Origin of the sequence: Enterobacter chuandaensis (genome assembly GCF_039718975.1) — a bacterium.
In the GTDB taxonomy this organism is placed as follows: domain Bacteria; phylum Pseudomonadota; class Gammaproteobacteria; order Enterobacterales; family Enterobacteriaceae; genus Enterobacter; species Enterobacter chuandaensis.
The window spans coordinates 2500680-2614881 of record NZ_CP097173.1; the positions used below are offsets into that span (position 1 = coordinate 2500680).

112 protein-coding genes, 4 pseudogenes and 1 other annotated feature (2 of these 117 only partly in view) are annotated in these 114202 nt (G+C 54.4%); of the genes and pseudogenes, 55 read left to right on the plus strand and 61 right to left on the minus strand.

The annotated features are described in order from the left end of the window. Nucleotides 1-1878 carry the 3' portion of a virulence factor SrfC family protein gene (locus tag MX657_RS12220; protein ID WP_346805891.1) on the plus strand. 297 nt of this gene lie to the left of the window's left edge, so only the last 1878 of its 2175 coding nucleotides appear in the window; the start codon falls outside the window, past its left edge; its stop codon occupies nt 1876-1878. Between the two features lie 56 nt (nt 1879-1934). Here the strand turns inward: MX657_RS12220 and MX657_RS12225 are convergent, their stop codons facing one another. Together MX657_RS12225 and MX657_RS12230 are read right to left on the minus strand one after the other, a co-directional pair. After that, nucleotides 1935-2690: an alpha/beta fold hydrolase gene (locus tag MX657_RS12225; protein ID WP_346805892.1), complete on the minus strand. Its 756-nt coding sequence runs from the start codon at nt 2688-2690 to the stop codon at nt 1935-1937. A gap of 86 nt (nt 2691-2776) precedes the next feature. Continuing rightward, nucleotides 2777-2950 carry a GhoT/OrtT family toxin gene (locus tag MX657_RS12230; protein ID WP_042716204.1) on the minus strand — a complete coding sequence of 58 codons (174 nt, stop codon included), beginning with the start codon at nt 2948-2950 and terminating at the stop codon, nt 2777-2779. Between the two features lie 244 nt (nt 2951-3194). On the opposite strand from MX657_RS12230, the gene MX657_RS12235 reads away from it, so the two are divergent. From MX657_RS12235 to MX657_RS12245, 3 genes and pseudogenes are all read left to right on the plus strand, one after another. Beyond that, the gene (locus MX657_RS12235; protein ID WP_080329709.1) at nt 3195-3521 is read left to right on the plus strand and encodes a DUF1971 domain-containing protein; all 327 of its coding nucleotides are present in this window, start codon (nt 3195-3197) and stop codon (nt 3519-3521) included. Between the two features lie 27 nt (nt 3522-3548). Beyond that, a complete protein-coding gene (locus MX657_RS12240; protein WP_346805893.1) occupies nt 3549-3902 on the plus strand; it encodes a DUF1971 domain-containing protein in 354 nt (117 codons plus the stop codon). Nucleotides 3903-3906: 4 nt separating this feature from the next. Next, nucleotides 3907-4075 (plus strand): annotated as a pseudogene (locus tag MX657_RS12245) (DUF1869 domain-containing protein). A gap of 39 nt (nt 4076-4114) precedes the next feature. Here the strand turns inward: MX657_RS12245 and patD are convergent. The 7 genes from patD to MX657_RS12280 form a co-directional block, all read right to left on the minus strand. Next, on the minus strand, nt 4115-5539 hold the full coding sequence (patD, locus tag MX657_RS12250) for an aminobutyraldehyde dehydrogenase (protein ID WP_346805894.1): 1425 nt from the start codon (nt 5537-5539) through the stop codon (nt 4115-4117). Between the two features lie 24 nt (nt 5540-5563). Then, nucleotides 5564-6370 carry an ABC transporter permease gene (locus MX657_RS12255; RefSeq protein ID WP_080329244.1) on the minus strand — a complete coding sequence of 269 codons (807 nt, stop codon included), beginning with the start codon at nt 6368-6370 and terminating at the stop codon, nt 5564-5566. Further along, complete coding sequence (locus tag MX657_RS12260) at nt 6360-7304, minus strand: ABC transporter permease (RefSeq protein ID WP_218726510.1); 945 nt, start codon at nt 7302-7304, stop codon at nt 6360-6362. Before MX657_RS12260 ends, MX657_RS12255 begins: the two co-directional genes overlap by 11 nt. A 1-nt stretch (nt 7305) precedes the next feature. Then, a complete protein-coding gene (locus MX657_RS12265) occupies nt 7306-8319 on the minus strand; it encodes an ABC transporter ATP-binding protein (protein ID WP_346805895.1) in 1014 nt (337 codons plus the stop codon). Nucleotides 8320-8336: 17 nt separating this feature from the next. Beyond that, entirely contained in the window at nt 8337-9482 is a 1146-nt protein-coding gene (gene ydcS, locus MX657_RS12270; protein ID WP_119915732.1) for a putative ABC transporter substrate-binding protein YdcS, read from the minus strand. Nucleotides 9483-9753: 271 nt separating this feature from the next. Then, nucleotides 9754-11163, minus strand: a complete 1410-nt coding sequence (locus MX657_RS12275) for a PLP-dependent aminotransferase family protein (protein WP_346805896.1) — start codon at nt 11161-11163, stop codon at nt 9754-9756. Nucleotides 11164-11245: 82 nt separating this feature from the next. Beyond that, on the minus strand, nt 11246-11434 hold the full coding sequence (locus tag MX657_RS12280) for a hypothetical protein (RefSeq protein ID WP_028013309.1): 189 nt from the start codon (nt 11432-11434) through the stop codon (nt 11246-11248). 461 nt (nt 11435-11895) lie between these two features. Here MX657_RS12280 and MX657_RS12285 point away from each other — a divergent pair, with 461 nt between their 5' ends. From MX657_RS12285 to hslJ, 6 genes are all read left to right on the plus strand, one after another. Then, a complete protein-coding gene (locus MX657_RS12285) occupies nt 11896-12267 on the plus strand; it encodes a hypothetical protein (protein WP_119915733.1) in 372 nt (123 codons plus the stop codon). Then, nucleotides 12264-12758, plus strand: a complete 495-nt coding sequence (locus MX657_RS12290; protein ID WP_244288134.1) for a DUF3828 domain-containing protein — start codon at nt 12264-12266, stop codon at nt 12756-12758. Before MX657_RS12285 ends, MX657_RS12290 begins: the two co-directional genes overlap by 4 nt. 121 nt (nt 12759-12879) lie before the next feature. After that, nucleotides 12880-14280 (plus strand): cytochrome ubiquinol oxidase subunit I, encoded by a 1401-nt coding sequence (locus tag MX657_RS12295; protein WP_346805897.1) that lies wholly within the window; start codon nt 12880-12882, stop codon nt 14278-14280. Next, entirely contained in the window at nt 14280-15290 is a 1011-nt protein-coding gene (gene cydB, locus MX657_RS12300; RefSeq protein ID WP_346805898.1) for a cytochrome d ubiquinol oxidase subunit II, read from the plus strand. The genes MX657_RS12295 and cydB overlap by 1 nt, the downstream gene beginning before the upstream one ends. Next, nucleotides 15290-15418: a DUF2474 domain-containing protein gene (locus MX657_RS12305; RefSeq protein ID WP_080329253.1), complete on the plus strand. Its 129-nt coding sequence runs from the start codon at nt 15290-15292 to the stop codon at nt 15416-15418. The genes cydB and MX657_RS12305 overlap by 1 nt, the downstream gene beginning before the upstream one ends. A gap of 127 nt (nt 15419-15545) precedes the next feature. Continuing rightward, the gene (gene hslJ / locus MX657_RS12310; RefSeq protein WP_336238765.1) at nt 15546-15983 is read left to right on the plus strand and encodes a heat shock protein HslJ; all 438 of its coding nucleotides are present in this window, start codon (nt 15546-15548) and stop codon (nt 15981-15983) included. On the opposite strand, the gene MX657_RS12315 is transcribed toward hslJ, so the two are convergent. Beyond that, nucleotides 15984-16250 carry a putative hemolysin gene (locus MX657_RS12315; protein WP_032658293.1) on the minus strand — a complete coding sequence of 89 codons (267 nt, stop codon included), beginning with the start codon at nt 16248-16250 and terminating at the stop codon, nt 15984-15986. A 270-nt stretch (nt 16251-16520) separates the two neighbouring features. Between MX657_RS12315 and nifJ the strand changes: the two genes are divergently transcribed. Together nifJ and ompC are read left to right on the plus strand one after the other, a co-directional pair. Next, nucleotides 16521-20045 carry a pyruvate:ferredoxin (flavodoxin) oxidoreductase gene (gene nifJ / locus MX657_RS12320; RefSeq protein WP_346805899.1) on the plus strand — a complete coding sequence of 1175 codons (3525 nt, stop codon included), beginning with the start codon at nt 16521-16523 and terminating at the stop codon, nt 20043-20045. 389 nt (nt 20046-20434) lie between these two features. Then, entirely contained in the window at nt 20435-21562 is a 1128-nt protein-coding gene (ompC, locus tag MX657_RS12325; RefSeq protein WP_119915739.1) for a porin OmpC, read from the plus strand. Between the two features lie 334 nt (nt 21563-21896). Here ompC and MX657_RS12330 read toward each other — a convergent pair whose 3' ends face one another. The 4 genes from MX657_RS12330 to MX657_RS12345 form a co-directional block, all read right to left on the minus strand. Further along, entirely contained in the window at nt 21897-21974 is a 78-nt protein-coding gene (locus tag MX657_RS12330) for a hypothetical protein (RefSeq protein WP_223239581.1), read from the minus strand. 68 nt (nt 21975-22042) lie between these two features. Continuing rightward, on the minus strand, nt 22043-22465 hold the full coding sequence (locus tag MX657_RS12335; protein ID WP_119915740.1) for a GFA family protein: 423 nt from the start codon (nt 22463-22465) through the stop codon (nt 22043-22045). Between the two features lie 3 nt (nt 22466-22468). Continuing rightward, nucleotides 22469-22666, minus strand: coding sequence for a hypothetical protein (locus MX657_RS12340; protein WP_080329258.1), 198 nt, complete (start codon nt 22664-22666; stop codon nt 22469-22471). A 120-nt stretch (nt 22667-22786) separates the two neighbouring features. Beyond that, complete coding sequence (locus MX657_RS12345; RefSeq protein ID WP_119915741.1) at nt 22787-23131, minus strand: DUF1294 domain-containing protein; 345 nt, start codon at nt 23129-23131, stop codon at nt 22787-22789. Nucleotides 23132-23936: 805 nt separating this feature from the next. On the opposite strand from MX657_RS12345, the gene MX657_RS12350 reads away from it, so the two are divergent. Then, complete coding sequence (locus MX657_RS12350) at nt 23937-24299, plus strand: hypothetical protein (protein ID WP_119915742.1); 363 nt, start codon at nt 23937-23939, stop codon at nt 24297-24299. A 43-nt stretch (nt 24300-24342) separates the two neighbouring features. On the opposite strand, the gene MX657_RS23700 is transcribed toward MX657_RS12350, so the two are convergent. From MX657_RS23700 to MX657_RS12360, 3 genes and pseudogenes are all read right to left on the minus strand, one after another. Beyond that, nucleotides 24343-24477 carry a hypothetical protein gene (locus MX657_RS23700; RefSeq protein ID WP_419179112.1) on the minus strand — a complete coding sequence of 45 codons (135 nt, stop codon included), beginning with the start codon at nt 24475-24477 and terminating at the stop codon, nt 24343-24345. Beyond that, nucleotides 24447-24779: pseudogene (locus tag MX657_RS12355) on the minus strand (lysis system i-spanin subunit Rz); the annotation flags it as partial. The pseudogene MX657_RS12355 and the gene MX657_RS23700, both read right to left, overlap by 31 nt. Beyond that, nucleotides 24776-25087 (minus strand): annotated as a pseudogene (locus MX657_RS12360) (lysozyme); the annotation flags it as partial. The pseudogenes MX657_RS12355 and MX657_RS12360, both read right to left, overlap by 4 nt. Here MX657_RS12360 and MX657_RS12365 point away from each other — a divergent pair. Both MX657_RS12365 and ttcA read left to right on the plus strand, forming a co-directional pair. Further along, nucleotides 25069-25347: pseudogene (locus tag MX657_RS12365) on the plus strand (site-specific integrase); the annotation flags it as partial. The pseudogenes MX657_RS12360 and MX657_RS12365 overlap by 19 nt on opposite strands. A 20-nt stretch (nt 25348-25367) precedes the next feature. Beyond that, the gene (ttcA, locus tag MX657_RS12370) at nt 25368-26303 is read left to right on the plus strand and encodes a tRNA 2-thiocytidine(32) synthetase TtcA (protein WP_080329263.1); all 936 of its coding nucleotides are present in this window, start codon (nt 25368-25370) and stop codon (nt 26301-26303) included. 42 nt (nt 26304-26345) lie between these two features. Here the strand turns inward: ttcA and dbpA are convergent, their stop codons facing one another. From dbpA to MX657_RS12390, 4 genes are all read right to left on the minus strand, one after another. Continuing rightward, nucleotides 26346-27719, minus strand: a complete 1374-nt coding sequence (dbpA, locus tag MX657_RS12375) for an ATP-dependent RNA helicase DbpA (RefSeq protein ID WP_119915754.1) — start codon at nt 27717-27719, stop codon at nt 26346-26348. 27 nt (nt 27720-27746) lie between these two features. Further along, entirely contained in the window at nt 27747-27911 is a 165-nt protein-coding gene (locus MX657_RS12380; RefSeq protein WP_306301081.1) for a hypothetical protein, read from the minus strand. A 291-nt stretch (nt 27912-28202) separates the two neighbouring features. Further along, the gene (gene zntB, locus MX657_RS12385; protein ID WP_080329266.1) at nt 28203-29186 is read right to left on the minus strand and encodes a zinc transporter ZntB; all 984 of its coding nucleotides are present in this window, start codon (nt 29184-29186) and stop codon (nt 28203-28205) included. Between the two features lie 155 nt (nt 29187-29341). Continuing rightward, on the minus strand, nt 29342-30484 hold the full coding sequence (locus tag MX657_RS12390) for a methyl-accepting chemotaxis protein (RefSeq protein ID WP_119915756.1): 1143 nt from the start codon (nt 30482-30484) through the stop codon (nt 29342-29344). A gap of 455 nt (nt 30485-30939) precedes the next feature. On the opposite strand from MX657_RS12390, the gene MX657_RS12395 reads away from it, so the two are divergent. From MX657_RS12395 to MX657_RS12405, 3 genes are all read left to right on the plus strand, one after another. Further along, nucleotides 30940-33069, plus strand: a complete 2130-nt coding sequence (locus tag MX657_RS12395) for a putative bifunctional diguanylate cyclase/phosphodiesterase (RefSeq protein WP_217478728.1) — start codon at nt 30940-30942, stop codon at nt 33067-33069. A gap of 92 nt (nt 33070-33161) precedes the next feature. Continuing rightward, nucleotides 33162-34394 (plus strand): sensor domain-containing diguanylate cyclase, encoded by a 1233-nt coding sequence (locus MX657_RS12400; protein ID WP_080329269.1) that lies wholly within the window; start codon nt 33162-33164, stop codon nt 34392-34394. 74 nt (nt 34395-34468) lie between these two features. Continuing rightward, a complete protein-coding gene (locus tag MX657_RS12405; RefSeq protein WP_165853336.1) occupies nt 34469-34609 on the plus strand; it encodes an Ecr family regulatory small membrane protein in 141 nt (46 codons plus the stop codon). Nucleotides 34610-34799: 190 nt separating this feature from the next. Here the strand turns inward: MX657_RS12405 and MX657_RS12410 are convergent, their stop codons facing one another. Next, nucleotides 34800-35699 (minus strand): LysR family transcriptional regulator, encoded by a 900-nt coding sequence (locus tag MX657_RS12410; protein WP_346805900.1) that lies wholly within the window; start codon nt 35697-35699, stop codon nt 34800-34802. 142 nt (nt 35700-35841) lie between these two features. On the opposite strand from MX657_RS12410, the gene MX657_RS12415 reads away from it, so the two are divergent. After that, nucleotides 35842-36828 (plus strand): aromatic alcohol reductase, encoded by a 987-nt coding sequence (locus tag MX657_RS12415; RefSeq protein WP_346805901.1) that lies wholly within the window; start codon nt 35842-35844, stop codon nt 36826-36828. On the opposite strand, the gene MX657_RS12420 is transcribed toward MX657_RS12415, so the two are convergent. Beyond that, on the minus strand, nt 36764-37633 hold the full coding sequence (locus MX657_RS12420) for an AraC family transcriptional regulator (RefSeq protein WP_346805902.1): 870 nt from the start codon (nt 37631-37633) through the stop codon (nt 36764-36766). The two genes, MX657_RS12415 and MX657_RS12420, sit on opposite strands and share 65 nt — an antisense overlap. Nucleotides 37634-37790: 157 nt before the next feature. Here MX657_RS12420 and MX657_RS12425 point away from each other — a divergent pair, with 157 nt between their 5' ends. Continuing rightward, on the plus strand, nt 37791-38546 hold the full coding sequence (locus MX657_RS12425; protein ID WP_346805903.1) for an SDR family NAD(P)-dependent oxidoreductase: 756 nt from the start codon (nt 37791-37793) through the stop codon (nt 38544-38546). A 97-nt stretch (nt 38547-38643) separates the two neighbouring features. On the opposite strand, the gene MX657_RS12430 is transcribed toward MX657_RS12425, so the two are convergent. After that, a complete protein-coding gene (locus tag MX657_RS12430; protein WP_119915763.1) occupies nt 38644-40260 on the minus strand; it encodes a peptide ABC transporter substrate-binding protein in 1617 nt (538 codons plus the stop codon). Nucleotides 40261-40445: 185 nt separating this feature from the next. On the opposite strand from MX657_RS12430, the gene mpaA reads away from it, so the two are divergent. Then, nucleotides 40446-41159, plus strand: a complete 714-nt coding sequence (gene mpaA / locus MX657_RS12435; protein WP_119915764.1) for a murein tripeptide amidase MpaA — start codon at nt 40446-40448, stop codon at nt 41157-41159. On the opposite strand, the gene ycjG is transcribed toward mpaA, so the two are convergent. Continuing rightward, complete coding sequence (gene ycjG, locus MX657_RS12440) at nt 41150-42115, minus strand: L-Ala-D/L-Glu epimerase (protein ID WP_346805904.1); 966 nt, start codon at nt 42113-42115, stop codon at nt 41150-41152. The genes mpaA and ycjG overlap by 10 nt on opposite strands. Before the next feature lie 108 nt (nt 42116-42223). Between ycjG and tpx the strand changes: the two genes are divergently transcribed. Next, nucleotides 42224-42730, plus strand: coding sequence for a thiol peroxidase (gene tpx / locus MX657_RS12445; RefSeq protein ID WP_080329277.1), 507 nt, complete (start codon nt 42224-42226; stop codon nt 42728-42730). Between the two features lie 274 nt (nt 42731-43004). Next, nucleotides 43005-44213 (plus strand): aldose 1-epimerase family protein, encoded by a 1209-nt coding sequence (locus MX657_RS12450; protein ID WP_346805905.1) that lies wholly within the window; start codon nt 43005-43007, stop codon nt 44211-44213. A gap of 33 nt (nt 44214-44246) precedes the next feature. Here the strand turns inward: MX657_RS12450 and tyrR are convergent, their stop codons facing one another. From tyrR to MX657_RS12465, 3 genes are all read right to left on the minus strand, one after another. After that, on the minus strand, nt 44247-45788 hold the full coding sequence (gene tyrR / locus MX657_RS12455; RefSeq protein WP_346805906.1) for a transcriptional regulator TyrR: 1542 nt from the start codon (nt 45786-45788) through the stop codon (nt 44247-44249). Between the two features lie 112 nt (nt 45789-45900). Further along, on the minus strand, nt 45901-46953 hold the full coding sequence (locus MX657_RS12460) for a YcjF family protein (protein ID WP_346805907.1): 1053 nt from the start codon (nt 46951-46953) through the stop codon (nt 45901-45903). Continuing rightward, complete coding sequence (locus MX657_RS12465) at nt 46950-48347, minus strand: YcjX family protein (RefSeq protein ID WP_252001709.1); 1398 nt, start codon at nt 48345-48347, stop codon at nt 46950-46952. The genes MX657_RS12460 and MX657_RS12465 overlap by 4 nt, the downstream gene beginning before the upstream one ends. Before the next feature lie 155 nt (nt 48348-48502). Here MX657_RS12465 and MX657_RS12470 point away from each other — a divergent pair, with 155 nt between their 5' ends. Further along, nucleotides 48503-49513 carry a LacI family DNA-binding transcriptional regulator gene (locus MX657_RS12470; protein WP_080329282.1) on the plus strand — a complete coding sequence of 337 codons (1011 nt, stop codon included), beginning with the start codon at nt 48503-48505 and terminating at the stop codon, nt 49511-49513. 33 nt (nt 49514-49546) lie between these two features. Here MX657_RS12470 and MX657_RS12475 read toward each other — a convergent pair whose 3' ends face one another. From MX657_RS12475 to pspA, 15 genes are all read right to left on the minus strand, one after another. Beyond that, nucleotides 49547-50461, minus strand: a complete 915-nt coding sequence (locus MX657_RS12475) for an OmpG family monomeric porin (protein WP_346805908.1) — start codon at nt 50459-50461, stop codon at nt 49547-49549. Nucleotides 50462-50527: 66 nt separating this feature from the next. Continuing rightward, complete coding sequence (locus MX657_RS12480) at nt 50528-51610, minus strand: ABC transporter ATP-binding protein (RefSeq protein ID WP_346805909.1); 1083 nt, start codon at nt 51608-51610, stop codon at nt 50528-50530. Nucleotides 51611-51623: 13 nt separating this feature from the next. Beyond that, entirely contained in the window at nt 51624-52289 is a 666-nt protein-coding gene (gene pgmB, locus MX657_RS12485; RefSeq protein WP_252001717.1) for a beta-phosphoglucomutase, read from the minus strand. Further along, nucleotides 52279-54558, minus strand: a complete 2280-nt coding sequence (locus MX657_RS12490; protein ID WP_346805910.1) for a glycoside hydrolase family 65 protein — start codon at nt 54556-54558, stop codon at nt 52279-52281. The genes pgmB and MX657_RS12490 overlap by 11 nt, the downstream gene beginning before the upstream one ends. Continuing rightward, entirely contained in the window at nt 54552-55610 is a 1059-nt protein-coding gene (locus MX657_RS12495) for a Gfo/Idh/MocA family protein (RefSeq protein WP_119915808.1), read from the minus strand. Before MX657_RS12495 ends, MX657_RS12490 begins: the two co-directional genes overlap by 7 nt. 11 nt (nt 55611-55621) lie before the next feature. Continuing rightward, nucleotides 55622-56410 (minus strand): sugar phosphate isomerase/epimerase family protein, encoded by a 789-nt coding sequence (locus tag MX657_RS12500; protein WP_346805911.1) that lies wholly within the window; start codon nt 56408-56410, stop codon nt 55622-55624. A gap of 17 nt (nt 56411-56427) precedes the next feature. Then, complete coding sequence (locus tag MX657_RS12505) at nt 56428-57480, minus strand: zinc-dependent alcohol dehydrogenase (protein ID WP_080329288.1); 1053 nt, start codon at nt 57478-57480, stop codon at nt 56428-56430. A 29-nt stretch (nt 57481-57509) separates the two neighbouring features. Next, nucleotides 57510-58352: a carbohydrate ABC transporter permease gene (locus tag MX657_RS12510; protein WP_346805912.1), complete on the minus strand. Its 843-nt coding sequence runs from the start codon at nt 58350-58352 to the stop codon at nt 57510-57512. Continuing rightward, nucleotides 58339-59220, minus strand: a complete 882-nt coding sequence (locus tag MX657_RS12515; RefSeq protein WP_028013373.1) for a carbohydrate ABC transporter permease — start codon at nt 59218-59220, stop codon at nt 58339-58341. The genes MX657_RS12510 and MX657_RS12515 overlap by 14 nt, the downstream gene beginning before the upstream one ends. A gap of 22 nt (nt 59221-59242) precedes the next feature. Beyond that, nucleotides 59243-60535: an ABC transporter substrate-binding protein gene (locus MX657_RS12520; protein WP_346805913.1), complete on the minus strand. Its 1293-nt coding sequence runs from the start codon at nt 60533-60535 to the stop codon at nt 59243-59245. A gap of 13 nt (nt 60536-60548) precedes the next feature. Further along, on the minus strand, nt 60549-62246 hold the full coding sequence (locus tag MX657_RS12525; protein ID WP_346805914.1) for a sugar phosphorylase: 1698 nt from the start codon (nt 62244-62246) through the stop codon (nt 60549-60551). A 194-nt stretch (nt 62247-62440) separates the two neighbouring features. Continuing rightward, nucleotides 62441-62665 (minus strand): phage shock protein PspD, encoded by a 225-nt coding sequence (pspD, locus tag MX657_RS12530; protein WP_080329292.1) that lies wholly within the window; start codon nt 62663-62665, stop codon nt 62441-62443. Between the two features lie 12 nt (nt 62666-62677). Then, the gene (gene pspC / locus MX657_RS12535; protein WP_061098018.1) at nt 62678-63037 is read right to left on the minus strand and encodes an envelope stress response membrane protein PspC; all 360 of its coding nucleotides are present in this window, start codon (nt 63035-63037) and stop codon (nt 62678-62680) included. Continuing rightward, nucleotides 63037-63261 (minus strand): envelope stress response membrane protein PspB, encoded by a 225-nt coding sequence (pspB, locus tag MX657_RS12540; protein WP_080329293.1) that lies wholly within the window; start codon nt 63259-63261, stop codon nt 63037-63039. The genes pspC and pspB overlap by 1 nt, the downstream gene beginning before the upstream one ends. 53 nt (nt 63262-63314) lie before the next feature. Then, complete coding sequence (gene pspA / locus MX657_RS12545; protein WP_346805915.1) at nt 63315-63983, minus strand: phage shock protein PspA; 669 nt, start codon at nt 63981-63983, stop codon at nt 63315-63317. Between the two features lie 166 nt (nt 63984-64149). Here pspA and pspF point away from each other — a divergent pair, with 166 nt between their 5' ends. The 7 genes from pspF to MX657_RS12580 all read left to right on the plus strand — a co-directional run bounded on the left by pspF (nt 64150) and on the right by MX657_RS12580 (nt 71571). Next, on the plus strand, nt 64150-65127 hold the full coding sequence (gene pspF / locus MX657_RS12550; protein WP_080329295.1) for a phage shock protein operon transcriptional activator: 978 nt from the start codon (nt 64150-64152) through the stop codon (nt 65125-65127). Between the two features lie 88 nt (nt 65128-65215). Next, nucleotides 65216-66856, plus strand: a complete 1641-nt coding sequence (gene sapA, locus MX657_RS12555; RefSeq protein WP_119915781.1) for an ABC transporter substrate-binding protein SapA — start codon at nt 65216-65218, stop codon at nt 66854-66856. Beyond that, complete coding sequence (gene sapB / locus MX657_RS12560) at nt 66853-67818, plus strand: putrescine export ABC transporter permease SapB (RefSeq protein ID WP_346805916.1); 966 nt, start codon at nt 66853-66855, stop codon at nt 67816-67818. Before sapA ends, sapB begins: the two co-directional genes overlap by 4 nt. Continuing rightward, the gene (sapC, locus tag MX657_RS12565; protein WP_346805917.1) at nt 67805-68695 is read left to right on the plus strand and encodes a putrescine export ABC transporter permease SapC; all 891 of its coding nucleotides are present in this window, start codon (nt 67805-67807) and stop codon (nt 68693-68695) included. Before sapB ends, sapC begins: the two co-directional genes overlap by 14 nt. After that, entirely contained in the window at nt 68695-69687 is a 993-nt protein-coding gene (sapD, locus tag MX657_RS12570; protein WP_047958816.1) for a putrescine export ABC transporter ATP-binding protein SapD, read from the plus strand. The genes sapC and sapD overlap by 1 nt, the downstream gene beginning before the upstream one ends. Before the next feature lies 1 nt (nt 69688). Then, complete coding sequence (sapF, locus tag MX657_RS12575) at nt 69689-70495, plus strand: putrescine export ABC transporter ATP-binding protein SapF (RefSeq protein WP_080329299.1); 807 nt, start codon at nt 69689-69691, stop codon at nt 70493-70495. A gap of 161 nt (nt 70496-70656) precedes the next feature. Further along, on the plus strand, nt 70657-71571 hold the full coding sequence (locus MX657_RS12580; protein ID WP_119915784.1) for an ATP-grasp fold amidoligase family protein: 915 nt from the start codon (nt 70657-70659) through the stop codon (nt 71569-71571). A gap of 14 nt (nt 71572-71585) precedes the next feature. Here the strand turns inward: MX657_RS12580 and MX657_RS12585 are convergent, their stop codons facing one another. Then, a complete protein-coding gene (locus MX657_RS12585) occupies nt 71586-72650 on the minus strand; it encodes an ATP-binding protein (protein ID WP_346805918.1) in 1065 nt (354 codons plus the stop codon). Next, the gene (locus tag MX657_RS12590; RefSeq protein WP_252001729.1) at nt 72647-73351 is read right to left on the minus strand and encodes a response regulator; all 705 of its coding nucleotides are present in this window, start codon (nt 73349-73351) and stop codon (nt 72647-72649) included. The genes MX657_RS12585 and MX657_RS12590 overlap by 4 nt, the downstream gene beginning before the upstream one ends. 271 nt (nt 73352-73622) lie before the next feature. Between MX657_RS12590 and MX657_RS12595 the strand changes: the two genes are divergently transcribed. The 9 genes from MX657_RS12595 to osmB all read left to right on the plus strand — a co-directional run bounded on the left by MX657_RS12595 (nt 73623) and on the right by osmB (nt 85454). Then, complete coding sequence (locus tag MX657_RS12595) at nt 73623-74009, plus strand: transporter (RefSeq protein WP_165853337.1); 387 nt, start codon at nt 73623-73625, stop codon at nt 74007-74009. Between the two features lie 229 nt (nt 74010-74238). Next, nucleotides 74239-77334: a multidrug efflux RND transporter permease subunit gene (locus MX657_RS12600; protein ID WP_346805919.1), complete on the plus strand. Its 3096-nt coding sequence runs from the start codon at nt 74239-74241 to the stop codon at nt 77332-77334. Between the two features lie 275 nt (nt 77335-77609). Continuing rightward, nucleotides 77610-78398, plus strand: coding sequence for an enoyl-ACP reductase FabI (fabI, locus tag MX657_RS12605; protein WP_003856831.1), 789 nt, complete (start codon nt 77610-77612; stop codon nt 78396-78398). Between the two features lie 154 nt (nt 78399-78552). Beyond that, complete coding sequence (locus MX657_RS12610; RefSeq protein WP_346805920.1) at nt 78553-79539, plus strand: CMD domain-containing protein; 987 nt, start codon at nt 78553-78555, stop codon at nt 79537-79539. An 88-nt stretch (nt 79540-79627) separates the two neighbouring features. Beyond that, nucleotides 79628-81562, plus strand: coding sequence for an exoribonuclease II (locus MX657_RS12615; protein ID WP_252001732.1), 1935 nt, complete (start codon nt 79628-79630; stop codon nt 81560-81562). Nucleotides 81563-81885: 323 nt separating this feature from the next. Continuing rightward, nucleotides 81886-83877 carry a cyclic di-GMP phosphodiesterase gene (pdeR, locus tag MX657_RS12620; protein ID WP_346805921.1) on the plus strand — a complete coding sequence of 664 codons (1992 nt, stop codon included), beginning with the start codon at nt 81886-81888 and terminating at the stop codon, nt 83875-83877. Between the two features lie 117 nt (nt 83878-83994). After that, on the plus strand, nt 83995-84177 hold the full coding sequence (locus MX657_RS12625) for a hypothetical protein (RefSeq protein WP_080329307.1): 183 nt from the start codon (nt 83995-83997) through the stop codon (nt 84175-84177). Nucleotides 84178-84220: 43 nt separating this feature from the next. After that, complete coding sequence (locus tag MX657_RS12630; protein WP_119915791.1) at nt 84221-84973, plus strand: DNA-binding transcriptional regulator YciT; 753 nt, start codon at nt 84221-84223, stop codon at nt 84971-84973. A 262-nt stretch (nt 84974-85235) separates the two neighbouring features. Beyond that, nucleotides 85236-85454, plus strand: coding sequence for an osmotically-inducible lipoprotein OsmB (gene osmB / locus MX657_RS12635; RefSeq protein WP_008501216.1), 219 nt, complete (start codon nt 85236-85238; stop codon nt 85452-85454). A 103-nt stretch (nt 85455-85557) separates the two neighbouring features. Here the strand turns inward: osmB and yciH are convergent, their stop codons facing one another. The 5 genes from yciH to pgpB all read right to left on the minus strand — a co-directional run bounded on the left by yciH (nt 85558) and on the right by pgpB (nt 89207). After that, complete coding sequence (gene yciH / locus MX657_RS12640) at nt 85558-85884, minus strand: stress response translation initiation inhibitor YciH (protein ID WP_063942363.1); 327 nt, start codon at nt 85882-85884, stop codon at nt 85558-85560. Next, entirely contained in the window at nt 85884-86621 is a 738-nt protein-coding gene (gene pyrF, locus MX657_RS12645) for an orotidine-5'-phosphate decarboxylase (protein ID WP_346808554.1), read from the minus strand. Before pyrF ends, yciH begins: the two co-directional genes overlap by 1 nt. A gap of 185 nt (nt 86622-86806) precedes the next feature. Continuing rightward, entirely contained in the window at nt 86807-87976 is a 1170-nt protein-coding gene (gene lapB, locus MX657_RS12650) for a lipopolysaccharide assembly protein LapB (RefSeq protein ID WP_080329309.1), read from the minus strand. Nucleotides 87977-87982: 6 nt separating this feature from the next. After that, the gene (locus MX657_RS12655) at nt 87983-88291 is read right to left on the minus strand and encodes a LapA family protein (RefSeq protein WP_080329310.1); all 309 of its coding nucleotides are present in this window, start codon (nt 88289-88291) and stop codon (nt 87983-87985) included. 148 nt (nt 88292-88439) lie between these two features. Beyond that, nucleotides 88440-89207, minus strand: a complete 768-nt coding sequence (gene pgpB, locus MX657_RS12660) for a phosphatidylglycerophosphatase B (RefSeq protein WP_346805922.1) — start codon at nt 89205-89207, stop codon at nt 88440-88442. A gap of 197 nt (nt 89208-89404) precedes the next feature. Here pgpB and ribA point away from each other — a divergent pair, with 197 nt between their 5' ends. Then, nucleotides 89405-89995 carry a GTP cyclohydrolase II gene (gene ribA, locus MX657_RS12665; protein WP_028013401.1) on the plus strand — a complete coding sequence of 197 codons (591 nt, stop codon included), beginning with the start codon at nt 89405-89407 and terminating at the stop codon, nt 89993-89995. A 36-nt stretch (nt 89996-90031) separates the two neighbouring features. Here ribA and acnA read toward each other — a convergent pair whose 3' ends face one another. The 6 genes from acnA to topA form a co-directional block, all read right to left on the minus strand. Further along, nucleotides 90032-92707, minus strand: a complete 2676-nt coding sequence (gene acnA / locus MX657_RS12670) for an aconitate hydratase AcnA (RefSeq protein ID WP_217478757.1) — start codon at nt 92705-92707, stop codon at nt 90032-90034. A gap of 163 nt (nt 92708-92870) precedes the next feature. After that, on the minus strand, nt 92871-92969 hold the full coding sequence (gene ymiC / locus MX657_RS12675) for a small membrane protein YmiC (protein WP_244288137.1): 99 nt from the start codon (nt 92967-92969) through the stop codon (nt 92871-92873). 138 nt (nt 92970-93107) lie between these two features. Next, a complete protein-coding gene (locus tag MX657_RS12680; protein ID WP_165853338.1) occupies nt 93108-93278 on the minus strand; it encodes a hypothetical protein in 171 nt (56 codons plus the stop codon). Between the two features lie 2 nt (nt 93279-93280). Then, nucleotides 93281-93421, minus strand: coding sequence for a YmiA family putative membrane protein (locus tag MX657_RS12685; RefSeq protein ID WP_217478758.1), 141 nt, complete (start codon nt 93419-93421; stop codon nt 93281-93283). 338 nt (nt 93422-93759) lie between these two features. Beyond that, nucleotides 93760-94734 carry an HTH-type transcriptional regulator CysB gene (gene cysB, locus MX657_RS12690; protein WP_006175683.1) on the minus strand — a complete coding sequence of 325 codons (975 nt, stop codon included), beginning with the start codon at nt 94732-94734 and terminating at the stop codon, nt 93760-93762. Between the two features lie 187 nt (nt 94735-94921). Then, nucleotides 94922-97519: a type I DNA topoisomerase gene (gene topA / locus MX657_RS12695; protein WP_080329313.1), complete on the minus strand. Its 2598-nt coding sequence runs from the start codon at nt 97517-97519 to the stop codon at nt 94922-94924. A gap of 399 nt (nt 97520-97918) precedes the next feature. Here topA and MX657_RS12700 point away from each other — a divergent pair, with 399 nt between their 5' ends. Further along, on the plus strand, nt 97919-98170 hold the full coding sequence (locus tag MX657_RS12700) for a YciN family protein (RefSeq protein ID WP_080329314.1): 252 nt from the start codon (nt 97919-97921) through the stop codon (nt 98168-98170). A 34-nt stretch (nt 98171-98204) separates the two neighbouring features. On the opposite strand, the gene sohB is transcribed toward MX657_RS12700, so the two are convergent. Then, nucleotides 98205-99251, minus strand: a complete 1047-nt coding sequence (gene sohB, locus MX657_RS12705) for a protease SohB (RefSeq protein WP_080329315.1) — start codon at nt 99249-99251, stop codon at nt 98205-98207. 252 nt (nt 99252-99503) lie between these two features. On the opposite strand from sohB, the gene MX657_RS12710 reads away from it, so the two are divergent. Both MX657_RS12710 and cobO read left to right on the plus strand, forming a co-directional pair. Further along, the gene (locus tag MX657_RS12710) at nt 99504-100265 is read left to right on the plus strand and encodes a YciK family oxidoreductase (RefSeq protein WP_346805923.1); all 762 of its coding nucleotides are present in this window, start codon (nt 99504-99506) and stop codon (nt 100263-100265) included. Next, the gene (gene cobO, locus MX657_RS12715; protein ID WP_252001736.1) at nt 100262-100852 is read left to right on the plus strand and encodes a cob(I)yrinic acid a,c-diamide adenosyltransferase; all 591 of its coding nucleotides are present in this window, start codon (nt 100262-100264) and stop codon (nt 100850-100852) included. Before MX657_RS12710 ends, cobO begins: the two co-directional genes overlap by 4 nt. A gap of 34 nt (nt 100853-100886) precedes the next feature. Here cobO and rluB read toward each other — a convergent pair whose 3' ends face one another. The 3 genes from rluB to rnm form a co-directional block, all read right to left on the minus strand. Next, nucleotides 100887-101762 (minus strand): 23S rRNA pseudouridine(2605) synthase RluB, encoded by an 876-nt coding sequence (gene rluB / locus MX657_RS12720; RefSeq protein ID WP_008502809.1) that lies wholly within the window; start codon nt 101760-101762, stop codon nt 100887-100889. A 97-nt stretch (nt 101763-101859) separates the two neighbouring features. Then, complete coding sequence (locus MX657_RS12725) at nt 101860-102480, minus strand: L-threonylcarbamoyladenylate synthase (RefSeq protein WP_003856793.1); 621 nt, start codon at nt 102478-102480, stop codon at nt 101860-101862. Beyond that, nucleotides 102477-103358: an RNase RNM gene (rnm, locus tag MX657_RS12730; RefSeq protein WP_346805924.1), complete on the minus strand. Its 882-nt coding sequence runs from the start codon at nt 103356-103358 to the stop codon at nt 102477-102479. Before rnm ends, MX657_RS12725 begins: the two co-directional genes overlap by 4 nt. 138 nt (nt 103359-103496) lie before the next feature. Here rnm and trpL point away from each other — a divergent pair, with 138 nt between their 5' ends. From trpL to yedF, 8 genes are all read left to right on the plus strand, one after another. After that, entirely contained in the window at nt 103497-103541 is a 45-nt protein-coding gene (trpL, locus tag MX657_RS23705; protein ID WP_148419835.1) for a trp operon leader peptide, read from the plus strand. Next, nucleotides 103518-103611 (plus strand) — a sequence feature (Trp leader region). It overlaps the preceding gene by 24 nt. 23 nt (nt 103612-103634) lie before the next feature. Next, the gene (locus tag MX657_RS12735) at nt 103635-105197 is read left to right on the plus strand and encodes an anthranilate synthase component 1 (protein ID WP_346805925.1); all 1563 of its coding nucleotides are present in this window, start codon (nt 103635-103637) and stop codon (nt 105195-105197) included. Then, on the plus strand, nt 105197-106792 hold the full coding sequence (trpD, locus tag MX657_RS12740) for a bifunctional anthranilate synthase glutamate amidotransferase component TrpG/anthranilate phosphoribosyltransferase TrpD (protein ID WP_346805926.1): 1596 nt from the start codon (nt 105197-105199) through the stop codon (nt 106790-106792). The genes MX657_RS12735 and trpD overlap by 1 nt, the downstream gene beginning before the upstream one ends. Nucleotides 106793-106795: 3 nt before the next feature. Further along, nucleotides 106796-108154, plus strand: coding sequence for a bifunctional indole-3-glycerol-phosphate synthase TrpC/phosphoribosylanthranilate isomerase TrpF (gene trpCF / locus MX657_RS12745; RefSeq protein ID WP_346805927.1), 1359 nt, complete (start codon nt 106796-106798; stop codon nt 108152-108154). 10 nt (nt 108155-108164) lie between these two features. After that, nucleotides 108165-109358 carry a tryptophan synthase subunit beta gene (gene trpB / locus MX657_RS12750; RefSeq protein ID WP_333016732.1) on the plus strand — a complete coding sequence of 398 codons (1194 nt, stop codon included), beginning with the start codon at nt 108165-108167 and terminating at the stop codon, nt 109356-109358. Next, the gene (gene trpA, locus MX657_RS12755; protein ID WP_346805928.1) at nt 109358-110167 is read left to right on the plus strand and encodes a tryptophan synthase subunit alpha; all 810 of its coding nucleotides are present in this window, start codon (nt 109358-109360) and stop codon (nt 110165-110167) included. The genes trpB and trpA overlap by 1 nt, the downstream gene beginning before the upstream one ends. A 179-nt stretch (nt 110168-110346) precedes the next feature. After that, on the plus strand, nt 110347-111558 hold the full coding sequence (yedE, locus tag MX657_RS12760) for a selenium metabolism membrane protein YedE/FdhT (RefSeq protein WP_346805929.1): 1212 nt from the start codon (nt 110347-110349) through the stop codon (nt 111556-111558). Beyond that, nucleotides 111555-111788 carry a sulfurtransferase-like selenium metabolism protein YedF gene (yedF, locus tag MX657_RS12765; RefSeq protein WP_003856774.1) on the plus strand — a complete coding sequence of 78 codons (234 nt, stop codon included), beginning with the start codon at nt 111555-111557 and terminating at the stop codon, nt 111786-111788. The genes yedE and yedF overlap by 4 nt, the downstream gene beginning before the upstream one ends. Before the next feature lie 43 nt (nt 111789-111831). Here the strand turns inward: yedF and ompW are convergent, their stop codons facing one another. After that, nucleotides 111832-112464 carry an outer membrane protein OmpW gene (gene ompW / locus MX657_RS12770; protein WP_080329325.1) on the minus strand — a complete coding sequence of 211 codons (633 nt, stop codon included), beginning with the start codon at nt 112462-112464 and terminating at the stop codon, nt 111832-111834. Nucleotides 112465-112747: 283 nt separating this feature from the next. Here ompW and MX657_RS12775 point away from each other — a divergent pair, with 283 nt between their 5' ends. The 3 genes in view from MX657_RS12775 to MX657_RS12785 are tightly spaced (at most 56 nt apart) and all read left to right on the plus strand, a layout consistent with a single transcriptional unit that may run on beyond the window. After that, nucleotides 112748-113152: a YkgJ family cysteine cluster protein gene (locus MX657_RS12775; RefSeq protein WP_080329326.1), complete on the plus strand. Its 405-nt coding sequence runs from the start codon at nt 112748-112750 to the stop codon at nt 113150-113152. A gap of 25 nt (nt 113153-113177) precedes the next feature. After that, the gene (locus MX657_RS12780; RefSeq protein WP_023292236.1) at nt 113178-113921 is read left to right on the plus strand and encodes a YciC family protein; all 744 of its coding nucleotides are present in this window, start codon (nt 113178-113180) and stop codon (nt 113919-113921) included. A gap of 56 nt (nt 113922-113977) precedes the next feature. Beyond that, nucleotides 113978-114202, plus strand: the beginning of a protein-coding gene (locus tag MX657_RS12785; RefSeq protein WP_061097985.1) for a septation protein A. 315 nt of this gene lie beyond the right edge of the window; 225 of the gene's 540 nt are visible here — the first part of the coding sequence; it begins with the start codon at nt 113978-113980; its stop codon lies beyond the right edge, outside the window.

A 114202-nucleotide genomic window follows, 5' to 3' on the forward strand; every position in this document is an offset into this window, starting at 1 on the left:
CACGCCCTGACCAACATGGCTATCCGCTTCACACGGGAAAACGCGGAGGTAACGGATGAGGCGTTCCCCCTGCGCCTGAGCCTGGTCACCGAGGCCGAGCTGGTACAACTGTTTATTGCCCGCACGACGCTGCATCCGCAGATTCGCGCGGTGGATAAGGCAGTGATTGAAACGCGGCTGGAGAAATGGCGCGGCCTGCGCCAGCCTCAGAGCGTGCCCGGTATCACGGCACAGGAAGTGGGTGCAATTGCGCGTTTCTGGCAAAGCACGGTACCCGCCGCGAAACAGCAAATTGATGATGCCCTGTGGCATCAGTTTGCCCAGCTGGTCCCATCGCTCGATCTCAGCACCCGCGCCAGCGTCTGGTCGCTGCTGTGGGGTGAGCAACAGGAGTTAACCCAGCAGTGGCTGAAGCTCGCCCACGTGCTGCATCAGACCAGCCATGCGCGCGAGCTGGCCGCGCCGCTGAGCCTGCTGGTAGACAGCTTTGGCCTGCCCGGAGAAGGGTTCCTGACACACGGCACCTTAACCCAACAGGAAGCCCAGGAGACGCTGCTGCATCCGCTGAATGACGGCGAATTGCTCAACGCAATCAGCGTCCCCGTCGACGTGCTTGCCTTCCTGACCCGCGAGCTGGTTTTGCCTGTTGAGAACTGCGCGCTGGACAACGTAGACATTATTGATATTCCTGTCTTTGAAGACAGCCGTGCCGATCCGCTGCTGCAGGCTAAATACCCGTGGTTGCTTGAGCATTACCGTCAGCAGCTGCAGCCCGATGTCCTGGTTATCTGCAATGTGACAGCGCATCACGAGCAGACGGCCAAAAAAGCAAAAGCGTTAACGAACTGGGTCAAAGAGACCCAGCTTTCCGAGGAATCTGCCCTGCCGGGTCTGGTGTGGGCGATCACCCCGCATGACGCTCGTTTCACCACCCGACAGAATCTCGATGAAGCCGTACAGCATCTGCTGGGCAAGCCAGGCCTGCACTGGGGAACACTGCAGGCGCTGGACAGCCACAGCCTGTTGCGCGTTGTCGAATGGCTGTCGCAGGCGACGCTACCCGCCCAGCGGCAGAAGCGTCTCAGCTCGCTGAAAGGCCTGTTGCGCCAGGAGCTCTCGGCGCTGATGCAGGGTTATCTGGCCCCGCTGGTTGAGGAGCCAGGCACCCGGCGTGCTCAGGCCGAAAACATGGTGCGCACGCTGCAAAGCAGCGCCGCCCGCCACGGCGAGCTGCTGGAAGGTCTTCTTCCGCCCCTGAAAGCGTTTGAGGCACTGCTGGCCGTACAGCAGCCTCGCGAGGAGCAGGTCAACGGACTGTTTACGGATGCGATTGACCTGTTCGCCGATACTCCTCAGGAAAATGCTGGCCTGCATCAGACAAAAGACAAAGCGCGTCTGGCGCACAGAGTCTGGATAAATCATCTGCGTCAGTGGAGCCGCAACGAGGCCGCTGCCGCGCGGCTTGGGCTTGAGACGGCAATGTTGCAGCACATCGCGGATGTTCTGGTGGTGACCAGCTACCGGCTGGATCTGCCTCAGCAGCTACGGCGCATTGTCGACGCGGATAAAAGCAGTGCTGCGCAACTGCATGCCGTGTTGGGCAATTTCGTTGGCTGGCTGGGTTACGACCAGACGCCGTCAGCTGAGCGTCCGGCAAGCCGCATCCGCAAAGGTCAGGCAATCTTTGTTACGCCCGTTGTTAGCAGTGCCGCGCCGCGCCTGACGCGTCTTGGGGAGCAGCCTGTTCATGCGGCCACGGCGTACGTTTACGACTGGCTGGTTGCGCTCTATAGCAGGGCAATAGAGAACATTGATTATCAGAACCCGCATGATGTTGAGCCTGACGCACGTCGGGCACTACGGGCATTAATCAAGTAGCCGCCTTTCCTGCCGGGTGGCGCTGCGCTTGCCCGGCCTACATTCCGCAACGATAATTACGCCGCCATACACTCCGCTAACGTCTGCGCCAGTGCCGACGGGTTTTCCCACGACATGGAGTGCCCCGCAGCAGGGATGATTTTGACCTCAACGCCCTTCTGCTTCAGACGATCCACATCGTCATCCGGCAGAGAGAGCTCGCCGAAAATCAACGTCACCGGGCAAGGCAACGACAGAAATTGCGTTTCCCAGTCCGGCTTAACGCCCGCCACCAGGCTCGATGCGCCGCGCCAGACAGCATAAGGTGCATTACTTTGCAGACACCCGGCCCACGCCGTTTTTTCTGCACGGAGCATGTCACCGTAACCCTGCATCACAAATTGTTGTTCGGTTTGCGCCGCAATAGACCGGCTGAACATGCCACCGCCAGCGTGAAAATTGGGCTCCGACACGATCAGGCCTTTAACGCGCGCTGCCAGCAGCCCCGCTGTTTCTATCGCGATGCTGCCGCCCATGCTGTGGCCATATAACCAGAAGGCATCCAGTTTAAGATGGTCAATTAGCTCCGCCACAACGCGCGCCTGATCGGTGGTTTTATAGCTGTAGTGCTCAGGCTTATCGCTGTAACCGCTGCCGGGTAAATCGATGAGAATCGTTCTGCGCCCGTCAAACCGAGGGTCACGAACGACGCGGGGATATTCATAGGAAGAGGCGCAGCCCAATCCGTGGATGAAGACCACGGGATCGCCTGAGCCGGGCAAATCATGCCAGCGGACGGTGCAACCCGCTTGCTGCGAGTAAAAACTGTTCATAAGCACTCCTTTTACGATGCACTGTGTATTTATACAGTCATCATATCCGGAATGCCATAATCATCTTTTAAAAATGGAAGCGTGCTTCAGAAAAGCGAGATCAGGAGCGCGACGGGGAAGCTCATCGGCCAGGTTGATCCCACCAGAAACGCGCTGAGCAGACGGATGCGTTTGCGGTCTTTGGAGAGGAACCAGGTAATTAATGCGCAGAGGGAAGCCATGATTGCGTAAAAAACCAACATCTTTTGATACAACGTCATTCTTAATACCAGAGTCGAAAAAATAACCGCACGCAATATGCGTCATATGTTGATACAGATCAAGTTTTTTCATTACATAATAACCACTTAAATATTAAGGCTAATAACAACTGAGTATTTTGTATAACAAACAGGGGGAGCCACCTATTATCTTTATTGATAAGATGCATGTTAAATGCACTTTTTGATAAATTTTCTCTTCCGCAAAGGCGTCTAATAAAGGCAGACATACATGGGAGGCAATATGCTACGCATTCCGCAGAGTTGTATTCATACCCGCTCCACCCCTTTCTGGAATAAAGACACCGCCCCCGCCGGGATCTTTCAGCGTCATCTCGACACGGGTACCCGTCCGGGCGTTTATCCCCGCCTGTCCGTTATGCAGGGTGCCGTCCGCTACCTGGGTTATGCTGATGAGCATGCCCCTGAGCCCGACAGCACATTGATTATCAGGGCTGGCCACTTCGGTGTTTTTCCCCCTGAGAAATGGCATCACATCGAGGTAATGAGCGACGACACGCTGTTCAATATCGAATTTTTCGTCGAACCAGAGGTGTTGAAGTCGCTTTAAGCGGCTTTTATTTACGAGGTAACCCTTATGCTACGTATCCCTGAGAATTTTGTTCATACCCGCTCCACGCCATTCTGGAACAAAGACACCGCACCAAAAGCCCTTTTCACCCACCACAATACTAAAGCCAGCGTATATGGCCGTTTGTCGGTGATGCAGGGGGCGGTGCGCTATTTTGGCTTCCCTGACGCTGACGCGACCGAACCGGATCTTGAGCTGGTGATTGAAGCCGGATCGTTTGGCATCTCACCGCCGGAAAAATGGCACCGCATTGAGCTACTGACCGACGATACCTGGTTCAATATCGACTTTTTTGCCGATCCTGACGTTACGCTTCAGGGCGCAGGCATCGGCAAAGTGGTCAATACACATAAGGAGTAACCGCGTGGGCAAAGCAACGTACACAGTGACCGTGACCAACAACAGCAACGGCGTCTCGGTGGATTATGAGACAGAGGCTCCGATGGAGTTGCTCATCCCCGACGTCGCCGCAGACGTAGTGAAAGATCTGGTAAATACCGTCCGCGCATGAGCACGAGGTGTGTGGCTGGTAAAGCAAACGCCCGGCGATGCAAACAGCCGGGCATGATTTTCTAGTGTTTTATCATCACGTGCCGGACAACCGTATAATCCTCAAGCCCGTACACCGACATATCCTTCCCATAGCCGGACAATTTCATGCCGCCGTGCGGCATTTCGCTCACCAGCATAAAATGGGTATTCACCCAGGTGCAGCCGTACTGCAGGCGTGCGCTCAGGCGATGGGCGCGGCCCACGTCCTGAGTCCAGACTGACGACGCCAGGCCGTACTGCGAATCGTTCGCCCAGGCCAGTACCTGCGCTTCATCGTCGAATTCGGTGATGCTCACCACCGGGCCAAACACCTCGCGCTGAACGATGGCATCCTCCTGTTTTGCCCCGGCCAGCAGGGTTGGCTGGAAATAGTAGCCCGCTCCCTCTTTTTTGCTTCCGCCCGTCACCACGCGGATATGGCCGAGCGCTTTCGCCTCATCAACCGCCTGACAGACGCGTGAAAGATGGGCAGCGGAGCTCAGCGGACCGAGCTCAGTAGACTCATCCTCCGGGGCACCCATTTTGAGGCTGGCGACGGCGGCGCCGAGCTTTTCCACCAGTTGGGCATAGATCCCCTTCTGGGCATAAATACGGCAGGCCGCCGTGCAGTCCTGCCCGGCATTGTAGAAACCAAACGTCCGCACCCCTTCGACAACCGCGTCCAGGTCAGCATCGTCGAACACGATAACCGGCGCTTTACCGCCCAGTTCCATGTGGGTGCGCTTAATGGAGGACGCCGTGTGGCCGATGATATGCTCCCCGGTAGCAATCGACCCGGTCAGCGAAACCATGCGCACTTTTTCATGCCCGGTCAGCGGATCGCCCACCGTTTTACCGCGGCCAAACAGCACGTTGAGAACGCCAGCCGGGAAGATATCTTTCGCCAGCTCCGCCAGCTTTAACGCCGTCAGCGGCGTGATTTCAGAAGGTTTGATGACCACACAGTTACCGGCCGCCAGCGCAGGCGCCAGCTTCCATGCCGCCATCATCAGCGGGTAGTTCCACGGCGCGATAGAGGCAACCACGCCCACCGGGTCGCGGCGGATCATCGACGTGTGGCCTTCCAGGTACTCGCCCGCAGCCAGCCCGTTCAGGCAGCGCGCGGCCCCGGCAAAGAAACGGAAAACATCGACCACTGCCGGAATTTCATCGCCCAGCGCACAGTGCAGCGGCTTCCCGCAGTTGAGGGATTCAAGCCGGGCAAAGTCCTCCCCATGCGCTTCAATGGCATCCGCGAGCTTTAGCAGGCACTCGGCGCGCGTTTTCGGTGTCGTTTGCCCCCACTCCACAAAAGCCCGGTCGGCGGCCTGAACCGCCGCGTCGACCTGAGCCGCTGAGGCCTCAGCAATCTCCAGCAGCACCTCTCCGGTGGCCGGGTTATACACCGGCTGTTTCTCTCCCTCTCCGGCAACCAGTTCACCCTTTATCAGCAGATGTGTTTGCATAGCATTGTCCTGTTCAAATCAATGTTATTTCCCGCTACCGGCGATGTTCTCGCCGTCGCGGGTTAGCCACCAGGCTCCCAGAATGGGGATGGTTGTGACCAGCATCACCAGCAGTGCAACGACGTTGGTGACCGGCACGTCGCGCGGACGGCCAAGCTGGTTGAGCAACCACAGCGGTAACGTGCGCTCGTGTCCCGCCGTAAACGTTGTGACGATGATTTCGTCAAACGAGAGGGCAAACGCCAGCATTCCCCCCGCCAGCAGCGCTGAACCCAGATTGGGCAGCACCACATAGCGAAAGGTTTGCCACCCGTCAGCCCCGAGATCCATCGACGCCTCGACCAGACTCCAGGAAGTGCGTCTGAATCGGGCGATCACGTTATTAAAGACCACCACCACGCAGAACGTGGCGTGTCCGACCACGATGGTGAAAAAACCCGGCTCAAGGTCGATCGTTTTGAACGCGGTCAGCAGCGCCAGGCCGGTGATGATCCCCGGCAAGGCTATCGGCAGCAGCAGCAACAGCGAGATCGCGTTTTTGCCAAAAAACTCGCTTCGCCAGAGCGCCGCTGCAGCAAGCGTGCCAAGCACCAGGGCGATCGCGGTGGAGAGTGCCGCAATTTGAAGTGACAACGTCACGGATTCAATGATATCTCCACGCCCCGCTGCCACGCTAAACCACTTCAGGGTCAGCCCCTGCGGCGGAAAGCTGAAGGCTGCGTCTTCGGTGTTAAAGGCATAGATTGCGATAATCAGCAGCGGGAAATGCAGGAAGATCACCCCTCCCCAGGCTGCCACTTTCAGGAACAGAGGTGCGCGTTCAGAGTGCATCGAATGCTCCCAGACGTTTCACGAACGCCAGATAGAGTGAAATCAGCACGATAGGCACCAGCGTGAACGCGGCGGCCATGGGCATATTGCCAATCGCTCCCTGCTGTGAATAGACCATATTGCCGATGAAATACCCCGGCGGCCCCACCAGCTGCGGCACAATGAAATCCCCCAGCGTCAGGGAAAAGGTGAATATCGAGCCCGCGGCAATGCCCGGAATAGCCAGCGGCAGAACGACGTAGCGGAATGTCTGACGAGGACGCGCGCCGAGATCGGCAGATGCCTGCAGTAAGGAGGCAGGCAGGCGTTCCAGCGCCGCCTGGACCGGCAGGATCATAAACGGCAGCCAGATGTAGACGAAGACCAGAAACCGTCCCAGCCCGGAGGTGGACAAGGTGTTGCCTCCAACCGCGGGTAGCGTAAGGATCGAGGTCAGGATAGGCTCCAGCCCCAGATGGTTGAGAAACCACTGTGCCACGCCGTCCTTCGCCAGCAGAAGCGTCCAGGCGTAGGCTTTGACGATGTAGCTCGCCCACATTGGCAGCATTACGGCGATATAAAAAAACGCTTTCCACTTGCCGCGGGTGTAGCGCGCCATGTACCAGGCCATCGGGAATGCCAGGATCGCGCTGGCAATCGTCACCGCAATCGCCATCGTTAACGTGCGCAGAATGATGTCGTAGTTTGCCGGGTTGAAAAGCGCCAGAATGTTCGCCAGGGTCAGATCCGGCGTGACTGCCATGGTGAAATCGTCAAAGGTGTAAAAACCCTGCCACAAAAGGGTCAGCAACGATCCTAAATAGACGATGCCAAACCACATCAGCGGTGCAAGCAGAAGCAGGAACAGCCCGAGCGACGGTTTACGCCAGAACAGAGCCGTGATGCGGCTTACGCGACCGTGCGGGGCGGGAGGATGAGCGACACTCATAGCCATTTCACCTCTCCTCGTGAAGACGGATCATGGCGTCGCGCGACCACGACGCCGTGACGGCCTGCCCCGGCGCAATGCCGCTCAGCGGCGAGAGCTCGCTGAGGTTGGCCTGGCTCACCAGCAGTTTGGCACCGTCGGCGAGCTTCAGCTCCAGCCGCGTGGCCGCCCCCTGATACTGAACGGCCTGCACGCATCCCTGAACCTGAATTTCACCGCTCTCGTTAAGGCGAATATGTTCCGGGCGCAGCGAATAAGCGCCTTCCATGCCGCATAGTTTCTGCGCAAGGGCTGTATCAAAAACGTTGGACGTGCCGACAAAACCGGCGACAAACGGCGTGCGCGGGCGCATATAGAGATCGCGCGGGGTATCGACCTGCTCGATGCGCCCATTATTGAATACCGCCACCCGGTCCGACATGGAGAGGGCTTCACCCTGATCGTGGGTGACGAAAATAAAGGTGATGCCGAGTTCCTGCTGAAGTTTCTTCAGCTCGAACTGCATCTGTTCACGCAGTTTGAGATCGAGCGCGCCTAACGGCTCGTCCAGCAGCAGGACGCGCGGTTCATTCACCAGCGCCCGGGCGATGGCGACTCGCTGGCGCTGGCCGCCGGAAAGCTGCGAAGGCTTACGGGCGACGGCGAAGCTCAGGCCCACTTTTTCCAGCGCATCACGAGCCTGCGCATGGCGTTTTTTCTTATCGACGCCTTTCACCATCAGCCCATAGGCGACGTTATCGAGGATCGACATATGCGGGAACAGCGCGTAATCCTGGAACACGGTGTTCACATCCCGCTCCCACGGCGGCAGCGCGCTCGCCTCTTTACCAAAGATAGATATCGTGCCGCCTGACAGCTGCTCAAAGCCGGCAATCAGGCGCAGGCAGGTGGTTTTGCCGGAGCCCGAAGGCCCCAGCATGGAGAAGAATTCTCCGTCACGAACGGCAATGGTGACTCCATCCACCGCCCGTACGTCGCCGTACAGACGGGAAACGTTGTTAAATTCTACCGCGTACGTCATGTTCCGCTCCCGGGCAATTAACGACCGCCCATGATGGCGATGTAATCCTGCGTCCAGCGGCTGTAAGGCACAAATTTTCCGCCTTCTGCGATGGGGGTTTTCCAGAACATGATTTTGTCAAAATAGTTATAGCCGTTGGTTTCGCAGCCCTTGTCACCCAGCAGTGTGCTGGCCTTACACCCTTCAGGCACGACGGGCAGCGAGCCAAACCATGCCGCCAGATCGCCCTGCACTTTTGGCGTGAGCGACCAGTTCATCCATTTGTAGGCGCACATCGGGTGTTTTGCCTGCGCGTGAAGCATGGTGGTGTCCGCCCAGCCGGTCACGCCCTCTTTCGGGAAGACGGTGGCAACGGGCTGGTTCTCGGCCTTCAGGGCATTCGCCTGATACGGCCAGGCGCTGGAGGCCACGACGCCTTCATTTTTGAAGTCGCTCATCTGGACGGTGGTGTCATGCCAGTAGCGGTGGATCAGGGCATGCTGGTCGCGAAGCACCTTGAGCACGGCGGCATACTGCTGTTCAGTGAGCTGATACGGGTCGCTAATACCCAGCTGTGGCTGAGTGGCTTTGACGAACAGCGCCGCATCGGCGATATAAATCGGGCCGTCGTACGCCTGCACGCGTCCCTGATTGGTTTTGCCGTCTGGCAGATCCTGCTTCGTAAAGACCACGCTCCAGCTGTCCGGCGGCGTCGGGAAGGTTTTGGTGTTGTACATCAGCAGGTTGGGTCCCCACTGATACGGCGTGCCGTAGACTTTACCGCCCACGTTAAACCATTCGCCCTTCACGATGCGCGGGTCGAGGGTTTTCCAGTTGGGGATGAGTTCCGGGTTAATCGGCTGAACGCGTTTGCCCATAATCAGGCGGAGCGAGGCATCGCCCGACGCGGTGACAAGGTCGTAACCTCCCTTCGCCATCAGGCTGACCATCTCATCGGAGGTGGCCGCCGTTTTGACGTTAACCGCGCAGCCGGTCTCTTTTTCAAACTGGGTGACCCAGTCATAATTTTTATCCGTCTGTCCGCGTTCGATGTATCCCGGCCAGGCGATAATATCCAGTCGGCCTTCCCCGTCGCCAATGGCCTTTGGTGGTTCTGCGGCTTGCGCGGCCATGATAGTCATACCGAGCGCGCACAGGCTGCTGCGGGCAAATTTTTTGCTCATAAGAGTTACTCCTGTCGCAATGAAATTTAGCGGCAGCCGTGCCGTAAAAATATCTCCCTTATTAAACGTAGACCGCGCAAATGCGCCGCACCGTACGGCTTAAGGAAATTTCATCAAGGTGTGACCGGGGACGCATTCCCTGTTAACTGGATTATAGACAAGGAGTTAGCCGCGAAAGACGGTATGCAGATTTCCTATGATACGACACCGCAAAATATTCGCAGCGCCGCCATCAGGATAAGAAATGATTATTTAAATAAGATCGAAAAGATTATTCCAGCATCGCGCTAATGAGTTTTCCTAACTGTATGACCGCCTGCTCTTCCCGCTCTCCCCACGCCCAGGAGATATTAAAACGGAAAAACGGGGTCCAGGCGTCAGAGGTGGAAAACATCTTTCCGGGCGCAATGCTGATGTGGTGGGTTAAGGCCTTCTCACTCAGCAGCCCCGCGTCCAGCTGCGCAGGTAGCTCCAGCCATAAAAAGTAGCCGCTTTCGCTGTGATGAATTTTGACACCGGCAGGCATATGACGCAGAAGCGACTGCCACGCCTGCTGTTTCCGCTCGGCGAGGGTTCGTCGCAGGCGGCGCAGATGGGCGTCGTAGCGTTTTGTCGCCAGGTAATCCACCAGCGCCAGCTGCATGGGAGAACTGGTTGAGAGCGTGCTCATCAGTTGCAGCTGCTGAATGCGGCGCGCGTGTTTTCCTGCCGCCACCCAGCCGATGCGAAACCCCGCCACCAGGCATTTTGAAAAGGAGGAGCAGTGAAGCGTCATGTCACTCCGATCCCAGGCTTTCGCCGGAAGGGGTTTTTCCCGGCCAAAATAGAGTTCGCTGTAGACGTCATCTTCAATCAACGTGACGTTATGTTTCGTCAGGAGTGCGACCAGACGCGCTTTTTTCTCCGCGCTCAGCGTGAAGCCAAGCGGGTTTTGGCCGTTAGTCATGAGCCAGCAGGCTTTTACGGGATAGTCATTCAACGCCAGCTCCAGCGCATTGAGGTCGATCCCCTCGCGGACGTCTGTGGCGACGGATAACGCTTTCAGCTTAAGACGCTCCAGCGCCTGCAGCGCACCGTAAAAACAGGGGTTTTCAACAATCACCCAGTCTCCGGGCTCCGTCACCGCCTGCAAACTGAGGTTCAACGCTTCGAGGGCACCTGCGGTAATGACGATCTCGTCCGGCGAGATGTTCATCCCCTGCTGCGCATAGCGGCGTGCGATGGCGTGGCGGAGTTCAGCGTTACCGGGCGGCAGATTTTCAATCACGCTCATTGCGGTAGCCGTTTTGCTGACGTTTGCCAGCGAGCGGTTGAGCTGCTGAAGCGGGAAAAGCCGGGGGTCGGGAAACGCGGAAGCGAAAGGAACAACGGACGGATCGCGGCTGGCCTGTAAGACCTCGAAGATATAGGTGTTGATATCTACCGCTTCATCGCGCATCACCTGAGCAGGTGGCGCAGGCTGTTGTGCGGTCGGGCGCGAGGCAACGTAATAGCCCGACTGCGGCCTGGCGACAATGCGCCCCTGGCTTTCCAGCATCTGATACGCGTGGCCAACGGTCATAAAGCTCATGCCGCTACTTGCCACCTGCTCTCGCAGGGAAGGCAGCTTATCGCCCGGCAGCCATACGCCAAGCTCGATCTGCGAGATAATTTGTTGCGCCAGACGCTGGTATTTTTTCATCAGATTCTCCTTATTGCCGACAGTGTATATCAGCAGGAGAAAAAGAGAAGATTTAGCTAACTGTTATAGTTCGCGAAATAAATTACTTACGGTACTCGGTAACGTGGCTTTGCGCCTGGCGTGCAGCGGCCAGGTGATCGAGCGTGATCATTGACGATTTGCAAAAGATGCATTTCGCACCGAGCGGGTTTTTCTCAGACACATCAAAGACTGAGGTACGGTACTGCGAACCATGACAGCATGGGCAGCGGAAATGTATATAAGAAGTCATAGGATTCTCCTGTGAACGTAAAAACGTAAATTACTCATGAGCCGATCAGGCAATAATGGTTTTAAACAAAACTAATCGGAATGTAGATAAAGACCCAAGAGAGGCTGCGGAGAGGCACAACGTGATGAGAACTGCTTTATGAAACTACGTCAGATATTTTTTTGGACTCAAAACCAGAGAACCATTAACGCACGGCGATGACGACAAAGCAAGCGGTTTAATGCGGAAAATTCATAAAAAGAATGTTTTTATTCCCTGATACTCGTCCATGTTATTAAATATTGATGTTTACAATTCCCGGCCATGCATACATAACCACATGAAATATAAATATAATATATAACATTTTTTGCCTACTCATCTCACCAACCGCAGAGTATTAACAACAGGCTAATGTACACTCTGCTACTTGTCTTGCTCGAGCAGAAATTTCGCTCTTACCTTACAGAAAGGAATTATCAATGAGTTGGAATAGAGACGCGGCTGTTTCTTACCTCCGCTCGCATGCCCTTGGACACTCTCATAACGAATGCGCGAAATTTACACGTCGTGCCATAATCGCTGGCGGCATTACGCTTGAACGTACACATGATGCGAAGGATTATGGACCAAAACTTTTGCGTGCAGGTTTTAGGGAGGTTCCTCCCGGTTCGACGTTGCTTAGCGGAGATGTCGCTGTAATTCAGCCCTATCCCGGAGGAAACTCAAGCGGCCATATGACAATGTTCGACGGCACTCGCTGGATCTCAGATTTTACCCAGCTCAGCATGTACCCTGGGCCGGGTTACCGCCGCGCGCAACCTACCTATAAGATTTACAGGATGAGTCGATGATGAGGGGGTTTATAATTACTGTGGCGCTATTATTATCTGCTTGTACGGGTGTACCTAAGCAGAATGCTGCCGAACGGGCGGAAGAATTCTATTCCACATATCTGACGTTTTTTGCAGAAAGTGATGGTGAATATCCTCAGCTTAGAGAGTACGTTGCGGCTGGTACACTATCCCGGCTTAACGAGATAGAGTCTATTCCTGAACAGGAAATCGTGGGATCAGATTATTTCGCTTATGTTCAGGATTATGACCCATCCTGGGTGAAGGGGCTTGAAGTGGGTGTGGCGCACCAATTCATGAATGGCGAAGTTCTTCCTGTCAGGATTGGTATTGAGAACGGCGGCTTTCTTAATCTTGAAGTCTATATGCGTCTTGAAGATGGAAAGTGGAAAATTTACCGCGTGAGAGACGTAACCGATAGCTACGAGCATCCCATATTTAATGCGGGAGCAATTACTCAAGCAAAGGCATCAGCGGAAAGCGGACTTTAAGCGCATCGATAAATATTACACTGGGCAAACTGTTATAGTTAAATAGGCCGGGTCTGTTTCTGCAACCCAGCGCTGGCGCGGCTTAGAATGGCATCGACATAAATACATCGCGGAGTTTTGCATGTTTGGTTTAGATGCTTTTCACCTTGCGCGGATACAGTTTGCCTTTACCGTATCCTTTCACATTATTTTCCCGGCCATCACCATCGGCCTGGCCAGCTACCTTGCCGTACTCGAAGGGCTGTGGCTGAAAACAAAAAATCCGGTCTGGCGCTCGCTGTACCATTTCTGGTCGAAGATTTTTGCCGTCAATTTTGGCATGGGCGTGGTCTCAGGGCTGGTGATGGCCTATCAGTTTGGTACCAACTGGAGCGGATTTTCGCAGTTTGCGGGCAGTATTACCGGCCCGCTGCTGACCTATGAAGTGCTAACCGCCTTCTTCCTTGAAGCCGGCTTCCTCGGCGTGATGCTGTTCGGCTGGAATAAAGTCGGGCCGGGACTGCACTTTTTCTCCACCTGCATGGTGGCGCTGGGCACCATTATCTCCACCTTCTGGATCCTCGCCTCAAACAGCTGGATGCAGACCCCGCAGGGCTATGAGATCGTCAACGGGCAGGTGGTACCGGTGGACTGGTTTGCGGTGGTGTTTAACCCCTCATTCCCTTATCGCCTGCTGCATATGTCGATAGCCGCGTTCCTCAGCAGCGCGCTGTTTGTGGGTGCCTCCGCGGCATGGCATCTGCTGCGCGGAAATAATACCCGCGCCATACGCGCAATGTTTTCGATGGCGCTGTGGATGACCCTGATTGTCGCCCCCATCCAGGCCCTGGTTGGCGATATGCACGGGCTGAACACCTTAAAGCACCAGCCTGCGAAGATTGCCGCCATTGAAGGGCACTGGGAGAATCCGCCGGGTGAGCCTACCCCGCTGCTGCTGTTTGGCTGGCCGGATATGGAGCAGGAGCGCACCCGCTTTGGACTGGAGATCCCGGCACTGGGCAGCCTTATCCTGACGCACAGTCTGGATAAACAGGTTCCGGCGCTCAAGGAGTTTCCGAAGGAAGACCGCCCGAACGCCACCATTGTCTTCTGGTCATTCCGCATTATGGCAGGCCTGGGCATGCTGATGCTGCTGCTCGGGGTGATGGCGCTCTGGTTGCGCTACAAAAAACGCGTGTATTCGTCGCGTCCTTTCCTGTGGTTTGCGCTGCTGATGGGGCCAACCGGGCTGATTGCCATCCTTGCCGGGTGGGTCACTACCGAAGTGGGCCGCCAGCCGTGGGTAGTCTACGGACTCCAGCGAACGAAGGATGCGGTTTCTGCCCATGGCGATCTCCATATGAGCGTGAGTCTGCTGGCCTTCTTCGTTGTATACACCTCGGTATTTGGCGTGGGCTACAGCTATATGGTGCACCTCATCCGAAAAGGCCCGCAGCCGCACGAATCATTCGCCACCGAGTACGACGGACGTCCGGCGCGCCCGCTTTCTGCCGTCACAGCTGAACATAAGGAGCTGCCATAATGGGTATCGATCTTTCCATTATCTGGTTTGTCATCATCGTTTTCGCCACGCTGATGTATATCGTGATGGACGGTTTTGATCTGGGGATCGGTATTCTGTTCCCTGCCACACAAGACGCTGACGATCGCGACGTGATGGTCAACAGCGTCGCGCCCGTCTGGGACGGGAATGAAACCTGGCTGGTGCTTGGCGGAGCCGCCCTGTTCGGCGCATTTCCGCTGGCCTATGCGGTGATCGTTGATGCTCTGACCATTCCGCTGACGATAATGCTGATCGGACTTATATTCCGCGGCGTGGCGTTTGAGTTTCGCTTTAAAGCCACCCCGGCGCACCGTCCTTTCTGGGATAAGGCGTTTATTGGCGGCTCAATTCTGGCGACGTTTACCCAGGGCGTGACGGTGGGGGCCGTCATTAACGGCTTTACCGTCACCGGTCGGGTCTATACCGGTGGACCCTTTGACTGGTTTACCGCGTTTAACCTCTTTTGCGGCGCGGGTCTGGTGGTGGCCTACGCGCTGTTAGGCTCAACCTGGCTGGTGATGAAAAGCGAAAACGCGCTGCAGCAGCGGATGCGTGAGGTATCGAAAACGCTGTTAATCATACTGCTGGCGTTTATCGCGGCGATCAGCCTCTGGACGCCGCTGGCACACCCGGCCATCGCTGCACGCTGGTTTACGCTGCCGAATCTGTTTTATCTGCTGCCAGTCCCTGCCCTGGTCGTCATGTTTAGCTTCTACCAGTGGCGCTGCCTGAGTAATCCTGACAGCCATGCTCGCCCGTTTATTCTGACGCTGGGGCTAATATTTCTCGGCTTTAGCGGGCTTGGGATCAGTATCTGGCCGCATATCATACCGCCGTCAATCACCCTGTGGCAGGCCGCCGCGCCGACGCAAAGCCAGGGCTTTATGCTGGTGGGCGCACTGTTGATCATTCCCGTTATTCTGGTCTACACCTTCTGGAGCTATTACGTATTTCGCGGCAAAGTTCAGCATGGGGAGGGTTATCACTGATGCAACAACCGGTCTGGAAAAAAGTGATGTGGCTGGCCATTATCTGGGGCGGCAGCGTACTGGCGCTGGCGGCTGTCAGTATGCTTTTCCGCATGTTAATGACGGCCGCTGGCTTTAAATCACATTAATCTCTATCCCGGGCAGCCCTGCGTTGCCCGGCCCCCGCCCCGCACTTTCAGATAAACCCCATTACTCCACGGCAGAGTATCGTTATACTGGTAAAAGATTCACGGCATTTATAATTTGAGAAAAAAAATGAGAAAGCTCATCGCGTTAAGTGTTATCAGCCTTGTCCTCACTGGCTGCGTTAATCCGGGCAAAGCGTCCGTCCAGCCGGAGCAGCTGAAGAACCATCGTTTTGTACTGGAAAACGTGGACGGGAAAGCCGTGAAGGGCACGACAGCACAACCTGAAATCAGTTTTAACGCCCTGCCCGATTTGAGCCTGGTTAACAACATCAGCGTTTCCGGCCAGATGTGTAACCGCTTCAACGGACAGGGAAAATTGTCTGAAGGCGAGCTAAAAGTGAAAGCGCTGGCGATGACGCGCAAACTTTGTACCGAACCACAGATGAACGAGCTGGATCAGGCCATCGGCGACATGCTGCGCAAAGGAGCGCAGGTCGACCTGACTGAAGACCAGTTGACGCTGGCGACTGCCGATAAAACGCTGATGTTTAAGCGTGCTGAATAATCAGTAGTTACCGCAGCTTCCAACGGCAAGCGACTGTTCACTGCAGCGTTTGCCGTTTGGCAAGGCGCACATCCCAATAGCAGAGCCATCAAGCTGGCGAGCAACAGACAGTGAGCCGCCAATCATGGCGCAGTTGGCCTGGCCTGAACTGGACATTGCCGCTTTCATTCCCGGCGCCACGTGGGCCGCCGTGGCCTGCTGCACAGGTTCACTGCTACATGCCGACAACAATAATGCGGCACACCCTACCAAAAATGCTGAACGCATGCTCTCTCCCCCTTATTTTGTGCGAAACCTATGCATCATAGGCATCACATCCCGTGTCGTCGAGAGCAGAAGTGCGTATTTATGCGCTACTGAAACAATTTCTCGCAATTTTTTCGCCCTAAGTTTGATCTAACCATTGATGGCGAGAATACTGAGGACACAAAAGCGAAAATTGTAACCCCCCCCGTTTGCTAGACTACAAACATAATATTCAGGGTTTGTCGCCTTATGACAGCCCCCTATTTTTGCGCAATGTAAGGGTGTCGTTCTATGCAAACTATTGACGGTAATGGTGCAGTTGCCTCAGTCGCGTTTCGCACCAGTGAAGTTATCGCCATCTACCCGATCACGCCGAGTTCCACCATGGCTGAACAGGCGGATGCCTGGGCGGGAAACGGATTAAAAAACGTCTGGGGCGATGTCCCGAGAGTGGTTGAAATGCAGTCTGAAGCGGGAGCCATTGCCACTGTACATGGCGCGCTTCAGACAGGCGCACTTTCGACGTCGTTTACCTCTTCTCAGGGATTGCTGTTAATGATCCCAACCCTGTATAAGCTCGCCGGACAGCTGACCCCCTTCGTCCTGCACGTCGCGGCGCGTACCGTTGCTACTCACGCGCTTTCCATCTTCGGCGATCACTCCGACGTGATGGCCGTGCGCCAGACCGGGTGTGCGATGCTGTGCGCCAGCAGCGTTCAGGAAGCGCAGGACTTTGCCTTAATTTCGCATATCGCCACGCTTAAAAGTCGCGTGCCGTTTATTCACTTCTTTGATGGCTTCCGCACCTCTCACGAAATCAACAAAATCGTCCCGCTGGCGGACGAGACTATCCTGGATCTGCTGCCGCAGACAGAAATTGACGCGCATCGCGCCCGCGCCCTGAACCCGGAACATCCGGTTATCCGTGGGACATCGGCAAACCCGGATACCTATTTCCAGTCCCGCGAGGCCACAAACCCGTGGTACAACGCGGTTTATGACCACGTCGAGCAGGCAATGAATGACTTTGCCGCCGCAACAGGACGCGAGTACAAACCGTTCGAATACTACGGTGATCCGCAGGCCGGGCGCGTGATTGTGCTGATGGGATCGGCTATCGGCACCTGTGAAGAGGTGGTCGACGAGCTGTTAACCCGCGGCGAAAAGGTCGGCGTGTTAAAAGTGCGCCTTTATCGCCCGTTCTCTGCTAAACATCTGCTCTCTGCCCTGCCGGAAAGCGCGCGCGCGGTGGCGGTGCTCGATCGAACCAAAGAGCCGGGCGCACACGCGGAACCGCTGTATCTGGACGTGATGACCGCGCTGGCAGAAGCCTTTAATAACGGCGAACGTGAAACGCTACCGCGCGTTATCGGCGGTCGCTATGGCCTGTCTTCCAAAGAGTTTGGGCCGGACTGCGTGCTGGCCGTGTTCAACGAGCTAAGAGAAGCGAAACCCAAGCCGCGCTTCACAGTCGGCATTTATGACGACGTAACGAATCTTTCCCTGCCCCTGCCGGAAAATACCCTGCCTGCAACAGCCAAACTCGAGGCGCTGTTTTACGGTCTGGGCAGCGACGGCAGCGTCTCGGCTACCAAGAACAACATCAAGATCATCGGCAATTCGACGCCGTGGTACGCCCAGGGCTACTTCGTCTACGACTCTAAAAAAGCGGGCGGACTGACCGTTTCTCACCTGCGCGTCAGCGAGCATCCTATTCGCTCGGCCTACCTTATTTCTCAGGCCGACTTTGTTGGCTGTCACCAGCTGCAGTTTATCGACAAATACCAGATGGCTGAGCGCCTGAAGCCCGGCGGTATTTTCCTGCTTAATACGCCGTACAGCGCGGACGAGGTCTGGGCGCGCCTGCCTCAGGAAGTGCAGACGGTGCTTAACCAGAAAAAGGCCCGTTTCTATGTGGTCAACGCGGCGAAAATCGCGCGCGAATGTGGCCTGGCTGCGCGTATTAACACCGTAATGCAAATGGCCTTCTTCCATCTGACCCAGATCCTGCCGGGCGACAGTGCGCTGGTGGAACTGCAGGGTGCGATAGCCAAAAGCTACAGCAGCAAGGGCCAGGAGCTGGTAGAACGTAACTGGCAGGCGCTGGCGCTGGCTCGCGAGTCACTGTTCGAGGTGCCGCTGCAGCCGGTAAATGACGCCAGCCCGAGCCGCCCTCCGGTGGTCTCTGATGCCGCGCCTGATTTCGTGAAAACCGTGACGGCCGCCATGCTGGCCGGGCTGGGTGACGCCCTGCCCGTCTCCGCGCTACCGCCGGACGGAACCTGGCCGATGGGCACGACGCGCTGGGAAAAACGCAATATTGCCGAAGCGATCCCGATCTGGAAAGAAGAGCTCTGTACGCAGTGTAACCACTGCGTAGCGGCCTGCCCGCACTCGGCCATTCGGGCCAAAGTGGTTTCACCGGATGCGATGGAAGATGCTCCGGCCAGCCTGCACTCGCTGGATGTGAAATCCCGCGATATGCGCGGCCAGAAGTATGTCCTGCAGGTTGCGCCGGAAGACTGTACCGGGTGTAACCTGTGCGTCGAGGTCTGCCCGGCGAAAGACAGGCAGAACCCGGACATCAAGGCCATTAATATGATGTCGCGTCTTGAGCACGTTGAAGAAGAAAAAGTGAACTATGACTTCTTCCTGAACCTGCCAGAAATCGATCGCAGCCAGCTGGAACGTATTGATATTCGTACCTCGCAGCTGATCACGCCGCTGTTCGAGTACTCCGGCGCCTGCTCCGGCTGCGGTGAAACGCCGTACATCAAACTGCTTACCCAGCTGTACGGTGACCGAATGCTGATCGCTAACGCCACCGGCTGCTCATCCATCTACGGGGGCAATTTGCCTTCTACACCGTACACCACCGATGCGAATGGTCGCGGCCCTGCATGGGCAAACTCCCTGTTCGAGGATAACGCCGAGTTCGGGCTCGGCTTCCGCCTGACGGTTGACCAGCACCGCGCGCGCGTGATGCGTTTGCTGGAACAGTTTGCCGACCAGATCCCTGACGAACTCAATGTTGCACTTCACGCCGAAGCAACGCCAGAGGTGCGGCGTGAGCAGGTGGCTGAGCTGCGTCGCGCCCTTCAGGGTGTTGCAGGCGCAGAGCAACTGCTGACCGACGCTGATGCCCTGGTCGAAAAATCGATCTGGCTGATTGGCGGCGACGGTTGGGCTTACGACATCGGCTTTGGCGGGCTGGATCACGTGTTAAGCCTGACCGAAAATCTCAACATTCTGGTTCTGGATACGCAGTGTTATTCCAACACCGGTGGTCAGGCATCGAAAGCCACGCCGCTGGGCGCCGTCACGAAATTCGGTGAGCACGGCAAACGCAAGGCGCGTAAGGATCTCGGCGTGAGCATGATGATGTACGGCCACGTTTACGTCGCGCAGATCTCGCTGGGCGCGCAGCTCAACCAGACGGTGAAAGCGATACAGGAGGCGGAAGCGTATCCGGGTCCGTCGCTGATCATCGCCTACAGCCCGTGCGAAGAACATGGTTATGACCTGGCGCTCAGCCATGATCAGATGCGTCAGCTGACGGCGACCGGCTTCTGGCCGCTCTACCGGTTCGATCCGCGCCGTGCGGACGAGGGCAAATTACCGCTGGCACTGGATTCACGTCCGCCGTCAGATGCCCTGGCAGAGACGCTAATGCAGGAGCAGCGCTTCCGTCGTCTGAATGCGCAACAGCCAGAGGTGGCAGAACAGCTCTGGAGAGATGCCGCAGCCGATTTGCAAAAACGGTATGACTTCCTGGCGCAGCTGGCAGGAAAAGCCGAAAAATCCAGCAGCGACTAAACCCTCTGCCCGGCTCGTCCGGGCATTTTTTTGCTATAAAAAAAGCCCGATGTATTCACATCGGGCTCGTCCAGATAATTAATGAATATCACTTTAGTTTCCTAAATAACATTCATACTAATTATGGATAAATAATCTTAAAGGCATATAACGGGGCAAAGATTACCTGACTTAACCGCTAATTAATAATTTTTATTTAATATGATTGAATTTAAATCATTCACCAAACAAATGATCATTACCGCGGATTTATTCAGTTTAGATTTTACTTAATTCGTAACAATTATATTTTATTACTATCCCGCTGGTGTGATTTAGCATGGGACAACTTTCTTATTGGGAAAGTTCAACAGGTAATTAAATAAAAACAACTGCAAAGGAATATCACAATGCAAAGAAAAGTACTGGCTCTGATGATTCCGGCTCTGTTAATGGCTGGCGCTGCGCACGCAGCAGAAATTTATAATAAAGACGGTAACAAGCTGGATCTGTACGGAAAAGTAGATGGCCTGCACTACTTCTCCGATGACGCGTCTAAAGATGGCGATCAAACCTATATGCGTCTGGGTTTCAAGGGTGAAACACAGATCAACGACATGATGACCGGTTACGCGCAGTGGGAATACAACATTCAGGCGAATAACACCGAAGGGTCTGATAATCAGTCCTGGACGCGTCTGGCCTTCGCCGGTGTAAAAGTGGGTGACTATGGTTCCTTTGACTACGGCCGTAACTATGGCGTTCTGTACGACGTTGAAGGCTGGACAGATATGCTGCCTGAGTTTGGCGGCGATTCTTACACCTATGCCGATAACTTTATGACCGGCCGCGCCAACGGTGTAGCAACCTACCGTAACACCGACTTCTATGGTCTGGTGCAGGGTCTGAACTTCGCGCTGCAGTATCAGGGCAACAACGAAGGCAGTAATTGCGATGAGAACAACAATTGCTCTCAGGAAGGCACCAACAACGGCCGCGACACGCGTCATGAGAATGGGGACGGCTTCGGTATCTCTACCACCTATGATTTTGGCATGGGGATCAGTGCCGGTGCCGCCTACACCTCTTCTGACCGTACCAATGACCAGGTGACGCAAACCACAGCGGGCGGTGACAAAGCAGATGCCTGGACTGCAGGCCTGAAATATGACGCCAATAATATCTATCTGGCGGCAATGTATTCTGAAACCCGCAACATGACGCCTTATGGTGATAACGCCGACGCCGTGGCGAATAAGACTCAGAACTTCGAAGTGACCGCGCAGTACCAGTTCGATTTCGGTCTGCGTCCGGCCATTTCTTACCTGCAGTCAAAAGGTAAAGATCTGGCTAACGGCCAGGGCGATCAGGACCTGGTTAAATATGCAGACGTAGGCGCGACCTACTATTTCAACAAGAACATGTCCACCTACGTTGATTATAAAATCAACCTGCTGGATGAAGATGACAGCTTCTACAAAAACAACGGCATCAGCACCGATGACGTCGTTGCATTAGGCCTGGTGTACCAGTTCTGATAATGAGAGCCCGCAGCATGATGCGGGCTCCTCTTTTTGATGTTCGTCTCACAACAGCATATTATCGCGATATTGTTGAGGGTAAGTTGAATAAAAGCGGGTTAGACTGCGCCGATATCCCCCTCTTCATTAAGGATAACAGCGTTGTTTGGTCGTGTATCCGTTGCCATACTGACACTCTTAGCGTGCTTGTGGATGGCGTTAATTTTTGATTTTTTTGGTATTGTTGGGCATCTCGGTGCACTGTTAAACCATCTGGATCGTCATTGACGGTGAGTCTCTGAAAACAAAAAGCCACCAGCAGGGCCGGTGGCGGTCATACTCGTTGCGAGTATTACTTTTTCACGGGTTGAGGTTTTTTATCCCCTGATTCGGGAGCCTCACGCGGATCGTCTTTTTCTACACAGAGCATAATTTCTCCTGTTTTAGAAACCCACTTCCCACTATAGCCAGGCTGATAAAAAAAAGGCCAGGCGGTAATTAACCTTTATTGGTCTCTTTTTTGCGAAACGAGAGATAGCCAAATACGCCGCTTTCACCATCGCTCGGATGGTTTACGCCATCCATCACCGTCACTTCGGGGAAGTCAAACGGCGACACGTTTTCAAAACAGGCGACATTTACGCCGTATTCATTTGGGTTCGAACGACGCTGATGGAACGTGTAAATCCCGCAGACCGAGCAGAAGAAATGCCGCGCCGTCCCCGTGTTAAAACGGTACTCCGTCAGCTTATCCTCACCTCTGGTCACGGTAATACCCGACAGCGGTGCAGAGACCACAACCGCGCCCCGCATACGGCAAAAAGAGCAGCTGCAGCGCCGCGCGGTATTAAAGCCGTCAGTGAGTACGACGGTATATGCCACCGCACCACAATGGCACTGTGCATGACGAATGTCAGCCATCGGTTATACCCCTTTTCTCACCAGCTCGGCGGCCTTAACGAAAACCTCATCTTCTACACCATCGCCTTTCTGCCTGCCCAGCCTGACCAGTTCGTTGACAATGCTGTCGCGATCGATCGGTTTCTGCGATGAAACCAGCCCAATGACAGCGGCACCAATCGCCAGCCCCACTAATCCTGTTTGTTCGTCTTTGTTCTTCATACTCATGCTCCTGATACAACAAACAAGCGTAGCAGGAATTTTAATGACGCAACGTCAGACCATCTTAGAAGCTCAGGTAAACCTGAGGTCAACGTTCACTTTGTGCGTTCCTGATGATGCTCAAAAAAGAATAAAGGGACAGAAATAATACAGCGCCCCCGTGGCCAGGATGCTCACGACGGCACTTACGTAAAACCAGGTTTTAAACGGCTGCTTCTGCGTTTTATGGCGAAAGAGCTGTTGACCCAGGATGGCGCCGGGCCACCCTCCCACCGCGCCAAACGCCAGTAAAGTGACTTCCGGTATCCTGCGCATCCCTTTTCGTACCGCCGTTTTATCGACGCCATAAATCGCTATCGTCAGCATATTGATCAGCAGAAACCATATGGCAAAGGGATACGAGGTAAAAAGGCTGCCGATCGCAGCGACGATCAGCAGGACACAACAAAAGCGATTCAATGTCATAGGGGCAGTCGTGGAAGTGTAAGTGCATGTCGTGAAAGCATTTATGTCTTGTCGAAGATTTTATATTAAAGAATGCCTGAATTAAACACGGCGACAGTCCGGGAAGATGAGGGGTATAAAGATCGGACCACTCTTTAGATCACCGCATTCCATAAGCTGGCTAAACACGTTTTTTTTGTGTAAAAAGGTGGACTCATTCAGCAGGTGCTCAACGTGAAATCCATTCGGCTAATTTTAAAGCTCATAGCAGCATCATTTTATGTGTTCGCGGTTGTTTTTGTCTCTGGATTTGTAGGTTCGAGTACAGCCAGTGCAATTAATTTTGAAACACTTAACCTAAATTACGCATTAATCGCAAAGAACTCGGCGGTATACGCAATCTGCGCAACTGGTGCGACATTGGTTGTTCCACCTGCCCTATATTTAATCCAGCATTATGTCTGGTCAGTGTTGAAGTTTATCGGCCTTAAGATTCGCTACTTCTTTCATGGATACTAAACCTCCGTAACTGACGAGTCGTCACTTATTTTTCTCGTTACTCTATGGATGGACGTTCGCATTGCTTTAGCGAGGCTTTATATTTACGCCTTCATCAATCGCTGAACCGACGTCCTATAGACTGATCGGAGGTGTATCATGACTGCATCATTGCTCTTGGGTGCCAGTTATCCCCTTAAAAGCTTCATGGGCGATCCTCTCGTAGGGATCCCCATGGCGTTATGCGCTAGCGGGGAGATTCGCCGTAGAATGGATCTTACCTGGCTAATTGCAATAGTATGCTTGTTATAAAAACCATGGAGGTGACATGTTTTCCTTTCTCAACACATTTAAACGGCTCATAGGCAAGCAGCAGGCGGTGCCGATCGTCCAGCCAGAGTATTCAGATGAACAGCTTTTGCAGTGGGCTACCGGTTGCATGTTAGAAGGTTTGCCAGATGAATTTTATGAGGCGAGAATTTCATGCTTCCGTAACATCGATAGTGAAGGACGCATAGCAGTTGCAGCTATACATGACTTCAAATTAAACAGCGAAAGCGAATATACATCCTTCACTCCGCCAGATGATCTTTACGCCACGCAATGTATTGAGAAAATACTTAACGAAAAGGACTGGAGCCAAGCCACTATAACTTTCGACCCACAAAAGACTCGATTTCAGTGGCAATAAAAAAGCCTGTTCAAAACCATAAGAGTCTTAATTGGGTGGCGGGTCACCTCATACACTGAGTGTAGATATATTCCTGAAGTGTTCTCAATGCTGTTTGGTCACTAATAATTCCATCTCTGGTACCGAGAACGTTTCGTCCAGCAGCATTAGAGAGTTCGACGGTTTCATCATTGCCCACGCTGGAGAGCCTGGGGTATCGGTTGTGGCTGGAACTGGACAGCGCCCTTTGACGAGCACCCTACTACCATAATCAAGCTTGCGCTGCAGAATATAATTTTCAGCTTTCGCATCGGCCAGTTCCTTCGTGTATTTTGTATCCAGCGCAACGGCATCGCGCTGGCGTTTCTGCATATCTTTCATTGCAGTGTTTGCCAGGCTGAGTTTCTCAGTTGTTTTGTCGCGGTAGTAGTTAATCGCCCATGTCATGGAAACCAGCCGGAAGATAACGACAGCGCAAATGATGGCGGTCAATCGGCTCATTTCTGACCCCACACGCAGACTTCGCGCTCAATCTCGCGACAGGTCATCAGCTTCTTCCACTGCTTGCCACCGGCATACGTCCAGCGCTGCAGTTCTTTGCATGCACCCGGAACGTCGACGGAATTTCACTTTTTAAGCAGCGTCGATCTGCTAAACGCTCTAGTTCCCACGTTGTAGGTTAAAGAGTAAAGTGCGGCACGAGTGGTTTCGTGAACATGAACCTTAATCAGCGGGTCGATAGCTGCAGCAAACTTGCGCAGGTCTAATTGAAGCAAAGCACCACATTCTTTATCGGTGTAGCGGTGACCGTCAGCACCACAGCCCAAAACCGAGATGTTTTCATCACCGTGAGTATGGTGCGATGGAATATCAAAACCTGCGATTTGTTTTCATGCACAGGATGCGCAAGGACAAATAGAAAGCCTACCACTCTTTATCGAGTATCGGCTCCAGATTTAACGCAGCTGTAAAACGTGCTGGTATTCGCCGCCGGAATCTGTACCATACGCGACATATCTTTGCCTGCTGGCTTTTATTTGCTGGCGCTAACCCATCTCTCGCCGCTACTGGCTCCGAAAGTAGTAATAAATGCAAGAAAATCAATCAAATACAAAGAAAGAGCAATACAACCTGAACAAACTGCAAAAGCGCCTGCGCCGTAACGTGGGCGAGGCCATTGCAGACTTCAACATGATTGAAGAAGGCGACCGCATCATGGTTTGCCTGTCAGGGGGTAAAGACAGCTACACCATGCTGGAGATCCTGCGTAATCTTCAGCAAAGCGCACCGGTGAATTTTTCGCTGGTGGCGGTCAACCTTGACCAGAAACAGCCGGGCTTCCCGGAGCACATTCTGCCGGAATACCTGGAAGAGCTGGGCGTTGAGTACAAAATCGTCGAAGAAAACACCTACGGCATCGTGAAAGAGAAGATCCCGGAAGGGAAAACGACCTGCTCGCTTTGTTCCCGCCTGCGCCGTGGCATTCTGTATCGGACCGCAACTGAGCTGGGCGCGACCAAAATTGCGCTGGGCCATCACCGTGACGATATCCTGCAAACGCTGTTCCTGAACATGTTCTACGGCGGCAAGATGAAAGGCATGCCGCCTAAACTGATGAGCGATGACGGCAAGCACATTGTGATCCGCCCTCTCGCCTACTGCCGCGAAAAAGATATTGAGCGTTTTTCTCAGGCTAAAGGCTTCCCGATCATTCCATGCAACCTGTGCGGCTCTCAGCCGAACCTGCAGCGTCAGGTTATTGGCGACATGCTGCGTGACTGGGATAAGCGTTATCCGGGTCGTATCGAAACCATGTTCAGCGCGATGCAAAACGTGGTCCCTTCACACCTCGCAGACGTTGAGCTGTTCGACTTCAAAGGCATCAATCATGATTCTGAAGTGGTCAATGGCGGCGATCTGGCGTTTGATCGGGAAGAGATTCCGATGCAGCCAGCGGGCTGGCAGCCGGAAGAGGATGACAATCAGTTTGAAGAGTTACGTCTGAACGTGCTTGAAGTGAAATAAGCGGACAGCGTCTCAGAAAGACCTTCTGAGACGCTTTATGCCTTATTTTAGCAGACGTACGCGGCAGGTTTTACCTTTAATCTTGCCGTTTTGCAGCTGCTTCCACGCCTTATGCGCAACCGCCTGGCGAATCGCTACGTACACATGTGCCGGATGAACCGCAATCTTCCCGATATCTGCGCCGTCCAGACCGATATCCCCGGTCAGCGCCCCTAACACATCACCCGGACGCATCTTGGCTTTTTTGCCGCCATCGATGCACAGCGTCGCCATCTCGGCCTCCAGCGGCACGAGCTTGACGCTGCCCGGCGCACTCACCCAGTTCAGTTTGATCTGCAACATTTCAGAAAGAATATTGGCACGCTGCGCCTCTTCTGGCGCGCAGAAGCTGATGGCCAGCCCGCTATTACCGGCGCGAGCAGTACGACCAATACGGTGGACGTGCACTTCAGGATCCCATGCCAGCTCATAGTTCACCACCAGCTCAAGGGATTTGATGTCCAGACCGCGCGCGGCGACGTCGGTCGCCACCAGTACGCGGGCGCTGCCGTTAGCGAAGCGCACCAGCGTCTGATCGCGATCGCGCTGTTCCAGATCGCCATGCAGCGACAGCGCGCTCTGTCCCGCCGCATTCAGAGCGTCACACACTGCCTGGCAGTCTTTTTTGGTATTACAGAACACCACACAGGATGCAGGCTGGTGCTGGCTCAGCAATTTCTGCAGGAGCGGGATTTTTCCCTGCTGCGACGTTTCAAAGAACTGCTGCTCGATGGCAGGCAGTGCATCAACGCTGTCAATCTCGATCGTGAGCGGGTTTTTCTGCACGCGACCGCTGATCGCGGCGATGGCTTCCGGCCAGGTCGCAGAGAACAGCAGCGTCTGACGATCGACCGGCGCGAAGCGGATCACCTCGTCAATCGCATCGCTGAAGCCCATATCCAGCATCCGATCCGCCTCATCCATCACCAGCGTGCTTAATGCATCCAGCGATACGGTGCCTTTTTGAAGGTGATCCAGCAGACGGCCAGGCGTCGCAACAATAATGTGCGGCGCGTGCTGGAGTGAATCACGCTGCGCACCGAATGGCTGTCCACCACAAAGGGTTAAAATCTTGGTGTTGGGCAGGAAGCGCGCCAGACGACGCAGTTCGCCCGCGACCTGGTCTGCCAGCTCGCGGGTCGGGCACAGGACCAGTGACTGGGTCTGAAACAGCGACGCGTCAATATGCTGCAGCAGACCAAGACCGAAAGCGGCCGTTTTCCCGCTACCCGTTTTCGCCTGCACGCGTACGTCACGGCCCTCAAGAATGGCGGGCAAAGCGGCCGCCTGTACAGGCGTCATCGTGAGGTATCCCAACTCGTTGAGGTTGTCGAGCTGGGCGGCAGGCAGAACATTCAGGGTAGAAAAAGCGGTCACAATAGTCTCTCGTGGTGATCTTTACGGTCAGATGGCGCGTATCCTCGCAGATCTCGGGGTTCGATGCGACAATTTAATCGGTTCTTCATCCGGCGGCGGGTCTGGCATCGGCTGCGGACGCGGAATGGGATCGGGCATCGGCACGGGATCGGTGGGGACAGGATCGGACTGACGCGATTGTTGCAGTAGCAGAGCGAGTAAAATGCTCATCTTTCCCTCCAGGGTTTGCTGTCGTCCCTTTTAGGGTAGACGCTCAGAAACAGGAGGCAAAAAAAAGCCGACTATAAAGTCGGCGTCGTACGAATCAATTGTGCTATGCAGTAATTCAAAAAAGGAAGTAAGACAATATGGAGCGCAACGCCCATCGCTTGACGTTGCATTCACCTGCGGGAGTAATATTGCACCTTACGGGGGTGATGTTTATTGACTTCGCTCAATTAAAAGAGCGTTTTAATCCTCGAAAAAGGTGAAAAAAGCGTAAATTTACAGCCATTTACTACGATGCAACCACCATGCAACACCACCAATCAAAACAACTAACATGACGCAAAACGCGGTGAAGCCGTATCGATATTCGCCGCCGGGTATACCGCCCAGATTGACGCCAAAAAGCCCTGTCAGAAACGTGCTGGGTAAAAAGACCATCGCCATCAGGGACATCGTGTAGGTTCTTCTCGCCAGTGACTCCTGCATCACCTGCGCGATTTCATCCGCCATCACCGCCGTTCGGGCGATGCAGGAATCAATCTCATCCAGCCCGCGGCCAAGCCTGTCGGCAATGTCCTGCATTCTGCGGCGCTGATCGTCATTCATCCAGCTGAGTCTTTCGCTGGCCAGACGGGCATACACATCCCGTTGCGGCGTCATATAGCGACGCATCACGATCAGCTGCTTTCGCAATAATGCCAGAAAACCGCGCGGTGGGATCTGCTGATCGAGCAGGTTATCTTCAAGGTCGATTATTTTATCGTGCAGCTCTTCAATAAACTCGCTCGCATGATCGGTCAGGGCGTCACAGACATCCACCAGCCAGCTGCCACAGTCAACCGGCCCGGTCCCTTCTTTGAGATCGTTCACAATGTCATCCAGCGCCAGAACTTTACGCTGGCGGGTTGAAACAATCAGCCCATCGTCCATGTAGACGCGCATCGCAACCAGCTGATCGGGACGTTCATCCGTGCTGCCGTTGATACAGCGCAGGGTGATAAGCGTGCCGTCCCCCATTCTGCTTACGCGGGGCCGCAGGCTTTCGCCCGCCAGCGCATCGCGCACGTTGTTAGGCAGGAGCGGGGTCGAGGCCAGCCAGTCGGCACTGTCCGGGTGGGTATAGTTCAGATGGAGCCAGCAAGGATGATCTTTATCAATAACATCATTATCTTCCAGCGGCCTGGCACCGCCGCGGCCATCCAGCACCCACGCAAAAACTGCGTCAGGAACGTTAAGTTCAGATCCTTTAATGCTTTCCACAGCGCCTACCCCTCTTTAGCTCTTTCGATGTCAGTCTAGCTTCCGTCAGGGGTTAAGCAACAACTATGTCTCGCATCGCGCTGAAATCGCTCAGGAATTGTACATATTGTTTCAGAGGCGTAAAAAAGCCTGGCATGCCAGGCTTCGGGTCGCGCTCAGAGCGAGTGCTCAGGTCGCTGAAGGAAGGAGGCCGGGCCGGGCAATGGTGACTGAGGCGCGCCGTGGTCCAGCCTGAAGTTGCGGGTCCGCGCCTGCAGTTCAATCACCTGATTACGCAGCACATCAGACGAACCGTTAAGTTCCTCCGCCATTGCCACATTGCTTTGCGTGACCCGCTCCAGCTCGGAGAGCGCCAGCGTGATCTGGGAAATCCCCTTCTCCTGCTCTGCGGTCGAGGTAGAAATCTCATCCATCAACCGGCTGACATTCCCGGAACCGGTCACGATTTCATGCATATTCTTTTCCGCTTCCGACACTACGCTCGCCCCCTGGGTCACATTGCTGCTGGTGACTTCAATCAGCGTTTTGATATTTTTCGCAGCTTCCGCGCTCCGGTGCGCCAGATTTCGCACCTCCTCCGCCACCACAGAAAAGCCTTTTCCGTGATCGCCAGCCCGCGCAGCTTCAACCGCGGCGTTCAGCGCCAGGATGTTGGTCTGGAATGCGATACCGTCGATCAGAGAGATGATTTCCGTCATCTGCTGCGCACATTCAGTGATGGATTGCATATTAGTGGCAACCTGCCCCATCAGCTCGCCGCCCTTCCGCGCCTGCAACGTCGCGACATTTGCCTGCTCGCTCGCCAGCCGGGTGTTATCGGCATTGTTTCGGGTGCTTGCAGCCATCTGCTCCATGCTGGCGGCAGTTTGCACCAGAGACGCAGACTGCTGCTCGGTTTTCACCGAGAGCTGGGCGCTGCGGGAAGAGAGTTGATCCGATAAGGTCATCGCGTTTTGAGATGAAGACCTGATCTCACGCACCAGCGTAGCAATGTTGCTGGAAAGACTGTTAATCCCGGGAATTAACCGCCCCGCGCAGTTATTGCCAAATTCGGGGATAGCGACACCTAGATTGCCTGCGGTCACTTCTTCAATACTTTTTTTCACAGTATTGATCGGCGTCACAAGATACTTCGTCATATATCCCCAGAGCAAAAATAGCGCGACGGAATTCACCAGATTAATCGAAATAAAGAGAGAGGAATTGCTGTTAAATAGAACAACCACACCCGCATTCACCAAAAAAACGCATAAAAGGAACCAGGCAATGAAGGTTCTGACACTAATATTTCTTAGCATGATTTTATCCACGGCTTTATATTTTTGGTCGGCATTAAGACTTATAGCATTCGCCTTTGAATTTGTCCTCACATACTACGCTGGTTTCTCGTTTCGCCGTTAGCTACCTGATATTTAACTTAAGTAAGGTAAAAAGAGCGTATTATGAGAAATGTTCTGTGCCGCATGCTGCGCCACTGGTCCGAAACCACCTGAAGCGATACCATCATCCACGCAGAGACGATACGTTCGCCCTCATATTTAAGGCGCTTTGCTATAATTATTCGTCTATGTTTAGCCATGCTTAATACGTTAATAAAAAGAATATATTTTATATTCTGCATGAGTTTGATGCTTTATATCACCGAACATTTTTCACGATAAATAACTAATATGATTGAACGCGCATGTTCGTTGCCAGATAAAGATGTGCCGGCAGGCGAAACCGGTAACCCTCTCACAGGTGGGATTGCATAATGCTCAATATATCGTGGGACCCTGTCTTAATCGCTGTCTCTTATCTTGTGGCGTTTATCGCCTCCTTTGTGGCCCTGGACAGCGCCGGGAAAATCCCCCTTTCCAGCAGAAAGGCGGCTCTGTTCTGGCGCATTGCCGGAGGGGTCACACTGGGCATCGGGATCTGGTCCATGCACTTCATTGGCATGCTGTCGATGCAAATGCCCATGATAATGAGTTACGACCTGTGGTTAACCCTTGCGTCTCTCGGCGTGGCGGTGGTTGCCTCCACCACGGCCATTAATATTGCCGTCACGGGCAAACATCTCTCTCTCTTTCGGCTGTTGTTCGCCACGCTCATTCTCAGCGCTGGCGTGGTCGCCATGCACTATATCGGCATGGCCGCGTTGATGCTGAAAGATAGCATCCTCTGGGATCGGCGCATTGTGGGTCTGTCCGTGGCGATTGCCGTCGTCGCCTCCGGCGTGGCGCTGTGGCTGGCTTTTCGTCTCAGGGATAAGCACAAAGGGGTCTTTGTTAATCGCATTCTCGCCGCTTTCGTCATGAGCGCCGCCATCTGCGCAATGCACTATACGGGCATGAGTGCCGCGCATTTCCATGAAACCGCACACACGCTTCCCGGCGGGGTCAGCGAACTGGGATTATCCATCTGGGTTTCCGTCACCACGCTCACCCTGCTCGGCGTGATGTTAATTATATCGCTTATTGATTCGCACTGGCGCACCACCCGGCTGACGGACAATTTGCGCCAGCTCAATCGTCAGCTTGAGCTTCAGGCACGCTTTGACGCCCTCACCGGCCTCGCAAACCGTCACCAGATGGATATGCGTATGCAGGATTGCCTTCGCAGCGCATTGCTGAGTAAGAAACCCTTCGCCGTGATTTTCCTGAACGTCGACCACTTCAGGCGCGTTAACGACACCTGGGGCCATAGCGTCGGCGATGAACTGTTGATCACCATTGCCCAGCGCATTACGTCCCGGCTTACCCGCGAGATGACGCTGGCCAGGCTGGGTGGGGACGCCTTTATTCTGCTGGTTCCTGAATGTGACGATGAAAAGCTCAACACTTTGCTCACCACCCTGCTGGCGGATATGCGCCGCCCGCTTTCACTTTGCGGACACACCCTGAGTACGACCCTCAGCGCGGGTGTCAGCCTCTATCCTCAGGATGGCGAAACGCTGCACGAGCTGAAATTTAAGGCAGATGCTGCCTTACATCACATTAAACAAGACGGACGCAACGGCTGGGCATTTTACCGCCCGGAGATGTCAACGGCGGTTCCGGCTAAACCTGGCTTTCTGCAGGAGCTTTCTCAGGCGCTGGAGCGCGATCAATTTGAACTGTGGTATCAGCCAACCTGGCATGCGGAAGATAAAACCATCCACGGTTTTGAGGCCCTTTTGCGCTGGCGTCATCCTGAGCAAGGGGTTTTGCTGCCGGGGCTGTTTTTACCCACGCTGGAACAAACGGGTTTAATTATTCCTGTCGGCAACTGGGCTATCGAAGCCGCGTGTCGCCAGCTTCATTTCTGGACTGAACAGGGTTTCAGCCAGTGGACCTTATCGTTCAACTTATCCCCAGTACAGTTCGAACAGCCGGATATCTTTCAAATCGTCTCGTCGATGCTGGAAAAATATCATCTCTCTCCCTCCCGCCTGGTCCTCGAGGTGACGGAGAGTACCGCGCTAAAAAACCTCGACCGCAGCATCGAGTTGCTCAATGCCTTTAACCATGCGGGGATCACCGTCTCCATTGATGATTTTGGCACGGGCTATTCCAACCTGCTGATGCTGAGCGTTCTTCCGGCAAAAGAGCTTAAAATCGACAAGAGTTTTGTGGCGTCAATGCTGGAAAATGAAAAAAGCCGCAAGCTGGTAGAAACCATTATTAATATCGCCCGCACCATGGAGATGAATGTGGTTGCCGAAGGGATCGAGACGGACGAACAGCAGGCAATCCTGACCCACCTCGGCTGCGACTATCTTCAGGGATTCCTTTTTTCCCGCCCTTTACCTGCCGATCAGGTTCCGTGGCTGCTGTTGCAGAAAAACTCAGAGAAACAAATTATACCCATGAGTCAAATGCGTACGGATCCCCCATTTATTTCACAAAAAAATCATGCCTGACGGGATTAAGTAGAGTATGTTTCAAAGGAGTACACGCGAGTCAATTCTTTCATGATTGTCAGGCAAATTGTACCGATGAACAGGAAATCCCTATGTCGCAAAATGGTTTTGATGCGCTGAATGCAATTAAAACGCCCGTGTGGCTTATTTCTCCTGTTTCAGAACAGATCATTTTTGCAAATGTGACCGCGACACTGCTCTCAGCCAGTAAAACCGTGGACGCCCTGCGTAAAGGCACCTATTCTGCAAGTGCGCAAACCGCCCTGTCGATGTATGTTTCTGAACTGAAAAACGATCAGGATATTGTCGAGATCTGGACAATTAGCCGCGATGGGCATGACGCGCCGCTTAGCTGTCGCCTCTCTCTCACTCACTCCCCACAATATGGCGACCTCATCGTGTTTGAGGGGATCGCTTCGCAAGCCCCGTCAGGCCTGAAGGCCAGCCGCTCCGCAACCTATCAGCGTAAAAAACAGGGCTTCTACGCGCGCTTTTTCCTGACCAACAGCGCGCCGATGCTGTTGATCGATCATGCCCGCGACGGGCATATTGTCGATGCAAACCTGGCGGCGCTCAGCTTCTATGGCTATTCGCATGACGAAATGTGCAGCAAACATACCTGGGAAATAAACACTCTGGGAAGAGATGTCATGCCCATCATGACGGAGATCGCCGCGTTGCCCGGTGGACATAAGCCGCTCAATTTCGTCCACCGCCTTGCCGATGGCTCCACCCGCCATGTCCAGACCTATGCCGGCCCTATTGAGATCTACGGTGACAAACTGATGCTGTGCATAATCCATGATATTACTGAGCAAAAGAGGCTTGAGCAGGAGCTGGAAAATGCTGCATTGCGTGACGCGATGACGGGTTTACTCAACCGGCGACAGTTCTACAACGTTATCGACCAAACCAACCTGAGCCACCTTTCCGCACAGCAGCAATTTAGCCTGCTGCTGGTCGATACCGATCATTTTAAAAACATCAACGACCTCTTCGGTCACCTGAAGGGCGATGAGGTGCTTATCGCACTCTCCCGAACGCTGGAAGCATGCAGCCGGCAGGATGACCTGGTGTTCCGCTGGGGCGGTGAAGAGTTTGTTATCCTGCTTCCGCGCACGTCCCTCGAAACGGCCCTGAAAATTGCTGAATCCGTCCGGGCGGCCGTTGCCCGTATCACCATTGCGGGCTTACCGCGGTTTACGGTTAGCATTGGCGTGGCGCGGCATGACCCGGCAGAAAGTATTGATGAGCTGTTTAAACGCGTCGACGATGCGCTCTATCGCGCTAAAAATGATGGGCGTAATAAAGTCCTCGCTGCATGAAACTGGAGTATCGGGAAAAGCCCCGCTACAATGCCTGGCTTAAGTAAATTAACGACAGGTGGGTAGTAGCGATAATGGGAAAAACAGAAATAATACTCACCATAATTATTTTACTGCTTATTATATTTGGCTTATGGTTTATTTTCAGTGGTGAGATCTGGTACTTTGTTGAATATCTGGAAAACAGCCTCTACCCCACTTTTGACGCGCTGTAGTGCACGTTTAATTTATTGTTTCACCTACCGTATTTGTCAGGTATCAGCATAACCCAGAGCCGCGTAAGATACGCGTCGTTATCCTCCAACAACGTTGATAACGAATCACTAAATCATTTGCTTATTTCGCCCGTTCTCTGACGGGCTTTTTTTATTTCCCGCGATTAAGCAAAACTGGCGCTATCGAGCGTCAGTCACCATGTTGGTGTAGCACCGCTCTGCTCCAGTCATAAAAGGCGCGTACCGAAAGCGGGAGATAGCGGTTTTGTGGATAGACAAGCGAAAGCGGTAAATCGAAAGAGACGTCCTCCATACAGCGAACCAACGCCCCGCTCTTCAGATACGGTTCGGCCAGATAGCTGGCCACGCGAATTAATCCGAGCCCTTGAATTCCGGCCTGGATATAGGCGTCGGTGTCATCGACGATTAGCGTTTCTTTCATGCGGATTGCGCAATCGCCGTCATCACGCGTAAAAAACCAGTCGATAGTACGCCCGGTGCGGTGGTTCAGGTAGCCGACTGCATAATGCTTTTCCAGTTGGTCGAGATTTTCCGGCTTACCACAGGCGGCTATATAGTCCGGAGAGGCCAGAACAACCCACCTGAAGTTAGCCAGAGGTCGCGCGACCAGCGTCGTTGAATCTTCAATCCTTCCGGTGCGAATTACGCAGTCATACCCTTCCTGAATAATGTCCTCTACGCTATCGCTGGAACAGAGTATCAACTCCAGCTCGGGATACTGGCGCAGAAATTCCGGGAGCACGGGAAGAATGCAATGTCTGGCGAGAGACTGCGGCATCCCCACTTTAAAACGGCCTCTGGGCCGTGCGGATCTGCCGGGAAAGGAAGACTCCATCGTTGCGATATCCGACAGCAGTCGTTTGCTCTCGTCATAGTAACGCTGGCCCTCTGCGGTCACATTGAGTTTCCGGGTGGTACGTTGTAAAAGTTGGATACCCAGGTAGGTCTCCAGCTCCTTAACGACCCGCGATACGGTTGAACGAGGTAGCCCCAGCACTTCTGCCGCCCTGGCGAAGCTATGTGTATCGACTACGCAAACATAGACCCGCATTGATTCCAGTTTATCCATATTCCCACCGCGCCTGAAAAGGTCAATTATCCCATTTATACGAACAGTCTAACTTATGCCTGTTGTCTTATCGAATACGTTCAGCTGACATAACCTTGCTCGAGCCGAAGTAGACAGGCCATTTAACAAAGAGAGGCTCAGCATGAAAGAACGTGATATCAAAACAGGTGAAAAAGTATTAGTGCTTGGTGCAGGACAATTGGGCGCTGCCGTTCTGGGCTATCTGGTTCCTGCAGTCACGCAGCGCGATGGCGCTGTTTCCGTTATCGTATCGCCCGGCTCCTGGGACAGCCGGGGTAAGCTTCAGTCTGAAACTCATCAAAAACTGGCTGATGCAGGAGCAGAATTCATCGCGGTCGATGTCGCCGACAGTTCCACTGAAACGTTAAAAACCCACTTTCTGGATTTTGATACCGTGATCAACTGCATGGGGTTTGTTGCCGGAGCAGGTACACAGATCAAAATTACCCGCGCGGTACTGGAAGCCGGCGTAAGCCGCTATTTCCCATGGCAGTTCGGCGTGAATTACGACGTGGTCGGCAAAGGGAGCGGCCAGCCCGTCTGGGACGAGCAGTATGATGTCAGGACGCTGTTGCGGGAACAGGACGCGACGGAATGGGTGATTGTTTCAACCGGTATGTTTACCAGCTTTCTCTTCGAACCGGCATTTGATGTGGTGAATTTATCCGAAAAAGCCATTAATGCGCTCGGAGGATGGGACACACAAGTTACCGTGACATCACCTGCGGATATTGGCCGACTCACCACCGAAATTTATTTGCATCAGCCGCGGATCGTAAATGAAGTGATATTTGTCGCAGGTGAAACGACATCATACGGAAAACTGGCAGAAACCGTAGAACGCGTGACAAATCAAACCTTCACCAAAGATGTATTGACCCTACCCGCGCTACTGGATGCACTGCATTTAAATCCGGATGACCAGATGCTTCGCTATCGGGCGGCCTTCGCCCGAGGAGACGGGATGTGGTGGCCGATGAGTAATACCTGGAATGTACAGAAGAATATACCGACTCAAGGTATTGAATCATGGCTTAAAAACATTATGTCGCCCTGCGTTTATCCCGACCCGGTGGCGCGCCAAACATGCGGGCATATTCGCGGGTAAACTGCGAAACACTGGCATAACCGACCGTATACGCCGCCTGCGCGATCCCTGTGCCATCGACAAGCATCAGGCGGCGGGCATGGATAAGGCGGAGTTGTTTCTGGAATTGCAGGGGGGAAATCGTGGTTATAGCGCGGAAATGCTGATGGAATACGGACACGCTCATGCCCGCCACGCCAGCAAGCTCCTCAACGCTTATCGTACGTGTAAACTCCTTACGCAACATTGCGACCACGCGGCTAATCCGCCCGGAGTGGCTATCCGCCGCCCCCAGGGCGCGAATAGCAGGACCATGGACACTGCGAAGCAACCAGTAATGCAGCTCTCGCCGTAGCCCATCCCCAAGAACCGCCATCGCCTCCGGTTGTTCAAACAACCTTGCCAGCCGGTAAGCCGCATCCGTCACGTCAGCATTCATTGGCTCAACCCCAACGCAAGGGGCTCCCCCCTGCTTCGCTGGTACAGCATCCTGCAACTCACGCAGGATGGCGATATCCAGTTCCAGCACCAGTGAATAGTAGGGATGGCGAAGGCTGGCCTGGGTAATCTGACTGAGGGTCGGCACATCGGCGGCAATGACCATCGCCTCTCCGGGGCCATATTCAAAACTTTCCGTCCCCGTAGCGACGCGTTTGCGGCCCTGTAAAAGCATCGCCATCAGCGGTCTGTTGATCGCCGCCTGCAATTCGCCAGGATGCAAAGCCCGGATAATCGTCAACCCTGGAACCGGCGTTACGGCAACCCCGCTACGGTCGACGTGAGCATCGGCATACCGGCGGCAAAGATCGAACAGGAGATCGCGCATAGACACTCTTTCAGGCAAGTTTTGAAGCCATAGTATGCTGCCATTCTCTTCAAAACAAACCATGAAAAGAGAAACAGGCAAAAGATAACCAGAATCAGGCAATGTGGATGAGTGCCCTTCTCCTACTGTAAAAGCTCCACCAAACAGAGGATACACCATGAGTAAAATTGCACTTATCACCGGCGCCAATCGTGGTCTTGGCCGTAACACCGCCCTCACTATCGCGCGTCAGGGTGGTGATATTATCGTCGCTTACAGAGGAAATACCCACCAGGCTGAAGCGGTAGTCGCGGAAATCCGCACCCTTGGTCGCAAGGCGATCGCGCTTCAACTGGATATGGCGCAGACGACAAGTTTTCCGGCATTTGCCAAAACGCTACGTCAACAACTCGCCGAAGTCTGGCAGCGCGACACCTTCGACCACCTGATAAATAACGCAGGTCATGGCGAGTTTGCCGCAGTGGCCGAGACCACCGAAGCGCAGTTCGACGGGCTGTTCAATGTCCATGTCAAAGGGGTATTTTTCCTGGTCCAGAGCCTTTTACCTCTGCTGGCGGACAGCGGGCGCATCATTAACTTCTCGTCCGGCCTGACCCGGGTATCGTACCCTGGGTTCTCCGCTTACGCGGCGGCAAAAGCGGCTGTGGAAATGCTCAGCGTTTATCTGGCACGCGAGTTGGGCCCGCGCGGCATCACCGTCAATACCATCGCGCCAGGCGCCATTGAAACCGATTTTGGCGGCGGCCTTGTTCGCGACAACGCTGATGTCAACGCGCAGTTTGCCGCGATGACTGCGCTCGGGCGGGTCGGCGTTCCCGACGATATCGGACCGATGGTCGCCAGCCTGCTGCGTGATGATAACCGCTGGGTAACCGCACAGCGCATTGAAGTGTCGGGCGGGCAAACCATCTGAATACGCAAAAAATACCGTCAGAAAAATGATGCTTTCTGCTGTAGCGGGTGATGATCAGAAAAGAGGAACTGGCGCCGCAAGCCGCGCCAGTACTTGATTAGTGCTTTTCAATATACATCGTCCGGCTATACGCCACGTCTTCCGGGTTATTGATCGGGTAGCCTTTCACCCAGGGCTTAATCAGGCGACCGTTGGTGTACTGATAAATTGGCGCGATGGGCGCCTTCTCCATCAGGATTTTCTCCGCCATGTTGTAGTCCGCATTGCGCGCCTTCGCCGTCGTTTCCAGCGTCGCCTGCTGGATGATCTTATCGTAGGCAGGGTCGTTAAAGCGGGAGATATTGCCGCTGTGGGTGGAAGTCAGCAATGACAGGAACGTTGATGGCTCGTTGTAATCACCCACCCATGACGCGCGGATCACATCAAAGTTGCCGGTGTTACGGCTATCAATGTAGGTTTTCCACTCCTGGTTTTGCAGTTTGACATCCACACCGAGATTTTTCTTCCACATGGAGGCCACCGCGATCGCGATTTTCTGGTGGTTTTCCGAGGTGTTATACAGCAGGTTCAGCTTCAGCGGACGCTGAGGACCGTAGCCTGCGGCCTGCAGCAAGGTTTTTGCCTGAGCGTTCAGCTCCTGCTGCGACATCTGCTCAAATGGCGAGGCGTCCGGGGTGAACCCTGCCGTCACGTCAGGAGTGAAGTGCCAGGCGGGCTTCTCTCCCGTCCCTAACACCTTTTCCGCCATGATACGACGGTCGATGCTCATACTCAGCGCCAGACGAACCCGTGCATCCGCCGTCGGGCCTTTTTGGGTGTTAAAGGCATAGTAATATGTTCCCAGCTGAGGCGGCGTATAAACCTGTCCCGGAATGTCCTTCAGGAGCTTCTGATACATGTTTTTTGGGAACGATTCGGTAATATCAATATCCCCTGCCAGGTAGCGTTTGGTGGCCGACGATTCCTGATTAATCGGCACGAAGGTCACTTTTTGCAGCACCGTTTTGGCATTGTCCCAGTAGTGCGTATTGGGCACCACAACCAGTTTTTCATTCACCACGCGATCCTTCAGAACGTAAGCGCCGTTCCCCACTAACGCGCCCGGTCGTGTCCACTCTTTACCGCTTTCGACGTTGGCTTTTTGCACCGGATAAAAGGCAAAGTTAGCCGTCAGGTTGCTGAACCACGGCAGCGGTTTGTCCAGCTGAACGCGTAACGTTCTGGCATCTACGGCGGTTACCCCCAGCGTATCGGGCGCGGCTTTACCATCAATAATGGCTTGTGCGTTGTGAATGCCCGCCAGTGCCGCAAACCAGGCAAACGGCGAAGTGATCTTCGGATCAACCAGACGCTGCCAGCTGTAGACAAAATCCTCGGCGGTGACGGGCGTACCGTCAGACCATTTCGCGTCGTCACGCAGGCTAAACGTCCAGATTCGGTTATCGTTGCTCTGCCAGCGCGTCGCCACGCCCGGCGTCAGCTCACCTTTCTCATTCTGATTAACCAGGCCTTCAAAGAGATCGCGAATCACCTGAATCTCTGGCAGCCCCACGGCTTTCGCCGGATCCAGCGACGCGGGCTCATCTTTAATGTGTCTGACCAGCTCCTGCTTTTGCGCCAGCGCCGTGCCCTGCGGCACATCGGCAGCGTAGGAAAGTGAAGTAAGTCCGCACAGGCACAATGCGGCAAAAAGACGCGAAACAGGATGCTTCATAAGATCCCCTCTAAAGAATTCAGGTAACAGGCAGTTGCGTAATTATTTGTTTCGACAAAAAGAAATGCAAATAACTTACGCCTGAATAGTGATTTAAGGCAATTCTCAGCCGTTACGGAAACTATTTGATTAACCGCGGGTTTTGCACAACACTGCCAGTAGTGACTTCTTTATCAGGATTTCGTATGGCAACCACCCGACCGAGAGCGGAACGCGGCGCCTTTCCGCCGGGCGCTGAGCAATATGGCCGTTCATTTTTAGGCGCATCGCTGATCTGGTTTCCCGCCCCCGACGCAGACCGCGAAAGCGGCTTGATTCTTGCCGGCACGCACGGGGATGAGAACTCCTCCATCGTGACGCTTTCCTGCGCGCTGCGGACGCTGACGCCTTCATTGCGACGTCATCACGTGATTCTGGCGGTTAACCCGGACGGCTGTCAGCTTGGGCTTCGCGCCAATGCGAGAGGCGTTGACTTAAACCGTAATTTCCCGGCAGCAAACTGGCGCGCCGGGGAAACGGTGTACCGCTGGAACAGCTCCGCCGAGGAGCGTGATGTGGTGCTGTTGACGGGAGACAAACCGGGCTCAGAGCCGGAAACGCAGGCGTTGTGCCAGCTTATCCATAAGATCCACCCGGCATGGGTGGTATCCTTCCACGATCCGCTGGCCTGCATTGAAGATCCGCGCCACTCTGAGCTAGGGGCATGGCTGGCAGACGCGTTCGCCCTGCCCCTCGTCACCAGCGTGGGCTATGAAACGCCGGGATCGTTCGGAAGCTGGTGCGCCGATTTGAGCCTGCCCTGCATTACCGCTGAATTCCCGCCGATCTCCTCCGACGAGGCCAGCGAAAAATACTTAAAAGCCATGGTTGAGCTTTTGCGCTGGCAGCCTCAGAGATGAAGCACGCCGCTGGTAAAACTGAGTGCTGGCGACACGTCAACCGCCAGCCATGTCGGACCATCCAGATCGGCGAAACTGACCTGATTCACCAGCGGCAACGCCGCGCCGATCGCCCGGGACGTACAGAGCATACAGCCCAGCATCAGTGAAAAACCCTGCGCCCGTGCCTGCGTTGCCAGGGCCAGCGCTTCCGTCAGGCCCCCGGTCTTGTCGAGCTTAATATTGACCATCTCATAGCTGCCCTGAAGCTCGCTTAAACTCTCGCGAGTGTGGCAGCTTTCATCCGCACAGATGGGCAACGGATGGATAAAATTCTTCAGCGCCGCGTCATCCTTCGCGGGCAAAGGCTGTTCCAGCATGGCCACGCCCAGGTCAGCCAGCAGCTGACAGCGCGCGGCCAGCCCTTCGGGATGCCATGACTCGTTGGCATCAACAATCAGCGTGGCTGCGGGAACCGCCGAGCGAATGGCGACCATCCGCTCGCTGATCAGACGATCGTCGAGTTTTACCTTCAGAAGCCGGGCCCCGGCGTCATAGAGCGCTTTCGCACTGGCTGCCATTTGGTCCGGCTCGCCAATCACCACCGTTTGCGCCGTAACGATCGCCTCCGGCAGCGCCACACCTAACAGCGACGTCAGCGATTGCTGCTGTTTAGCGGCCTCCAGGCTCCAGAGCGCGCAGTCGATGGCGTTACGCGCCGCCCCGGCGGGTAACCGCTGCTGCAATGCCTCACGCGTGAGCCCTGTTTGCAGGTCTGGCACCAGGGTCATGATATGCGCCATCACCGACGCAATGCTTTCCCCATAGCGCGGGTAAGGCGTGCATTCCCCAACACCTTTAAAACCGTCCTCTTCAATTTCAACCACCACCACGCTGGCTTCACTTCGGCTGCCGCGGGAGATCACAAACGGGGTATGCAATGGCCAGGCTTCTTCATAGACCTTAACGCTTCTCATCACTGACTCCTTGCGGCCCGGTAAGGCGAAAAAATTTGGTTTGCCGTGTTATCTGCTGATGACATACACTAGCCCCGACGTTAACTATATGTAAACAGGAAGATATCTATGTCACAACTCGTTCATTTCCAGGGCAACCCGGTTGCTGTTGCAGGTTCCATCCCGCAGGCTGGCAGCAAAGCGCAGGCTTTTACTCTGGTGGCTAAAGATCTGTCTGACGTCACACTGGCTCAGTTTGCGGGTAAACGCAAAGTGCTGAACATTTTCCCAAGCATTGATACCGGCGTTTGCGCCGCATCCGTGCGTAAGTTCAACCAGCTGGCAACTGAAATGGACAACACCGTTGTGCTGTGCATTTCTGCTGACCTGCCGTTCGCCCAGTCTCGCTTCTGCGGCGCTGAAGGCCTGAGCAACGTTATCACCCTCTCCACCCTGCGCAGCCCGGATTTCCTCGAAAACTACGGCGTCAGCATCGCCGAAGGCCCTCTGAAAGGCCTGGCAGCACGCGCGGTACTGGTTCTTGATGAAAACGACACCGTTGTATTCAGCGAACTGGTTAATGAAATCACTACTGAGCCGGATTACACCGCCGCGCTGGAAACGCTGAAAGCATAATCATTACTTAGCATTGTATACCGCTTTTTCAAAACCTCGCCATGGCGGGGTTTTTTATTACCTTCTTGCTGAATCGTTAAAGCACTAATGGGTATTTCTCACAGTTTTTATGCAAGATACATTTATAAATTCAGAAAATTAGCGATCTAATTCGCAACAAATTCGTTAAAACTTCGTATCTTCGCCCACAGTGAGACATATCACATTTCTTTTTCGCCAAAACATTAGATTTGCTTACGAAAGAAAATAATCGTTTCAGCAAAAAGGGATAAATATGAAAACAAAACTGGCTTTAACGCTCCTTGCGGTACTGGTTTCTGGTCATGCCTCGGCAAAAACCTGGGTGCTGACCAGCGCTGAAAGCTGTGTGGAAAAAGGAAACTGGAAGATTTCCAGCGATGAGCTGAAAATTAACGACAGGACGTTCAGCATTGAGCAAAAAGTGCTGCAAGGCGGAAAGCAGGAAGGCAGTAAAGTTATCGTCATTAGCAGTAAAAACGGCCTGACAATCACCTTAAGCCCGTCGCGCGGGATGAACCTTCTGCAAGTGGAAGGTTTTGGCACCAGGCTGGGGTGGAATTCGCCTGTTAAAGAGGTCGTCAACCCGGCATATATCAATCTTGAAAGTCGAAACGGACTCGGCTGGCTGGAAGGCTTCAACGAGATGATGGTCCGCTGTGGCTACGAATGGACGGGGCACCCGGTTACTACTGACGGCCAGATGTATACCCTGCACGGCAAGGCGGGGAATACGCCGGCATCCCAGGTAGAGGTGGACGTTGCAGATGCCGCCCCGCATGAAATTCGTATTCGCGGACTCATCAAAGAGAGCACGTTCAAAAAAGCGGATCTGCAAACCATGACCGAACTGCGTTACGTTCCAGGAACCAACCAGTTCAGCCTGCATGACGTTCTGACAAACCATGCCGATTACCCTCATGATTACCAAATCATCTATCACAGCAACTTTGGCACGCCAATCCTCGAAGAAGGCGCGCGCTTCCTTGCCCCGGCGGCAAGCGTAAGCCCGTTTAACGACTACGCCAAAGCAGGCGTTAACGACTGGCAAACCTATGCGGGGCCGACAAAAGGCTTTGATGAGATGGTCTTTAACATCAAACCGCTCGCGGACACCAACCACGAAACTCTCGCGGCGGTGGTGAATAAAGCCGGTGATAAAGGCGCGTCAATTCAGTTTGATACCCGCCAGCTGTCCGTGCTGACCTTGTGGAAAAACACCGATACACCAAAACAGGGGTATGTGACGGGGATTGAGCCAGGCACTAGCTATGCCTACCCCGTCACGATTGAACGTGAGCAAAAGCGCGTTAAACAGCTTCAGCCCGGTGCCAGCGCTCAGTTTGATCTGACCTATACCCTGCTTCACAGTCCGCAGCAGGTAAAAGAGGTGGAAAGCAGGATTGCGGCCATTCAGGGAGAGGCCAAAACCGAGATTGTTACCACGCCGCTGGCAAAGGAATAAGCGTGAAAAAAGCCTCTTTACAGAGGCTTTTTGTTATTCATCACCCTTCTTCTGATTCAGACCATATTCACGCAGCTTGTTCGCAATCGCCGTATGCGAGACGCCAAGGCGTTTTGCCAGTTTGCGCGTACTTGGATAGTTGCGATAAAGCTGCGTCAGCACTGAACGTTCGAAGCGGCTGGTGATCTCATCCAGCGAGCCTTCCATCGCCTCTTCGCCGACCGATACCGTTCCCGCGTCGTAATCCGGCAACAGAATGTCCTGCGGACGCAGTTCATAGCCTTCCAGCTGCGTCAGCGCACGATAAACGGCGTTTTTAAGCTGACGAATGTTGCCCGGCCAGCCGTAGCGCATCAGAACCGTACCGAGATCCGCTGAGAGCTTAGGACGTGGAACGCCCTGCTCGTCGGCAAAGCGGGCCACAAACAGCTCTGTTAACGGCATGATATCCTGCGGGCAGTCGCGCAGCGGTGGAATATTCAGCGTCAGGACGTTGAGACGGTAGTAGAGATCTTCGCGGAAAATCCCCTTTTGCACCAGCTCCACCAGGTTTTTCTGGGTGGCGCAAATGACGCGCACGTCCACATGCACTTCGTGATCTTCACCGACGCGGCGGAAGGTGCCGTCGTTCAGGAAACGCAGCAGTTTGGCCTGCATACGCGGCGACATTTCGCCGATCTCGTCCAGCAGTACGGAGCCGCCGTTGGCCTGCTCGAAGAACCCTTTTTTACCCTCCGGCGCGTGCCCAAACAGCTCGCTTTCGACGGCATCTTCCGGAATAGAGGCGCAGTTAAGCGCCAGATACGGTTTTGCCGCACGCGGGCTTGCCAGATGCACAGCGTGGGCCAGCAAATCTTTCCCGGTGCCGGTATCGCCGGTTATCAGCAGCGGTGCGGTCAGGCTGGCGAGCTTGCGCGCCTGGTCAACCACGTGGCGCATTTTCGGGCTGACGGCAATAATCTGGCTGAATGCGCCAACGTCCTGGCTGGAGAGGTTTTGCAGCTGGCGCCCCATACGTAACGTCGAGCGCAGCATGATCACCGAACCTGTCAGTACACGGGTATTTCCTTCCCCTTTCAGATAGACCGGGGTGATCTCCATCAGGAAATTTTGTCCGTTTATCACCACATGCTCGCTGTGCGTGTTCTGTGGGTTGCTGTCCAGCCAGCGCTGGAAATTAAAACCCGGGATCAGCTGCGCGGCGTGGTGGTTGCTGAGCTTCTCCTGACTCTGCGCGAAAAGCTGACAGCTCGCGTGGTTGACGCGCTCAACTTTGCTTTTCAGATCAAGGGAGAGGAATGGCTCAGGCATCGCTTCCAGCAGTGCGCTCAGGGCCAGATGCTCACGCTCGGATGGCATCCAGGGAATGGTGCGTACATCCGTAACGCCAGCGATACGGCGGATTTCCGCCATCAGGCTGCTGAAGGTTTTAAATTCAATTTCGGCAAAATTGAGGTAAATTCGCCCGACAGGATCGATCTCAATGCCACGTAAATCAATGCTACGTAAAACAAGAAGATCGAGTAACTCGCGGGTCAGACCGAGACGGTCTTCACAGAAGACTTCAAGACGCATGGGAAATTCACCGTTTTAAGCCAATAACGTTAAAATGATATGTCAGATCACGGTGAACCGGAAGATGGCTGTCAACAAATATTGACAGCCAGCACGATTAGTGAACAAAACCTCACGGAGCCGGTTTTTTATTGAGCGTCTCTTTGAGCTGGCCGATCAGTTCACGCCTGAAATCGCCCAGCCTCGGCTTATCGCCATCAATCCAGGGGAGCGGACGGCACACTTCCATCGCTTTGATACCCAAACGCGCCGTCAATAATCCCGCGCCGATACCCTGCGCCGCGCGGGCGGAGAGACGCGCCGCCAGATCCTGCGACATCCAGTCCATCCCCACTTCGCGCACCAGCTCACTCGCACCGGCAAACGCAATATTGAGCAGGACCAGTTTGAACAGTCTGATCCGGCTGTAGTAACCCAGCTCAATGCCGTAGAGGTTCGCGATACGGTTGATCAGCCGCAGGTTACGCCAGGCGATAAAGGCCATATCCACCAGCGCCAGCGGGCTGACGGCAATCATCAGCGTAGATTCCGCTGCTGAACGGCTAATCTCGCGCCGCGCCTGGGCATCCAGCACCGGCTGAACCATATGGGAATAGAGCGTGACCACCTCCCGGTCATTCTGGGTTTCATGGATAGCGGCATACCAGCGCTGAAGCGCCGGGTGCGACTGATCGATTCCCGCCTGGCTGGCCAGCTTTTCACAGAAGGCGCGGCCTTTTCCTGTGCCATGGCTGTGGAGCAGATCCCGTGCTTCATCACGTTCATGCGCGCGCTGCCGCAAACGCCACAGGCGGCGCCACTCGGTGGCAACCGACCCGACGCCCGCCCCCACGATCAGCGCCCCGGCGGCACATCCGCCCAGCGCCACCCAGTCCTGGGTTTGCCAGGCATTCATCGTCCACTGCACGCCCTGCCCAACCACGCTTACGCCAAACAGCGCCAGACCAGCGGTGACCATCCTGCCCCACAGGCTGCGTTTTGGGCGCAGGGCGGCCTCCACGACCGCCTCCGCCGGACCGTCCTCAACGGCGGGATCGTCCGGCAGCGCCGGGGCAAAATTTTCTGCCTGCGCGCCGCTGAACGTCTGCGCCGTTTTAAACGCATCATGATGCTCTTGCTCCAGCGTACCGGTAAAGTCGATGCGCGGTTTTAATGGTTCCGTCATCGCAATTTATCTCCTATCAAAAACTCCAGCGCCGCATCCAGACGGATGTGCGGTAATGGCCTGTCGACGCTCATGGCCTGCGGGCGGAAGGCTTCAAACTGGAAGCCCTGATTCTGCCAGAAGGCCTGCCCCGGCAGCCGCGCGGGCACTTCGCCCGGATACACGGTAAGCGGTTCGCCGTCGCTGAGCCGGTTCCCGCGTAATGCCGGTATTTTCTCGCCGTTAAGGTCAATCAGCCCGCTTTGCGTCGCCTGCACCGAGGCGAGCCCAAGGCAATCCATACTGATGCCTTCAAACGCGGCGTTTTGCCAGGCATCCTGTACCAGCTGCTGCAGCAGAGAAACCATGTTGGCGTGCTGATCGACCGTAACGTGATCGGCTTTTGTGGCTGCAAACAGCAGCTTGTCGATCACCGGCGAAAACAGACGGCGAAACAGCGTTCGCTGTCCGTAATGGAAACTCTGCATCAGCTGCGTCAGCGCGAGGCGCATATCATTAAATGCCTGCGGCCCGCTGTTAAGCGGCTGCAGGCAATCCACCAGCACAATCTGGCGGTCGAAACGCAAAAAGTGGTTTTTATAAAAGCCTTTGACCACCTTTTCGCAGTAGTAATTGTAACGCTCGCGCAGCATGCCAGCATTCGTGTGCTTGTCGGCCTGCGCCAGCTTCGACTCGCCTGCGCCGTCCACATCCGGCCACGGGAAGAACTGCAGCGCGGGCGCGCCCGCTAAATCACCCGGCAGGACAAAACGGCCCGGCTGGATGAAGTGCAGGCCTTCCTGCTTACACTGATGCAGATAGTCCGTCCAGGCTTCAGCAATGGCAGCCAGACGGTTTTCATCCGCAGGCGCCAGCGGATCCAGCCCTTCGCACAGCTGTCGCCATTTGGCTGACCACTCGGCGCGCGGCCCCTGCAACAAGCCCGTCATCTGTCGGGACCAACTGAGGTAATCCTGCGCCAACATCGGCAGGTCGAGCAGCCATTCGCCGGGGTAATCGACAATTTCCAGGTACAGGGTGGAGGTATCCTTAAAGTGGCGCATCAGGGATTCATTTGAGCGAAAACGCAGCGCAAGGCGAATTTCACTGACGCCACGCGTCGGCGTCGGCCACGCGGGCGGATCGCCGTAAAGCTGCGCCAGTCCTTCGTCGTAGGTAAAACGGGGAATGCCAAAATCACGCTGAGGTACGCGCTTAACGCCCAGCAGACGCTCTTCCCGTACCGCGCTGAGCAACGGCAGCCGCGCGCCGGCATGCAGATTCAGCAGCTGGTTTACCATCGCGGTAATGAACGCCGTCTTGCCGCTTCGGCTCAGCCCAGTTACCGCCAGACGCAGATGTCGGTCAACGCCGCGGTTCACCAGTGAATTGAGTTCGTTCTTAAGTCGCTTCATCGCCATCCTTCGTTGCCCGGAAGCCTGGAATGCATGGCTTCAGAATACAATAAATGGGGGCAGATCGTTGATTATCAATTCTTATTTATTGCTATTGCCGTTTTCTCTCCAGTAAGATGAACGGCATTGCAGTCAGTCCGGAGTGAGTAAGGTGTATGTCACCCACCATCTATGATATCGCACGGGTTGCGGGCGTATCGAAATCAACCGTTTCCCGCGTTCTGAATAAACAAACGAATATTTCTCCTGAAGCGCGTGACAAAGTGCTGAAGGCAATAGACGAATTAAATTATCAGCCCAACAAACTGGCTCGCGCCCTGACCTCTTCTGGCTTCGACGCCATTATGGTTATTTCGACCCGTTCGACCAAAACCACTGCTGGTAACCCTTTTTTCTCCGATGTCCTTCATGCCATTACGGCAAAAGCGGAAGAAGAAGGGTTTGACGTTATTTTGCAAACTTCAAAAAGCAGTGAAGACGATCTGCTGAAATGTGTAAGTAAAATAAAGCAGAAGATGATCAAAGGGATCATCATGCTGAGTTCCCCGGCAAACGAATCTTTTTTCACTACGCTGGATGAATACGGCGTGCCCGTGGTCGTTATCGGGAAAGTGGAAGGTGAATATCAGAATATATATTCCGTCGATACGGACAATTTCCAGGATAGCGCCATATTGACAGAGTCGTTTATTAAACATGGACGCACTAAAATTGCCTGCCTGCATGCCCCGCTCGATTATCACGTTTCTATCGATCGCCTTGCGGGCTATAAATCCAGCCTTGAAAAACAGGGCATCGCCATTAATCCGGAATGGGTTATTGATGGCGGATATACCCATGAAAGCGCGCTCCAGGCGGCCTGCAAATTACTTTCGTCTGATAACCCGCCCGATGCCGTTTTTGCCACTGACAGCATGAAATTGTTGGGCCTTTATCGAGCAGCGGATGAGTTAAATCTGAAGGTTCCCGAACAGGTTGCCATGGCAGGATACAGCGATCCGATGCTGTCTCTCGTTTTAACCCCTGCGCCAGGCGGGTTTGATATCCCGACGAGAAAGCTGGGTGAAGAGAGCTGCAACGTGTTGTTTAAGCGTATTGCGGGTAACCCTGCGCCGCATAAGGTATTGGTTGAAACGCATTTTTCGGATGCGGCTGCATTACGCTAAAAACCAGGGGCAAACGCCCCTGGTAAATCATGTTCAGAACGCGTAATTCACGCCAACACCCGCATAGTGGAAGCGATCGCTCTCACCTTCATCGTGGTTTTCCCATTCATAGGCATATTCCAGCGTCATGGATAAACCGTTGTTAAAATTATAGGCGTACAGCATACCCAGACGGTTGAAATCATGTCCTTCACGTTCAGGATCGTCCTGCCAGTCCCAGTTTGACCAGCGATCGAGTCCCAGACGGGTATAAGGCGTTAACGTCGTCTGGCCCAATGAAATTGGCAGATAGGCGCGAATTTCCTGGGTAGAAAACTCGCCGTTATTACGTGAGCTGTCCATATTGAAACCGCGCTCTAAATAGTAATTCACTTTCGCAGAGACGGTTTCGTTGATGGTCCAGGTAAAACCGGTTTCGGTCTCAACGCGGCTGTCAGAATAGCCGGTTTTTTCCAGATCGTTGGCAAACTGATACATGGCAAACCAGCCGCCAAAGCGCCAGTCGTCGGTTAATTTAATATCCCAGTCAGGCTGAACTTTGTAGCGCTGCATATTGGCACTGCCGTCTTTAGCGCCGTGCTCATCTTTAAAGTGATAACCATAATTACGGAAGCCACCGGTCAGACCGAACGTAAAATCATCGGTGCCGATAAAGCGATAGCGTAATTCAAATTCCGGGCGATCAAAATAGGTGCCACGCGTCATGCTGCTGTAATCAACTGGCCCCTCCTGATACATCGCCAGAGAGATCGTCCATGCATCCCACGTCGCATTAAACCACACGGAAGGTTCATATAATCCATCTTTATCGTCGCCCTGACCCTCGACGTTTTCAATTTCGTACATGGCACCAATATTAAACGCCCACTGCTTTGCGGTTTCTGTTGCTTGCGCGCAGCTAACCCCTGCGCACAGAACGAGCGCAGCACTTCTTAGTAGAGTACTCATTAAATATTCCCTTTATAATTAACAAACAAAAAAACCGGAAATTTGCATTTCCGGCAAACACCTTTCTTATCTAATAGCCGCTTCGGAATCAGCGTCGAAGAAATGGCACTTATTCATATCGAACTGAATGCCGATATTATCTCCGGCTGCGTAGTCATTTGCCGCGCCCGCGCGGACAACCAGTTCATGCCCACCCACGGCGGCATAGAGCATAAATTCGGCTCCGGTCAGCTCAGCGACGCTGACTTTTGCCGTAATCTCCTCAGCGCTGCTCTGCAGGGTGACAATGTCTTCAGGGCGGATGCCGAAGACGACCGCTTTGCGCTGGTAACCCTGCGCATTCAATACGGCGAGCTTGTCCTCAGGGATTTCCAGACGCAGCGTTTCCGTCACGAAATAGCGGTCGTCGATGGCACCACGAATAAAGTTCATCGCTGGTGAGCCGATGAAACCTGCGACAAACATATTTGCAGGCTCGTTGTACACCTGCTTCGGTGCCCCCACCTGCTGAATAATGCCGTCTTTCAGGATCACGATGCGGGTCGCCATCGTCATGGCTTCCGTCTGGTCGTGCGTGACATAAATCATGGTGGTATTAAGCTTCTGGTGCAGCTTGCTGATTTCAGCGCGCATCTGAACGCGAAGCTTGGCATCGAGGTTGGATAACGGCTCATCCATCAGGAAGACGCCCGCTTCACGCACGATCGCCCTGCCGAGCGCCACGCGCTGGCGCTGGCCGCCGGACAACGCGCCAGGCTTACGCTGCAGGTATTCGCGTAATCCCAAAATCTGCGCCGCCCAGTTAACGCGCTCTTCAATCACCGCAGGCGCTATTTTTTGCATTTTCAGGCCAAACGCCATGTTGTCGTAAACCGTCATATGCGGATAAAGCGCATAGTTCTGGAATACCATTGCGATATCGCGCGATTTGGCAGGCACGTCATTCATGCAAACGCCGTCGATAATCAGTTCACCCGCGCTGATCTCCTCAAGACCGGCAATCATTCGCAGCGTCGTGGATTTACCACAGCCCGATGGACCGACGAAGACAATAAATTCTTTGTCTTCAATTTCGAGGTTGAAATCCTTAACCACGTGGACCTGGTTATCATAGATTTTCTGAATATGTTTCAGAGACAGTTGAGCCATAATTTATTCCTTATCAATACGCCCGGGACGCCCAGAACGCTGTCAGGCATGTCCAGGTCAGTTCCCGCGTTGAATGAAGTTGTAATCCCGCATGGTTAAGGCCAGGCCCAATCCCTACTGACAGCATCCCCGCGGCGTTGATTGCATCAACGCCCGCGGCGGCATCTTCAATACCGATGGCCTCTCCAGGACGCACGTTCAGCCCTGCACAGGCGGCGAGGAAGATCTCCGGGTCTGGCTTGGAGCGGCGAATGCGGGAAGCATCGGCGCAAAAATCGAACGCCTGATGGATCCCCAGCGCGTGCAGGATCCCCGGAGCATTGAGCGAGACGGAGGCCAGCCCAATTTTGACCTTCGCGGCGCGGATCTCCGCCAGCACGTCGCGGATCCCTGGAAGCAGCGAATCCTGCGTCAGTGATGCCAGCGACTGGACATAAAGCGCGTTTTTTTTCGTCGCAAGCGCGAGGCACTCCGCCTCGCTAAACATCCCCTCTTTTCCGCCATGCTTCAGAATGCGCAGGAGAGAATCCATGCGGCTTATTCCCTTCAGCTGTTCGTTAAAGACTTCATCGAAGGTGATGCCAATTTCTTCCGCCACGGCGCGCCACGCCAGAAAATGAAGATGTGCGGTATCGGTGATCACACCGTCCAGATCGAATACAACAGCGTTAAGCGTCATGGCGCCCCTCCGTGGTAGCGGTCCCATTAACAGGTGCAAGAAAGTCCTTATAAGCGCAGACCTTCCGCCCCGTGATAGTTAGCGTTTGACCCCACAGCGTCAGCGTGACAGGTGCGGAGGATTCGATGGTTAACACCTCGTTTTCACAGGTGAAGTGCATGGTTACGTTCCGCCACCGCAACGGGAAGGCGAGCTTCTGCCAGTGCGCAGGCAGCTTCGGCGCAAGATGCAATTCCCCTTCAATAATTTGCAGGCCAGCAAATCCCTGAATGGCACCAGACCAGATCGCGCCGGTGGCCGCAGCGTGGATACCCTCATCGCTGCTGTGCGGATCGTCGCCCAAATCAATGCCGATGCCGTCACGCCAGAAGGCATAAGCCCCTTCGGTGTCGCCGCAACGCGCGAGCACAATCCCGTGAATGGCTTTGCTCAGCGACGAGTCATGGATGGTACGCGGTTCATAGAACGCCAGATTGGCAGCGCATTGCTGCGGCGTAAACCGTTCCGGCAGCAGGTAGTTCAGCATCACCACATCGGCCTGCTTAAGGATCTGCATTTCGTTCACTTCCGCGCGGGAGTAATCGAGCAGTATGGTTTGCTTACCCGCTTTGGCTTTATAGCGGCTCAGATCGATAGCAGGTTTTGCCATAAAGGTATCATCCTGCGGGATCACACCGTCCGCGTCGGCCTCTGGCAGCCACAGGCGCGCCAGGAACCGTGCGGCATTCTCTTTAAAACGCGCATCCTCACGTCCAAACATCGCCATAAATTGGGTCGCGCAGGCAACGTTGTGCCAGGCCAGATAGTTGGTATAGGCGTTGTTGTTTACATGCTCGGTGTATTCGTCCGGCCCGATCACGTCATGGATTTCCAGACGACCGTTGACTTCCGTTGCGCGTCCCATCCAGAACGCGGCGGTTTCCATCAGCAGCGTCAGGCCTTCGTTACGCATAAAAGCATCGTCGCGTGTCGCCTGCCAGTAAGTGACGACGGCCCAGGCAATATCTGCCACGATGTGGTGTTCAGCGAGCGCGGAGGCCACCTTCTGGCGTACCCCGGTACGGATGTTAATCGCCGCGAATTCTGGCGTCTCTTCCTCTCCGCTTGCGGCACTTTCCCACGGGAACAACGCGCCAGGCCAGCCGTTCCGACGGGCTTTTTCCCGTGCGCCTGAGAGATTAAGCCAGCGATAGCGCAGCAGGCTGCGGGCAATCTGCGGGCGGGTGAACAGATGGAAAGGCAGCAGGAAAATTTCGGTATCCCAGAATACGTGGCCTTTATACCCCTCTCCCGTCAGCCCCTTCGCAGCGATACTGCTGCGCTCGTCATGGGCTGGCGTCATTGCGGTCAGATGCCAGACGGCGTAATCCAGCGCCATTTGATCCTGATGCTCTGCTGAAGCCACCTCCACCCGGGCGTCACGCCAGACCGCGTTCCAGGCATACGCTGAGCTCTCAAGCAGCGCGTCGTAGCCTCTTGCGGCAGAGACTTTGAGATCGGCCAGCGCGTTGCGCGCGAAAGACTCCTGTGACAGCGCTTTATCACTGCGATGCGTCAGCCAGACGATTTTCTCAAGCGTGACAGTGTCACCCTGAGCGATCGCCAGAGAATGGTGAACGCTGAGACGGCGATTTTTGGCGGTGAAACAGCTGTCGCTCTTCGCTGAGAGCTGACAAAACGCCGAAACAACAACCTCAGATGCCCGGTCCTGGGTTTCATACACGCCCTGCATGTAGTGCTGGTCAAAGACCCTGACCGAGATCTCATCCAGATGCTGTCTGCCGCTGTTCGTTTGTGTTGCGTCGATGCCGGTTTTCAGCACCGCCTGCGTGGCGCCATCAAGGGGCGTGATCGAGAGCTGCATAGCCACTAAGGGCAACTGGTCCAGCGAAACGAAACGACGACTCTCCAGCCGGTAGCGTTTTCCGTCCGGTGAACGCCAGACAACGTTACGGTGCAGTTCGCCGTTGGCAAAAGCCAGCTCGCGCTGCCACTCAAGAATGTCGCCTGACAGGAGCGTGAAATTGACGCCGTCCAGCTCAACATCCATCCCGGTGACATCCGGCAGATTGACCAGCTCTGTGGTTTCGTTGCGTCCCGCGCGATGATACAGCCCCGCGAGATACATGCCTCTGGTCTGCTGGGTGTACTCTTCTTCATGCGCGGCGCGAATACCCATGTAGCCATTGCCGCATGCCATGATGGAGGCGTATTTATTCAGGCTGTGTGGACAAAAGCCCGGATCGGTTAATACAGAGACGTTCAGCATAGTGTCACGCTTTCCCCTGTTTCTGCGGATTCATAAAGCGCGCCAACAAGCTGCTGAATAACCAGTCCCTGTTCCGCATCAGCGATCATCACGGGCTCTCCCAGCACGTGACGCACGAAGGCATCCATACTGCGCAGATGACGCTGATCGTCAGCCTCTTCACGCTGGGTCAGGGTTTCTAAAACACCGGCTTCGTCGTTATAGATGTGCGCCGGGAACAGCGTTGCACCCGCTTTTTCTCCGCAGAAAGAGACGTTCATGATCGACTGCTCGCGGATGTTGAGCGCAAAGGAAGTGTCAAGACGCAAAATGCCGCCGTTGCAGAATTCAATCGTGCCAAACAGGGCATCTTCCACGGTAAACTGCGTGGGATCCCACTCGCCAAACTGACCGGTGCTTTTACGGTTTCCCAGCTTCTGGAAGCTGTGCGCGGTCACCCGTTTTACCGCAGGGAAACCCAGGACATACATTGCGGCGTCTAGCATATGGATGCCGATATCAATCAGCGGTCCACCGCCCTGTAGCGATTTGTTGGTAAAAACGCCCCACCCCGGCACACCACAGCGACGCAGCGCCTGCGCAGACGTGAAGTAAATTTCTCCGAGCGTTCCGTTCATTACCGCATCGCGCAGGAGCTGGGTGTCCAGGGCAAAGCGGTGGTGAAAATCATACGCCAGGACTTTTCCAGCCTTGCGCGCCGCAATGCGCATCTCATCAGCCTGCTGCGGCGTCATCGCCGGGGGCTTTTCGCACATCACATGGCATCCCGCCTCGAGCGCCGCCATCACATGTTCAAAATGGAACCGGTTAGGCGAACAGACGCTCACCACATCCGGTTTTACTGCCTGCAACATCTCGTGAGCGTCCTGCCATGCCGATGGAATAGCATAACGTTCCGCGAACGCCTGTGCCTGCTCAAGGCGGCTGTCCATGACAGCCACCATTTGAACATCACTGCGCGTGGCGTAATACGAGGCATGCACTTTGTCCGCAACCTGCCCGGCGCCAATAATGGCGACGCGCAGAGGCGAAGGTGTAGAAGCACTCATCACGCTCGTCATCCTTAGCATTCACGCAAATAAGTGAGGGAGTCCTGATAAGCCTGAGCCGGATCCTCGGCGCGAACGCGGCACTCATACACGACATAACCCTGATAGCTATCGGCACGCAGCTGATCGAACAGGCTGGCAAAATCAAGGCTGCCGCTGCCCGGCTGGTAGCGGTGGTTATCCGCGATGTGCACATGGCCCAGCAGATCGCGGTTCTGATGCAGCGCATCCGTCAGCGAGTCTTCTTCGATGTTCATATGATAGAAATCACCGATGATCTGCACGTGCTTCAGGCCGTTCTCTTCGATATAACGACGCGCGTCAGCCAGGGTGTTGATCATATGATCCTGATAGCGGTTCAGCGGCTCCAGGTAGACGGTGGTGCCGGTGCGCGCGGCCACGTCATTCAGCCAGCGCAGGGAGGCGCTTACGGCTTTGCGGTCACCGTCCAGGCTGCGTGGAGAGGTCATTGGCGGCAGACGGAAAGTAAACATTCCCCATGCGGCAGGCACGATAATGCCCTTTCCGCCCACTTCGGCCAGCGCTTCCAGAATGCGTTCGATCTGCTGTAACCCGTTTAGACGGCGCTCTTCGATGAAATCACCGATCCAGCCATCGTATCCGCCGCACGCGGTTGTTACCGGCAGGCCAGTGGCCTTGATAGCGGCTTTTACTTCATCGAGGTTTTCCACCAGCAGGCGGCCATCAATTTCGTAGCCATCAAAGCCCATCGCTTTGATGTACTCGAATTTTTCCATGATGTTGGTCGGGAAAAAGGCCTGGTTTTGTGTTGCGATCTTCATGATTTGCTGTCCTTAGCTTAAAAAGTGACGCCCATTTTGATACTGAGTTCCGGGTGCTGATCGACATACGTCATATAGCTTTCCGGGCTGGTGGCGAAGGTCACGACCGGGTCGATCAGATCTTCACAGTTCAGATAACCGTTCATCAGCAATTCCCAGCAGGTCTCTTCGATACGCTTGCGGCTCCAGCGCGGGTAGTCCGGGTTGGGTTCGCTGCAGGCGCGGGAGAAGACAATCTTCGCGTTGTTGAAATGCGCTTCGCGGCCAAGGTTGAAGCCCGCCGCAAACGGTTTGGCAAAAGCCACGTAGGAGATGGTTCCGCCGTAGGCCAGCCCGCGCAGCGCAGACTGCAGCGCATCGGCAAAACCGCTGGTTTCGATGATCACGTCCGCGCCCTGTTTGCCGGTCAGCTTCTTAATTTCCAGGCCAACGTCGGTACCGATTGGGTTCAGGCAGTGATCGGCACCGTGACGGCGCGCGATCTCGCAGCGGTGTTCAATAGGATCGACGCCGATTACGACTGACGCCCCGGCTTTTTTCGCCAGCTGGATGGCAATCTGACCAATCGCGCCCAGACCCACAACCACAACGAAATCCCCTACGCGAACGTTGGCATCACGCACGCCGCTCATGGCGAATTGCGCCGGATCGTAGCAAACGGCGTTTTTCCAGGACGCGCCCTGCGGCATTTTGCGCAGCTTATAGTTATTAACCGCGTTAACGATCACCGTCTCCTGCAGCGGACCGTAGCAGCAGACGCTGTCGCCGACCTGGTATTCCGTCACGTCTGCGCCACATTCAACAATGTCGCCAACGATCATGTTGCCCAGCTGGAATTTACCGAATTCGATACCGCGCGCTGCGCCCTCTTCACGCGGGGTGAACATCTGCCACTCCGCGTTGAACTCTTCATCAATAAACGGGCTTGCCGCGCGGAAATCCACGACTTCGGTGCCGTGCTTCGGTGCGCCAAAGCGGGCGCGAATTTTCACTTCATGTGCTTCAACAGCACGATCTTCATATTCCACCAGCGCCGCTACGCGTGGCGCTGTCGCAACTAACTTCTTCATAACTTGCTCCTGATAAAAAATTGACCGCCTTAGCCCTTGACGCCACCGGCGGTCAAACCACTTTTAATAAAACGTTCAGAGAGTGCGTACATGATGACCACCGGAAGTGCCGTCACCAGTGATGCCGCCATCATGCGACCCCAGATATAATCTGGCGTGCTAAAGAGCGTGTTCAGCCCGACCGGCAAGGTAAAGTTGATGGCACTGGACAAGAAAATGGAGGCAAACAGGTAGTCGTTCCACGCCACCATGAAGCAGTAAACAAACACCGACACGAGACCGGAAATCGCCAGCGGCACGGTAATACGGAAGATGATTTGCAGACGGTTCAGACCATCCATCATCGCCGCCTCTTCTATTTCGTCCGGAATGGTGTCGAAATAGCTGCGCAGCATGAATACCGCCGTCGGCAGCGTCTGGGTCACCATGGTGATGATCAGCGCCATTTCGGTGTCATAAATGCCGAGCGCGGTGATGATTTTGAACAGCGGTACCACCAGCAAAATCCCGGAGAACATATAGACGGTATAGAAGCTCGCGTTGATCGTCGTGCGTCCTTTAAAACGCAGTTTGGACAACGCATAAGCGCCCAGCGTACCGAGAAACACCGCAATGACCGACGACGTCAGCGACACCACCATGCTGTTGCGGAAGTAGTCCACAAACGGGAAGATCAGCGGGTTAAAGATGTCGACGTAATGCTGAAGCGTCCATGCCTGCGGCAGAATCGTCGGGTTCAGCGATATCGCCTCTTTCGCGCTTTTGAACGACGTCATCAGCATCACGAAGAACGGGAACAGCGTGATAATCAGAAATACCGCCAGCCCGAGATAAAAACCAATACGGCCCAGCATGCGTTTATTTGTTGCCATTGAGGTTTACCCTTTTTCTGGTCAGCAGGATCACAGCAAAGATGATCACGAACAGCACCACAGAGATTGCCGCCGCTTTGCCCAAATCGTTGAAAGCAAACGCGGTTTTGTAGAGATAGACGCCCAAAATATCGACCTTGGTGGTCAGCAGGTAGACATCCGCAAACATGTAAAACATCCAGATGGTTCGCAGCGTCACCACCGTTGCCAGCACCGGCATGATGGCGGGCAACGTGACGATACGAAAACGCTGCCAGGCGTTGGCTCCGTCCATCTCTGCCGCTTCGTACAACGATTTATCAATGGTCTGCAAAATCGCCAGGAATGAGATAAACGCGTACGGGAAGTAGCGCCAGATGGCGAACAGCACCACCAGCACAAAACTGCTGCCAGGGTTGTCGAACCACAGCGGTGCCTGGTCATAAAGATGCAGCAGATCGACGCCCAGATAGTTCACAATCCCGTAGCCGTTGTTGAACATGTATTTCCAGGCAAACACCAGGGAAATAGACGGCGTTACATAGGATAAAATCACCAGCGAACGCGCCGTTTTCCGCAGACGGAACTCACGGTTAAAGAAGATGGCGACGGCAAGCCCCAGCCCGGTACTGCCGAGCACGACCAGCGCCGTATACCAGAACGTCATCCACAGCGAGTGCCAGAACGCAGCATCCCCAAGAATGCGGATGTAGTTATCAAGGCCGACGAACACCGCATCAATACGCGGGTTAAGCGGCAGACGTAAGAAACTGATTTCAATATTGGAAATCATTGGCCAGGCCACCAGGCCCCCCAGCAAAATCAGGCTGGGGGCCAACAGCAGCATGGCGAAAGGCATATCTGAACGACCAGAAAACAACGTCTTCATAATTTCCTTCCGCAGAGCGCTCCTATCGTTGTGAAATCAGGTCAGTCAGTCGCTTCTGGCTATTGCTAAGCGTGGCGCTGAGATCTTGTTTACCCACCGTGACGTTATGCACCATGGAGCTGATAATGCCGGACCCTGTTACATCGCCCATGCGCGTGAAGTTTTTATCCCCTACCGCACCAAATACCTGCACGTTCGGGAACTGGGCGATCAGCTCGTAAGGCAGCTGGCCAAACGCTTTAATCACGTCGTTGTTTTTCCAGGTATCCGTACCCACCACCAGCTTGTTCACCGGCAGCGCCGCGCCTGGCGACATCATGACCCAGTCGGTTGCGTTTTGTGCTTGCTCCATCCAGGTGACAAACTTTTCAGCCGCCTGAGTTTCATCGTCAGTTTGACCGGTGGTGATCGTCAGGGAGGTAACCATGCCGTAAACGGCAGAGGTTTTTTCTGTCGGAACGACAAAGCCAAGGTTGGCTGGGTTCCCGTCCTGGAATACCGCTGGCAGGATGTAGGTGGAATAGACGGCCATCGGTGCAGAACCGTTCATGAAGGCATCTTTGATCTCCATGACGTCGTTCGAGCCCGGCATGGTGGTCGCGGCCAGCGCTTTATAGAGCGTCAGCGCTTTCGCCATTTCAGGGGTATCAATTTCAACGTTCCCGTTGGCGTCAAAAACGTTCGCGCCGCCGGACAGCGCAAACTGGGAGAATGCCTGCTCGGTCATCACGCTTTCTGCGGTAGGTAGCGCAATACCGTAATGTTTATTGGCCGGGTCGCTCAGTTTCTGACTGGCGTTAAGCAGTTGTTCCCAGTTATGCGGTTCCTCAATGCCCGCAGCGGCAAGCACATCTTTGTGATACCAGACGCCGGACAGCCAGGCACTCATTGGTACTCCCGTCCAGGCGGTGCCGTCTTCTGTGCGCACCACGCGCAGGATCCCGTCATAGAAGGTATTTTCGCCTACCGCTTTAATGACCTCGCCGATAGCGTTGCGATCCAGCAGTTGCTCTTTATCCATGACTTTCGCGTAGTCATGGCTGATTTCAATCACCTCAGGCAGCGCGCCCGTCCTGGCGAGCGTAATCACTTTGGTGTTGTAGGCATCCTCTTCTACCGGCACCTGCTTCACGGTGATGCCAGGGTTCTCTTTCTCGAATTTTTCGATCAGTTTCGTAATAACTGCCTGACGCTCCTGCTCTACCGATGAGTGCATAAACTCGATGGTGACAGCAGAAGGTTTGTCATCCTTACAGCCTGATAACAGGGCGCACGAAACCAGTGCTGATAACAGCACAATTTTGGGCATTTTCATTTCAGGGTCCTTTTTAGTTTTCTTTAATCCACATAACCTGCCATGGATTGAGGGTCAGTTCCTTACCGCTAACAGCTTGTCCTGATAGCAATTCCGTACCGTTTAGCGTTTCTTCATTAACGGTATGAACGTTATTACTAAAATTAAACAGCGCTGTAATTCTCTCGCCATTTTCCGCCACGCGAATAATTTTAAGAATTTGTTCATCCAGGGATTCAAATAATGCCTGACTATCAGGATGGAATGCACTTTCCCCGCGACGGACCGCAACAAGCTCGCTTAAGCGAGAATAAATTTTATGGCGAATACTATTCGTAGTATTGAGTTCCTGGTCAACCTGACCGGCAGTGTATTTCTTCCGGTTTATTGCGCGGTTATATCCAAGACGCTCGACGCCTTCGTAATCGTTACGGGAACCAAGAATGCTTTGAATATAAATAGCTGGAACACCAGGGAAACTTAACAGTACGGCATGCGCCAGAATAAATCGCGCAATGCGTTCATCATCCGAACTGTTTTGCGAACTTAACGCGTCCAGATAGGTCACGTTAATTTCGTAAGGGCTGCGCGTTCCGTCAGGGTTATTTTTCCAGTTGACCAGCGCACCTTCCTGCTGAAGTTTTTCGACCAGTGAAAGGATTTCTGATTCCGGAAGAATGCCGCGTAGCGGGTTCAGACCGATACCGTCGTGAGAGGCCAGGAAGTTGAACCAGGTCGTTTTTGTCGAAGGCAGCGCCAGCGACCCTGCCCACTGGCAGAGGGCGTTGACATCCTGACGGTGAACAGCATGCAGCACCAGCGGCGGTAAGGAGAACTGATAGACCATCTGGGCTTCGTTTTCACCGTCACCGAAGTAGGAGATATTGTCTTTGTGCGGGACATTCGTCTCGGTAATGATCACCGTTCCCGGCGCCACGAGTTCAGTAATCGCGCGGAAAAGCTGAATAAGGCAATGCGTCTGTTCCAGATGGATGCAGCTTGTTCCTGGGATTTTCCACATAAACCCGACGGCATCCAGACGGATATAACGCGCCCCTTCCGCAAGGTAATGAAGCAGGACGTCAACCATCGCAATCAGCACCTGAGGTGAGGCGAAGTTGAGATCGATCTGATCATCACTGAAGGTGGTCCACAGATGACGTACGCTGCCGTCATGCAGTGTAAAAGGCGTCAGCAGTGGTAATGCGCGAGGACGCGTTACTGCCGATAAATCAGTTTCAGGATCGACTGAAATAAAGAAATCTTCGTAGCCCGGTTTCTGCGCCAGATAATTAGCAAACCATTCACTTTTTGCTGACATATGGTTGCACACAAAATCAAACATTAAGCTGGCAGACTGTTTTAATTCAGCCACATCTCGCCAGGTTCCGGTTTCGGGCGCAACAGCGTGGTAATCAATAACGGAAAAGCCGTCATCAGATGACCACGGATAAAAAGGCAAAAGGTGGACATGGGAAAACGTACGCGCAAGCCACTCATTATAAAAACGGGTAAATACCGGCAGGGCTTTCTCCCCTTTCGCGGAGAACTGATCGGCATAGGTGATCAGGACAACATCTTTTTCATCCCATCCTGTTTTACGTTTTTCTGTAATATCAACGGCGGCTTGTTCGAGCTTTGTTAATAATACTTTAAAATGTGCTTCAGAAAATGATTCACCGTAAATATGATTGATAAGATTTTTAATTTTTGCGTTCACATTATTTTCCATGGTAGCGGTCCCACGACGGGCAATCTACTCTCCTGTAAAATATCTGTCAACGGAACGGGAGGCTGAAAAAGGCAATTGCAAAGCAGCTCTGTGCAGTAATGTGAGCTGCCGCAAAAAAAGTGAGGTAACAGGCGAAAAAACGGGAATGGCCGTTAGCCCCTCTCAGGAGGAGAAAGGGCTAACGCGAGCGTGATTTACCGGGATAAATAGCGGCGTGACAGCCGTTTCGCCGCTTTCTGCAGCAGAGGTTCGAGCGCCACGGCCAGCAACATTCTGATCGGTTTGCGGGCAACAGATTTGATCGCCCAACCCGCCACACCTGCCGGGCCGTAACGTAACGCCGTCATCAGAACCAGTTTACCTGCGATTTTCAGGCCGGGTTTTACCTTCTGACCGGCCTGTTGCCAGTTTTGTTTCATGTATTTTCTCTCTTAAAGCTGACGAAAACGACTTCTCAGCGTAAAGGTATCGGAGGTGACATAACGCTCCATCTCACGTAACCGCTTCTCCCCGGCAGCCAGCTGATCGTCCACCGCATTGAGAAGATCGTTACTGGTAGGGGCGCTTTCTGCGGCCAGCTCACCTTCCGGCATTGGGTCAAGGACAAACGACAGCACGATGTAGGCGACGAAGGTGATAAACGCCAGACCGAAGAATATCGACAGCACAGTGACCACACGCACCAGTTTTACCGGAACGTCAAGATAATGGGCCAGCCCGGCACAGACACCACGCACCATGCCCTGCTGCGGAATTCGCCACAATTTTTTGTTCAGATTCAGTCCCGACATTAACGGTCCCTCCAGTTTGGATGTTCTGCATCCAGGATTGCTTCCAGCGCCTGAATGCGGTCGCGCATCTTGTTTGCCTGTTCGGTAAGCTGGGCCAGACGTTGTTGTTCACTCTGGGATAAATCGTTCCCTGAAGAACGGTTGCTGTAGTGAAGCCATAGCCAAATCGGCAAAACAAACAGCACGAAAATCGTCAGGGGAATGGCCAGAAAAAGCGCGCTCATGTGTACTCCTTGTCTTAGGATGCTTAGCGGCACGCTCAGGTGCCGCAGCTTTATTATTGGTTATCTTGCTTCATTTTGGCTTTCAATGCCGCCAGCTGCTCGCTGATGGCATCGTCCGCTTTCAGGTCGGCAAACTGCTGATCCAGCGACTTTTGCTTACCAATACTGTGGCTCTCTGCTTCCGCTTCCATCTGATCGATACGACGTTCAAAGGATTCAAAACGCGCCATCGCCTCATCCAGCTTGCCGCTGTCCAGCTGACGACGCACGTCGCGGGAGGAGCTTGCCGCCTGGTGACGCAGGGTCAGCGCCTGCTGACGTGCGCGGGTTTCGCTCAGTTTGTTCTCAAGCTCACCAATCTCTTTCTTCATGCGGGTAAGCGTGTCATCTACCAGCGTCACTTCATGTTCGAGCGTCGCGATCATGTCCGCCAGCTTCTGTTTTTCAATCAACGCCGCGCGGGCCAGATCTTCTTTATCTTTGCGCAGCGCGAGCTCTGCTTTTTCCTGCCATTCATTGAGCTGGCCGCTCGCCTGCTCAATACGGCGCGTTAACTGTTTTTTCTCAGCCAGCGCGCGGGCGGAGGTAGAACGCACTTCAACCAGCGTGTCTTCCATCTCCTGAATCATCAGGCGCACCAGCTTCTGCGGATCTTCCGCTTTCTCCAGCAGTGAGTTGATGTTGGCGTTCACGATGTCGGCAAAACGAGAAAAAATACCCATAATCAAATCCTCATAGTTCTGTTATCGGGCTATGCCCTGCTGTATCGATAATACAATTCCCGTGCCAGTTTTATATCTTATTGATTTTATTCAGCGTGATTGATTTTTACTCATCACGGAACTATGCTAACCTGGTGAATATCGCTAAGGAGTGGTTAATTTCATCATGGCTGGATACAAAGACAATTTACTCGGTGAAGCAAACAGCTTTCTTGAGGTGCTCGAACAGGTCTCTCGCCTCGCTCCGCTCAACAAACCGGTGCTGATAATCGGCGAGCGCGGTACGGGTAAAGAATTGATTGCTAACCGTCTGCATTATTTATCCGGACGCTGGGACGGCCCCTTTATTTCGCTGAACTGTGCGGCGCTGAATGAAAACCTGCTCGACACCGAGCTGTTCGGCCACGAAGCGGGCGCGTTTACTGGCGCTCAGAAACGCCACCCGGGGCGCTTTGAGCGCGCCGACGGCGGCACCCTGTTCCTTGATGAACTCGCCACCGCGCCGATGCTGGTGCAGGAAAAACTGCTGCGCGTGATTGAGTACGGCGAACTGGAACGCGTCGGCGGCAGCCAGCCTCTACAGGTAAATGTACGTCTGGTGTGCGCCACCAACGCCAATCTGCCGGAGATGGTGGCAGAAGAAAAATTCCGTGCCGACCTTCTTGACCGCCTGGCCTTTGACGTCGTTCAGCTTCCGCCGCTGCGCGAGCGAAGAAGCGACATTATGCTGCTCGCCGATCAGTTTGCGATTCAGATGTGCCGCGAGCTCGGTCTGCCGCTCTTCCCTGGCTTCAGCGATCATGCGCAGGAGACGCTGCTGGCTTACCACTGGCCGGGGAATATTCGCGAACTGAAAAACGTTGTGGAGCGTTCTGTTTACCGCCACGGCAGCAGCGAGACGGAACTGGACAATATTATTATCGATCCTTTTCAGCGCAGTCTGCCGCCGGTTTCCTCCCCGTCATCATCAGGCGATACTCCCGCGCTTCCCCTTGATTTGCGCCAGTTCCAGCACGAGCAGGAGCAACAGTTGCTGGAGCAGAGCCTGAAAGCGGCGAAATATAACCAGAAACGGGCAGCTGAACTCCTGGGCCTGACCTACCATCAGTTACGGGCATTGCTTAAAAAGCATCAAATGCGCTGACAATATCGGCACTTACCCGCAGACATTTTTACGAAGCAGGCGTAAGTGCGATACACTTTGCAGATCGAACCTAAAAACCTTAAAAATTATGCGTCTGGTTTTATCGTCCTTATTTGCACTCGGTCTGTTCAGCAGCCAGGCGTTTGCCGCGCCCGGCCAAACGCCGCAGCCCGACATTCGCGACAGCGGCTTCGTCTATTGCGTGAGCGGCCAGGTGGATACCTTCAACCCGCAGAAAGCGGGCAGCGGCCTGATTGTGGATACGCTTGCTGCACAGCTGTATGACCGTCTACTTGATGTTGACCCGTACACCTACCGCCTGGTGCCTGAGCTGGCGGAAAGCTGGGAAGTGCTGGACAACGGTGCAACCTACCGTTTTCGCCTGCGCGACGATGTCGCGTTTCAGCGCACGCCGTGGTTTACCCCCACGCGCAAGCTGAACGCGGATGACGTGGTCTTCACCTTCCAGCGAATCTTTAACCGCAACCACCCGTGGCATAACGTTAACGGCAGTAACTTCCCCTATTTCGACAGCCTGCAGTTTGCCGACACCGTGAAAAGCGTGCGCAAGCTCGATAACCGGACGGTTGAGTTTACCCTGACGCGCCCGGATGCCTCTTTCCTCTGGCATCTGGCGACCCACTATGCCTCCGTCATGTCTGCTGAATACGCGGCGAAGCTGACGAAAAAAGATCGTCAGGAGCTGCTCGACCGTCAGCCGGTGGGTACCGGCCCGTTCCAGCTGGCCGAATACCGCGCGGGGCAATATATTCGCCTGCAGCGGCATGAACATTTCTGGCGCGGGACGCCGTTGATGCCGCAGGTGGTGGTCGATCTCGGTTCAGGCGGAACGGGACGTTTGTCAAAACTGCTGACCGGGGAATGCGACGTGCTCGCCTGGCCTGCCGCCAGCCAGCTCACCATTTTGCGCGACGATCCGCGCCTGCGCCTGACGTTACGCCCGGGAATGAACATCGCATACCTCGCGTTTAACACCGATAAGCCGCCGCTGAACAACCCTGCCGTTCGTCACGCCCTGGCGCTGGCAATCAACAACCAGCGTCTGATGCAGTCGATCTACTACGGTACGGCGGAAACCGCCGCCTCTATTTTACCGCGCGCCTCGTGGGCCTATGACGGTGAGGCTAAAATTACGGAGTACGATCCGGCAAAGGCGCGTGAGCAGCTTAAAGCGCTGGGTGCGGAAAACCTGACGCTCCAGCTTTGGGTGCCCACCAGTTCCCAGGCGTGGAACCCCAGCCCGCTGAAAACCGCCGAGCTGCTGCAGGCGGATATGGCGCAGGTAGGCGTCAAAGTGATTATCGTACCGGTTGAGGGCCGTTTCCAGGAGGCGCGCCTGATGGACATGAATCATGATCTAACCCTGACCGGCTGGGCGACCGACAGTAACGACCCGGACAGCTTCTTCCGGCCGCTGCTGAGCTGCGCTGCGATTAACTCGCAAACCAACTACGCCCACTGGTGTAACCGGGAGTTCGACGCCGTGCTGCAAAAAGCGCTCTCTTCCCAACAGCTGGCCTCGCGCATCGACGCATACGATGAAGCGCAGAAGATCCTCGCACAGGAATTGCCCGTGCTGCCGCTGGCCTCTTCCCTGCGCCTCCAGGCCTATCGCTATGATATTAAAGGGCTGGTGCTGAGCCCGTTTGGCAACGCCTCGTTCGCCGGCGTGTCGCGCGAAAAAGAACAAGAGGTGAAAAAACCATGATTATTTTTACCTTACGTCGACTCCTGCTGCTGCTGGTGACGCTCTTTCTGCTGACCTTCGTTGGCTTCAGCCTGAGCTACTTCACGCCGCACGCCCCGCTTCAGGGGTCATCGCTGTGGGATGCCTGGCTGTTCTGGTTTAACGGTCTGCTGCACTGGGATTTCGGCGTGTCCAGCATTAACGGGCAGCTTATCTCTCAACAGCTGAAAGAGGTGTTCCCGGCGACAATGGAGCTGTGCATTCTGGCCTTCGGCTTTGCCCTGATAGTGGGCATTCCCGTGGGTATGCTGGCCGGGATCTACCGCAACAAATGGCAGGATAAGTTTATCAGCGCCCTCGCCCTGCTCGGCTTCTCCATACCGGTCTTTTGGCTCGCGCTCCTGCTGACGCTGTTCTTCTCCCTGACAATGGGCTGGCTACCGGTCTCTGGCCGTTTTGATCTGCTCTATACGGTTAAAACGGTGACGGGTTTTGCCATCATTGACGCGTGGCTGTCCGACTCCGTGTGGCGTCATGAGATGATCGTCAGCGCCCTGCGCCATATGGTATTGCCGGTGCTGACGCTGGCGGTTGCGCCCACCACCGAAGTGATCCGCCTGATGCGCCTGAGCACCATCGAGGTGTTTGACCAGAACTACGTCAAAGCCGCCGCCACGCGCGGATTGTCGCGCCTGACCATACTGCGCCGCAATGTCCTGCACAACGCCCTGCCGCCGGTGATCCCGCGTCTGGGATTACAGTTTTCCACCATGCTCACTCTGGCGATGATCACTGAGATGGTCTTTAGCTGGCCAGGGCTGGGACGCTGGCTGATTAACGCCATCCGCCAGCAGGACTACGCCGCGATTTCCGCAGGCGTAATGGTGATTGGTTCGCTGGTCATTATTGTTAACGTGTTGTCCGATATTCTGGGTGCCATGGCTAACCCTCTGAAGCATAAGGAATGGTATGCCCTACGATAGCGTATACAGTGAAAAGCGCACACCCGGTGCGCTACGTACCGTGTGGCGTAAATTCTATGGTGATACCACGGCAATGATCGGCCTTTATGGCTGCGCCGGGCTGGTATTGCTTTGCGCCTTTGGCTCGTGGTTTGCGCCTTACGGCATCGACCAGCAGTTCCTTGGCTATCAGCTGCTGCCGCCTTCCTGGTCACGCTACGGCGAAGTCTCTTTCTTCCTGGGCACTGACGACCTCGGACGTGACGTGTTGAGCCGCCTGTTAAGCGGTGCTGCCCCAACGGTGGGCGGCGCGTTTGTGGTGACCCTCGCGGCGACGATTTGCGGACTGGGCCTGGGGATTTTCGCGGGCTCCACGCATGGCCTGCGCTCGGCAGTGCTGAACCATATTCTGGACACGCTGCTGTCGATTCCGTCTCTGCTGCTGGCGATCATTGTGGTTGCCTTTGCCGGTCCGCATCTGTCGCACGCTATGTTCGCCGTCTGGCTGGCTATCCTGCCCCGCATCGTGCGCTCGGTTTACAGCATGGTGCACGACGAGCTGGAAAAAGAGTATGTCGTTGCGGCCCGTCTGGACGGTGCGACAACCTTCAATATTCTTTGGTTTGCCGTTCTGCCGAACATCGCCGCCGGGCTGGTCACCGAGATCACCCGCGCCCTGTCGATGGCGATCCTGGACATCGCTGCGCTCGGCTTCCTTGACCTCGGCGCACAGCTGCCGTCCCCTGAATGGGGTGCGATGCTCGGTGACGCGCTGGAGTTGATCTACGTGGCGCCATGGACGGTTATGCTGCCGGGAGCGGCGATTATGGCAAGCGTGTTGCTGATCAACCTGCTGGGCGACGGTATTCGCCGTGCAATTAACGCGGGGGTGCAATAATGCCGCTTCTTGATATTCGCAACCTCACCATCGAGTTTAAAACCGGTGAAGGCTGGGTTAAAGCCGTCGACCGCATCAGTATCACCCTCGCCGAGGGCGAGATTCGCGGGCTGGTAGGCGAATCCGGCTCGGGGAAAAGCCTGATCGCTAAGGCCATCTGCGGCGTGGCAAAAGACAACTGGCGCGTGACCGCCGACCGTATGCGGTTTGACGATATCGACCTGCTGCGCCTCTCCCCTCGCGAGCGTCGCAAACTGGTCGGCCATAACGTCTCGATGATCTTTCAGGAGCCACAGTCCTGTCTCGATCCGTCCGAGCGCGTGGGCAAACAGCTGATGCAGAACATCCCCGGCTGGACCTATAAAGGCCGCTGGTGGCAGCGTTTCGGCTGGCGCAAACGCCGCGCCATCGAGCTGTTGCACCGCGTTGGGATCAAAGATCACAAAGACGCGATGCGCAGCTTCCCGTATGAACTGACGGACGGCGAGTGTCAGAAAGTGATGATTGCCATCGCGCTGGCCAATCAGCCGCGTTTGCTGATTGCAGATGAGCCGACGAACGCGATGGAGCCGACCACTCAGGCGCAAATTTTCCGCCTGCTGTCGCGGCTGAATCAGAATAACAACACCACCATTTTGCTGATCAGCCATGACCTGCAAATGCTGAGCAAGTGGGCGGATAAAATTGACGTGATGTACTGCGGACAAACGGTCGAAACTGCTCCTAGCGAAGACCTGATCACCGCTCCACACCATCCGTACACGCAGGCGCTTATCCGCGCCATTCCCGATTTTGGCAGCGCCATGCCGCATAAGAGCCGCCTGAATACCCTGCCGGGGGCGATCCCGCTGCTGGAATCGTTGCCGATAGGCTGTCGTCTGGGACCGCGTTGTCCGTATGCTCAGCGTAAATGCATCGAGACGCCGCGCCTCACCGGAGCCAAAAATCATCTTTACGCCTGTCATTTCCCGCTGAACATGGAGAGAGAGTGAAATGGTCGAAACCTTGCTGGAAGTCCGCAACCTGAGTAAGACCTTTCGCTATCGTACGGGCCTGTTTCATCGTCAGACGGTCGAAGCGGTTAAACCCCTGAGCTTTACGCTGCGTGAAAAGCAGACGCTGGCGATCATTGGTGAAAACGGCTCCGGGAAATCCACCCTGGCGAAGATGCTTGCCGGCATGGTCGAGCCCACCGCCGGAGAAGTGTTGATTGACGATCATCCTCTGCACTTTGGTGATTACTCGTTCCGTAGCCAGCGCATCCGTATGATTTTCCAGGATCCGTCAACCTCGCTAAATCCACGCCAGCGCATTTCGCAGATCCTCGATTTTCCGCTGCGGCTGAACACCGACCTGGAGCCAGAGGCGCGCCGTAAGCGCATTGTTGAAACCCTGCGCATGGTTGGGCTGCTGCCGGACCACGAAAGCTACTACCCGCATATGCTGGCTCCAGGGCAGAAACAGCGTCTCGGTCTGGCGCGCGCGTTAATTTTGCGCCCGAAAGTGATCGTGGCTGACGAAGCCCTGGCCTCGCTGGATATGTCGATGCGTTCACAGCTGATTAACCTGATGCTCGAATTACAGGAAAAGCAGGGTATCTCCTATATCTACGTCACTCAGCATCTGGGGATGATGAAGCACATCAGCGACCAGGTAATGGTCATGCACCAGGGGGAAGTCGTCGAGCGCGGCAGCACCGCGGATGTGATGGCCTCCCCGCTTCATGAGCTGACAAAAAGGCTGATTGCCGGTCATTTTGGTGAAGCGTTGACGGCTGATGCGTGGAGAAAAGACCGTTAAGCGCAGCGGTAAACACAGATTGCTTCGCTCAAATAAGGATTAAATAGCCTGCGTGCGCTATTTAATCCTTTTATTTTTTGTCTCCATCCCTGCTCCACATTTTAAGCAATATCAATCAATAGTTCTTCTCCAGAATACCGGAACATTACGGAGGAGAAGAAATGAACACCACCACTTATGTTCTAAAATACACAGAGTATCTCATCAGAAAATGCCGCTCATATTTCATGACGGACCTGAATTTTCATACTGCAAGACTCAAAAAGACATCAGGCAGAACCCCTGACATTAAATCACCCACGACGTTGAGTGAAAAAATATGTCATCGCCTGGTTTATGACCATAATAATCTCTATACAATGCTTGCCGATAAACTCGCCGTCCGCGAATACGTTGCGTCCAGAACAACGCGCGTAAAAGCGGTGCCTTTGATTGGGGTATACCGCAGGTTTTCGCATATTGATTTTTCAACACTGCCCGATCAATTCGTCCTTAAGTGCAATCATGACAGTGGTAGCACAATAATCTGTACAAACAAAGATCAGTTCAATTACCGGCAGGCCCGAAAAAAGATTACTCTCGCATTAAAGAAGAATTTGTATTACACCACGCGTGAGTGGCAGTACAAAAATATTACACCCGTTATATTGTGTGAGCCTTATGTCGATCTTTTCAATAATGCGGACAGGAACAGCACGCCGGAAATGCTGCGAATTCACTGTTTTCACGGCGTCGCACACTATGTTGAGGCCGATTATACGGATGACCGCGGCAGAGAGTTTATCAACGTTTACGACCGATACTGGAATTTACAGCCCTTCCAGATGGAATATCCTAATACACCAGTTGCGCCCGGCGAGCCGAAATTGTTCCGTGAGGCTTTGCTGGCCGCTCAGGAGCTGGCGAAGGGTCTTGACTACTGCCGCGTTGACCTCATGTTGAAAAGCGATGAAATTTACTTCAGTGAAATAACCTTAAGCCCAAAACGGGGCAAACTGCGTATTACCCCTCTGGATTGGGATACAAAATTAGGCGATATATGGCAGTTAACGCTATCGGCGGGCAGGCCAGGCTGACCTGCCGCCAGGGCTCAGGCGTCGGGCCAGGTCAGTTTGAAAATGGAGTGGTTTTGCTTCGATAAGGTATACGTTACATCGCCACCATGAGCCAGCATGATGGCTTTTACCACCGATAAGCCTAGACCACATCCTTCAGGATTCGCATCTCTGGCACCATTATCCCGCTGGAAGGGCTGAAATAAGTAATCATGAAATTCCCTTGGGATGCCCGGCCCGCCGTCCTGAATAAGGATATAATTGCCTTTATCAGAGACGCCATTTTTTACGATGAGTTTCCGCGAAGTTGAATAATGTAATGCGTTGTCAAACAGAACGGCCAGACACTGATTGATGCGTAATGGATCGAATACGCATCGCTGTTCCCTTATCTCTGTCTTAATCGCAAACTGGTTGCGTTTGAACTCGGGCATGAAAGTATCAAGCGCATCCTGGATTGTGCCTTTGAGGTCCGTTCTGGATTTATACAACGTGTAACCCGCCCCGCCGTCAGAGCTGATGACCCGGAGATCTTCAATCAAACGGGTTAACCCCTCAGTCTGCTTGAGAAGATTATTAAAAAGCAGCGGATCCGGCTCAAAAACGCCGTCAACCAGTCCCTGAAGCCGACCGCGTAAAATCGTGACCGGGGTTCTCAGCTCATGGGCAATGGCGGCATTCCAGGATTTCCTCTGAATATCCAGCGTCTGGAGTTTTTCCGCCATTTCATTGAAATCTGTGACCAGATGATTGACCTCTCCCAGCCGGGAACTGGCGCAATAAGCCCGGGCGTCCAGCTGGCCCTGAGAAATTTTTCTCAGGCTGGACGCTACCGCGTTTAACGGGGTGAGTATTCGCGAAGAAAGTTTTATCGTTAAAAATATCGCAATTATCAGACTGATTGTTGTCGCGGTCCCGATCCACACCCAGTCCCACATCGTCATTTGCTCGTCATCACCCGCAGCGGCACCGCCGGGGAGGTGATCGAGAATAAACGAGTAAAAAAACCAGGAGCCCAGTACCACAATGGCAATGATCATAAACGTCAGCAACAGCATATACGTTAAGATCTGTCGACTCAGGACAGAGTCTCTGTTCATTTTTTCTCCCCAAGCCGATAGCCCATCCCCCTGATGCTCTCAGGAACGCCATAAAGGCCTGCAAGCTCCAGCTTTTTACGCAGCTTACTCATATGGCTGTCTACCGTTCTGTCGAGCGCATCGCCTTCCGGCAGACACGCGTTGAGTAACTCTTCGCGGGAACAGACCTTTCGCGGGAATCTCACCAGATAAGTCAGAAGCTTAAATTCCGTGGTCGTTAATACTGGCGAGACCACTTCTGCGCCCACGGTGACCTCAACGTAGAAATCGTCCGGATAGACCGTAATAAAAGTCGTCCTGAGAGGCGCGGCCTCCGCCTGCTGGAGAGCGGGTCTGGTTCTGCGCAGCACGGCTTCAACCCGCGCGACCACTTCGGAAGGGTTGAAAGGTTTGATGACGTAATCATCCGCGCCAAGCCTCAGCCCCATCAGCTTATCCACGTCCTGATCGAGTGCGGACACCATAATGACGGGCACAGAACTTTCCTGACGGAGCGTCGTGAGTACGCTCCAGCCATCGCATACGGGCAGATGGATATCCAGCAAGATAAGATCCGGTTTATGGAGTCGATTGAGCGCTATCGCCTGCTCGCCCTGTCGGGCTCTCAGCGTTTTCATCCCAGAACGCTCTAAGTAACTCATCAGTATATCGGCAATTTCGTTTTCATCTTCAACAACAAGGATTAGAGTATTTTTGTTCATTTTATCTCCGCGGGTAAAATCCCTTTGAGCACGCTATCAGATATCTTTAGCACAATAAGACACAGGCTCCGGGAAAAAGTGCCGTGGCCGTGAAAATTTCCTGAATTAATTTAAGCGCCCGGCAATTTCTCCATACAGCCTACACATTCCGTCAATAAAGACTCGACAATGTCAGTCCACAATAGTTATTCGGAGTTAAACCGTCTTCCGTTTAACGTGGTAAATACCCTCGACGCGTAAAGGCTTTCTGAATTTGGTTGAGATAATGAGCATGGAACTTTCGAAATACTTCTCTCCTAAAAAAATCTGCATATTTTCTCTCTTCCTGCTGCTATCGTGGGGATTACTTTATACCTGGCTGGTACTGATGCATAAAATGGATGAAAAAGTCGCCGCAACGCTACCCTCTTCCCCCATTATCTATGGCTGCATTGCCCTTTCGGTTGTCTCTCTGATAATACAAAACAAAGCAGGCGCGTTCACAGAATTATTACTCATCGCCTTCTGGCTAATGGTGATTTTTGTTTATCTCATTATTACGTTCACTGTGCTGCTGAACGCTACGCCAGATTTTAACGATCTGGTGTTTTACTATGAGTGTTATTTAATTCTCTTTTTTGGCGGTTCACCGCTGTACCTCATCATGAGAATGATATAAACAACCGCGTTGTTTCGCTCCACACTCTCTCCATAAACCGCCCATGTCCGCTAAACAGGCGAGTTGTAGACTTTCCACCACACCACTTTGAACAAAAATAACTCACTGAAATAGCCACATACCCGTTACCCATAATGATGAACCTTACTAATAACCGTCGTTCTCCTCAGGGGTATCGGCAAGCGCGTATCAACCGACGACGAAATTCACGTATCTGGAAGTTAAATTAATGCCTCATTTTTTTATTGAACGTCCCGTTTTCGCCTGGGTAGTGGCGCTTTTTATCGTCCTGGCGGGCGTATTGTCTATCCCCCGACTGCCGGTTGCACAGTATCCGGCGGTGGCACCGCCAGGGATCATTATTTCTGTCACCTACCCGGGCGCCAGCCCCGATATTATGAATACATCGGTGGTGTCGTTAATTGAGCGCGAAATATCTGGCGTCGATAATCTGCTCTACTTCGAATCGTCCAGTGACACAACCGGTTCTGCGTCTATTACCGTGACCTTTAAGCCCGGCACGGACATCAAGCTGGCGCAGATGGACCTTCAGAACCAGATCAAAATTGTTGAACCGCGTTTGCCACAGGCGGTCAGGCAAAATGGTATCAATGTCGAGGCGGCCAATTCCGGATTTTTAATGATGGTGGGGCTGAAGTCCGCAACCGGTAAATTTGAGGAAGCCGACTTAAGCGATTATTTTGCCCGGCACGTGAGCGACGAGCTTCGCCGCGTACCTGGAGTAGGGAAAATTCAGCTGTTTGGTGGCGAAAAAGCGCTGCGCATCTGGCTGGACCCGATGAAGCTTCATAGCTACGGACTTTCGGTGAGCGATGTTCTTACCGCTGTTGGCCAGCAAAATGCCCTGGTTTCGCCTGGCAAAACGGGAGATGAACCGGCATCTGAAGGGCAAGGCGTAACGTATCCGATCACCGTGAAGGGGCAGCTCACTTCCGTAGAGGCTTTCAGGAATATTACCCTGAAATCAGAAGCGTCCGGTGCAAGGCTGAAGCTGTCCGACGTCGCGCGCATTGAGTCCGGCCTGCAAAGCTACGCTTTCGGTATCCGCGAAAATGGGCTGCCCGCAACGGCTGCGGCAGTCCAGCTATCACCTGGCGCCAATGCGATGAGCACGGCTGCAGGCGTACGCGCGCGCATCGACGAACTTTCTCAGGTGTTGCCGGAAGGAATGACGTTTACGGTTCCCTTTGATACCGCGCCTTTTGTGAAGCTCTCCATCATGAAGGTGGTGCAGACGTTTGTTGAAGCGATGGTCCTGGTCTTCCTCGTGATGCTGCTGTTTCTGCATAAGATACGCTGTACGCTTATCCCGGCGATTGTTGCCCCCGTCGCACTGCTTGGCACCTTCACGGTGATGCTATTGAGTGGATACTCCATCAATATTCTGACCATGTTCGGCATGGTTCTGGCGATTGGGATTATCGTAGATGACGCTATTGTGGTCGTGGAGAACGTCGAGCGCCTGATGGAAGAAAAACAACTCTCTCCGCGCGATGCGACCCGGGAGGCGATGAATGAAATCACGCCGGCAATTATCGGGATCACGCTGGTGCTTACCGCCGTCTTTATTCCCATGGGTTTCGCCGAAGGATCCGTCGGGATTATTTATCGACAATTTTGTATTTCCATGGCGGTATCCATACTGTTGTCGGCATTTCTTGCCCTCACGCTTACCCCCGCGCTTTGCGCGACGCTACTTAAGCCTCACAGCGCAGCAAAGCACGGTGGTGGCGGGTTCGCGGCAGGGTTTAACGCCCGCTTTCGTACCCTCACGACGTGGTACGAATCCGGGCTGGGCGCGGTACTCAGACGAACCGGGCGTATGCTGCTGCTGTACGTTGCGCTTTGTGCTGCGCTGTTTTTTGGGCTTTCTTCGCTGCCCTCGTCCTTTCTTCCGGATGAAGATCAGGGCTATTTTATGTCCTCCATTCAGCTGCCTTCCGATGCCACCATGCAGCGCACCCTGAAAGTAGTGAAAAAATTTGAAGAGGAAATTGCGACCCGGCCGGATATTGAAAGCAACATTATGATTCTGGGGTTTGGTTTTTCAGGCTCGGGACCGAATTCGTCCATGGCCTTCACCACGCTGAAGGACTGGAAAGATCGGCAGGGTTCTACCGCACAGAATGAAGCCGACCATATACAGGCCAGCATGGCTAACGTCTCAGATGGCGTCACGATGAGTCTTCTCCCGCCAGCCATTTCGGATATGGGCACCTCCTCAGGCTTCACCTGGTACGTACAGGACAGGGCGGGACTGGGCTATGGAGCGTTAAAGAGAGCGGCCGATGCGCTGGTTGTGAAGGCTAATCAACGTCCTGAACTGAGTGACGTGTATATAGACGGTCTGCCGGAAGGAACAAGCCTGGCCCTTCAGATTGACCGGGAAAAAGCGGAAGCGCTGGGCGTTTCATTCGATGAAATCAACCAGACGCTCTCGGTCACCATGGGGTCGAACTACGTTAATGACTACACCAACAACGGCCGCGTTCAGCAGGTCATTATTCAGGCCGATGCCCCTTACCGCATGCAGCCTGAGCAGATCCTGAAATTATCGGTAAAAAACCGTATGGGGCAGATGGTGCCAGTCTCTACATTTGCAATGCTTTCCTGGAACGTTGCGCCGCAGCAGTTGACGCGTTATCAGGGATATTCTGCTATCCGCATTACCGGCAGTGCGGCCCCGGGCACATCCAGCGGTACCGCAATGAAGGTTATGGAGATGTTGTCACGGGATTTACCGCAGGGGATGGCCGGCGAGTGGGCCGGGAGTTCATTGCAGGAGAGAAAATCCGAATCTCAACTCCCGGGTCTGATCGTTCTGTCGATACTGGTCGTGTTCATGGTGCTCGCCGCTCTGTATGAGAGCTGGTCAATTCCCTTTGCGGTCATGCTGGTCGTTCCCCTGGGGCTTATCGGTGCGGTAGTTGCCGTCTCCGTTGCGGGCATGACGAATGATGTTTTCTTTAAGGTCGGTCTTATTACCCTGATAGGCCTGTCCGCCAAGAACGCCATTCTGATTGTCGAGTTTGCAAAGCAGCTCCATCGGGAAGGACAATCCCTGCTGGCGGCAACGATACAGGCCGCAAGCCTTCGTCTGCGCCCTATTCTGATGACATCGTTAGCCTTTACGTTAGGCGTGGTGCCACTGATGCTGGCGCGTGGCGCGAGTGACAGCACGCAGCACGCTATCGGCACCGGGGTGTTTGGCGGCATGATTAGCGGCACGCTTCTCGCGATCTTCTTCGTCCCGGTATTCTTTATTGTTGTTGCGCGTTTCGTTGAAAACACCAGGAAAGTGTGAATACCGCTGAGCGGAACCTTGCTGGTTGGATGAGGCGAAGCTGCTGCCGGGTGATATACTGGACGAATGCTGAAATTTTGAGCCCATGCCAGCCCGCGCCTCACCTTTTGGTGCATTCGTCTTCGGAGATCGACAAGAAATAGCGTGACACAAGGGGCTGTGAGTGGGCTATAATTTCGAGCTAATTTCGAGCTAATTTCGAATGATTTTGAAATACTGCCTGTAACGCTATGAATTACAAGGCAAAATAAGCAATGAATATAAGGATTAAAGCTATGGGTTTTCTTTCCGGTAAGCGCATTCTGGTGACTGGCGTTGCCAGCAAACTGTCCATCGCATACGGCATCGCTCAGGCAATGCATCGCGAAGGCGCTGAGCTGGCGTTCACCTACCAGAACGACAAGCTGAAAGGCCGTGTTGAAGAATTTGCCGCGCAGCTGGGTTCCAGCATTGTTCTGGAATGTGACGTTGCACAAGACGAAAGCATTGATGGCATGTTTGCTGAACTGGCAAAAGCATGGCCAAAATTCGACGGTTTCGTTCACTCCATCGGCTTCGCGCCTGGCGACCAGCTGGACGGCGATTACGTGAACGCGGTTACCCGTGATGGCTTCAAAATCGCGCACGACATCAGCTCCTACAGCTTCGTTGCGATGGCGAAATCTTGCCGCGCGATGCTGAACCCGGGCGCAGCGCTGCTGACCCTGTCCTACCTGGGCGCTGAGCGTGCTATCCCTAACTACAACGTGATGGGCCTGGCAAAAGCGTCTCTGGAAGCTAACGTACGCTACATGGCGAACGCAATGGGCCCGGAAGGCGTGCGCGTTAACGCCATCTCTGCGGGTCCTATCCGCACTCTGGCGGCGTCCGGCATCAAAGATTTCCGTAAAATGCTGGCACACTGCGAAGCGGTTACCCCGATTCGTCGTACCGTTACCATTGAAGATGTCGGTAACTCTGCAGCATTCCTGTGCTCTGACCTTTCCGCAGGTATCTCCGGCGAAGTGGTTCACGTTGACGGCGGCTTCAACATCGCTGCAATGAACGAGCTGGAAATTAAATAAGCTGTTGCTCTCTTCCCGCACGGGAAGAGAGCTTCCCCCTCCGCGTCATCCCTTCGTTATTCCGTTCTGCTATTTGTTATCACCTAACAATATTTTTCCCTTTATCAGCCTTACGCCAGGATATTGATCGCCATTTTGAGATCAAGGAACGCCCATGGAACAACGCCGTTTTTCCGGCAAAGGCCACTGGTATCACGAAACCCAGTCAAACCACGCGCAGTCGGATGTGCTGCCCCTGGTGCCCGAAGCCGCTAACGTCGACGATCGTTTTTTGCTCGATTTAGCCCTCCCTGACGAGATTGTCGGCGCCTGTACCGGCTGGCTTGCCCCTGCCAGAACCTTATGCCACCAGCTGTTCCCGCTCTCACTTCCCCTAAACCGCCTGCGAACACTCAGCGCCTATGACCGGTTAAGCACCGCATTGACGGTTGCCCAGGCCTGCGGCATTCAGCGGCTCTGTAACCATTACGCTGCCCTTCTTGCCCCGCTGCCGGGTCCTGACTCCTCGCGCGAAAGCAACCGACGGCTGGCACAAATCACCCAGTATGCCCGCCAGCTCGCCAGCTCGCCCGACGTCATTGATGATAAAGCGCGGACCCAGCTGGATGAGGTGGGGCTGACAACCTATGACACAGTGACGATCAATCAGATTATCGGCTTCACTGGCTTTCAGGCGCGCGTGGTCGCAGTCTTTCAGGCCCTGCTCGGCCATCCCGTTCGCTGGCTGCCGGGCCATCATATTCAGCCGCATACCCTGCCAGCGTGCACCGAGGCGTGGGTGGCGCTTCTGCCCGTCGTCGAGCTTCGCTATGCGAGTGCGCATCAGCTTGAGTCACTTTCCCGCTGGCAGGCAGAACCCGCGCTTGAGGGACTGACGCCGGTGCTGTGCCACGAGCCAACGCTGCTCGACCTGACGGGAGAGATCCTGCTAAATAGCAGGGTCGCGACGCCACACGCCTCTCCGGCGCTTGCGGCAGCAGTCGACTTACTGGCACGTTCACCGGACCGATTCAGCGCCGCACAGTTTACTCCGCTCACGGAAGGCGGACTGACTGCCGTCCAGGCGATAGCCCTGCTCACCCAAAGCGCGTTTGAGGGGTGGATCAACCGACTGAAAGTCGCGTCTGGCAAAGCGGAATAACCCTACTCATACCCTAAAGACCGCTTGCTGTAGCAGTGAGAATCGCGTAAAACTGTCAGCCGCTCAATGGCTACGAAAATAGAACATTATGTTTCAGGACAACCCGCTGCTAGCGCAGCTTAAACAGCAACTGCATTCCCAGACGCCGCGTGCAGAAGGGGTCGTAAAAGCCACGGAAAAGGGCTTTGGCTTCCTTGAAGTTGACGCGCAGAAAAGCTACTTCATTCCGCCACCGCAGATGAAGAAAGTCATGCATGGCGATCGCGTCATGGCCGTCATTCATACCGAGAAGGAGCGTGAGTCCGCCGAGCCGGAAGAACTGATCGAACCGTTCCTGACCCGCTTTGTGGGCAAGGTACAGAGAAAAGACGATCGCCTTTCTGTCGTGCCGGATCACCCTCTGCTGAAAGATGCCATTCCCTGCCGGGCCGCACGCGGCGTTGAGCATGATTTTAAAGACGGTGACTGGGCCGTGGCCGAAATGCGCCGTCACCCTCTGAAAGGCGACCGCGGTTTTTACGCGGAACTGACCCAGTTTATCACCTTCGGTGACGACCATTTCGTTCCGTGGTGGGTTACGCTTGCGCGCCACAATCTTGAAAAAGAAGCGCCAGACGGCGTGGCAACCGAGATGCAGGACGAAGGCCTGACGCGTCGCGATCTTACCGCGCTGGAATTTGTCACCATCGACAGCGCCAGTACCGAAGATATGGACGATGCGCTCTACGCTGAAGAGAGCGACGACGGCAAACTGCATTTAACCGTCGCCATCGCCGACCCTACGGCCTGGATTGTGGAAGGCAGCAAGCTGGACGATATGGCCAAAGTGCGTTCGTTCACCAACTACCTGCCGGGCTTTAACATCCCGATGCTGCCGCGCGAACTGTCTGACGATCTCTGCTCGCTTCGCCCAAATGAAGTGCGCCCGGTTCTCGCCTGCCGCATGACCATTGCCGCAGATGGCACGATTGAAGACGATATCGAATTCTTTGCTGCCACCATCGAATCAAAAGCCAAGCTGGCATATGACAATGTCTCCGACTGGCTGGAGAACACGGGTAGCTGGAAACCTGAATCCGACGCCGTTGCGTCACAGATTCGCCTGCTGCACCGTATCTGCCTGAACCGCAGCGAATGGCGTAAAACCCACGCGCTGGTCTTCAAGGATCGCCCGGATTATCGCTTTGTTCTGGGCGAAAAAGGTGAAGTGCTGGATATCGTGGCCGAGCCGCGACGCATTGCTAACCGCATCGTCGAAGAAGCGATGATTTCCGCCAACATTTGTGCCGCGCGCGTGCTGCGCGACAGGCTGGGCTTTGGTATTTACAACGTTCACACCGGATTCGATCCGGCCAATACCGAAGCGCTGGCCGCCCTGCTGAAAAATCACGATGTGCATGTTGATCCGGAAGAAGTGCTGACGCTGCCGGGCTTCTGCAAGCTGCGCCGCGAACTGGACGCGCAGCCGTCCGGTTTCCTGGACAGCCGCATTCGCCGCTTCCAGTCCTTCGCGGAGATCAGCACCGAGCCAGGCCCGCACTTCGGCCTCGGCCTGGAAGCCTACGCCACGTGGACATCCCCTATCCGTAAGTATGGCGATATGGTTAACCATCGGTTGCTGAAAGCGATCATCAAAGGCGAAACCATTGCACGTCCTCAGGACGACACGACCATACAAATGGCCGAGCGTCGCCGCCTGAACCGCATGGCGGAGCGTGACGTGGGTGACTGGCTGTACGCGCGTTTCCTTAAGGATAAAGCCGGTACCGATACCCGCTTCGCGGCGGAGATCATTGATATCAGCCGCGGGGGGATGCGCGTCCGTCTGGTGGATAACGGTGCTGTCGCCTTTATTCCTGCCCCATTCCTGCACGCCGTTCGCGATGAACTGGTCTGTAGTCAGGAAAATGGCACCGTGCAAATTAAAGGTGAAACAGTTTACAAGGTCACGGACGTGATTGACGTAACTATCGCTGAAGTTCGTATGGAAACCCGCAGTATTATCGCGCGCCCTTTTGCCTGATAACCTGCTAAATTGTTGGCCGTTTCTTTTCGGAATGGCCGACAATTTTTCTTTTTTCTCTCCTCCGTAAATTCATCATTATTTCTTACTATTTCCTGCCTCCGTCCGCCCAAAATTGCCATAATTATCTACAGTAAAAGAGTGCCGTCATATTCGGTTACGTGAATTTATATACGCTGTGTATTCTTTTTTACCTGACTCGTTTTATGATAATAAAACAGGGAAAAACAATAAGTTCACTTCGGTTTTGCCGCTGTTTTACAACGGAAAAGTCGACTGCAAATGAATAATTTGTGCGCTAATGAGTAGCGGCGGGAGAAATCATGATTGACGACCTGGAGCAGAATTTGCTGTTTCGTTACATGGGTACTCACAGCCCGTGGTGGCGATTGTCCGCTGACAGCAACACTCTGCATCTTGCCGCCAGCGAAAATGCCGATGTTACTCAGGTCGTGACGCTGGATGATGAACAGGCTCTCCTGATTCGTCAGCTCACGGTGATCACCTCCAGCATTTCTCTGAATCTTTCCCTTTACGGCGAAGAGGTTCCCGTCCATCTTGTCGGGCGCAAAATTACCCGTAATGAATGGGCCGGTACGGCTTCCGCCTGGAACGATACACCCTCCGTGGCACGCGACCTGGCGCAGGGGCTTTCTTTCGCGGAACAGGTTGTTTCTGAAGCGAACTCCGTCATCGTTATTCTCGACCAACACGGTAATATCCAGCGTTTTAACCGCCTGAGCGAAGAGTACACCGGCCTGAAAGAACACGAAGTCATCGGCCAGAACGTGTTTAAACTCTTCATGAGCCGCAGCGAAGCGGCTGCCTCGAAGCGTAACATCGCGGGTTTCTTTCGCAACGGCAGCTCTTATGAAGTTGAACGCTGGGTGAAAACGCGCAAAGGACAACGATTATTTCTGTTCAGAAACAAATTTGTGCACAGCGGCAGCGGTAAAAATGAAATTTTTCTTATCTGTTCCGGGACCGACATTACGGAGGAACGCCGGGCGCAGGAGCGTCTGCGCGTGCTGGCCAACACCGATACCATCACCGGCTTGCCAAACCGCAATGCCATCCACGAACTGATTTCTGACGCCATCCGTAGCCGCGGCGAAACGCAGATTGGCGTGGTGTATCTCGACCTGGATAACTTTAAAAAGGTCAACGATGCCTATGGGCATATGTTTGGCGATCAGCTGCTCCAGGCGGTTGCGCTCGCCATTCTGAGCTGTCTGGATGAAGGACAGGTGCTGGCGCGGCTCGGCGGCGATGAGTTTATCGTGATGGCCACCAATACCTCTCAGGGTTCGCTGGAAGCGATGGCGTCGCGCATTCTGACCCGCCTGCGCCAGCCGTTCAGAATCGGTCTGATCGAGGTTTACACCGGTTGCTCCCTGGGGATCGCCCTCGCACCGCAGCACGGGAACGATCGGGAAAGTGTAATTCGCAATGCCGACACTGCCATGTACACCGCCAAGGAAAACGGTCGGGGTAAGTTCTGCGTCTTTTCCCCAGAAATGAACCAGCGCGTATTTGAGTATCTGTGGCTGGACACCAACCTGCGTAAAGCGCTGGATAACGATCAGCTCCTGATCCACTACCAGCCCAAGATGACCTGGCGCGGAGAAGTGAGAAGTCTTGAAGCGCTGGTCCGCTGGCAGTCGCCCGAGCGCGGCCTGATCCCGCCGCTGGAATTCATCTCCTACGCCGAGGAGTCGGGGCTGATTGTGCCGCTGGGCCGCTGGGTCATGATGGATGTGGTTCGCCAGGTGGCGAAATGGCGTGACAAAGGGATTAACCTGCGGGTGGCCGTGAACGTCTCTGCACGTCAGCTGGCCGACCAGACCATATTCAGTGACTTAAAGCAGGTGCTGAAGGATCTGCGTTTTGAGTACTGCCCTATCGACGTAGAGTTAACCGAAAGCTGTCTTATTGAAAACGAAGAGCTGGCGCTCTCCGTGATCCAGCAATTCAGCCGCCTCGGGGCACAAATTCATCTGGATGATTTTGGTACCGGTTATTCTTCCCTTTCCCAGCTGGCGCGTTTTCCAATCGACGCCATTAAACTCGATCAATCCTTTGTCAGGGATATCCACAAGCAGCCGATCTCACAGTCTCTGGTACGCGCCATTGTCGCAGTAGCCCAGGCGTTAAACCTGCAGGTGATCGCCGAAGGGGTGGAGAACGCAAAAGAAGACGCCTTTCTGACCAAGAACGGCGTCAACGAACGGCAGGGTTTTCTTTTTGCTAAGCCGATGCCCGCTACCGCATTCGAGCGGTGGCTAAAACGATATCAAGCGCGACAACAGCGTTGAGCCATACAGAGGTTCACTTTCGTTTACGTAATTTCGTTATGGCGTTTTTTCCCTTCTCTTTTGAACCTATTTTCTGCATCATTGAAAATATTCGCTTTTCGCTCATGGGGAGAGATTATGTCTACTATTGATCCACAAGCTGTAGCACAACGTATTGATACCGTGCTGGATATCCTGGTGGCGGGTGATTATCACTCTGCGATCCGTAATCTCGAGATCCTGAAGTCTGAACTTCTTGCTCAGAATGGAGCCGACAACGCTCCTGAAAACAGACAGCCAAAAGCGCCGTGGGAAGTGTAATCCCGCCCTTTCCGACCTCATTTCGCTTCACTAATTGGATGCTATGAATTCCCGACAACAACTCATTTTGCAGATGGTCATCGATCAGGGACGCGTAAGCGTTGTTGATCTTGCGAAAACCACCGGCGTTTCGGAAGTAACAATCCGTCAGGATCTCAACCTGCTGGAAAAACAGAGCTACCTGCGACGTGCGCATGGCTACGCCGTGCCGCTGGATAGCGAGGACGTTGAAACGCGCATGATGAACAACTATGCGCTCAAACGCGAACTGGCAGAATTCGCCGCGTCGCTGGTAAACAATGGTGAGACGGTCTTTATTGAAAACGGCAGCTGCAACGCGCTTCTGGCGCGCACGCTTGCTGATCAAAAAGACATTACCATCATCACCGTCAGCAGCTATATCGCCCATTTGCTCAAAGAGACGCGCTGTGAGGTCATTTTGCTTGGTGGCATTTACCAGAAAAAAAGCGAAAGCATGGTCGGCCCGCTGACCCGGCAGTATGTCCAGCAGGTCCATTTCAGTAAGGCCTTTATCGGTATCGACGGCTGGCAGCCGGAGACAGGCTTCACCGGCCGGGACATGATGCGCTCCGACGTGGTTAACGCCGTGCTGGAGAAGGAGTGTGAAGCCATTGTGCTCACTGACAGCTCAAAGTTTGGCGCCGTCCACCCTTACACCATGGGTCCAGTCTCTCGCTTTAGCCGCGTAATTACCGATGAAAGATTGAGTGACGCGCACCGTAATAAACTGGAAGAAGACGGTTTAATCGTCGATATTATTAATACGGCCTCCTGAATCATCTTCGCGCCCGTATTTCGGGCGCACGTTTCGCCCTTCGTCTGAGATGATTCCTATCCCTCCTTTAAGAGTTTTTACCTGTTTAACCTGCCCTAAAGTCGTAAAATTAATGTTAGCGATATAACAGGAAGTGACTATCACCTGCGTGATTACGTAACGCCTGCGCGACAAGCTTTCACGGAAAAAGAATTAGGTATTCATTTTGGCTATACTTAACGTGTACATCTTTCCGTGAATCGATAATTCAGGAGAAAGTATTATGACCTTAACCAGCAAAAAATTAGCCGCCGCTGTTCTGGCAATCACTGTAGCAATGTCCCTGAGCGCGTGCTCTAACTGGTCTAAACGTGACCGTAACACCGCTATCGGTGCCGGTGCCGGTGCGCTCGGTGGTGCAGTATTAACAGATGGTAGTACGCTGGGTACATTAGGTGGCGCTGCTGTCGGTGGTATTATCGGTCACCAGGTTGGCAAATAATTATTCTATAGCCTTCCCGGATATTGCGCATTTGAACGCATTTCAGGTCTGACTTACGCACGTATATAACACGAGCCACGGCATTTGCCGTGGCTCAGTTATTTTAACCGCCCGCCAGTTTAACTTTCATGCCTTTGGCTTCGAGCAGCGATTTAATTAAATCGCGTTTATCACCCTGAATCTCAATAATGCCGTCCTTCACGGCACCACCGCAGCCACATTTCTTTTTCAGTTCCGCTGCGAGCTTGTTCAGCTCTGCATCATCCAGATCAATCCCGGAGATAAGGCAAACCCCTTTTCCTTTTCGCCCACTGGTTTGACGCTGGATACGAACAATGCCGTCACCTTTCGGACGTTCCGCTTTCATTTTCGGCTCGTCTATGCGCCCGCTCTCCGTTGAGTAGACCAGACGACTATTGGAATCAGTCATTACGCCCCCTTTTTCAGTGATGCGTTGATAGCCTTAAGCGTTTCTGCCGGGTTTGCTGACTGTGTCACCGGCCGCCCGATTACCATGTAATCGACGCCCGCAGCCAGGGCCTGCCCAGGCATCATAATGCGGCGCTGATCGCCCACGTCGCTGCCAGCAGGACGAATGCCTGGCGTGACCAGTTTAAAATCTTTGCCCAGTTCTGTTTTAAAGCGTACCGCTTCCTGCGCGGAGCAGACGACGCCATCGAGACCGCAATTCTGCGTCAGACGCGCGAGACGTTCAGCATGATCGGCAGGTGACAACGTCACGCCAAGATCGCGTAAATCGCTTTCGTCCATACTGGTCAGTACAGTGACCGCAATCAGTAATGGGGCATCATTGCCGAACGGCAAGAGCGCTTCACGCGCTGCGGTCATCATTCTCGCCCCACCTGAGGCATGGACATTGACCATCCACACTCCCAGATCTGCGGCGGCGGCTACGGCGTGCGCCGTGGTGTTCGGGATATCATGGAATTTGAGATCGAGGAAAACATCGAAACCGCGCTGCTGCAGATCGCGGACGATTTGCGGCCCAAACAGCGTGAACATCTCTTTTCCAACTTTCAGACGGCAATCGCGAGGATCGATACCGTCAACAAAGGCCAGTGCTGCGTCACGCTTATTGTAATCAAGCGCAACAACAACAGGAGAATCCGTAATAACGCGGGAAGTGGAGGATGTAACAGACGTCATGACCAGCCCTTTTCGTCTATGGGCGCGCAGCGGCGCGGAACAGATAAACGGCCAGCATTCTACCTGCCGCCGCCGCAAAATGACAGAAGCCATTTACGCCCCTGCCAGGCCAGCAAACCGCACGGTGTCCAAAGAGTGGTAAAACCAATCAGTATGTTGTAACTAAAATAATCTGTTTTAAAAAATTACTGCCCGTCCAGGCCACGGATTGGCTTGATGGTGGACCATGCCCGGCAGGAAGGACAGTGCCAGTAGAGCGTATAGGCGGTAAAGCCACACTTCTGACAGCGGTAACGCGGCTTGCTGCGTACCTGCTCGCCAACCATGTCGCGCAGCACCATCAGGCTCTCTTTGGCGCGCCCTTCTTCCGCATCATTCAGGTGGTAATCCATCAGCTTATGGAAAACCCGCATGGTAGGATGACGCTGCAGCTGGCGCGTAATATACACCTGCGCGGTATCGCTCCCCTCATACTGTTCAACCACGTCTGAAAGCATCAGCTCAGCGGTCGCGCCGGTATTCTCTTCCACACAGCGGCGCAGGAATGCCACCCACTCTTCCTGCTTGCCCAGCTGCTGGTAGCAGGTTTGCAGCATTTCCAGCGTTTCACTGACCAGCTCTTTATCCTGGTCGATGACCCGCAGCAGGCTTTCAACAGCTTTAGCGTAATCGCCATTCGCCATGAAGACGCGCCCCATCATGATGGAGATACGTGCGCTATTGCGATCCGCGGCGGCGCCTTTCTTCAGCAACGCCATGGCTTTGTCCATGTCATCGTTACCCATCTGCTGAAGCGCAAGCTCACAGTAGAAATGGGCGATTTCAACGCGCTGCTTATCTTTACCCAGCTTCACCAGGCGTTCGGCAGTATCAATGGCTTTCTGCCAGTCGCTGGTGGCCTGATAAATCTGCAGCAGCTGCTGCAACGCGCCGATACGGAAATCCGTTTCATCCACCAGTTGCGTGAACATATCTTCAGCGCGATCGTACAGCCCCGCCGCCATATAATCCCGCCCCAGCTGTTGTACCGCCAGGAGTCGTTGATCGTAGGTCAGGGAGGCGCTTTCCATCAGGGTCTGGTGGATACGGATGGCGCGATCTACCTCGCCGCGCGAGCGGAACAGGTTGCCGAGGGTAAGATGGGCTTCGACGGTGCCGGTATCCTCTTTCAGCATATCGAGGAACAGGTCTACCGCTTTATCCTGCTGATTGCTCAGGAGGAAGTTCACCCCTGCAACGTAGTCACGGGAGAGTCGGTTTGCCTCATCCTGCTTTGTTTGTTGCGCACTTCTGCGGCCCATATACCAGCCATAGGCAGCGGCTACAGGCAAAAGCAGAAACAACAACTCCAGCATAGTCGATTATTCCTTCACGACCGGCACACCAGAGCTTTCCGGAATGTCGGACGCAGGCGCAATGTGCTGTTCAAGTCGTTTAATTTTACGTTCAGCGCGCGCAAGAGAAACACGAACTTTCAACCAGAAAAGACCACAAACCAGCCAGCCGATGGCAAAGCCCGCAGCAAATAAGACCGCCAGCAGGCTAGAGACCCGATACTCACCCTGCGCCAGCAGATAGTTAAACGTTACCTGTTGATCGTTTTGTGCACCCAATGTGACTGAAATGACAAAAATCGCCAATACCAGTAAGAAAATGAGTAAATATTTCACATTACTTCCCGTTATGTGGTTCAAGCGAATAAAGTGTGTTCAACTCACCGCAATCAGCCTTATAAACTACCATTTTAGCGACGGGCGCGAAACGGAAAAAGTAACGCGCACGTCATGGATTTATGGGCGAAATGCACAATATCAACCGTCAGGCGTCGCTTTGCTCCCGTTCGGCGATCTCTTCTTTCTCTTCAGGCGGCGGCGTGAGCGGGCCGCAGAACCGTTCCGCAAGCCAGGTGGCCAGCGTTACCAGCATCCAGGAGATCAGCGTAGCGACCACCAGATCCCGCGGCCAGTGCATCCCCAGCAATAAGCGGCTACCCATTACACCCGTTGCCCAGACCAGTAACACCGCGATGGTGATTGTGCGTCGCCTTGGCCAGAGCAGCCCGACGGCCAGCAACGCCCAGCTTGCCGCAAACATCGTGTGGCCAGAAGGAAATGCGAAGCCCGTCTCTTTTTGCCAGTGTTTACGCAGGAATTTAGGAATATCGTCCTGTTCCGCAAGCTGTTCTTTTACCAGCGCACCGCGATCTTTACGCTTTAAAGTGTAGAACTCATCCACCGGAACATGGTGTGCTTTTTCCAACCAGACGACAAACGGCCTGGGCTCCTGAACGTGGTCTTTTACCCATGACTTCACGCCCTGCCCAATAACGATTGCGCCACCGAGGATGGCAAAGAGCATCAGCGCCGCGCGCAGTCGAAAGCGCAGACACCACAGAAACCAGCCGCAGAGAAGGACGTGGGTAATAATTCCCCACGGCTGCGTGACCGTTTCCGTCACCCAGTACAACGTTTTAAGCCAGGTAACATTCTGTCCGGGCTGCCACATCCAGCCGGATACCCATACGGCCAAAGGCATAATCAGTAAAATGGCCGCACCTGCTGCCGTACGTCTGGCGATAGAAAGCATGTCTTCTCCTTTTTCGCTAAGCCCCACAATCATAACTGAAATTCATTCAATGAGTGGATATGTCGGATCGTGCGTTTAACGTTCATATAGCATGGTGCCCATTAGGCGAACGTGCTGAGCTTGTGGCAAAATGAACAGATACAGAAAGCAAAACAGGCGCAAGGCACGAAACGTGTCAGCCTACTCTGGAGAATCACATGCAGCTTAAACGTGTGGCAGAAGCCAAACTGCCAACCCCATGGGGCGATTTCCTGATGGTGGGATTTGAAGAACTGGCAACCGGACAGGATCATGTCGCGCTGGTCTATGGTGACATTTCAGGACAGACGCCGGTGCTGTCCCGCGTCCATTCGGAGTGTTTGACGGGCGATGCGTTGTTCAGCCTGCGCTGTGATTGCGGTTTCCAGCTGGAAGCGGCCCTTACCCATATCGCCGAAGAAGGCCGCGGCGTGCTGCTTTATCACCGTCAGGAAGGTCGTAATATTGGTCTGCTGAATAAAATCCGCGCTTACGCGCTTCAGGATCAGGGCTACGATACGGTTGAAGCCAACCATCAGCTTGGCTTTGCCGCTGACGAGCGTGATTTCACCTTGTGCGCCGATATGTTCAAGCTGCTGGGCGTGGACGAAGTTCGTCTGCTGACCAATAACCCGAAAAAAGTGGAGATCCTCACCGAAGCCGGGATCAACATCGTCGAACGCGTGCCGCTGATTGTGGGCCGCAACCCGAAAAATGCCCACTACCTCGATACCAAAGCCGCCAAAATGGGCCATCTGCTGAAAGAGTAAAAGTAAAAAGCCCGGCGGAAATGCCGGGCTTTTTTATCAATCCAGCATCTTACGGATCACGTAATGTAAAATGCCGTCATTCTGGTAATAGGTCAGCTCGGTTGCCGTATCAATGCGACACCGGCATTCCAGCACCTCGCTTTTCCCATCCGCGCGCGTTAACTTCACCGGCACCGTTTTGCCAGGCTCCAGGTTTTGCAGGCCGCTAATATCAATCTGCTCTTCTCCGGTCAGGCCCAGCGTTTTACGCGTGACGCCCTGCGGGAATTCAAGCGGCAGGATCCCCATGCCGATCAGGTTTGAGCGGTGAATACGTTCGAACGATTCGGCGATAACCACGCGAACGCCGAGCAGGCGCGGACCTTTTGCCGCCCAGTCACGGCTGGAGCCGGAACCGTACTCTTTCCCGGCGATCACCGCCAGTGGCGTACCTTCCTGTTGATATTTGACGGCCGCATCATAAATCGACACGACTTCCGTCCCTGGCAGATGGCGCGTCATGCCCCCTTCCACGCCCGGCACCATTTCGTTGCGGATGCGGATGTTGGCAAACGTCCCGCGCATCATTACTTCATGGTTACCACGCCGTGAGCCGTAGGAGTTAAAATCACGGCGTTCAACGCCCCGGCTTTGCAGATAACGGCCCGCCGGGCTGTCGGCTTTAATGCTGCCCGCAGGCGAAATATGGTCGGTTGTGACGGAATCTCCCAGCATCGCCAGAATGCGCGCACCGTGGATATCCCGAAGCGGTGCAGGCTCGGCCAGCATTTCATCGAAGAATGGTGAGAGGCGAATATAGGTCGAGTCGTCCTGCCAGTCATAGGTATCTGAACCCACAACGTTGATGGCTTTCCATTCCGGCGTGCCTTCAAACACTTCCGCGTACTCCTTGCGGAACATCTCGGTGGAGACTTTTTCAACCGCCAGCGCGATTTCACGCGCGGACGGCCAGATATCTTTCAGGTAGACCGGGTCATTCTTGCGGTCATGGCCAATAGGATCGGTCGCCAGGTTGATGTTCATGTTCCCGGCCAGCGCGTACGCCACCACCAGCGGTGGCGAGGCCAGCCAGTTGGTTTTCACCAGCGGATGAATACGTCCTTCAAAGTTACGGTTACCGGAAAGGACTGCGCCAACCGTCAGATCGCCCTGCTTGATCGCCGTTTCAATAGGCTCAGGCAGCGGGCCGGAGTTACCGATGCAGGTGGTACAGCCGTAGCCCACGAGGTTAAAGCCCAGCTCGTCAAGATACGGCGTCAGTCTGGCCTGCGCCAGGTAATCCGATACCACCTTAGAGCCAGGTGCCAGCGAGGCTTTAACCCAGGGCTGTGGTTTAAGCCCCAGCTCAACCGCTTTTTTGGCCAGCAGACCGGCCGCCATCAATACACTGGGGTTTGAGGTGTTGGTGCAGGAGGTAATGGCGGCAATGACAACCGCGCCGTCCGGGAGCTGATACTGATGCCCGTTCAGAACATAGTCGATTGGGCGATGGTCCTTCTTCGCCACGTTGACTTCCAGCTCGTTACTGGCGGCAAACGCTTTTGGCACGTCGGTTAACGCCACGCGATCCTGCGGACGTTTTGGTCCAGCGAGGCTCGCCTCCACGCTCCCCATGTCCAGCTCAAGCGAGCTGGTGAAGACCGGTTCATCGCCTGGATTGCGCCACATTCCCTGCGCTTTGGTGTAGGCCTCAACCAGGGCAACCTGCTCTTCGCTGCGTCCGCTCAGACGCATGTACTCCAGCGTGACATCATCAATGGGGAAAAAGCCGCAGGTTGCGCCATATTCCGGCGCCATATTTGCAATTGTTGCGCGATCGGCGAGCGGCAGTGAATCCAGCCCGTCGCCATAGAATTCGACAAACTTGCCTACCACGCCATGCTTACGCAGCATCTGGGTGACGGTTAGCACCAGATCGGTGGCGGTAATGCCTTCAGACAGTTTGCCTGTCAGCTTGAAGCCCACGACATCAGGAATGAGCATGGAAACCGGCTGACCGAGCATGGCGGCTTCCGCTTCGATTCCGCCGACACCCCAGCCCAGCACGCCAAGGCCGTTAATCATGGTGGTGTGGGAGTCGGTGCCCACCAGCGTGTCCGGATAAGCCACCCACTCTTTGTCCTGTAATTCACTCCAGACGGCTTTGCCCAGATACTCAAGATTAACCTGGTGGCAAATACCGGTTCCCGGTGGAACCACGCTAAAGCGGCTGAACGCCTGCTGGCCCCACTTCAGGAAAACATACCGCTCGTGGTTACGTTCCATTTCCAGACGCACGTTTTCACCAAAGGCGTCGTCATCACCAAAGTGGTCAACGGTTACGGAGTGGTCAATCACGAGGTCGACGGGGGAAAGCGGGTTCACTTTAGCCGTATCGCCGCCGAGGCGTTTAACCGCCTCACGCATGGCGGCGAGATCCACCACGGCAGGCACACCGGTAAAGTCCTGCATCAGGACCCTTGCCGGGCGGTAGGCAATTTCTCTGTCGGCATGGGCATTCTTAAGCCATCCCGCCAGCGCCTGAATATCGTCGAGAGTAACGGAATCACCGTCCTGCCAGCGTAAGAGGTTTTCCAGCAAAACTTTCAAGGACTTGGGTAAACGCGAAATGTCCCCAAGTGTTCTGGCAGCCAGCGGCAGGCTATAGTAGTGCCAGGTTTTATTTTCTGCCTGTAACGTGTCCTTACTGGCTTCGCGTAGGGTTAACGACATAAGCTCCTCCTTAATTACAGAGATGTCCTGACAATCATCAGGGCCGTAATTAAAGATAACACAAAGATGTCGTAACGTTTTGATAACAACCCAAATTGATAAATTTAGGAATGGTCCAGAGGGCACTAAAACAAAAAACCTCGCCGCAGCGAGGTTTTATCATTTAGCGGAAGGCCAGCCAGATGAGCTGACTCCAGAACAGAATCGACAGGGTAAAAACGCCGATCCATGACCAGTATTTGTGAGACGTCATGTTATTCATCATAGGGACACCAGGCATTATTTATTAAACATTCCGAGGCAGGTCCTCAGTGCTATATTGCTGATGTGTATTTATTAAAGAGTACAAAAGGGCACAGTCATTATTCAGACTAAATGCATCATTACGCAATAAACTAAATTATTGTTTTTTGGGTTCGTCTTCTGCGAACACATCAATAAAAGCTTGCTGCTGTGGCGTCAGCTTCCAGGATGCAGGCACGACTGTTGCGGGCGCCTTACGTCCTTTGTGAACCGTGTCATGAGGCTGACACATCTTTTTTACCGTTTCGGTGCGTACCGTCACTGCCATATTTAACCCCAAAATTTCCAGGCCAGGAGAGCAACCATCACCCAGAACAGGGCGGAGACGAGAAAGACCGCCAGCCAGGCTTTACGCTTGAGCGCAGGATCCCTTTGCGGTTCTTCACTTCCTGAAGGCATTGCTAACCTCATACAATCGATATCACTTATCATTTAGGACCAAACAATTGGTACAATTAATCATCTGTTGAGATAAATCCTAAAGAAACTTTAGCCGAAAAGCCAGTGAATTTACGCATCAGGAGGTATGAAATATTCAATCTTTTGACCAGAAATAAATAATTGAAAAGAAAAATTTGCGTAGCGGTTAATTAGTTTCTATTTTTGTCGCTAATTCACGACATTAAAACCACAACAACCAAAGGGATAATGACAATATATGGCAGGGGAAGTGCAGATGATGATAATTCTAATTTAGCTTTAAGCGGATATTTCGGTATCTTTCCCTGTGGGAAAGATACCGGGAGTGATTATTTTGCGGGGAGTTTGATATCTTTAAACATCTCTTCAATATCTTCATTTGAGCGTAATGCCACGGCGGTATCAACCACGTCACGCGTTAAATGCGGGGCAAAGCGCTGAATAAAATCATACATATAGCTACGCAGGAAGGTGCTGCGACGGAAGCCAATTTTTGTCGTGCTATGGCTGAAAATATCATGCGCATCAAGACGCACCAGGTCAGGGTCGGACACCGGGTCAACCGCCATGCTGGCAATCACCCCTACTCCCAGCCCAAGCCGCACATAGGTTTTAATGACGTCGGCATCGGTAGCGGTAAAGACAATGCGCGGCGTTAAACCTGCCCGGTTAAAGGCAGTATCAAGCTCGGAGCGCCCGGTAAAGCCAAATGTATAAGTGACTAAAGGATATTGCGCCAGCTCTTCGATCGTCACCGACCCTTTACCCGCCAGCGGGTGATCGGGTGTGACAACGATGGAGCGGTTCCAGTGATAGCACGGGAGCATGACCAGATCGTCGTACAGGTGGAGCGCTTCCGTCGCGATGGCGAAATCAGCATTGCCCTTCGACACCGCCTCAGCAATTTGCGTCGGTGAGCCCTGATGCATATGTAAAGAGACGCGCGGGTAACGCTCAATAAAGCCTTTAATAACGCCAGGCAGTGCATAGCGCGCCTGGGTATGAGTGGTAGCAATATAGAGCGAGCCCTTATCAGGCCAGGTGTGCTCACCTGCCACAGACTTAATCGCATCCACTTTGGAGAGGACTTCTCGCGCAATGCGGATGATCTCCTGCCCCGCGGGCGTCACCTGCGTAAGATGCTTACCGCTGCGGGCGAAAATCTGAATACCTAATTCGTCCTCCAGCATGCGAACCTGCTTGCTGATGCCCGGCTGAGAGGTATATAGCCCCTCGGCGGTGGAAGAGACATTAAGGTTGTGATTCACCACCTCAACGATATAACGAAGCTGCTGTAATTTCATGCCAGACCATCCGATTTAGCGCACGCGGTCAATCGCTTAAGACGATTTGATAATAAGAAAAGGGTTAACTATAACCACTATATCATTTATAGCCTGACTGTATAGTACGGAACAAAAAATAATAATAAGGTAATAAAAAAGGGCCGGATGTCCGGCCCTTTCACAGGTAAGTTACGGTAAGGGAAGATTATTTCTTGCCTTCAACCCATTTCCCGTCAACAAAGAAGGCTGACCATCCGGTCGCTTTGCCCTCTTTCTCTGCCGCTACGTACTGCTGCTTCGTTTTACGGCTAAAACGGACCACCGTCTTATTGCCTTCTGGATCCTGCTGTGGCGCATCGGCCAGATAACGCAGCTTCTCAGGCAGACGATCGCGGAAGCGATGCAGTTCTTCCACCAGCGGGGCGCGCGTTTCACGTGATTTCGGGAAGGTGTTGGCGGCCAGGAAGACACCTGCGGCACCATCACGCAGCACAAAGTACGCGTCGGATTTTTCACACGGCAGTTCTGGCAGCGGAACCGGATCTTCCTTCGGCGGAGCCACTTCACCGTTACGCAGAATTTTGCGCGTGTTTTTGCACTCGTCGTTGGTGCAAGCCATGTACTTACCGAAACGCCCCATTTTCAGGTGCATTTCAGAGCCACATTTCTCGCACTCCACAATCGGGCCGTCATAGCCTTTAATGCGGAACTCACCCTCTTCGATCTCATACCCGTCACACGTTGGGTTGTTACCACAGACGTGCAGCTTACGTTTAGGATCGATCAGGTAGCTGTCCATTGCCGTGCCACATTTTTTGCAGCGGCGTTTCGCGCGCAGGGCGTTAGTTTCCGCATCGTCACCTTCCAGCACGTTGAGAACTTCGTTCTCCGGCACCAGATTGATGGTGGTTTTGCAGCGCTCTTTTGGTGGCAGCGCGTAGCCAGAGCAGCCAAGGAACACGCCCGTGGTTGCGGTACGGATACCCATCTTGCGGCCACAGGTCGGGCAGTCGATGCTGGTCAGAACCATCTGGTTAGGCAGCATGCCACCCTCTTCAGGATCTTTCTCGGCTTTCTCAAGCTGATCGGTAAAGTCGCTGAAGAAGCTGTCGAGAACTTTCTTCCACTCCGCTTTATGGCTGGCAACCTCGTCGAGGCTGTCTTCCATCTGCGCGGTGAAGTCGTAGTTCATCAACTCGCGGAAGTTGGCTTCCAGACGGTCGGTGACGATTTCACCCATTTTTTCCGCATAGAAACGACGGTTCTCAACACGCACGTAGCCGCGATCCTGAATCGTCGAGATGATTGACGCGTAGGTCGACGGGCGACCAATACCGCGTTTTTCCAGCTCTTTAACCAGGGATGCTTCACTAAAACGCGCAGGCGGCTTGGTAAAGTGCTGGGCAGGCACGAGGTCAACCAGAGAGAGCTCATCACCTTTATTCACCGCGGGCAGCGTACGGTCTTCATCACCTTTACGCAGCGCTGGCATCACTTTTGTCCAGCCGTCGAAGCGCAGGATACGACCGCGTGCCTTGAGACGGAAATCGCCCGCGCCGACGGTGAGCGTAGTGGAATCATATTTCGCTGGCGTCATCTGACACGCAACGAACTGACGCCAGATGAGCTGATACAGCTTCTGGGCATCGGCTTCCATATCCTTCAGCGACTCGGCTAATACAGAGACATCAGAAGGACGAATCGCTTCGTGCGCTTCCTGAGAATTCTCTTTGCTGGCGAACTGGTTAGCGGTTTCCGGCAGATATTTTTTACCGAAATTGTCGCTGATGTATCCGCGCACCATGTTCACAGCGTCCTGGCTCAGGTTGGTGGAGTCAGTACGCATATAGGTGATGTAACCCGCTTCATACAAGCGCTGCGCCATCATCATGGTTTTCTTCACGCCATACCCCAGACGGGTGCTCGCCGCCTGTTGCAGCGTGGAGGTGATGAACGGCGCGCCAGGCTTGCTGCTGGTCGGTTTATCTTCACGATCCAGCACCTGATAGCGCGCTTTTTCCAGCAGCGCCACGGCGGCCATGGTCTGGTCGCGGTTTTCAGGGCGGAAAGGCTTGTCGTTGTGGTGGCTTACCTGCAGCGGCAGCGCGTCGCCACCCGGCGTGGTGACATTGGCATCGACTTCCCAGAACTCTTCCGGCACGAAGGCTTTAATTTCGCGTTCACGCTCAACGACAAGACGCACGGCCACAGACTGCACGCGTCCTGCAGACAGACCACGTGCAACCTTTTTCCACAGCAGTGGAGAAACCATGTAGCCCACAACGCGGTCCATAAAGCGACGCGCCTGCTGGGCGTTGACACGGTCGATATTCAGTTCGCCCGGCTTCTCAAACGCCTGACGAATCGCATTCTTCGTAATTTCGTTAAACACTACGCGGCTGTAGCGTTTGTCATCACCCCCGATCACTTCCCGCAGGTGCCAGGCAATGGCTTCCCCTTCGCGATCAAGGTCGGTTGCGAGATAGATGTGGTCTGCTTTTTCAGCAAGCTGCTTCAGCTCGTTAACGACTTTTTCTTTCCCGGGCAGCACTTCATATTGTGCGTCCCAGTTGTGCCATGGGTTCACACCCATGCGGTTGACAAGCGCGCTACGTTCATCCTTTTTAGGCTTTTTAGCCCCTTTGGTGGAGGTAGAGTCTGCGCTCTTTTTGCTGGCTGAGCCACTGGTCGGCAAATCGCGGATGTGACCCACGCTGGACTTAACCACGTAGTCATTACCCAGATACTTATTGATCGTTTTGGCTTTTGCCGGGGACTCAACGATGACGAGAGCTTTACCCATATTCACCTTTACCTAATTTAATTCTTCCAGGAATACGCCGCACGTTGATTTCCCTTCCGCTGACGACGTGCCACTGATATTGCGACTGCGTCAGGGGATATCAACCCCTATGTCTTACCGAACGTCAGAATGGCGACATCCAGGTCATTGAGTTATCGGGCATTTTTCTCATATCACAGTTCATTCGTGACGAATTCCCGGTTGAATGTCAAGCAATTCTGTTGCCAGAATGACGAAAGCGCACACTGTACCTGATAAAATTCGTTACGCAACTTTATTAGCATGCAAAAGCAAATCACGCCAACCTGCCCCCTGTCCCTTATCCCCTCACATTACAGGGAAAATTTGCCCCCAAAGCGCCTGCGGCGTAGACTATTGTCACTGTTTAAGGAGTGGATTATGCAGAATACGACCCAACCCATTGACCGTGCCTCTCTGCTTATCGAGGCGAACAAGCTCATTCGTGACCATGAAGATACGCTGGCGGGCATTGAAGCCACCGGTGTTGAACAGCGTAATGGCGTGCTGGTGTTCAGCGGTGAATACTTCCTTGACGAGCAGGGGTTACCTACCCCGAAAAGCACCGCCGTGTTTAACATGTTTAAATACCTGGCACATGCGCTTTCAGAGAAATATCACCTGGTCGATTAATGCAAAACGCGAGGCATATGCCTCGCGTTTTTGTTTACAGCAGCGGTTTTTGTCCACGCTGTAGCCAGCGAAGCAGCAGGCGGTCCGCGCTTTCCGCCGCACTGTTGGTAAAGCGGTCCATCAGCCGTTTGCGCTGTGTAAAGCGCACGCCTACCAGTTCCCGGCCTTCCATCAGGTTGAGCAGCAGATCGTCGCTGGTACCCACTTCATCCACCAGCCCTTTTTCCTGCGCCTGGATGCCGTACCAGTGCTCACCGGTCGCCACCTGCTCAATATCCAGCGTTGGACGCATGCGGTGTACGAAGTCTTTAAACAGATGGTGAGTTTCATTTAGATCTTCACGGAATTTTTGGCGCCCCTCTTCCGTGTTTTCCCCCAGCAGCGTCAGGGTGCGTTTGTACTGACCCGCCGTGTGAAGTTCGATATCAATCTCTTTATTTTTCAGGAAGCGGTTAAAGTTAGGGATCTGTGCGACCACGCCAATGGAACCAATGATGGAAAACGGCGCCGCAACGATTTTGTCCGCCACGCAGGCCATCATATAGCCGCCGCTCGCCGCGACTTTATCTACCGCCACGGTAAGCGGGATCTGCTTCTCGCGCAGGCGCTGCAACTGTGAGGCGGCCAGCCCATAACCGTGCACCACCCCGCCCGGGCTCTCAAGACGCACCACCACCTGATCCTGCGGTGTTGCCACCGCCAGAACGGCGGTCACCTCTTCGCGCAGCGAGGCGACTTCGTGTGCATCCATACTGCCTTTAAAATCGATCACATAGACGCGGGGTTTTGCGTCAGCCTGAGGCGTCGCGAGCTTTGCTTTCGCCTTCGCGGCTTTGGCTTCCTGCTTGTGTTTTTTCTTCTGGGCTTTCAGCCACAGCTTCTGCTGATGGCTATCAAGCAGCGAGAGGGACATCTCTTCCTGCATCTCTTTATACTGCTCGCTCAGGCGGGTAATGCGTAACTCCCCACGCTGACGCTTGCGCTGCGTCAGGTTGACAATCAGAACGGCAACCACGGCAATGGCAATCACCACCGTCGCGATTTTGGCCAAAAACAACCCATATTGAGAAAGTAATTCCACGCGTTCCACCTTGATTTAACCACGAATCTTTTACGGCAGTGTACAACAGCCCCTGCCTTTGCGTCTCGCCCGTGACATTACCTCTGCGAGCCGCCTTCAGGAATCCCCACGCTGCGGTTTAAATATTTGCAAATTGTTAATTTTACAGTAACACGTCCTGTAGACTGATTGAATTCTCATGCTAATTCGGGCATAAAGCCGAAAAGTCATTATGAAGGCGTCATTGAGACAGCGTGCGCCTGAGGAGTCACCGTGCATTATCAACCGCAAAAAAACCTGCTGCAGAACCGAATCATTCTTGTCACTGGTGCCAGCGATGGCATTGGTCGCGAAGCAGCCCTGACGTATGCTGATTATGGCGCAAGCGTTATTCTGATTGGGCGCAACGAAGAAAAGCTGAAAGGTGTTGCTCAGGAGATCGAAGCCGCAGGCGGTGCGCCAGTCCGCTGGTACACGCTTGATTTGCTGAGCTGCACGCCCGCGGTGTGCCAGGAATTAGCCCAGCGCATCAGCACCCACTATCCGAGACTCGACGGCGTGCTGCATAACGCCGGTTTGTTAGGCGAAGTGCGCCCGATGGATGAACAGGATCCTGATATCTGGCAGCAGGTGATGCAGGTTAACGTCAACGGCACATTTTTCCTCACGCAGGCATTGCTTCCTTTATTACTCAAATCCGAGTCAGGTTCTCTGGTCTTTACCTCTTCCAGCGTGGGCCGAGAGGGACGCGCAAACTGGGGAGCGTATGCTGTCTCAAAATTTGCAACAGAAGGCATGATGCAGGTGCTGGCGGAGGAGTATCAAAGCCGCCATCTGCGCGTAAACTGCATTAACCCGGGCGGCACCCGCACCAAAATGCGCGCCAGTGCGTTCCCGACGGAAGATCCGCAGAAGCTGAAAACCCCGGCTGATATCATGCCGCTCTACCTCTGGCTGATGGGCGACGACAGCCGCCGCAAAACCGGAATGACCTTTGATGCCCAACCGGGCCGCAAACCGGGGATTTCGCAATGAGTGAAAATCGCCATCAGCAGCGCCAGCAGCGTCTGAAAGAACAGGTCGATGCGCGCGTCGCGGCAGCTCAGGACGAACGAGGGATTGTCATTGTTTTTACTGGAAACGGTAAAGGGAAAACCACTGCCGCGTTTGGTACCGCCACCCGCGCAGTCGGCCACGGGCAAAAAGTCGGCGTTATTCAGTTTATCAAAGGCGAGTGGCCCAACGGCGAGCGAAACTTACTTGAGCCTCACGGCGTTGAGTTTCAGGTGATGGCGACCGGGTTTACCTGGGATACCCAGAACCGTGAAACCGATACCGCAGCCTGTCTCGCCGTCTGGGAGCATGCAAAGCGAATGCTGGCCGATCCCTCGCTGAATATGGTTCTGCTGGATGAGATCACCTACATGGTCGCCTACGACTATCTGCCGCTGGACGCCGTGCTGGACGCTCTGAACAACCGCCCTGCGCATCAGACGGTGATTATCACGGGCCGCGGGTGTCATCGGGATATTCTGGAAATGGCAGATACCGTCAGCGAGCTGCGACCGGTCAAACATGCGTTTGATGCAGGAATCAAAGCGCAAATAGGTATTGATTACTAAAGAAAAAGCCCGGTGTATTCACCGGGCTTTTCGATTAACCGTTGTTATTCCGGCTGCCAGAGCGGCGATTGCTGCTGACCTGGCTGTGACGCTTCACCGCACGGCGGATCTGATTCGCCTTCATGCGGCGACGATCTTTTTCAACCGCCACTTTAGAGGTGGTTTCTGGCGTCAGGCCAACCAGCTCGCGCAGGTAGTTAGTCTGGGTAAGATCCAGTTCGGTATAACCACCGCGTGGCAGACCTTTTGGCAGCAGAATGTCGCCATAGCGAACGCGGATCAGGCGGCTCACCTGCACACCAACCGCTTCCCACAGACGACGCACCTCGCGGTTACGGCCTTCGGTCAGGGTCACGTTGTACCACTGGTTAATCCCTTCACCACCGGTAAATTTGATGGTTTTGAACGCCGCAGGACCGTCTTCGAGCTGCACGCCACGCGACAGGTCGCGTAGTTTATTTTCGTCAACCTGGCCGAAGACGCGAACGGCGTATTCACGCTCAACTTCACGGCTTGGGTGCATCAGCCGGTTTGCCAGTTCACCATCGGTGGTAAACAGCAGCAGACCACAGGTGTTTACATCCAGACGACCGACGGCTATCCAGCGAGCACCACGCAGTTTAGGCAGACGGTCAAACACCGTCGGACGACCTTCCGGGTCGTTGCGGGTACACAGCTCACCCTCCGGCTTGTAGTAAGCCAGCACGCGGCAGATCTGTTCAGCGGACTCTTTCACGGAGATAAGATGACCGTCGATGCGGATCTTCAGCCCCGGTACGATTTCTACGCGGTCACCCAGCGTGGCGATTTTACCGTCCACACTCACGCGGCCCGCTTCAATAATGGCTTCGATTTCACGGCGTGAGCCGTGGCCGGCGCGCGCCAGCACTTTCTGTAACTTCTCGCTCATTGAGCTTCCTCAGGTGTCGCCTTCACAGGCGTCGAATCAGGTCAAAAACAGGGCCAAGCCCTGCTTTGATGGCCGCGTAGTATATCTGCTTACACCCTTACAAGAAAGGCTTAACATCACCTACGCCTTCACGAATCACTTCAGGCGCGTCTTCGGTCAGATCTACTACGGTAGTCGGCTGCTGCCCGAGATAACCGCCGTGAATAATCAGCTCCACCACCTTCTCAAGACGATCTTTGATCTCTTCCGGATCGGATTCGGTAAACTCACTTCCCGGCAGCATCAGCGAGGTAGAAAGCATCGGTTCACCGAGGGTCTCCAGCAGCGCCTGGGCAATTGGGTTCGACGGCACGCGCATCCCGATGGTTTTACGCTTTTCCTGCAACAGACGGCGCGGCACCTCTTTCGTCCCTTTCAGGATGAAGGTGTAGTTGCCCGGCGTGTTGTTCTTAATCAGGCGAAACGCCACGTTATCAACATACGCATAGGTCGACAGCTCAGAGAGATCGCGGCACATCAGGGTAAAGTTATGGCCGTCCGGCAGCTGGCGGATGCGACATATGCGCTCCATCGCCCCTTTATCTTCAATTTTACAGCCCAGCGCGTAGCCAGAATCGGTCGGGTAGACAATCACGCCGCCTTTGCGGACGATCTCCACGGCCTGGTTAATCAGACGTGGCTGTGGGTTATCCGGATGGATATAGAAAAACTGACTCATACTTCCCTCTCTTCAATTTGCTGCGGCTGTTCCCAGAGCTGCCAGACCGGCTCAACGCCAGCGGGCAGCCAGAGCTTGCGCCCCAGTTCGATCCACGCGCAGGGCTGATGGAAATCAGAACCCTGGGACCCAAGCAAGCCAAACTGGCGGGCGTACGTTGCGAGCTGCGCGCGCTCGTTGGGCGCCTGCTGACACTGGGCGACTTCCATCGCCTCGCCACCGCATTCGGCAAAGTGCGCCAGCAGCCTTTTCAGCCATTTAGCAGAAAGATTATACCGCCCCGGATGGGCCAGCACGGCCTTACCGCCAGAATGATGAATCACATCAATAGCTTGTTTTATTGTACACCACTGTGGCGGAACGTATCCGGTTTTCCCGCGCGCCAGATACTTTTTAAAGACATCCGCCATGGTCGTCGCTTTGCCCGCTTCAACCAGAAAACGGGCGAAATGACCGCGGGTAACCGCCCCGCCGTTCGCCAGCTTTTGCGCCCCTTCCAGCGCGCCCGGAATATGCGCCTTCTCCAGGCGTTCGCCGATCATCTCCGCGCGCTGGTTGCGGCGCGTTTTTTGTTCTTGCAAAAAGGCAAGAAGTGCCGGATGTTCTATATCGATGTTCAGGCCAACGATATGAATCTCATGGTTTTCCCAGACGGTTGAGATCTCGACGCCGGACACCAGATTCAGCGCCAGCCCGCGACGGGCAATCTCGGCGCGCGCTGCCGGAATGGCATCGGTGGTATCGTGATCGGTTATCGCCAGCGTGCCGACACGCATTTCAACCGCGCGATGAACCAGGGCTTCGGGCGTCAGCAGGCCATCAGAGGCCTGAGTATGGCTGTGTAAATCATAAATAATCGCGTAGGTGGTATCGCTCAAAGCACTTCCCATACAGGTTGGAGACATCCGAAACCTCTATGATACCGACTTAAGGTGAAATTCTGAAATCAAGGGTTGACAACTCGCCATCGAACTAGTTAACTAGTACGCAAGTTCACACGAGAAAGGTATCTGAAAATGACAGCACAATTCACTCTGCACGGCTGGTGGCGCACTTCCTGATCTTCGGGCAGTGTCACGCGTCTGCGAAATGCAAACAGATACCCGCCCGCTACCCAGCGGGCTTTTTTTTGAACAAAATATGAGAACAACAACATGCAAACAGCCAAACCTCATCTCGAACTGCTGACCTGCGAGGCGGCCTATCGCCACAACCCGACCGCGCTGTTTCATCAGGTGTGCGGGGCTCGTCCGGCAACGCTGCTGCTGGAGTCTGCCGATATCGACAGCAAGGACGATCTCAAGAGTCTGCTGCTGGTCGACAGTGCGCTGCGCATTACCGCTTTAGGTGACACCGTCACTATCAAGGCATTGTCAGAGAATGGCGCATCGCTGCTGCCGCTGCTGGATACCGCCCTGCCGTCAGGCATTGAAAACGAGCGTCACCCGGACATGCGTATTCTGCATTTCCCGCCGGTGAGCCAGTTGCTCGACGAAGATGCGCGCCTCTGCTCCCTGTCCGTTTTCGATGCCTTCCGTCTGCTGCAGAACCTGGTCACCGTGCCGGAAGATGAGCGCGAAGCGATGTTCTTCGGCGGGCTGTTTGCTTACGACCTGGTCGCCGGTTTTGAAGAGTTGCCGGAAACCGAGCAGGGCAACCGCTGCCCGGACTACTGCTTCTATCTGGCCGAAACCCTGCTGGTGATCGACCATCAGAAACAATACACACGCATTCAGGCTAGCTTGTTCTCTCCATCGACCGCTGAGAAAAATCGTCTTGAGCACCGCATCGCTCAGCTGCAGCAACAGATGACGGAAGAGCCGTCAGCGCTGCCGGTGCAGCGGGTGGAAAAAATGACCTGCGACGTTAACCAGACCGACGATCAGTACGGTGCCGTAGTTCGCCAGATGCAAAAAGCCATTCGCGCCGGGGAGATTTTCCAGGTGGTGCCTTCCCGTCGTTTCTCGCTGCCCTGCCCGTCCCCGCTGGCGGCTTACGACGTGCTGAAGAAGAGCAACCCGAGCCCGTATATGTTCTTTATGCAGGACAATGAATTCACGCTGTTCGGCGCCTCGCCGGAAAGCTCGCTGAAGTACGACGCCACCAGCCGCCAGATTGAGATCTACCCGATTGCAGGCACCCGTCCGCGCGGCCGTCGCGCCGATGGCTCGCTGGACCGCGATCTGGACAGCCGCATCGAACTGGAAATGCGTACCGACCACAAGGAGCTCTCCGAGCACCTGATGCTGGTCGACCTGGCGCGTAACGACCTGGCGCGCATTTGCACCCCGGGCAGTCGCTACGTGGCGGATCTGACCAAAGTCGACCGCTATTCCTTCGTGATGCACCTGGTCTCCCGCGTGGTCGGTGAACTGCGCCACGATCTCGATGTGCTGCACGCCTACCGCGCCTGCATGAACATGGGCACCCTGAGCGGTGCGCCAAAAGTACGCGCCATGCAGCTGATTGCCGAAGCAGAAGGCCGTCGTCGCGGCAGCTACGGCGGTGCGGTGGGTTATTTCACGGCACACGGCGACCTGGATACCTGCATCGTGATCCGCTCCGCCTATGTCGAAGACGGTATTGCTACCGTACAGGCGGGTGCCGGGATTGTCCTTGATTCTGTTCCGCAGTCTGAAGCTGACGAAACGCGCAGTAAAGCCCGCGCGGTACTTCGCGCCATTGCGACCGCACACCATGCACAGGAGATTTTCTGATGGCTGATATTCTGCTGCTCGATAATATCGACTCTTTTACCTATAACCTGGCAGATCAGCTGCGTGCGAATGGCCACAACGTCGTTATCTACCGCAACCACGTACCGGCACAGACCCTGATTGAGCGTCTGGCGACAATGCAGAATCCAGTGCTGATGCTCTCCCCGGGGCCGGGCGCGCCGAGCGAAGCGGGCTGTATGCCGGAACTGCTGACCCGTATGCGCGGCAAACTGCCGATTATTGGTATCTGCCTCGGTCACCAGGCGATCGTGGAAGCCTATGGCGGCTACGTCGGCCAGGCGGGTGAAATTCTCCACGGTAAAGCCTCCAGCATTGAACATGACGGCCAGGCAATGTTTGCCGGGTTGCCAAATCCGCTCCCGGTCGCGCGCTATCATTCGCTGGTCGGCAGCAACATTCCTGCCGGGCTGACCATCAACGCTTCGTTTGAAGGGATGGTGATGGCAGTACGCCACGATGCGGATCGCGTCTGCGGGATGCAGTTCCACCCGGAATCTATTCTCACCTCCCACGGCGCGCGTCTTCTGGAGCAAACACTCGACTGGGCGTTACAGAAGCTGGAGCAGACCAACACCCTGCAGCCGATTCTGGAAAAACTATACCAGGCGCAGACCCTGAGCCAGCAGGAGAGTCACCAGCTCTTCTCCGCCGTGGTTCGCGGCGAGCTGAAGCCTGAGCAGCTGGCCGCTGCACTGGTCAGCATGAAGGTGCGCGGCGAAAGCCCGCAGGAGATCGCCGGTGCGGCCACGGCCCTGCTGGAAAATGCCGCCCCGTTCCCGCGCCCTGACTATCAGTTTGCCGATATCGTGGGGACCGGCGGTGACGGCAGCAACAGTATCAATATTTCTACCGCCAGCGCATTTGTCGCCGCGGCGTGTGGCCTGAAAGTGGCAAAACACGGTAACCGCAGCGTCTCCAGCCGTTCAGGCTCGTCCGATCTGCTGGCCGCGTTTGGCATCAATCTGGAGATGAATGCCGAACGTTCGCGTGAAGCGCTGGACGATCTGGGCGTTTGCTTCCTGTTTGCGCCCAAGTATCACACCGGTTTCCGCCACGCGATGCCGGTTCGCCAGCAGCTTAAAACCCGCACGCTGTTTAACGTGCTCGGCCCGCTGATCAACCCGGCGCACCCCCCGCTGGCGCTGATTGGCGTTTACAGCCCTGATCTGGTGCTGCCGATTGCCGAGACGCTGCGCGTGCTGGGTTACAAGCGTGCCGCGGTGGTGCACAGCGGTGGTATGGATGAAGTTTCGCTGCATGCGCCGACGCTGGTGGCTGAACTGAACAACGGTGAAGTGCTCAGCTATCAGCTTGAAGCGTCTGATTTCGGCTTAACGCCGTACCATCAGGAAGCGCTGGCGGGCGGTACGCCGGAAGAAAACCGTGACATTCTGACGCGCTTACTACAAGGTAAAGGTGAGGCCGCACATGAGGCCGCCGTGGCTGCCAACGTCGCCATGCTGATGCGTTTGCACGGTGAGGAAGACCTGAAGGCCAATGCTCAAAAAGTTCTGGATGTACTGCGCTCCGGTGCAGCTTACGATCGCGTTACCGCACTTGCGGCAAGAGGGTAAAGAATGCAGACCGTTTTAGCGAAAATCGTTGCCGATAAGGCCATCTGGGTGGAAGCACGCAAAGCAGAGCAGCCGCTTGCCAGTTTCCAGAATGAAGTTGTCCCAAGCAGCCGTCGTTTCTATGACGCCCTGCAGGGTGCGCGCACCGCGTTTATTCTGGAGTGCAAAAAGGCCTCTCCCTCAAAAGGTGTTATTCGTGACGATTTTGACCCGGCGCGTATCGCCGGTATTTATAAGCATCATGCGTCGGCCATCTCCGTGCTGACGGATGAGAAATATTTCCAGGGCAGCTTCGATTTTCTGCCGATCGTCAGCGGCATCGCGCCGCAGCCGATCCTGTGCAAAGACTTTATCATCGACCCGTATCAGATCTGGCTGGCGCGCTTTTACCAGGCCGATGCCTGCCTGCTGATGCTCTCGGTACTGGACGACGAACAGTATCGCCAGCTTGCTGCCGTGGCGCACAGCCTGAACATGGGCGTGCTGACCGAAGTGAGTAACGAAGAAGAGCTCGAGCGCGCCATCGCGCTGGAAGCCAAAGTGGTCGGCATCAACAACCGCGATCTCCGCGACCTGTCGATTGATCTGAACCGCACGCGCCAGCTGGCGCCGCATCTGGGTGCGGGCGTCACGGTGATCAGCGAGTCCGGCATTAACAGCTACGCCCAGGTGCGCGAGCTGAGCCACTTCGCCAACGGGTTTCTGATTGGCTCCGCCATGATGGAACATGACGATCTCAACGCCGCCGTGCGCCGCGTGCTGCTGGGGGAAAATAAAGTCTGCGGCTTAACCCGCGAACAGGATGCCCTTGCCGCTTATGAGGCGGGCGCCATTTACGGCGGGCTGATTTTCGTGGATTCATCCCCTCGCGCGGTCAGCGAAGAGCAGGCGCGTACGGTGATAGCGGCAGCCCCGCTCAGCTATGTCGGCGTATTCCGTAATGCGGATATTGCAGACGTTGCAGCAAAAGCCGACGCGCTATCCCTGACCGCGGTGCAGCTCCACGGTAGTGAAGATCAGGCTTATATCGATGCCCTTCGTACCGTTCTCGCGCCTCAGATTCAGATCTGGAAAGCGCAGAGCGTTGGTGACACCTTGCCCGCGCGCAATCTGAATCATGTTGATAAATACGTGCTCGACAACGGCCAGGGCGGCACCGGCCAGCGCTTTGACTGGTCGCTGCTGAGCGGTGAAAAACTGGACAACGTCCTGCTGGCGGGCGGTTTAAGCCCGGACAACTGCGTCGAAGCCGCGAAAACCGGCTGCGCAGGCCTCGATTTCAATTCAGGCGTAGAGTCAGAGCCGGGTATTAAAGATGCCAGCAAACTGGCCTCGGTGTTTAAAACTCTGCGTGCCTATTAAGGAAGAGAAGATGACGACATTACTTAACCCGTATTTTGGTGAGTTCGGCGGGATGTACGTCCCGCAAATCCTGATGCCCGCGCTGCGCCAGCTGGAAGAAGCCTTCGTGAGCGCGCAGAAAGATCCGGCATTTCAGGCGGAATTTACCGACCTGCTGAAAAATTACGCGGGCCGTCCAACGGCGCTGACCAAATGCCGCAACCTGACCGAAGGCACAAAAACCACGCTGTATCTGAAGCGTGAAGACCTGCTGCACGGCGGCGCGCATAAAACTAACCAGGTGCTGGGCCAGGCGCTGCTCGCAAAACGCATGGGCAAAACCGAGATCATCGCCGAAACTGGCGCAGGTCAGCATGGTGTGGCCTCTGCGCTCGCCAGCGCCCTGCTCGGCCTGAAGTGCCGCATCTATATGGGTGCGAAAGACGTTGAGCGGCAGTCGCCGAACGTGTTCCGTATGCGCCTGATGGGGGCAGAAGTGATCCCGGTCCACAGCGGTTCCGCCACGCTGAAAGACGCCTGTAACGAAGCGCTGCGCGACTGGTCCGGTAGCTACGACACCGCGCACTATATGCTCGGCACCGCGGCGGGCCCACACCCGTTCCCGACTATCGTACGCGAATTCCAGCGCATGATCGGTGAAGAGACCAAAGCGCAAATCCTTGAGAAAGAGGGTCGCCTGCCGGATGCGGTTATCGCCTGCGTCGGCGGTGGATCTAACGCCATCGGCATGTTTGCCGATTTCATCGAGGACACCTCCGTGGGTCTGATTGGTGTCGAGCCTGCCGGTCACGGGATTGAATCTGGTGAGCACGGCGCGCCGCTGAAGCATGGTCGCGTGGGGATCTACTTCGGTATGAAATCCCCGATGATGCAGACCGATGAGGGCCAGATTGAAGAGTCTTACTCAATTTCTGCTGGCCTCGACTTCCCGTCCGTCGGGCCACAGCATGCGTTCCTGAACAGTACCGGACGCGCAGACTATGTCTCTATTACCGATGACGAAGCGCTGGAAGCCTTTAAAACGCTGTGTCGCAGTGAAGGGATCATCCCGGCGCTGGAGTCTTCCCACGCCCTGGCGCACGCGCTGAAAATGATGAAAGAGAACCCGGAAAAAGAGCAACTGCTGGTGGTTAACCTTTCCGGTCGCGGTGATAAAGATATCTTCACCGTTCACGATATTCTGAAAGCACGAGGGGAAATCTGATGGAACGCTACGATAATGCATTTGCTGAACTGAAATCCCGCCAGGAAGGCGCGTTCGTTCCCTTCGTCACCCTGGGCGACCCCGGCCCTGAGCAGTCTCTGAAGATTATCGACACCCTGATTGAAGCCGGTGCCGACGCGCTGGAGCTCGGTATTCCGTTCTCTGACCCGCTGGCGGACGGCCCAACCATTCAGAATGCCACCCTGCGCGCGTTTGCGGCAGGCGTTACGCCGACCCAGTGTTTTGAAATGCTGGCGGCGATCCGCCAGAAGCACCCGACCATTCCGATCGGCCTGCTGATGTACGCGAACCTGGTTTTCAGCCGCGGTATTGATGAATTTTATGCCGAATGCGCAAGAGTCGGTGTCGACTCGGTGCTGGTGGCTGACGTGCCGGTTGAAGAGTCTGCACCGTTCCGCCAGGCGGCAATGCGTCACAACGTAGCGCCAATTTTCATCTGCCCGCCAAATGCCGATGATGAACTGCTGCGTCAGATAGCCTCCTACGGGCGCGGGTATACCTACTTGCTCTCCCGCGCAGGCGTGACCGGTGCCGAGAATAAAGCTGCACTGCCGCTGCATCATCTGGTGGAGAAGCTGGCCGAGTACCATGCAGCACCTCCGTTGCAGGGTTTTGGTATTTCATCCCCGGATCAGGTCACTGCGGCGATTGACGCGAAGGCAGCGGGTGCCATCTCCGGTTCTGCGATTGTGAAGATCATCGAAAAGAACGTGGACAAGCCCGAGCAGATGCTGAGTGAGCTGAAAGCGTTCGTGACGGCGATGAAAGCCGCAACGCGTAAAGCCTAACCCCTCCACCGTCTGGCATCCTGGCCAGACGGTTCCCCTTCCTGCCCTTCGAGCAACAAAGGGTTATGGCAAAATTGATCCCGTCGATATTTTCGGTGTGAATGGCTTTTCAAACTTTCGCGTAAGCGTATGATCTGGATTCTTTTTAGCATTAATCCTTCTGAGTTCAGAGGTTTTTCATGTCATGGCATACCTTCAAACAGACTTACCTGGTTAAGTTCTGGTCACCTGTTCCGGCCGTCATCGCGGCAGGCATTCTTTCAACTTATTATTTCGGGATTACCGGCACCTTCTGGGCCGTGACCGGCGAGTTCACCCGCTGGGGTGGGCAACTGCTGCTGCTCGCAGGCGTACATGCCGAGGAATGGGGATACTTTAAAATCATTCACCTGGACGGAACCCCGCTGACCCGCATCGACGGGATGATGATCATCGGGATGTTCGGCGGCTGTTTCGCAGCAGCGCTGTGGGCAAACAACGTAAAATTACGTATGCCAAAAAGCCGTATACGCATCATGCAGGCGGTGGTCGGCGGTATAATTGCCGGGTTTGGTGCGCGCCTGGCGATGGGCTGTAACCTGGCCGCGTTCTTTACGGGCATTCCTCAGTTCTCTCTTCATGCCTGGTTCTTTGCCGTAGCCACCGCGATTGGCTCTTACTTCGGGGCGAAATTCACGCTGCTGCCGCTGTTCCGCATTCCGGTGAAAATGACTAAAGTCAGCGCCGCGTCTCCGTTAACCCAGAAACCCGATCAGGCGCGTCGCCGCTTCCGCCTCGGTATGCTGGTCTTTTTTGCTATGGTCGCATGGGCCATTTGCACGGCGTTGAATCAGCCAAAACTCGGCCTGGCGATGCTTTTCGGCGTTGGCTTTGGCCTGCTGATAGAACGCGCGCAGATCTGCTTTACCTCCGCGTTTCGCGATATGTGGATCACCGGGCGGACGATGATGGCGAAGGCGATTATTGCCGGTATGGCGGTGAGCGCTATTGGCATCTTCAGCTATGTCCAGCTCGGTGTTGAGCCGAAGATCATGTGGGCTGGCCCGAACGCTGTGATTGGCGGTTTGCTGTTTGGCTTCGGTATCGTACTGGCGGGCGGCTGTGAAACCGGCTGGATGTATCGCGCGGTTGAGGGACAGGTGCATTACTGGTGGGTCGGGCTTGGAAATGTCATTGGCTCCACACTCCTCGCATACTACTGGGACGACGTGTCCCCTGTGCTCGCCACGAACTGGGACAAGGTCAACCTGCTGAGCACTTTCGGTCCTCTCGGCGGCCTGCTGGTGACTTATGCCCTGCTGCTGGTCGCTTTTTTACTGGTTGTCGCACAGGAGAAACGCTTCTTCCGCCGCGCCGCCGTCAAAACTGAAACGCAGGAGAACGCTGCATGAAAGAGATCGTTCCCGATTATCGTCTGGATATGGTCGGTGAACCCTGCCCGTATCCGGCGGTTGCCACGCTTGAGGCGCTGCCGCAGCTGAAAAAAGGTGAAATTCTGGAGGTGGTGAGCGATTGTCCTCAATCCATCAACAACATTCCGCTGGACGCAAAAAACCATGGCTACACGGTGCTGGATATTCAGCAGGACGGGCCAACCATTCGCTATTTGATTCAGAAGTAATAAACGATATGCGCCCCCTCGGGGGCGCACTGAACGACAGGAATTAAAAACGATAACCTGCAGAGAACATGAACACCCACGGATCCAGGCGAGTGTTGATGCTTTGCTGCTCACCGCCCGCTTTGAAGCGTACGTCAGTATCAATGTCCATATACCAGACTGAGGCGTTGATCAGCCAGTCACGGTTAATCAGATAATCCAGACCAACCTGCCCCGCCATACCCCACGAGTCTTTCAGGCTGAGGTCGGAAAGGCCGGCCTCTTTACCGGTATCGTTAAATTTCTCATCAAAGAAGGTGGTGTAGTTCACACCCGCGCCAATATACGGACGCACCTTGCTGCTGGCATCGCCAAAGTACCATTGCGCCATCAACGTTGGCGGTAAATGGTGAACCGTGGCGATATCACCGGTTGCCCCGAGGCCAACGCGATGACGGAACGGCGTTGCGGCCAGAAGCTCAACACCAATGTTATCCGTCGCCATCCAGGTGAACGTTAAGCCTAACTGGGTGTTATTGCTGACGTTAAAACCGCCCATTCCCAGCACGTTATCAGAACCTTCCGTTGGACGAACCGTTGCCGAACCGGCACGAATAAAGAATTCGCCTGCTTCATGCGCGTACGCGCCGCCAGAGAGACTGCTTAATACAAGGGCTGCCACCGCTAATTTTTTCATATCCGCTCCATCGTTGTGGTTTTAATCGCGGAGGAGAATATACTCACAAATGAGTAATAAGTGATCTGCCACAGATCACATTAAAACCAGTAAGTTAACATTCATTGATCTGGGTTAATTTTTTGTGGCGAATCGAAAAGCAATAAGTTGTTTCCATGTCAATTTTTGGCATTTCACAGTGACAAAATTTTCTCTTTTCCCCCTCTTGCTCTTCCACACGCTGCTGGATAATTTATCGCTCTTACAAGTTGATTTGATGCGTTCTTCTTTTTGCAGGTGTGCCATGAGTGAAGTTAACCCGTGCATGACGTGCGGAGCCTGTTGTGCGTATTTTCGAGTCTCTTTCTACTGGGCCGAAGCCAGCGATGGCGGTGGTACCGTTCCGGTTCATCTCACTGAGCCTGTCACCCCTTTTCTGCGATGCATGCGCGGTACCAACCAAAAGCAGAGCCGCTGCGCGGCGTTGCAGGGTGAGCCCGGCATCTCTACCCGGTGTTCCATCTATGAGGATCGTCCCAGCCCGTGCAGGGAATTTGCCATGTCCGGGGAAGATGGGCAGGTCAATGAAGCCTGTAATCGCGCCAGGGCACGCTTTGGATTACCGCCGCTTTACAAAGATATGCTTTTCCATACAAGCCTTGATGCTGCCACTGCAGGTGCATCCGGTGTACAATTGCCGGCTAATTAACACCTGCAATACTCAAGGAGAGTGCATGTCTATCACGGCGAAGTCTGTCTACCGTGACACGGGAAACTTTTTCCGCAATCAGTTCATTACCTTTTTACTGATCGCGTTGCTTTGCGCCTTTATAACTGTGGTGCTGGGTCATGCGTTCTCACCGAGTGAAGAACAGATTGCCAGCCTGAGCCAGGGTGACCATCTGGCAGGAAGCGTGGGTCTGTTTGAACTGGTACAAAACATGACGCCGGAACAGCAACAGATCCTGCTGCGGGCTTCCGCCGCATCCACTTTCTCTGGGCTCATTGGTAATGCAATTCTGGCGGGTGGCGTTCTGCTGATGATCCAGCTGGTGTCGGCGGGCCACCGGGTCAGCGCCTTACGGGCGATTGGTGCCAGCGCGCCGGTCTTACCTAAGCTGTTTATCCTGATCTTTTTAACCACCATGCTGGTGCAGATGGGGATTATGCTGGTCGTGGTGCCGGGTGTGTTACTGGCGATTGTGCTCGCGTTTGCCCCCGTGATGGTCGTGCAGGATAAAATGGGCATTTTTACCGCGATGCGCAGCAGTATCAGGCTGGCATGGGCGAATATGCGTCTGGTGGCTCCTGCGGTGATCGGCTGGCTGCTGGCTAAAACGCTCCTGCTCCTGTTTGCTCCGAATTTTGCGGTATTAACCCCAAACGTTGGCGCGGTGGTCGCGAATACGCTGAGCAACCTGATTTCAGCGGTGCTGCTGGTCTATCTGTTCCGCCTGTATATGTTAATTCGTCAGTAACCCTGATGCCGGGTGCATGACCGGGCCCGGCTCAACAGAGAAGATGGAATCACAGAATGAAGCAGTTTCTTGATTTTTTACCGCTGGTGGTCTTTTTCGCGTTTTACAAACTGTATGACATTTATGCTGCCACCACCGCACTGATTATTGCGACAGCGGTTGTGCTGATCTACAGTTGGGTGCGCTACCGTAAAGTTGAAAAAATGGCGCTGGTGACGTTCGTGCTGGTCGCCGTATTCGGCGGTCTCACCCTGTTCTTCCACAATGATGAATTTATTAAG

Bases quoted from the DNA above. Each gene is read 5' to 3' on its own strand.
- ompC (WP_119915739.1), top strand. From the start codon at position 20,435: ATGCAAAGAAAAGTACTGGCTCTGATGATTCCGGCTCTGTTAATGGCT.
- pgpB (WP_346805922.1), bottom strand. From the start codon at position 89,207: ATGCTTTCTATCGCCAGACGTACGGCAGCAGGTGCGGCCATTTTACTG.
- topA (WP_080329313.1), bottom strand. From the start codon at position 97,519: ATGGGTAAAGCTCTCGTCATCGTTGAGTCCCCGGCAAAAGCCAAAACG.
- pgmB (WP_252001717.1), bottom strand. From the start codon at position 52,289: ATGACGCTTAACGCTGTTGTATTCGATCTGGACGGTGTGATCACCGAT.
- MX657_RS12490 (WP_346805910.1), bottom strand. From the start codon at position 54,558: ATGCTGAACGTCTCTGTATTAACCGATCCGGGCTTTTGTCCACACAGC.
- MX657_RS12425 (WP_346805903.1), top strand. From the start codon at position 37,791: ATGAGTAAAATTGCACTTATCACCGGCGCCAATCGTGGTCTTGGCCGT.
- MX657_RS12725 (WP_003856793.1), bottom strand. From the start codon at position 102,480: ATGAGTCAGTTTTTCTATATCCATCCGGATAACCCACAGCCACGTCTG.
- acnA (WP_217478757.1), bottom strand. From the start codon at position 92,707: ATGTCGTTAACCCTACGCGAAGCCAGTAAGGACACGTTACAGGCAGAA.
- patD (WP_346805894.1), bottom strand. From the start codon at position 5,539: ATGCAAACACATCTGCTGATAAAGGGTGAACTGGTTGCCGGAGAGGGA.
- MX657_RS12285 (WP_119915733.1), top strand. From the start codon at position 11,896: ATGAGTTGGAATAGAGACGCGGCTGTTTCTTACCTCCGCTCGCATGCC.
- sapC (WP_346805917.1), top strand. From the start codon at position 67,805: ATGCCCTACGATAGCGTATACAGTGAAAAGCGCACACCCGGTGCGCTA.
- MX657_RS12315 (WP_032658293.1), bottom strand. From the start codon at position 16,250: ATGCGTTCAGCATTTTTGGTAGGGTGTGCCGCATTATTGTTGTCGGCA.
- MX657_RS12500 (WP_346805911.1), bottom strand. From the start codon at position 56,410: ATGAAGATCGCAACACAAAACCAGGCCTTTTTCCCGACCAACATCATG.
- MX657_RS12480 (WP_346805909.1), bottom strand. From the start codon at position 51,610: ATGGCTCAACTGTCTCTGAAACATATTCAGAAAATCTATGATAACCAG.
- osmB (WP_008501216.1), top strand. From the start codon at position 85,236: ATGACCTTAACCAGCAAAAAATTAGCCGCCGCTGTTCTGGCAATCACT.
- ttcA (WP_080329263.1), top strand. From the start codon at position 25,368: ATGCAAGAAAATCAATCAAATACAAAGAAAGAGCAATACAACCTGAAC.
- MX657_RS12780 (WP_023292236.1), top strand. From the start codon at position 113,178: ATGTCTATCACGGCGAAGTCTGTCTACCGTGACACGGGAAACTTTTTC.
- MX657_RS12260 (WP_218726510.1), bottom strand. From the start codon at position 7,304: ATGGCTATGAGTGTCGCTCATCCTCCCGCCCCGCACGGTCGCGTAAGC.
- MX657_RS12410 (WP_346805900.1), bottom strand. From the start codon at position 35,699: ATGGATAAACTGGAATCAATGCGGGTCTATGTTTGCGTAGTCGATACA.
- MX657_RS12615 (WP_252001732.1), top strand. From the start codon at position 79,628: ATGTTTCAGGACAACCCGCTGCTAGCGCAGCTTAAACAGCAACTGCAT.
- sapA (WP_119915781.1), top strand. From the start codon at position 65,216: ATGCGTCTGGTTTTATCGTCCTTATTTGCACTCGGTCTGTTCAGCAGC.
- MX657_RS12305 (WP_080329253.1), top strand. From the start codon at position 15,290: ATGCAACAACCGGTCTGGAAAAAAGTGATGTGGCTGGCCATTATCTGG.
- MX657_RS12630 (WP_119915791.1), top strand. From the start codon at position 84,221: ATGAATTCCCGACAACAACTCATTTTGCAGATGGTCATCGATCAGGGA.
- fabI (WP_003856831.1), top strand. From the start codon at position 77,610: ATGGGTTTTCTTTCCGGTAAGCGCATTCTGGTGACTGGCGTTGCCAGC.
- cobO (WP_252001736.1), top strand. From the start codon at position 100,262: ATGAGTGAAAATCGCCATCAGCAGCGCCAGCAGCGTCTGAAAGAACAG.
- MX657_RS12265 (WP_346805895.1), bottom strand. From the start codon at position 8,319: ATGACGTACGCGGTAGAATTTAACAACGTTTCCCGTCTGTACGGCGAC.
- MX657_RS12475 (WP_346805908.1), bottom strand. From the start codon at position 50,461: ATGAGTACTCTACTAAGAAGTGCTGCGCTCGTTCTGTGCGCAGGGGTT.
- trpB (WP_333016732.1), top strand. From the start codon at position 108,165: ATGACGACATTACTTAACCCGTATTTTGGTGAGTTCGGCGGGATGTAC.
- ribA (WP_028013401.1), top strand. From the start codon at position 89,405: ATGCAGCTTAAACGTGTGGCAGAAGCCAAACTGCCAACCCCATGGGGC.
- MX657_RS12450 (WP_346805905.1), top strand. From the start codon at position 43,005: ATGAAAACAAAACTGGCTTTAACGCTCCTTGCGGTACTGGTTTCTGGT.
- nifJ (WP_346805899.1), top strand. From the start codon at position 16,521: ATGCAAACTATTGACGGTAATGGTGCAGTTGCCTCAGTCGCGTTTCGC.
- MX657_RS12345 (WP_119915741.1), bottom strand. From the start codon at position 23,131: ATGACATTGAATCGCTTTTGTTGTGTCCTGCTGATCGTCGCTGCGATC.
- MX657_RS12290 (WP_244288134.1), top strand. From the start codon at position 12,264: ATGATGAGGGGGTTTATAATTACTGTGGCGCTATTATTATCTGCTTGT.
- ymiC (WP_244288137.1), bottom strand. From the start codon at position 92,969: ATGAATAACATGACGTCTCACAAATACTGGTCATGGATCGGCGTTTTT.
- pspD (WP_080329292.1), bottom strand. From the start codon at position 62,665: ATGAAACAAAACTGGCAACAGGCCGGTCAGAAGGTAAAACCCGGCCTG.
- trpD (WP_346805926.1), top strand. From the start codon at position 105,197: ATGGCTGATATTCTGCTGCTCGATAATATCGACTCTTTTACCTATAAC.
- MX657_RS12230 (WP_042716204.1), bottom strand. From the start codon at position 2,950: ATGACGTTGTATCAAAAGATGTTGGTTTTTTACGCAATCATGGCTTCC.
- sapB (WP_346805916.1), top strand. From the start codon at position 66,853: ATGATTATTTTTACCTTACGTCGACTCCTGCTGCTGCTGGTGACGCTC.
- MX657_RS12225 (WP_346805892.1), bottom strand. From the start codon at position 2,690: ATGAACAGTTTTTACTCGCAGCAAGCGGGTTGCACCGTCCGCTGGCAT.
- pspB (WP_080329293.1), bottom strand. From the start codon at position 63,261: ATGAGCGCGCTTTTTCTGGCCATTCCCCTGACGATTTTCGTGCTGTTT.
- ycjG (WP_346805904.1), bottom strand. From the start codon at position 42,115: ATGAGAAGCGTTAAGGTCTATGAAGAAGCCTGGCCATTGCATACCCCG.
- MX657_RS12515 (WP_028013373.1), bottom strand. From the start codon at position 59,220: ATGAAGACGTTGTTTTCTGGTCGTTCAGATATGCCTTTCGCCATGCTG.
- MX657_RS12580 (WP_119915784.1), top strand. From the start codon at position 70,657: ATGAACACCACCACTTATGTTCTAAAATACACAGAGTATCTCATCAGA.
- trpCF (WP_346805927.1), top strand. From the start codon at position 106,796: ATGCAGACCGTTTTAGCGAAAATCGTTGCCGATAAGGCCATCTGGGTG.
- sapD (WP_047958816.1), top strand. From the start codon at position 68,695: ATGCCGCTTCTTGATATTCGCAACCTCACCATCGAGTTTAAAACCGGT.
- MX657_RS12510 (WP_346805912.1), bottom strand. From the start codon at position 58,352: ATGGCAACAAATAAACGCATGCTGGGCCGTATTGGTTTTTATCTCGGG.
- MX657_RS12520 (WP_346805913.1), bottom strand. From the start codon at position 60,535: ATGAAAATGCCCAAAATTGTGCTGTTATCAGCACTGGTTTCGTGCGCC.
- cysB (WP_006175683.1), bottom strand. From the start codon at position 94,734: ATGAAATTACAGCAGCTTCGTTATATCGTTGAGGTGGTGAATCACAAC.
- MX657_RS12505 (WP_080329288.1), bottom strand. From the start codon at position 57,480: ATGAAGAAGTTAGTTGCGACAGCGCCACGCGTAGCGGCGCTGGTGGAA.
- MX657_RS12350 (WP_119915742.1), top strand. From the start codon at position 23,937: ATGTTTTCCTTTCTCAACACATTTAAACGGCTCATAGGCAAGCAGCAG.
- MX657_RS12400 (WP_080329269.1), top strand. From the start codon at position 33,162: ATGTCGCAAAATGGTTTTGATGCGCTGAATGCAATTAAAACGCCCGTG.
- cydB (WP_346805898.1), top strand. From the start codon at position 14,280: ATGGGTATCGATCTTTCCATTATCTGGTTTGTCATCATCGTTTTCGCC.
- MX657_RS12595 (WP_165853337.1), top strand. From the start codon at position 73,623: ATGGAACTTTCGAAATACTTCTCTCCTAAAAAAATCTGCATATTTTCT.
- trpA (WP_346805928.1), top strand. From the start codon at position 109,358: ATGGAACGCTACGATAATGCATTTGCTGAACTGAAATCCCGCCAGGAA.
- hslJ (WP_336238765.1), top strand. From the start codon at position 15,546: ATGAGAAAGCTCATCGCGTTAAGTGTTATCAGCCTTGTCCTCACTGGC.
- MX657_RS12680 (WP_165853338.1), bottom strand. From the start codon at position 93,278: ATGGCAGTGACGGTACGCACCGAAACGGTAAAAAAGATGTGTCAGCCT.
- lapB (WP_080329309.1), bottom strand. From the start codon at position 87,976: ATGCTGGAGTTGTTGTTTCTGCTTTTGCCTGTAGCCGCTGCCTATGGC.
- yedF (WP_003856774.1), top strand. From the start codon at position 111,555: ATGAAAGAGATCGTTCCCGATTATCGTCTGGATATGGTCGGTGAACCC.
- MX657_RS12625 (WP_080329307.1), top strand. From the start codon at position 83,995: ATGTCTACTATTGATCCACAAGCTGTAGCACAACGTATTGATACCGTG.
- MX657_RS12610 (WP_346805920.1), top strand. From the start codon at position 78,553: ATGGAACAACGCCGTTTTTCCGGCAAAGGCCACTGGTATCACGAAACC.
- MX657_RS12405 (WP_165853336.1), top strand. From the start codon at position 34,469: ATGGGAAAAACAGAAATAATACTCACCATAATTATTTTACTGCTTATT.
- MX657_RS12430 (WP_119915763.1), bottom strand. From the start codon at position 40,260: ATGAAGCATCCTGTTTCGCGTCTTTTTGCCGCATTGTGCCTGTGCGGA.
- MX657_RS12415 (WP_346805901.1), top strand. From the start codon at position 35,842: ATGAAAGAACGTGATATCAAAACAGGTGAAAAAGTATTAGTGCTTGGT.
- yciH (WP_063942363.1), bottom strand. From the start codon at position 85,884: ATGACTGATTCCAATAGTCGTCTGGTCTACTCAACGGAGAGCGGGCGC.
- MX657_RS12700 (WP_080329314.1), top strand. From the start codon at position 97,919: ATGCAGAATACGACCCAACCCATTGACCGTGCCTCTCTGCTTATCGAG.
- pspC (WP_061098018.1), bottom strand. From the start codon at position 63,037: ATGTCGGGACTGAATCTGAACAAAAAATTGTGGCGAATTCCGCAGCAG.
- MX657_RS12600 (WP_346805919.1), top strand. From the start codon at position 74,239: ATGCCTCATTTTTTTATTGAACGTCCCGTTTTCGCCTGGGTAGTGGCG.
- MX657_RS12295 (WP_346805897.1), top strand. From the start codon at position 12,880: ATGTTTGGTTTAGATGCTTTTCACCTTGCGCGGATACAGTTTGCCTTT.
- tpx (WP_080329277.1), top strand. From the start codon at position 42,224: ATGTCACAACTCGTTCATTTCCAGGGCAACCCGGTTGCTGTTGCAGGT.
- MX657_RS12255 (WP_080329244.1), bottom strand. From the start codon at position 6,370: ATGCACTCTGAACGCGCACCTCTGTTCCTGAAAGTGGCAGCCTGGGGA.
- MX657_RS12585 (WP_346805918.1), bottom strand. From the start codon at position 72,650: ATGAACAGAGACTCTGTCCTGAGTCGACAGATCTTAACGTATATGCTG.
- pspA (WP_346805915.1), bottom strand. From the start codon at position 63,983: ATGGGTATTTTTTCTCGTTTTGCCGACATCGTGAACGCCAACATCAAC.
- pyrF (WP_346808554.1), bottom strand. From the start codon at position 86,621: ATGACGTCTGTTACATCCTCCACTTCCCGCGTTATTACGGATTCTCCT.
- MX657_RS12240 (WP_346805893.1), top strand. From the start codon at position 3,549: ATGCTACGTATCCCTGAGAATTTTGTTCATACCCGCTCCACGCCATTC.
- MX657_RS12465 (WP_252001709.1), bottom strand. From the start codon at position 48,347: ATGAAGCGACTTAAGAACGAACTCAATTCACTGGTGAACCGCGGCGTT.
- MX657_RS12280 (WP_028013309.1), bottom strand. From the start codon at position 11,434: ATGACTTCTTATATACATTTCCGCTGCCCATGCTGTCATGGTTCGCAG.
- rluB (WP_008502809.1), bottom strand. From the start codon at position 101,762: ATGAGCGAGAAGTTACAGAAAGTGCTGGCGCGCGCCGGCCACGGCTCA.
- pdeR (WP_346805921.1), top strand. From the start codon at position 81,886: ATGATTGACGACCTGGAGCAGAATTTGCTGTTTCGTTACATGGGTACT.
- ompW (WP_080329325.1), bottom strand. From the start codon at position 112,464: ATGAAAAAATTAGCGGTGGCAGCCCTTGTATTAAGCAGTCTCTCTGGC.
- MX657_RS12685 (WP_217478758.1), bottom strand. From the start codon at position 93,421: ATGAGGTTAGCAATGCCTTCAGGAAGTGAAGAACCGCAAAGGGATCCT.
- MX657_RS12775 (WP_080329326.1), top strand. From the start codon at position 112,748: ATGAGTGAAGTTAACCCGTGCATGACGTGCGGAGCCTGTTGTGCGTAT.
- MX657_RS12420 (WP_346805902.1), bottom strand. From the start codon at position 37,633: ATGCGCGATCTCCTGTTCGATCTTTGCCGCCGGTATGCCGATGCTCAC.
- MX657_RS12470 (WP_080329282.1), top strand. From the start codon at position 48,503: ATGTCACCCACCATCTATGATATCGCACGGGTTGCGGGCGTATCGAAA.
- MX657_RS12735 (WP_346805925.1), top strand. From the start codon at position 103,635: ATGCAAACAGCCAAACCTCATCTCGAACTGCTGACCTGCGAGGCGGCC.
- mpaA (WP_119915764.1), top strand. From the start codon at position 40,446: ATGGCAACCACCCGACCGAGAGCGGAACGCGGCGCCTTTCCGCCGGGC.
- yedE (WP_346805929.1), top strand. From the start codon at position 110,347: ATGTCATGGCATACCTTCAAACAGACTTACCTGGTTAAGTTCTGGTCA.
- MX657_RS12330 (WP_223239581.1), bottom strand. From the start codon at position 21,974: ATGCTCTGTGTAGAAAAAGACGATCCGCGTGAGGCTCCCGAATCAGGG.
- MX657_RS12390 (WP_119915756.1), bottom strand. From the start codon at position 30,484: ATGCTAAGAAATATTAGTGTCAGAACCTTCATTGCCTGGTTCCTTTTA.
- MX657_RS12395 (WP_217478728.1), top strand. From the start codon at position 30,940: ATGCTCAATATATCGTGGGACCCTGTCTTAATCGCTGTCTCTTATCTT.
- MX657_RS12235 (WP_080329709.1), top strand. From the start codon at position 3,195: ATGCTACGCATTCCGCAGAGTTGTATTCATACCCGCTCCACCCCTTTC.
- sapF (WP_080329299.1), top strand. From the start codon at position 69,689: ATGGTCGAAACCTTGCTGGAAGTCCGCAACCTGAGTAAGACCTTTCGC.
- MX657_RS12340 (WP_080329258.1), bottom strand. From the start codon at position 22,666: ATGAAGAACAAAGACGAACAAACAGGATTAGTGGGGCTGGCGATTGGT.
- ydcS (WP_119915732.1), bottom strand. From the start codon at position 9,482: ATGAGCAAAAAATTTGCCCGCAGCAGCCTGTGCGCGCTCGGTATGACT.
- pspF (WP_080329295.1), top strand. From the start codon at position 64,150: ATGGCTGGATACAAAGACAATTTACTCGGTGAAGCAAACAGCTTTCTT.
- MX657_RS12590 (WP_252001729.1), bottom strand. From the start codon at position 73,351: ATGAACAAAAATACTCTAATCCTTGTTGTTGAAGATGAAAACGAAATT.
- MX657_RS12525 (WP_346805914.1), bottom strand. From the start codon at position 62,246: ATGGAAAATAATGTGAACGCAAAAATTAAAAATCTTATCAATCATATT.
- tyrR (WP_346805906.1), bottom strand. From the start codon at position 45,788: ATGCGTCTTGAAGTCTTCTGTGAAGACCGTCTCGGTCTGACCCGCGAG.
- MX657_RS12460 (WP_346805907.1), bottom strand. From the start codon at position 46,953: ATGACGGAACCATTAAAACCGCGCATCGACTTTACCGGTACGCTGGAG.
- MX657_RS12335 (WP_119915740.1), bottom strand. From the start codon at position 22,465: ATGGCTGACATTCGTCATGCACAGTGCCATTGTGGTGCGGTGGCATAT.
- MX657_RS12275 (WP_346805896.1), bottom strand. From the start codon at position 11,163: ATGAAAAAATACCAGCGTCTGGCGCAACAAATTATCTCGCAGATCGAG.